This window comes from Bacillus sp. G1(2015b) (assembly GCF_001482475.1).
GTDB lineage: Bacteria > Bacillota > Bacilli > Bacillales > Bacillaceae > Bacillus > Bacillus safensis.
This window is the reverse complement of sequence record NZ_LKIC01000004.1, coordinates 288,356-403,698: the sequence shown is the minus strand read 5'-3', so window position 1 is coordinate 403,698 and position 115,343 is coordinate 288,356. Positions and strand designations below refer to the sequence as shown.

Annotated in this window: 127 protein-coding genes (2 of these 127 running past the window's edge); 95 read left to right on the top strand and 32 right to left on the bottom strand. The window is 40.8% G+C overall.

Features of this window, described 5'->3' with window-relative positions:
* From ptsG to AMR95_RS05590, 8 genes are all read left to right on the top strand, one after another.
* Positions 1-23, top strand: the end of a protein-coding gene (gene ptsG / locus AMR95_RS05625; protein WP_058837789.1) for a glucose-specific PTS transporter subunit IIBC. It extends 2,077 nt beyond the left edge of the window; 23 of the gene's 2,100 nt are visible here — the last part of the coding sequence; its start codon lies off the left edge, out of view; the stop codon is at positions 21-23.
* A gap of 93 nt (positions 24-116) precedes the next feature.
* Positions 117-383, top strand: coding sequence for a phosphocarrier protein HPr (locus tag AMR95_RS05620; RefSeq protein ID WP_003211078.1), 267 nt, complete (start codon positions 117-119; stop codon positions 381-383).
* Positions 383-2,101: a phosphoenolpyruvate--protein phosphotransferase gene (ptsP, locus tag AMR95_RS05615; protein WP_039178109.1), complete on the top strand. Its 1,719-nt coding sequence runs from the start codon at positions 383-385 to the stop codon at positions 2,099-2,101. Before AMR95_RS05620 ends, ptsP begins: the two co-directional genes overlap by 1 nt.
* A 115-nt stretch (positions 2,102-2,216) precedes the next feature.
* Entirely contained in the window at positions 2,217-2,444 is a 228-nt protein-coding gene (locus tag AMR95_RS05610; protein WP_003211490.1) for a transcriptional regulator SplA domain-containing protein, read from the top strand.
* A gap of 82 nt (positions 2,445-2,526) precedes the next feature.
* Entirely contained in the window at positions 2,527-3,555 is a 1,029-nt protein-coding gene (gene splB / locus AMR95_RS05605) for a spore photoproduct lyase (protein WP_047203061.1), read from the top strand.
* 116 nt (positions 3,556-3,671) lie between these two features.
* Positions 3,672-5,633, top strand: coding sequence for a methyl-accepting chemotaxis protein (locus AMR95_RS05600; RefSeq protein WP_039178114.1), 1,962 nt, complete (start codon positions 3,672-3,674; stop codon positions 5,631-5,633).
* 73 nt (positions 5,634-5,706) lie between these two features.
* The gene (locus tag AMR95_RS05595) at positions 5,707-6,492 is read left to right on the top strand and encodes an SDR family oxidoreductase (protein ID WP_058837788.1); all 786 of its coding nucleotides are present in this window, start codon (positions 5,707-5,709) and stop codon (positions 6,490-6,492) included.
* Positions 6,493-6,505: 13 nt separating this feature from the next.
* The gene (locus AMR95_RS05590; protein ID WP_058837787.1) at positions 6,506-7,378 is read left to right on the top strand and encodes an NAD(P)-dependent oxidoreductase; all 873 of its coding nucleotides are present in this window, start codon (positions 6,506-6,508) and stop codon (positions 7,376-7,378) included.
* A gap of 111 nt (positions 7,379-7,489) precedes the next feature.
* Here AMR95_RS05590 and AMR95_RS05585 read toward each other — a convergent pair whose 3' ends face one another.
* Positions 7,490-8,290, bottom strand: a complete 801-nt coding sequence (locus tag AMR95_RS05585; RefSeq protein ID WP_039178119.1) for a CAP domain-containing protein — start codon at positions 8,288-8,290, stop codon at positions 7,490-7,492.
* A 337-nt stretch (positions 8,291-8,627) separates the two neighbouring features.
* Here AMR95_RS05585 and AMR95_RS05580 point away from each other — a divergent pair, with 337 nt between their 5' ends.
* Together AMR95_RS05580 and AMR95_RS05575 are read left to right on the top strand one after the other, a co-directional pair.
* Complete coding sequence (locus AMR95_RS05580; protein ID WP_058837786.1) at positions 8,628-10,754, top strand: peptidoglycan D,D-transpeptidase FtsI family protein; 2,127 nt, start codon at positions 8,628-8,630, stop codon at positions 10,752-10,754.
* 156 nt (positions 10,755-10,910) lie between these two features.
* Complete coding sequence (locus AMR95_RS05575; RefSeq protein WP_058837785.1) at positions 10,911-12,740, top strand: PAS domain-containing sensor histidine kinase; 1,830 nt, start codon at positions 10,911-10,913, stop codon at positions 12,738-12,740.
* Between the two features lie 25 nt (positions 12,741-12,765).
* Here AMR95_RS05575 and AMR95_RS05570 read toward each other — a convergent pair whose 3' ends face one another.
* Positions 12,766-13,935, bottom strand: coding sequence for an aminotransferase A (locus AMR95_RS05570; RefSeq protein ID WP_058837784.1), 1,170 nt, complete (start codon positions 13,933-13,935; stop codon positions 12,766-12,768).
* 293 nt (positions 13,936-14,228) lie between these two features.
* Between AMR95_RS05570 and AMR95_RS05565 the strand changes: the two genes are divergently transcribed.
* On the top strand, positions 14,229-15,113 hold the full coding sequence (locus AMR95_RS05565) for a cation diffusion facilitator family transporter (protein ID WP_058837783.1): 885 nt from the start codon (positions 14,229-14,231) through the stop codon (positions 15,111-15,113).
* A gap of 63 nt (positions 15,114-15,176) precedes the next feature.
* Here AMR95_RS05565 and AMR95_RS19205 read toward each other — a convergent pair whose 3' ends face one another.
* Positions 15,177-15,329, bottom strand: coding sequence for a hypothetical protein (locus AMR95_RS19205; RefSeq protein WP_180272403.1), 153 nt, complete (start codon positions 15,327-15,329; stop codon positions 15,177-15,179).
* Positions 15,330-15,630: 301 nt separating this feature from the next.
* Between AMR95_RS19205 and AMR95_RS05560 the strand changes: the two genes are divergently transcribed.
* From AMR95_RS05560 to AMR95_RS05550, 3 genes are all read left to right on the top strand, one after another.
* A complete protein-coding gene (locus tag AMR95_RS05560; RefSeq protein ID WP_058837782.1) occupies positions 15,631-16,170 on the top strand; it encodes an RDD family protein in 540 nt (179 codons plus the stop codon).
* A 124-nt stretch (positions 16,171-16,294) separates the two neighbouring features.
* On the top strand, positions 16,295-17,605 hold the full coding sequence (locus tag AMR95_RS05555) for an MFS transporter (RefSeq protein ID WP_058837802.1): 1,311 nt from the start codon (positions 16,295-16,297) through the stop codon (positions 17,603-17,605).
* A 73-nt stretch (positions 17,606-17,678) separates the two neighbouring features.
* On the top strand, positions 17,679-18,587 hold the full coding sequence (locus AMR95_RS05550) for a chemotaxis protein (protein WP_024424709.1): 909 nt from the start codon (positions 17,679-17,681) through the stop codon (positions 18,585-18,587).
* 36 nt (positions 18,588-18,623) lie between these two features.
* Here AMR95_RS05550 and AMR95_RS05545 read toward each other — a convergent pair whose 3' ends face one another.
* A complete protein-coding gene (locus tag AMR95_RS05545) occupies positions 18,624-19,085 on the bottom strand; it encodes a YkyB family protein (protein WP_008356877.1) in 462 nt (153 codons plus the stop codon).
* Between the two features lie 314 nt (positions 19,086-19,399).
* On the opposite strand from AMR95_RS05545, the gene AMR95_RS05540 reads away from it, so the two are divergent.
* Entirely contained in the window at positions 19,400-19,831 is a 432-nt protein-coding gene (locus AMR95_RS05540) for a hypothetical protein (protein WP_046310795.1), read from the top strand.
* A 139-nt stretch (positions 19,832-19,970) separates the two neighbouring features.
* On the opposite strand, the gene AMR95_RS05535 is transcribed toward AMR95_RS05540, so the two are convergent.
* The 4 genes from AMR95_RS05535 to AMR95_RS05520 all read right to left on the bottom strand — a co-directional run bounded on the left by AMR95_RS05535 (position 19,971) and on the right by AMR95_RS05520 (position 23,245).
* Entirely contained in the window at positions 19,971-20,186 is a 216-nt protein-coding gene (locus tag AMR95_RS05535; protein WP_039178134.1) for a hypothetical protein, read from the bottom strand.
* A gap of 196 nt (positions 20,187-20,382) precedes the next feature.
* Positions 20,383-21,660, bottom strand: coding sequence for an MFS transporter (locus AMR95_RS05530; protein WP_039178137.1), 1,278 nt, complete (start codon positions 21,658-21,660; stop codon positions 20,383-20,385).
* A gap of 73 nt (positions 21,661-21,733) precedes the next feature.
* Entirely contained in the window at positions 21,734-22,231 is a 498-nt protein-coding gene (locus AMR95_RS05525) for a L,D-transpeptidase family protein (RefSeq protein ID WP_058837781.1), read from the bottom strand.
* A 156-nt stretch (positions 22,232-22,387) separates the two neighbouring features.
* Positions 22,388-23,245 carry a metallophosphoesterase gene (locus AMR95_RS05520; RefSeq protein ID WP_047203677.1) on the bottom strand — a complete coding sequence of 286 codons (858 nt, stop codon included), beginning with the start codon at positions 23,243-23,245 and terminating at the stop codon, positions 22,388-22,390.
* A gap of 138 nt (positions 23,246-23,383) precedes the next feature.
* Between AMR95_RS05520 and fadH the strand changes: the two genes are divergently transcribed.
* The 14 genes from fadH (at position 23,384) to AMR95_RS05450 (ending at position 34,035) form a co-directional block, all read left to right on the top strand.
* Positions 23,384-24,148, top strand: a complete 765-nt coding sequence (gene fadH / locus AMR95_RS05515; protein WP_039178144.1) for a 2,4-dienoyl-CoA reductase — start codon at positions 23,384-23,386, stop codon at positions 24,146-24,148.
* Positions 24,149-24,212: 64 nt separating this feature from the next.
* The gene (locus tag AMR95_RS05510; RefSeq protein ID WP_024426863.1) at positions 24,213-25,433 is read left to right on the top strand and encodes an EAL domain-containing protein; all 1,221 of its coding nucleotides are present in this window, start codon (positions 24,213-24,215) and stop codon (positions 25,431-25,433) included.
* Between the two features lie 423 nt (positions 25,434-25,856).
* Positions 25,857-26,753, top strand: coding sequence for a manganese catalase family protein (locus AMR95_RS05505; RefSeq protein WP_024424718.1), 897 nt, complete (start codon positions 25,857-25,859; stop codon positions 26,751-26,753).
* A 184-nt stretch (positions 26,754-26,937) separates the two neighbouring features.
* Entirely contained in the window at positions 26,938-27,180 is a 243-nt protein-coding gene (locus AMR95_RS05500; RefSeq protein WP_003212254.1) for a YkuJ family protein, read from the top strand.
* A 146-nt stretch (positions 27,181-27,326) separates the two neighbouring features.
* Positions 27,327-27,842 carry a ribonuclease H-like YkuK family protein gene (locus AMR95_RS05495; RefSeq protein WP_039178147.1) on the top strand — a complete coding sequence of 172 codons (516 nt, stop codon included), beginning with the start codon at positions 27,327-27,329 and terminating at the stop codon, positions 27,840-27,842.
* Between the two features lie 149 nt (positions 27,843-27,991).
* Positions 27,992-28,183 carry an antirepressor AbbA gene (gene abbA / locus AMR95_RS05490; protein WP_003210802.1) on the top strand — a complete coding sequence of 64 codons (192 nt, stop codon included), beginning with the start codon at positions 27,992-27,994 and terminating at the stop codon, positions 28,181-28,183.
* Positions 28,184-28,329: 146 nt separating this feature from the next.
* Positions 28,330-28,773 (top strand): cyclic-di-AMP-binding protein CbpB, encoded by a 444-nt coding sequence (gene cbpB, locus AMR95_RS05485; protein ID WP_047203681.1) that lies wholly within the window; start codon positions 28,330-28,332, stop codon positions 28,771-28,773.
* A 97-nt stretch (positions 28,774-28,870) separates the two neighbouring features.
* Positions 28,871-29,752 carry a LysR family transcriptional regulator gene (locus tag AMR95_RS05480; RefSeq protein ID WP_024424721.1) on the top strand — a complete coding sequence of 294 codons (882 nt, stop codon included), beginning with the start codon at positions 28,871-28,873 and terminating at the stop codon, positions 29,750-29,752.
* A gap of 123 nt (positions 29,753-29,875) precedes the next feature.
* Positions 29,876-30,352, top strand: a complete 477-nt coding sequence (locus AMR95_RS05475) for a flavodoxin (RefSeq protein WP_058837780.1) — start codon at positions 29,876-29,878, stop codon at positions 30,350-30,352.
* The gene (locus tag AMR95_RS05470; protein ID WP_034281596.1) at positions 30,342-31,235 is read left to right on the top strand and encodes a WD40/YVTN/BNR-like repeat-containing protein; all 894 of its coding nucleotides are present in this window, start codon (positions 30,342-30,344) and stop codon (positions 31,233-31,235) included. The genes AMR95_RS05475 and AMR95_RS05470 overlap by 11 nt, the downstream gene beginning before the upstream one ends.
* Positions 31,236-31,251: 16 nt before the next feature.
* Complete coding sequence (locus AMR95_RS05465; protein WP_039178158.1) at positions 31,252-31,710, top strand: flavodoxin; 459 nt, start codon at positions 31,252-31,254, stop codon at positions 31,708-31,710.
* A gap of 109 nt (positions 31,711-31,819) precedes the next feature.
* The gene (gene dapD, locus AMR95_RS05460) at positions 31,820-32,530 is read left to right on the top strand and encodes a 2,3,4,5-tetrahydropyridine-2,6-dicarboxylate N-acetyltransferase (protein ID WP_039178160.1); all 711 of its coding nucleotides are present in this window, start codon (positions 31,820-31,822) and stop codon (positions 32,528-32,530) included.
* Positions 32,531-32,563: 33 nt separating this feature from the next.
* Positions 32,564-33,742, top strand: a complete 1,179-nt coding sequence (locus tag AMR95_RS05455) for an N-acetyldiaminopimelate deacetylase (RefSeq protein WP_058837779.1) — start codon at positions 32,564-32,566, stop codon at positions 33,740-33,742.
* 50 nt (positions 33,743-33,792) lie between these two features.
* Entirely contained in the window at positions 33,793-34,035 is a 243-nt protein-coding gene (locus tag AMR95_RS05450) for a YkuS family protein (protein WP_058837778.1), read from the top strand.
* Between the two features lie 22 nt (positions 34,036-34,057).
* Here AMR95_RS05450 and AMR95_RS05445 read toward each other — a convergent pair whose 3' ends face one another.
* Positions 34,058-34,867, bottom strand: a complete 810-nt coding sequence (locus AMR95_RS05445) for a mechanosensitive ion channel family protein (protein WP_024424726.1) — start codon at positions 34,865-34,867, stop codon at positions 34,058-34,060.
* A gap of 271 nt (positions 34,868-35,138) precedes the next feature.
* On the opposite strand from AMR95_RS05445, the gene ahpA reads away from it, so the two are divergent.
* The 3 genes from ahpA (at position 35,139) to rok (ending at position 37,265) form a co-directional block, all read left to right on the top strand.
* Positions 35,139-35,681, top strand: coding sequence for a biofilm-specific peroxidase AhpA (ahpA, locus tag AMR95_RS05440; protein ID WP_003211758.1), 543 nt, complete (start codon positions 35,139-35,141; stop codon positions 35,679-35,681).
* 82 nt (positions 35,682-35,763) lie between these two features.
* The gene (locus AMR95_RS05435) at positions 35,764-36,222 is read left to right on the top strand and encodes a TlpA family protein disulfide reductase (RefSeq protein ID WP_024424727.1); all 459 of its coding nucleotides are present in this window, start codon (positions 35,764-35,766) and stop codon (positions 36,220-36,222) included.
* Positions 36,223-36,692: 470 nt separating this feature from the next.
* Positions 36,693-37,265, top strand: a complete 573-nt coding sequence (rok, locus tag AMR95_RS05430; RefSeq protein WP_024426871.1) for a transcriptional regulator Rok — start codon at positions 36,693-36,695, stop codon at positions 37,263-37,265.
* A gap of 47 nt (positions 37,266-37,312) precedes the next feature.
* Here the strand turns inward: rok and AMR95_RS05425 are convergent, their stop codons facing one another.
* Positions 37,313-38,227 (bottom strand): hypothetical protein, encoded by a 915-nt coding sequence (locus AMR95_RS05425; protein WP_058837777.1) that lies wholly within the window; start codon positions 38,225-38,227, stop codon positions 37,313-37,315.
* An 84-nt stretch (positions 38,228-38,311) separates the two neighbouring features.
* On the opposite strand from AMR95_RS05425, the gene AMR95_RS05420 reads away from it, so the two are divergent.
* From AMR95_RS05420 to moaD, 6 genes are read left to right on the top strand one after another with little or no spacing between them, the layout of a single operon-like run.
* Positions 38,312-38,893, top strand: coding sequence for a molybdenum cofactor guanylyltransferase (locus tag AMR95_RS05420; RefSeq protein WP_058837776.1), 582 nt, complete (start codon positions 38,312-38,314; stop codon positions 38,891-38,893).
* A gap of 31 nt (positions 38,894-38,924) precedes the next feature.
* Positions 38,925-39,941, top strand: a complete 1,017-nt coding sequence (locus tag AMR95_RS05415; protein ID WP_058837775.1) for a ThiF family adenylyltransferase — start codon at positions 38,925-38,927, stop codon at positions 39,939-39,941.
* A gap of 9 nt (positions 39,942-39,950) precedes the next feature.
* Entirely contained in the window at positions 39,951-41,228 is a 1,278-nt protein-coding gene (locus AMR95_RS05410) for a molybdopterin molybdotransferase MoeA (protein ID WP_058837774.1), read from the top strand.
* The gene (mobB, locus tag AMR95_RS05405) at positions 41,210-41,734 is read left to right on the top strand and encodes a molybdopterin-guanine dinucleotide biosynthesis protein B (RefSeq protein WP_058837773.1); all 525 of its coding nucleotides are present in this window, start codon (positions 41,210-41,212) and stop codon (positions 41,732-41,734) included. The genes AMR95_RS05410 and mobB overlap by 19 nt, the downstream gene beginning before the upstream one ends.
* Complete coding sequence (locus AMR95_RS05400) at positions 41,731-42,222, top strand: molybdenum cofactor biosynthesis protein MoaE (protein ID WP_058837772.1); 492 nt, start codon at positions 41,731-41,733, stop codon at positions 42,220-42,222. Before mobB ends, AMR95_RS05400 begins: the two co-directional genes overlap by 4 nt.
* Positions 42,215-42,448 (top strand): molybdopterin converting factor subunit 1, encoded by a 234-nt coding sequence (moaD, locus tag AMR95_RS05395; RefSeq protein ID WP_039178180.1) that lies wholly within the window; start codon positions 42,215-42,217, stop codon positions 42,446-42,448. Before AMR95_RS05400 ends, moaD begins: the two co-directional genes overlap by 8 nt.
* Before the next feature lie 47 nt (positions 42,449-42,495).
* Here the strand turns inward: moaD and AMR95_RS05390 are convergent, their stop codons facing one another.
* Positions 42,496-42,873 (bottom strand): Rok-like winged helix domain-containing protein, encoded by a 378-nt coding sequence (locus AMR95_RS05390; protein ID WP_034281609.1) that lies wholly within the window; start codon positions 42,871-42,873, stop codon positions 42,496-42,498.
* A gap of 517 nt (positions 42,874-43,390) precedes the next feature.
* Here AMR95_RS05390 and AMR95_RS05385 point away from each other — a divergent pair.
* The 8 genes from AMR95_RS05385 to lepB all read left to right on the top strand — a co-directional run bounded on the left by AMR95_RS05385 (position 43,391) and on the right by lepB (position 51,674).
* Positions 43,391-44,017 carry a YIP1 family protein gene (locus AMR95_RS05385; protein ID WP_058837771.1) on the top strand — a complete coding sequence of 209 codons (627 nt, stop codon included), beginning with the start codon at positions 43,391-43,393 and terminating at the stop codon, positions 44,015-44,017.
* Between the two features lie 9 nt (positions 44,018-44,026).
* The gene (locus AMR95_RS05380; RefSeq protein WP_058837770.1) at positions 44,027-45,124 is read left to right on the top strand and encodes an efflux RND transporter periplasmic adaptor subunit; all 1,098 of its coding nucleotides are present in this window, start codon (positions 44,027-44,029) and stop codon (positions 45,122-45,124) included.
* Positions 45,121-45,822, top strand: a complete 702-nt coding sequence (locus tag AMR95_RS05375; protein ID WP_058837769.1) for an ABC transporter ATP-binding protein — start codon at positions 45,121-45,123, stop codon at positions 45,820-45,822. The genes AMR95_RS05380 and AMR95_RS05375 overlap by 4 nt, the downstream gene beginning before the upstream one ends.
* Positions 45,809-47,002: an ABC transporter permease gene (locus AMR95_RS05370; protein ID WP_058837768.1), complete on the top strand. Its 1,194-nt coding sequence runs from the start codon at positions 45,809-45,811 to the stop codon at positions 47,000-47,002. Before AMR95_RS05375 ends, AMR95_RS05370 begins: the two co-directional genes overlap by 14 nt.
* A gap of 318 nt (positions 47,003-47,320) precedes the next feature.
* The gene (locus AMR95_RS05365; RefSeq protein WP_039178192.1) at positions 47,321-48,076 is read left to right on the top strand and encodes a DeoR/GlpR family DNA-binding transcription regulator; all 756 of its coding nucleotides are present in this window, start codon (positions 47,321-47,323) and stop codon (positions 48,074-48,076) included.
* On the top strand, positions 48,073-48,984 hold the full coding sequence (gene pfkB / locus AMR95_RS05360; protein WP_039178195.1) for a 1-phosphofructokinase: 912 nt from the start codon (positions 48,073-48,075) through the stop codon (positions 48,982-48,984). Before AMR95_RS05365 ends, pfkB begins: the two co-directional genes overlap by 4 nt.
* Before the next feature lie 13 nt (positions 48,985-48,997).
* On the top strand, positions 48,998-50,890 hold the full coding sequence (locus tag AMR95_RS05355; protein ID WP_058837767.1) for a PTS fructose transporter subunit IIABC: 1,893 nt from the start codon (positions 48,998-49,000) through the stop codon (positions 50,888-50,890).
* 211 nt (positions 50,891-51,101) lie between these two features.
* Entirely contained in the window at positions 51,102-51,674 is a 573-nt protein-coding gene (gene lepB, locus AMR95_RS05350) for a signal peptidase I (protein ID WP_029706712.1), read from the top strand.
* Between the two features lie 63 nt (positions 51,675-51,737).
* Here lepB and AMR95_RS05345 read toward each other — a convergent pair whose 3' ends face one another.
* A complete protein-coding gene (locus AMR95_RS05345) occupies positions 51,738-52,013 on the bottom strand; it encodes a hypothetical protein (RefSeq protein ID WP_039178200.1) in 276 nt (91 codons plus the stop codon).
* A gap of 143 nt (positions 52,014-52,156) precedes the next feature.
* Here AMR95_RS05345 and AMR95_RS05340 point away from each other — a divergent pair, with 143 nt between their 5' ends.
* Entirely contained in the window at positions 52,157-53,776 is a 1,620-nt protein-coding gene (locus tag AMR95_RS05340; protein ID WP_058837766.1) for an ABC-F family ATP-binding cassette domain-containing protein, read from the top strand.
* Positions 53,777-53,811: 35 nt separating this feature from the next.
* Here AMR95_RS05340 and AMR95_RS05335 read toward each other — a convergent pair whose 3' ends face one another.
* The 3 genes from AMR95_RS05335 to mreBH form a co-directional block, all read right to left on the bottom strand.
* Positions 53,812-55,044 (bottom strand): aminopeptidase, encoded by a 1,233-nt coding sequence (locus tag AMR95_RS05335; RefSeq protein ID WP_058837765.1) that lies wholly within the window; start codon positions 55,042-55,044, stop codon positions 53,812-53,814.
* 107 nt (positions 55,045-55,151) lie between these two features.
* Entirely contained in the window at positions 55,152-55,283 is a 132-nt protein-coding gene (locus tag AMR95_RS19200; protein ID WP_003210922.1) for a protein YkpC, read from the bottom strand.
* A gap of 74 nt (positions 55,284-55,357) precedes the next feature.
* Positions 55,358-56,365, bottom strand: a complete 1,008-nt coding sequence (mreBH, locus tag AMR95_RS05330; RefSeq protein WP_024424745.1) for a rod-share determining protein MreBH — start codon at positions 56,363-56,365, stop codon at positions 55,358-55,360.
* Between the two features lie 276 nt (positions 56,366-56,641).
* On the opposite strand from mreBH, the gene AMR95_RS05325 reads away from it, so the two are divergent.
* From AMR95_RS05325 to ade, 5 genes are all read left to right on the top strand, one after another.
* Positions 56,642-56,920 carry an AbrB/MazE/SpoVT family DNA-binding domain-containing protein gene (locus AMR95_RS05325; protein ID WP_017359400.1) on the top strand — a complete coding sequence of 93 codons (279 nt, stop codon included), beginning with the start codon at positions 56,642-56,644 and terminating at the stop codon, positions 56,918-56,920.
* Positions 56,921-57,064: 144 nt separating this feature from the next.
* Complete coding sequence (locus AMR95_RS05320; RefSeq protein ID WP_058837764.1) at positions 57,065-58,375, top strand: ATP-binding protein; 1,311 nt, start codon at positions 57,065-57,067, stop codon at positions 58,373-58,375.
* Positions 58,376-58,379: 4 nt separating this feature from the next.
* Positions 58,380-59,216, top strand: coding sequence for a gamma-glutamylcyclotransferase (locus AMR95_RS05315; RefSeq protein ID WP_058837763.1), 837 nt, complete (start codon positions 58,380-58,382; stop codon positions 59,214-59,216).
* A gap of 37 nt (positions 59,217-59,253) precedes the next feature.
* Entirely contained in the window at positions 59,254-59,922 is a 669-nt protein-coding gene (locus tag AMR95_RS05310) for a potassium channel family protein (RefSeq protein WP_008345123.1), read from the top strand.
* Positions 59,923-60,184: 262 nt separating this feature from the next.
* Positions 60,185-61,915: an adenine deaminase gene (gene ade, locus AMR95_RS05305; RefSeq protein WP_058837762.1), complete on the top strand. Its 1,731-nt coding sequence runs from the start codon at positions 60,185-60,187 to the stop codon at positions 61,913-61,915.
* Between the two features lie 92 nt (positions 61,916-62,007).
* On the opposite strand, the gene rnjA is transcribed toward ade, so the two are convergent.
* Positions 62,008-63,675 carry a ribonuclease J1 gene (rnjA, locus tag AMR95_RS05300; RefSeq protein ID WP_012009818.1) on the bottom strand — a complete coding sequence of 556 codons (1,668 nt, stop codon included), beginning with the start codon at positions 63,673-63,675 and terminating at the stop codon, positions 62,008-62,010.
* A 5-nt stretch (positions 63,676-63,680) separates the two neighbouring features.
* On the bottom strand, positions 63,681-63,890 hold the full coding sequence (locus AMR95_RS05295) for a DNA-dependent RNA polymerase subunit epsilon (protein ID WP_008345114.1): 210 nt from the start codon (positions 63,888-63,890) through the stop codon (positions 63,681-63,683).
* A 398-nt stretch (positions 63,891-64,288) separates the two neighbouring features.
* Between AMR95_RS05295 and AMR95_RS05290 the strand changes: the two genes are divergently transcribed.
* On the top strand, positions 64,289-65,068 hold the full coding sequence (locus tag AMR95_RS05290; RefSeq protein ID WP_058837761.1) for a Cof-type HAD-IIB family hydrolase: 780 nt from the start codon (positions 64,289-64,291) through the stop codon (positions 65,066-65,068).
* Positions 65,069-65,106: 38 nt separating this feature from the next.
* Here AMR95_RS05290 and def read toward each other — a convergent pair whose 3' ends face one another.
* Positions 65,107-65,664, bottom strand: a complete 558-nt coding sequence (gene def, locus AMR95_RS05285; protein ID WP_024424751.1) for a peptide deformylase — start codon at positions 65,662-65,664, stop codon at positions 65,107-65,109.
* Between the two features lie 111 nt (positions 65,665-65,775).
* Complete coding sequence (locus AMR95_RS05280) at positions 65,776-65,955, bottom strand: YjcZ family sporulation protein (protein WP_026050085.1); 180 nt, start codon at positions 65,953-65,955, stop codon at positions 65,776-65,778.
* Between the two features lie 233 nt (positions 65,956-66,188).
* Here AMR95_RS05280 and AMR95_RS05275 point away from each other — a divergent pair, with 233 nt between their 5' ends.
* From AMR95_RS05275 to lpdA, 5 genes are all read left to right on the top strand, one after another.
* Positions 66,189-66,857, top strand: coding sequence for a YkyA family protein (locus tag AMR95_RS05275; protein ID WP_058837760.1), 669 nt, complete (start codon positions 66,189-66,191; stop codon positions 66,855-66,857).
* A gap of 409 nt (positions 66,858-67,266) precedes the next feature.
* The gene (pdhA, locus tag AMR95_RS05270; RefSeq protein ID WP_024424754.1) at positions 67,267-68,382 is read left to right on the top strand and encodes a pyruvate dehydrogenase (acetyl-transferring) E1 component subunit alpha; all 1,116 of its coding nucleotides are present in this window, start codon (positions 67,267-67,269) and stop codon (positions 68,380-68,382) included.
* 3 nt (positions 68,383-68,385) lie between these two features.
* The gene (gene pdhB / locus AMR95_RS05265) at positions 68,386-69,363 is read left to right on the top strand and encodes a pyruvate dehydrogenase complex E1 component subunit beta (protein ID WP_039178226.1); all 978 of its coding nucleotides are present in this window, start codon (positions 68,386-68,388) and stop codon (positions 69,361-69,363) included.
* Between the two features lie 107 nt (positions 69,364-69,470).
* Positions 69,471-70,811, top strand: coding sequence for a dihydrolipoamide acetyltransferase family protein (locus tag AMR95_RS05260; protein WP_058837759.1), 1,341 nt, complete (start codon positions 69,471-69,473; stop codon positions 70,809-70,811).
* A 4-nt stretch (positions 70,812-70,815) separates the two neighbouring features.
* Positions 70,816-72,228 carry a dihydrolipoyl dehydrogenase gene (lpdA, locus tag AMR95_RS05255; RefSeq protein WP_039178233.1) on the top strand — a complete coding sequence of 471 codons (1,413 nt, stop codon included), beginning with the start codon at positions 70,816-70,818 and terminating at the stop codon, positions 72,226-72,228.
* Positions 72,229-72,348: 120 nt separating this feature from the next.
* Here lpdA and AMR95_RS05250 read toward each other — a convergent pair whose 3' ends face one another.
* Complete coding sequence (locus tag AMR95_RS05250; RefSeq protein WP_224929246.1) at positions 72,349-72,729, bottom strand: hypothetical protein; 381 nt, start codon at positions 72,727-72,729, stop codon at positions 72,349-72,351.
* Between the two features lie 316 nt (positions 72,730-73,045).
* Between AMR95_RS05250 and AMR95_RS18740 the strand changes: the two genes are divergently transcribed.
* On the top strand, positions 73,046-73,165 hold the full coding sequence (locus AMR95_RS18740; RefSeq protein WP_003212464.1) for a GapA-binding peptide SR1P: 120 nt from the start codon (positions 73,046-73,048) through the stop codon (positions 73,163-73,165).
* 44 nt (positions 73,166-73,209) lie between these two features.
* On the opposite strand, the gene AMR95_RS05240 is transcribed toward AMR95_RS18740, so the two are convergent.
* Positions 73,210-74,682: an aminotransferase class I/II-fold pyridoxal phosphate-dependent enzyme gene (locus AMR95_RS05240; RefSeq protein ID WP_156414534.1), complete on the bottom strand. Its 1,473-nt coding sequence runs from the start codon at positions 74,680-74,682 to the stop codon at positions 73,210-73,212.
* 190 nt (positions 74,683-74,872) lie between these two features.
* On the opposite strand from AMR95_RS05240, the gene AMR95_RS05235 reads away from it, so the two are divergent.
* Complete coding sequence (locus AMR95_RS05235; RefSeq protein WP_039178240.1) at positions 74,873-75,142, top strand: UPF0223 family protein; 270 nt, start codon at positions 74,873-74,875, stop codon at positions 75,140-75,142.
* Between the two features lie 27 nt (positions 75,143-75,169).
* Here the strand turns inward: AMR95_RS05235 and AMR95_RS05230 are convergent, their stop codons facing one another.
* Positions 75,170-75,805: a DUF1054 domain-containing protein gene (locus AMR95_RS05230; protein ID WP_024426894.1), complete on the bottom strand. Its 636-nt coding sequence runs from the start codon at positions 75,803-75,805 to the stop codon at positions 75,170-75,172.
* Between the two features lie 287 nt (positions 75,806-76,092).
* Between AMR95_RS05230 and AMR95_RS05225 the strand changes: the two genes are divergently transcribed.
* From AMR95_RS05225 to AMR95_RS05200, 6 genes are all read left to right on the top strand, one after another.
* Complete coding sequence (locus AMR95_RS05225; protein WP_039178243.1) at positions 76,093-76,281, top strand: hypothetical protein; 189 nt, start codon at positions 76,093-76,095, stop codon at positions 76,279-76,281.
* Positions 76,282-76,414: 133 nt separating this feature from the next.
* Positions 76,415-77,221, top strand: coding sequence for an inositol monophosphatase family protein (locus AMR95_RS05220; protein WP_058837756.1), 807 nt, complete (start codon positions 76,415-76,417; stop codon positions 77,219-77,221).
* Positions 77,222-77,332: 111 nt separating this feature from the next.
* A complete protein-coding gene (locus AMR95_RS19195) occupies positions 77,333-79,258 on the top strand; it encodes a hypothetical protein (protein ID WP_058837755.1) in 1,926 nt (641 codons plus the stop codon).
* Complete coding sequence (locus AMR95_RS05210) at positions 79,248-79,511, top strand: hypothetical protein (protein ID WP_058837754.1); 264 nt, start codon at positions 79,248-79,250, stop codon at positions 79,509-79,511. The genes AMR95_RS19195 and AMR95_RS05210 overlap by 11 nt, the downstream gene beginning before the upstream one ends.
* Complete coding sequence (locus AMR95_RS05205; protein WP_058837801.1) at positions 79,511-80,029, top strand: sigma-70 family RNA polymerase sigma factor; 519 nt, start codon at positions 79,511-79,513, stop codon at positions 80,027-80,029. Before AMR95_RS05210 ends, AMR95_RS05205 begins: the two co-directional genes overlap by 1 nt.
* Positions 80,026-80,322 (top strand): anti-sigma factor family protein, encoded by a 297-nt coding sequence (locus tag AMR95_RS05200; protein ID WP_058837753.1) that lies wholly within the window; start codon positions 80,026-80,028, stop codon positions 80,320-80,322. The genes AMR95_RS05205 and AMR95_RS05200 overlap by 4 nt, the downstream gene beginning before the upstream one ends.
* 41 nt (positions 80,323-80,363) lie before the next feature.
* Here AMR95_RS05200 and AMR95_RS05195 read toward each other — a convergent pair whose 3' ends face one another.
* Positions 80,364-80,999 carry a hypothetical protein gene (locus AMR95_RS05195; RefSeq protein WP_024424766.1) on the bottom strand — a complete coding sequence of 212 codons (636 nt, stop codon included), beginning with the start codon at positions 80,997-80,999 and terminating at the stop codon, positions 80,364-80,366.
* 275 nt (positions 81,000-81,274) lie between these two features.
* Positions 81,275-81,454: a DUF5325 family protein gene (locus AMR95_RS05190; protein WP_024426900.1), complete on the bottom strand. Its 180-nt coding sequence runs from the start codon at positions 81,452-81,454 to the stop codon at positions 81,275-81,277.
* 113 nt (positions 81,455-81,567) lie between these two features.
* On the opposite strand from AMR95_RS05190, the gene typA reads away from it, so the two are divergent.
* Positions 81,568-83,406: a translational GTPase TypA gene (gene typA, locus AMR95_RS05185; protein ID WP_024424768.1), complete on the top strand. Its 1,839-nt coding sequence runs from the start codon at positions 81,568-81,570 to the stop codon at positions 83,404-83,406.
* A gap of 96 nt (positions 83,407-83,502) precedes the next feature.
* Positions 83,503-83,784, top strand: coding sequence for a YlaH-like family protein (locus AMR95_RS05180; RefSeq protein WP_044334035.1), 282 nt, complete (start codon positions 83,503-83,505; stop codon positions 83,782-83,784).
* 31 nt (positions 83,785-83,815) lie between these two features.
* On the opposite strand, the gene AMR95_RS05175 is transcribed toward AMR95_RS05180, so the two are convergent.
* Both AMR95_RS05175 and AMR95_RS05170 read right to left on the bottom strand, forming a co-directional pair.
* Complete coding sequence (locus tag AMR95_RS05175) at positions 83,816-84,046, bottom strand: YlaI family protein (RefSeq protein ID WP_024424769.1); 231 nt, start codon at positions 84,044-84,046, stop codon at positions 83,816-83,818.
* A 102-nt stretch (positions 84,047-84,148) separates the two neighbouring features.
* Positions 84,149-84,766: a YhcN/YlaJ family sporulation lipoprotein gene (locus AMR95_RS05170; RefSeq protein WP_058837752.1), complete on the bottom strand. Its 618-nt coding sequence runs from the start codon at positions 84,764-84,766 to the stop codon at positions 84,149-84,151.
* 140 nt (positions 84,767-84,906) lie between these two features.
* Between AMR95_RS05170 and AMR95_RS05165 the strand changes: the two genes are divergently transcribed.
* Positions 84,907-86,229 (top strand): PhoH family protein, encoded by a 1,323-nt coding sequence (locus AMR95_RS05165; protein ID WP_039178271.1) that lies wholly within the window; start codon positions 84,907-84,909, stop codon positions 86,227-86,229.
* Between the two features lie 15 nt (positions 86,230-86,244).
* On the opposite strand, the gene AMR95_RS05160 is transcribed toward AMR95_RS05165, so the two are convergent.
* Entirely contained in the window at positions 86,245-86,727 is a 483-nt protein-coding gene (locus AMR95_RS05160; protein ID WP_058837800.1) for a hypothetical protein, read from the bottom strand.
* Positions 86,728-86,847: 120 nt separating this feature from the next.
* Here AMR95_RS05160 and glsA point away from each other — a divergent pair, with 120 nt between their 5' ends.
* The 5 genes from glsA (at position 86,848) to AMR95_RS05135 (ending at position 94,665) form a co-directional block, all read left to right on the top strand.
* Positions 86,848-87,777 carry a glutaminase A gene (glsA, locus tag AMR95_RS05155; RefSeq protein ID WP_034281651.1) on the top strand — a complete coding sequence of 310 codons (930 nt, stop codon included), beginning with the start codon at positions 86,848-86,850 and terminating at the stop codon, positions 87,775-87,777.
* Positions 87,778-87,899: 122 nt separating this feature from the next.
* A complete protein-coding gene (locus AMR95_RS05150) occupies positions 87,900-88,181 on the top strand; it encodes a YlaN family protein (RefSeq protein WP_003212509.1) in 282 nt (93 codons plus the stop codon).
* Between the two features lie 209 nt (positions 88,182-88,390).
* A complete protein-coding gene (gene ftsW, locus AMR95_RS05145) occupies positions 88,391-89,602 on the top strand; it encodes a putative lipid II flippase FtsW (protein ID WP_039178273.1) in 1,212 nt (403 codons plus the stop codon).
* A gap of 79 nt (positions 89,603-89,681) precedes the next feature.
* Positions 89,682-93,128: a pyruvate carboxylase gene (gene pyc / locus AMR95_RS05140; RefSeq protein ID WP_039178276.1), complete on the top strand. Its 3,447-nt coding sequence runs from the start codon at positions 89,682-89,684 to the stop codon at positions 93,126-93,128.
* A gap of 100 nt (positions 93,129-93,228) precedes the next feature.
* The gene (locus AMR95_RS05135) at positions 93,229-94,665 is read left to right on the top strand and encodes a cryptochrome/photolyase family protein (protein WP_269434999.1); all 1,437 of its coding nucleotides are present in this window, start codon (positions 93,229-93,231) and stop codon (positions 94,663-94,665) included.
* A 38-nt stretch (positions 94,666-94,703) separates the two neighbouring features.
* Here AMR95_RS05135 and AMR95_RS05130 read toward each other — a convergent pair whose 3' ends face one another.
* Positions 94,704-95,627, bottom strand: a complete 924-nt coding sequence (locus AMR95_RS05130; RefSeq protein WP_039178279.1) for a COX15/CtaA family protein — start codon at positions 95,625-95,627, stop codon at positions 94,704-94,706.
* Positions 95,628-96,020: 393 nt separating this feature from the next.
* Here AMR95_RS05130 and cyoE point away from each other — a divergent pair, with 393 nt between their 5' ends.
* The 6 genes from cyoE (at position 96,021) to ctaG (ending at position 102,194) form a co-directional block, all read left to right on the top strand.
* Positions 96,021-96,938, top strand: coding sequence for a heme o synthase (gene cyoE, locus AMR95_RS05125; RefSeq protein ID WP_003211774.1), 918 nt, complete (start codon positions 96,021-96,023; stop codon positions 96,936-96,938).
* 279 nt (positions 96,939-97,217) lie between these two features.
* A complete protein-coding gene (coxB, locus tag AMR95_RS05120; protein ID WP_039178282.1) occupies positions 97,218-98,285 on the top strand; it encodes a cytochrome c oxidase subunit II in 1,068 nt (355 codons plus the stop codon).
* 176 nt (positions 98,286-98,461) lie between these two features.
* Complete coding sequence (gene ctaD, locus AMR95_RS05115; protein WP_058837751.1) at positions 98,462-100,333, top strand: cytochrome c oxidase subunit I; 1,872 nt, start codon at positions 98,462-98,464, stop codon at positions 100,331-100,333.
* Positions 100,333-100,953: a cytochrome c oxidase subunit III gene (gene ctaE / locus AMR95_RS05110; protein WP_024424780.1), complete on the top strand. Its 621-nt coding sequence runs from the start codon at positions 100,333-100,335 to the stop codon at positions 100,951-100,953. Before ctaD ends, ctaE begins: the two co-directional genes overlap by 1 nt.
* Before the next feature lie 2 nt (positions 100,954-100,955).
* The gene (ctaF, locus tag AMR95_RS05105; protein WP_024426910.1) at positions 100,956-101,285 is read left to right on the top strand and encodes a cytochrome c oxidase subunit IVB; all 330 of its coding nucleotides are present in this window, start codon (positions 100,956-100,958) and stop codon (positions 101,283-101,285) included.
* A gap of 30 nt (positions 101,286-101,315) precedes the next feature.
* Entirely contained in the window at positions 101,316-102,194 is an 879-nt protein-coding gene (gene ctaG / locus AMR95_RS05100) for a cytochrome c oxidase assembly factor CtaG (RefSeq protein WP_058837750.1), read from the top strand.
* 67 nt (positions 102,195-102,261) lie between these two features.
* On the opposite strand, the gene AMR95_RS05095 is transcribed toward ctaG, so the two are convergent.
* Complete coding sequence (locus tag AMR95_RS05095) at positions 102,262-102,627, bottom strand: YugN family protein (RefSeq protein ID WP_039178290.1); 366 nt, start codon at positions 102,625-102,627, stop codon at positions 102,262-102,264.
* Positions 102,628-102,788: 161 nt separating this feature from the next.
* On the opposite strand from AMR95_RS05095, the gene AMR95_RS05090 reads away from it, so the two are divergent.
* From AMR95_RS05090 to coaD, 9 genes are all read left to right on the top strand, one after another.
* Positions 102,789-103,211, top strand: coding sequence for a CBS domain-containing protein (locus AMR95_RS05090; RefSeq protein ID WP_058837798.1), 423 nt, complete (start codon positions 102,789-102,791; stop codon positions 103,209-103,211).
* A gap of 122 nt (positions 103,212-103,333) precedes the next feature.
* On the top strand, positions 103,334-104,377 hold the full coding sequence (locus AMR95_RS05085; protein ID WP_058837749.1) for a CAP domain-containing protein: 1,044 nt from the start codon (positions 103,334-103,336) through the stop codon (positions 104,375-104,377).
* A 111-nt stretch (positions 104,378-104,488) separates the two neighbouring features.
* Positions 104,489-104,902, top strand: coding sequence for a YlbD family protein (locus AMR95_RS05080; protein ID WP_044330803.1), 414 nt, complete (start codon positions 104,489-104,491; stop codon positions 104,900-104,902).
* 19 nt (positions 104,903-104,921) lie between these two features.
* The gene (locus AMR95_RS05075; RefSeq protein WP_039178297.1) at positions 104,922-105,170 is read left to right on the top strand and encodes a YlbE-like family protein; all 249 of its coding nucleotides are present in this window, start codon (positions 104,922-104,924) and stop codon (positions 105,168-105,170) included.
* Positions 105,171-105,242: 72 nt separating this feature from the next.
* Complete coding sequence (locus AMR95_RS05070) at positions 105,243-105,650, top strand: hypothetical protein (RefSeq protein WP_058837748.1); 408 nt, start codon at positions 105,243-105,245, stop codon at positions 105,648-105,650.
* A gap of 57 nt (positions 105,651-105,707) precedes the next feature.
* The gene (locus AMR95_RS05065; protein WP_007499807.1) at positions 105,708-106,157 is read left to right on the top strand and encodes a YlbF family regulator; all 450 of its coding nucleotides are present in this window, start codon (positions 105,708-105,710) and stop codon (positions 106,155-106,157) included.
* Between the two features lie 65 nt (positions 106,158-106,222).
* Positions 106,223-106,495, top strand: coding sequence for a YlbG family protein (locus AMR95_RS05060; protein WP_003212137.1), 273 nt, complete (start codon positions 106,223-106,225; stop codon positions 106,493-106,495).
* 310 nt (positions 106,496-106,805) lie between these two features.
* Positions 106,806-107,363 carry a 16S rRNA (guanine(966)-N(2))-methyltransferase RsmD gene (gene rsmD, locus AMR95_RS05055; RefSeq protein ID WP_058837747.1) on the top strand — a complete coding sequence of 186 codons (558 nt, stop codon included), beginning with the start codon at positions 106,806-106,808 and terminating at the stop codon, positions 107,361-107,363.
* A 1-nt stretch (position 107,364) separates the two neighbouring features.
* Positions 107,365-107,847 (top strand): pantetheine-phosphate adenylyltransferase, encoded by a 483-nt coding sequence (gene coaD / locus AMR95_RS05050; RefSeq protein WP_024426917.1) that lies wholly within the window; start codon positions 107,365-107,367, stop codon positions 107,845-107,847.
* Positions 107,848-107,860: 13 nt separating this feature from the next.
* On the opposite strand, the gene ylbJ is transcribed toward coaD, so the two are convergent.
* Complete coding sequence (gene ylbJ, locus AMR95_RS05045; RefSeq protein ID WP_058837746.1) at positions 107,861-109,069, bottom strand: sporulation integral membrane protein YlbJ; 1,209 nt, start codon at positions 109,067-109,069, stop codon at positions 107,861-107,863.
* Between the two features lie 156 nt (positions 109,070-109,225).
* On the opposite strand from ylbJ, the gene AMR95_RS05040 reads away from it, so the two are divergent.
* Entirely contained in the window at positions 109,226-110,005 is a 780-nt protein-coding gene (locus AMR95_RS05040; protein WP_041084940.1) for a patatin-like phospholipase family protein, read from the top strand.
* Between the two features lie 4 nt (positions 110,006-110,009).
* Entirely contained in the window at positions 110,010-111,038 is a 1,029-nt protein-coding gene (locus AMR95_RS05035) for a SepM family pheromone-processing serine protease (RefSeq protein WP_039178313.1), read from the top strand.
* Positions 111,039-111,078: 40 nt separating this feature from the next.
* On the opposite strand, the gene AMR95_RS05030 is transcribed toward AMR95_RS05035, so the two are convergent.
* Complete coding sequence (locus AMR95_RS05030) at positions 111,079-112,323, bottom strand: nucleotidyltransferase (RefSeq protein ID WP_039183098.1); 1,245 nt, start codon at positions 112,321-112,323, stop codon at positions 111,079-111,081.
* A gap of 206 nt (positions 112,324-112,529) precedes the next feature.
* Here AMR95_RS05030 and AMR95_RS05025 point away from each other — a divergent pair, with 206 nt between their 5' ends.
* From AMR95_RS05025 to gerR, 3 genes are all read left to right on the top strand, one after another.
* Entirely contained in the window at positions 112,530-113,048 is a 519-nt protein-coding gene (locus AMR95_RS05025; protein ID WP_019743276.1) for a YceD family protein, read from the top strand.
* Between the two features lie 21 nt (positions 113,049-113,069).
* Positions 113,070-113,243: a 50S ribosomal protein L32 gene (gene rpmF, locus AMR95_RS05020; RefSeq protein WP_008354700.1), complete on the top strand. Its 174-nt coding sequence runs from the start codon at positions 113,070-113,072 to the stop codon at positions 113,241-113,243.
* Between the two features lie 139 nt (positions 113,244-113,382).
* Positions 113,383-113,922, top strand: a complete 540-nt coding sequence (gerR, locus tag AMR95_RS05015) for a sporulation-specific transcriptional regulator GerR (RefSeq protein WP_058837745.1) — start codon at positions 113,383-113,385, stop codon at positions 113,920-113,922.
* A 45-nt stretch (positions 113,923-113,967) separates the two neighbouring features.
* On the opposite strand, the gene AMR95_RS05010 is transcribed toward gerR, so the two are convergent.
* Positions 113,968-114,447 (bottom strand): N-acetyltransferase, encoded by a 480-nt coding sequence (locus AMR95_RS05010; protein ID WP_007499784.1) that lies wholly within the window; start codon positions 114,445-114,447, stop codon positions 113,968-113,970.
* Between the two features lie 210 nt (positions 114,448-114,657).
* Between AMR95_RS05010 and AMR95_RS05005 the strand changes: the two genes are divergently transcribed.
* On the top strand, positions 114,658-115,343 hold the 5' portion of the coding sequence (locus tag AMR95_RS05005) for a 2-dehydropantoate 2-reductase (protein WP_058837744.1). Its footprint extends 214 nt past the window's final position; only the first 686 of its 900 coding nucleotides appear in the window; its start codon is at positions 114,658-114,660; its stop codon lies off the right edge, out of view.

Here is a 115,343-nt window from a genome sequence, read left to right as displayed (position 1 = left end):
ACATCATGAAAATTTCAAAATAATTTTCATAACTGCCGTTCTTGTTAGATGACAAGCTCGGCAGTATGATATAATATTGTGGATGTATTAATTGTATAAAAAGGAGATTGATAAAAATGGCTCAACAAACATTCAAAGTAACTGCAGATTCTGGAATTCACGCACGTCCTGCAACAGTTCTTGTACAAACTGCTAGTAAATATGATGCTGATATCAACTTAGAATATAATGGTAAAACAGTGAACCTGAAATCTATTATGGGTGTAATGTCTCTAGGAATTGCGAAAGGTGCTACAATCACAATCTCTGCTTCTGGTTCTGATGAAAATGATGCACTTGCTGCGCTTAAAGACACAATGAAAAGTGAAGGCCTAGGCGAGTAATGCAACAACTGAAAGGAATCGGTGCTTCAGCAGGCGTTGCAATTGCAAAAGCATATCGTCTGGAAGAACCAGATTTAACAGTTCACCAAAAAGACATCAACGATCCAGAGACAGAAGTGAAGCGTTTTGAAGAAGCAATTCATGTTTCTAAACAAGAACTTGAAGCAATTAAAGAACATGCGCTAAAAGAACTTGGCCAAGACAAAGCAGATATCTTTTCTGCCCACCTTCTTGTGTTAAGTGATCCTGAACTGCTTAACCCAGTAAAGGATAAAATTAGTGCTGACAAAGTAAATGCTGAATTTGCTTTAAAAGAAACAGCGACGATGTTTGTCACAATGTTCGAAGCAATGGACAACGAATACATGAAGGAACGTGCAGCGGATATTCGCGACGTCACAAAACGTGTTATTGGACATTTGTTAGGCGTTGACATTCCAAATCCAAGCATGATTTCTGAAGAAGTCATCATCATAGCTGAAGATTTAACACCATCTGATACTGCCCAGCTGAACAGACAATTTGTTAAAGGCTTTGCGACAGATATCGGCGGTCGTACTTCTCACTCAGCGATCATGGCGAGATCTATGGAGATTCCAGCAGTTGTTGGGACAAAAGAAGCAACAAAAACGGTGAAAAACGATGATCTGATCATTGTGGATGGTATTACTGGAGACGTCATCATTCAGCCTTCTGAAGATGAAGTGAAAGCGTATCAAAAAAAGCATGAAGACTACTTAGCTCAAAAAGCGGAATGGGCGAAACTTGTTGACCAGCCAACGGTAACAAAAGACGGCGTTCACGTAGAGCTAGCTGCAAATATCGGAACACCTGAAGATGTAAAAGGTGTACTTGAAAATGGCGGCGAAGCAGTCGGATTGTACCGTACTGAATTTTTATACATGGGCAGAGACCAGCTTCCTACAGAAGAAGAGCAGTTCGATGCGTATAAAACCGTTTTAGAGAAGATGGAAGGGAAAGCAGTGGTTGTTCGCACACTAGATATTGGTGGCGATAAAGAACTTCCTTACTTGCAGCTTCCAAAAGAAATGAACCCGTTCCTTGGCTATAGAGCTATTCGCCTTTGCCTGGAAGAGCAGGAGATTTTCAGAACTCAACTACGCGCCTTACTTCGTGCAAGTACATATGGAAACTTGAAAATCATGTTCCCTATGATCGCGACATTATCAGAATTTAGAGAAGCAAAAGCCATTTTACTTGAAGAAAAAGAAGCATTGGTTGCCGCCGGTACAGACGTTTCTGATTCCATTGAAATCGGAATGATGGTAGAAATTCCATCAACGGCTGTCATCGCAGACCAATTTGCAAAAGAAGTAGATTTCTTCAGTATTGGAACGAATGATTTGATTCAATACACAATGGCTGCTGATCGAATGAACGAACGAGTGTCTTATCTTTACCAGCCTTACAACCCAGCGATTTTACGTCTCATTACGCTTGTGATTGAAGCAGCGCATAAAGAGGGTAAATGGGTCGGCATGTGCGGTGAGATGGCAGGAGATGAAATCGCAATTCCGCTTCTACTTGGATTAGGATTAGATGAATTCTCAATGAGTGCAACATCCATTCTTCCAGCTAGAACACAGCTAAGCAAGCTATCTAAGGAAGAAGCTGCATCATTTAAAGAGCATATTTTATCACTTAGCACAACAGAAGAAGTGGTTGATTTCGTCAAGAAAACATTTCAACAGAACTAAGTGAAGGAAAACCAGACAGGTGAAACTGTCTGGTTTTTTTGTCGAATTTTATCATATTGAGTCATATTGGGCAGTGAGAAGGGCATCCTATTATTAAAAAATGGAGGTGACCAGATTGCCTTTCTCAGACTATAAACCAGGTGATCAAGTATATGTCATTTATCGAAATCCACATGCTGCAAACGTAGCACAAATTAAAGAAGCTGAAATTGTTTCACATCCTTACAACGAAGAAGAACTTGCCCTCTTTTTACTTGAAACGTATCATCCACTAGCACCTGATGATGCTGTTTTTCCAACATATGAAGAAGCAGAAGCCCTTTATCAAGACTTGTTTGAATAAGGGAGATTTTAGAAAGGATAAAAGCCATCCTGTGCGGTTAAAGTAACGGTATAAAAACGTTAAAGGTAAGGATGTGCTTAATATGATCAAACCTTTCGTCCCCCAGCTTGTTTACATTGAACCCCGGGCGTTAGAGTACCCGTTAGGACGAGAGCTGAAGGAAAAGTTCGAGGGTATGGGAATCGAAATAAGAGAAACGACTTCACACAATCAGGTAAGAAATATTCCGGGAAAAAATGACCTGCAAAAATATCGTAACGCGAAGTCAACGCTTGTCATTGGTGTGAGAAAGACATTGAAGTTTGACTCGTCTAAACCATCTGCAGAGTATGCGATCCCATTTGCAACAGGATGTATGGGACATTGTCATTATTGCTATTTGCAAACAACAATGGGAAGTAAGCCCTACATTCGAACGTACGTCAATGTAGAAGAAATATTAGATCAAGCTGAGCAGTACATGAACGAGCGAGCGCCAGATATCACGAGATTTGAAGCATCATGTACTTCAGACATCGTAGGAATTGACCATTTGACACATACACTCAAACGAGCGATTGAATACTTCGGGCAAACCGACTTAGGAAAGCTTCGATTTGTCACGAAATTCCATCATGTTGATCATCTGTTAGATGCAAAGCATAATGGTCGGACAAGATTCCGTTTTAGTATTAATGCCGATTATGTCATTAAATATTTCGAGCCTGGCACATCACCGCTTGATCAGCGGATTGAAGCGGCTGTTAAGGTCGCAAAGGCAGGCTATCCTCTTGGCTTTATTATTGCTCCCATCTACATCCATGAAGGCTGGCAGGAAGGATATAAAGTTTTATTTGAAAAGCTCGATGCAGCTCTTCCTGATGATGTGAGAGATGATATTACTTTTGAGATGATTCAGCATCGCTTTACAAAACCAGCAAAGCGTGTGATTCAAAAAAACTACCCGAAATCTAAATTAGAATTAGATGAAGAAAAAAGACGATACAAGTGGGGGAGATATGGGATTGGGAAATATATCTACCAAAAAGATGAGGAACAAGAACTAAGAGAGACGTTAGAATCATATATTGATCAGTACTTTCCGTCTGCAAAGATTGAATATTTTACTTAAAGCAAGCCTATAGGGCTTGTTTTTTCTATTTAAATTTTCTTACAACTATTGAATGCTTTACCCATTTTGCCGATATATAAAATAAGGTGTGAAAGTAGATGTAGGGGTGTGAGGAGATGTTTAAGAAACTTCAAGTGAGAATAGCTGTTTTCATCTCAGTTATTTTAATTTTAACCGTCGTGGCTGTTCAAGTGGGTTCTAACTTAGTGTTAAGACCACTTATTGAACGAGATGCAAAAACCACCGCAGCAGCAACGGCAGAAAGCCTGAAAGACATTATTACAGAAAAGCTTGATAATTACGGCAATACCATTAACAAAGTGGCAACAAGTACAATGACTGAAGAATTTGCGCAAAAACAAACAAAACAAACATTAGCTTATGAAACAGATGCACTAAAAAAATTGCAGGAACAGGATAAACTCATTTCGTTTACCTATATTGGAACAATTGATGGCAAAATGCTCGGCTTCCCAGAGTTCGATCTTGGCGAAGGCTATGATCCATCTAAACAAGGCTGGTTTAAACAAGCAGCCGAAAAGCCTGATCAGGTCGTTTGGACAGATCCATATGTTGATGAAGCAACGAAAAAAGTGATTGTCTCAGCCACGAAGGCGATTGTCAAAGATGGAAAGGTCATTGGGGTCGCTGGACTTGATTTGAAGCTGTCCTCGATTCAGTCCTATATCAATGAACAAGAGATTCCTTATAAGGGGACCGCTTTCTTAGTTGATGGCACAGGCACCCTTTTGGCGCATCCAACAGAGCAAGGAAAAAATATATCAAAGGTCGCTTCTGTGAAAAAAGCGATCGACAACTCAGGTATTGATGACAGTAAAGAACTGACGGTCACATCTAAAATCAAAGAAGCCGATTGGACGGTTGGTGTCAGCTTTGAGAAAAAGCAACTGCTTTGGATTACAGAAAAAATGAATCAGACTAGCATCATTATATCCGTCATTGCCATTATTCTTGCGATGATTCTCAGCTTCTTATTGGCAAGAAGTATTACAACGCCAATCAAGCGTCTAATAGAGCATGCTCGTAAGGTGTCAGAAGGCGATTTAACAAGCACGCTTGAAACGAAGTCTCAAGATGAAATTGGTTTCCTTACGAAAAGCTTTAATCAAATGACCGAGGACATCAGGGAGTTAATTGAAAAAGTGAAAGGGGCTTCAGATCAAGTTGTGGAATCAGCGGATGAAGTGACCCAAATTTCAAATGAGACCTTGCTGTCTAGCGAACAGATTGCAACGGCGATTCAAGAGGTGGCAACAGGGGCGACTAAGCAGGCATCGGATGCAGAAACGATTAATGAGAAATCAGAGCAATTGTATGAGAAAGTGCGCCATATGGGTGAACTCGCCACACAAATGCAAACCAACTCAAAATCATCTGAAGATGCAAGCTATAAAGGGCTTGATGCACTTGGTGTGCTCGTCCAAAAATCAACACAAGCGAGCGATGAATCGAAAAAGGTTGAGCAAATGCTGCTAGATCTTGAGCATAAAACGAAAAATATTGAAAACGTCGTGACTGCTATCTCTGAAATCTCTGATCAAACGAATTTACTTGCACTGAATGCAAGTATTGAAGCGGCGAGAGCAGGAGAAAGTGGACGAGGATTTGCTGTAGTTGCAGAAGAAGTCAGAAAGCTTGCTGAACAATCTGCACAGTCAACAAAACACATTAGTGAAACCGTCAAACTCATTCAAGATGAATCGAAGAAAGCGGCGGAAGCGATGACAGCAGCAAGTAGAATGAATGAGGAACAAGGTGATGCCATTAATGCAACAGGTGAGGCACTAAGCAGCATCACAATGGAAATGCAGGCACTTGTCGGTTCAATCGATAGCATTCATACACAGATCAATGAAATGACAGAAGAACAGCAGAAGATGAGTGAATCCATTCAAAGTATTGCTGCTATTTCAGAAGAATCTGCTGCCTCAGCTGAGGAAGTGCATGCGTCTACAGATGAACAAGTTCAAGCGTTAGAAAGAACGAAAACCTCAACTGAAATGCTAAACGAATCAAGCCAGGCACTGCGTCAGGCGGTTGACCGATTTAAGGTGTGATTCGCGGAAAGGAACCTTGCGACGTGAGCAAGGTTCTTTTTGTATGATAAAATGAACGAGAGGAGGTGCTTACATGGATGTCAAACTAACTGGAAAAAAAGCATTGGTCGCTGCAAGCAGTCAAGGTATCGGAAAAGCGATTGCCTTTGCTCTAGCAAAAGAGGGAGCGGATGTAATGCTCTCGGGAAGACATGAACAAACGCTGAAAGAAACAGTCAATGAGCTGTCTCCATTTGCCAAAGGACAGCTGACTTATCAAGTATGTGACGTATCTGACGCCAGGCAAATCAAGGCGCTTGTTCAAGCGGCGGCTGGCGATGAGCAACGTCTAGACATTCTTGTGAACAATACAGGCGGACCTAAAACAGGAACGCTTGACACCTTAACAGATGAAGATTGGATCGAATCATTTCAGCTTCATTTACTCAGCTATATTCGATTATTAAAAGAGGCATTACCTTATTTGAAAAAACGTGGTGCACGTGTGTTAAACATTGCGTCAATGTCAGTGAAAGAACCGATCCCAGGCTTGATGCTGTCGAATACATTTAGACCAGCTATAGCCGGCTGGACAAAAACAGTCGCTCAGGAGCTTGCAAAGGATGGTATTTTGATCAATACGTTAGCACCCGGAAAAATTGAAACAGACCGCGTCAAACAGCTGGAAAAGCACCGCGCACAAAGAGAGAATCGAACGGTTGAAGAAATCAAAGCACAGGCTGAACAAGCGATCCCGCTTGGCCGCTATGGACAGCCAGAGGAATTTGCAGCATATGCAGCTTTTCTTTTATCTGAAGCCAATACATATATGACAGGTCAAACACTGATCATTGATGGTGGCTTGACAAAGTCTCTTTAAGGAGGAACAAGTGATGGCACAAATCAAAACGGTTGGTTTTATAGGAATCGGTGTAATGGGGCGCAGTATGGCAGGACATTTAATGGATGCAGGCTATGAAGTTCTCGTTTATACAAGAACGAAAGCAAAAGCAGACGCATTGATTCAAAAAGGGGCGTCATGGAAGCCGGCAGTAAAGGACATTGCAGAAAATGCAGATGCTGTCATCACAATGGTGGGATATCCATCTGATGTAGAAGAGATCTATTTAGGTGAAGATGGGCTTGTGGCACATGCCGCACCTGGAACATATCTCATTGATATGACGACCTCGAAGCCTCAGCTTGCAAAAGAAATTGAGTTGAAAGCGAAGGAAAGAGGTGTATTTGCATTAGATGCACCTGTATCAGGGGGAGACATAGGAGCTCAAAATGGCACGCTGGCCATTATGATCGGCGGAGAAAGGTCTGCCTATGAAGCCTGCCTGCCGGTATTTGAGCAAATGGGTAAAAATATTCAATATCAAGGACCGGCAGGAAGCGGTCAGCATACAAAAATGTGTAACCAAATTGCCATCGCAGCGGGGATGGTCGGTGTCGCAGAGGCAATGGCCTATGCCGAAAAATCAGGGCTTGATCCAGAGCAGGTGCTCAAAAGCATCACAACAGGTGCAGCAGGCAGCTGGTCATTGTCAAACCTTGCACCAAGAATGCTGAAAGGCGATTTCGCGCCAGGGTTTTATGTAAAGCATTTTATCAAGGATATGGGCATTGCACTTGAAGAAGCAGAGCTGATGGGAGAAGAAATGCCAGGGCTCTCACTTGCGAAATCACTTTATGAAAAGCTGAGTGAACAGGGCGAAGAAAACAGCGGGACACAGAGCATCTATAAATTATGGGTCAAATAAAAAACTGCCCCGCCTATGTGGAACAGTTTGCAGCGTGTAAACAAGCCCTCGCATTGCTGAAAAAGTAGACAAATTAAAAACCTGTCCCAAATAAGGACAGGTTTTTTGATATTATTTTCCGATGAATTGCTGCGTCCAGTAGTTGCCAGATTTCACATAACCAACACCGATATGTGTATAGCTTTTGTTTAAAATGTTCGCTCTGTGGCCTTCACTGTTCATCCATGCTGTCACAACTTCTTGAGGAGATCTTTGACCTTGAGCAATGTTTTCACCTGCTGATTTGTAAGTGATACCGAATTGCTTCATTTGATCAAATGGAGAGCCATAAGTTGGGCTTGTATGAGAGAAATAGTTTTTATCTTTCATATCTTGAGATTTTGCGCGAGCAGATTTGCTTAATTTAGAATCCACAGAAAGTGCCTTTAAGCCCTGTTTTGCACGCTCTTTATTTGTAAGCTCGACCACTTCTTTTTCAAATGCATTTAAGCTGCTGTCTGCTTTTGATGCATTTGTGTCTTTTTGGTCAGCTTTTGTGTTGCTATTGCTGTTTGTGTTTTCTTTTGCTGGAGTGCTTGGTTTAGAAGCAGTTGGTTTTTTCACTGATTCTTGTTTTTGTTCTTGTTTTGCTTTGTTTACTTCTTTTACTACTTTTGTTCCAGTAACAGGCTGGCCGCTTTTGATCAGCTTGTTTAATAGAGCTTCGATCTCTTTTTGATTTGACTTGCTTAGCTTGTTTACATCTGAAGAGATATGTAATTTTGCTGCTAATGTATGAAGATCAATGGCTTGATGCTGTACGTTTATCACTTGTTTCAGGTTAAGCTCCTTCGCATCAGCTGAATGTCCCCCAGTGAATGTGATGAGTGCAGCAGCTGTCAGCGCTGAAAAAAAGAATGATTTCTTCTTCATATTGTAACTCCTCCTAAAATCTTTGTTTTGTTTTCTCACAAAAAATCATACCATGGACTTTTTGTTATAAACGTACCAGCATCCTCCATTGACAATACCAGTTTGTCATTTTTGTTAAAGTCATAGTAAGAGCCGCTTCATATCAAAGGATGGGGTATCCTTCCATTTAAAGAAAACGACATAAACATACCAATATTTTAAAGTGTTAGTATATTTTTTTGCAGATTAGGGATTGACAGCTTTTTTTCACTCGTTTCGCTGTAACAACTATTACAAAAGTGTTACAATAATGAGTGGTAATTGTAAAAGATTGAAAAGGATGAGAGGAGCTACATAAGTGGGAGAGAAACAGCATCAAGGTGCTGCCGAGCAGAAAAAAATGAAGCGCCGGAACGCCTGGAGGATTAATCTCTTTTTCTTCGCTGTATTTAGTTTATTTGCTGGACTTGTGATCAAGCTTGGTGTGCTGCAAATCGTCAATGGTGAAGATTATAAAAAGCAAGCCAACCGAACAGAGGTCAAAACGGCATCATACCCGTCTCCAAGAGGAAAAATGTATGACGCGAGAGGAAGAGTCGTCGTTGATAACGAAAGTGTACCTGCCATCGTTTATACATCAGAAAGCGGTGTGAAAGCGAAGGATAAGATTAAGGTAGCAAGAAAACTTGCGACTTATATAAAAATGGATACTGATTTTTTGAGAGAGCGTGACATTCGGGATTTTTGGCTGGCGAGCCATCCGAAAGAAGCGGATAATCTCATTTCAAAAGCGGAGAAAAAGGATATCGATGCAAAGGATGTCTATCCGCTTCAAGTAGAGCGTGTCCCAAAGAAAGAAGTCAAAGCGATCGAAAAGGATGCGGAGGAAAAAGCTGTTGCAGCGATCTACCGTAGATTTACAGGCGGATATGCCTTTGAACCTCAAATCGTGAAGGCAATGGACCCAAACGAAGAGAAAAAAGGGGACGAAAAAGTTGCTTTACTCGATGAAACGAAAGAATCAAAACAGACTTCATCCGTGAGTTTGACATATGAAGAGATTTCACTTGTCTCAGAGCATCTTGATGAACTGCCAGGTGTGAACGTCATCAACGACTGGACAAGAAAATATCCGTATGAAAAGACCCTTTATAATGTACTTGGCGGTGTGACCACACCAGAGCAAGGAATTATTAAAGAACGTGAAGATTACTATATGGCAAGAGGCTACTCGCGAAATGACCGTGTAGGGAAGAGCTATTTAGAATATCAATACGAGGATTTTCTAAACCCTGAGAAAGCGACCGTTCAATATACACAGGTTGGCGGGAAGCTGCTCGATGAAATCAAGCGGACAGAAGGACGAAGAGGACTTGATCTTGCGCTGACATTTGATATGGAGCTGCAAAAGGAAGTCGACAAAATCGTCGAATCAGAGCTTAGATCGGCCAGTGCGAGAAACTATATGATGGATCGTGCCTTTGTCGTCATGATGGATCCTCACACAGGGGATGTTCTCGCCATGTCGGGCAAGAAAATGGATGGCAGAGACGTCACAGATTATGCGATCGGAACATTTACCACCCAGTACGAAATGGGCTCTGTTGTCAAAGGAGCCACAGTACTTGGCGGTTATCAGGACGGGATGTCACACAACCAGGCCTATATGGATACACCGCTCTTTTTTGCAGGAAGTAAAGGAAAACCGAAGCGGTCTTACAAAGATCTTGGATGGGTTAACGACATTCAGGCACTCCAAAAAAGTTCCAACGTCTACATGTTCCAAGTAGCGATGAGAATGGCGGGCATCACCTATCAAAAGGATGGTCCGTTACCTGCAAGGCCTGAGCACTTACAAAAAATGAGAAACTACTATGCGCAATTCGGTCTTGGCGTAAAAACAGGGATCGACCTGCCGCAGGAATCAAGCGGGATGCAGACGCATCCTAAGACGGTCGGCGGACTCTTGCTTGATGAAGCAATTGGTCAGTATGACACGTATACACCGCTCCAAGTGGCACAATACATGTCGACAATTGCCAATGGAGGGAGCCGTATTCAGCCAAGAGTAGTGAAAAGTGTTCATCTTCCAACGAAGAAGGATGAAGTAGGCCCAGTCGTAAAAAAATATGAGCCGAAGGTGCTGAACACGATTAACAACTCGAAAGCGGATATTGACCGCGTAAAAACAGGACTGAAAATGGTCACATCAACAGGCGGAACTGCCGCTGGTCGGTTTGGTCAGCATGATGTCGCAGGAAAAACGGGTACAGCGCAAACCTTCTACTATGGCGCCAACCGCAGCTGGTGGGGGAATGCCACGTACAATTTAACCTTTGGAGGATATTATCCTTCTTCTAATCCAGAGGTGGCGTTTAGTGTCGTGACACCTTATGTTTCAGATAAAGATCCTGTCATTAAAAACATCCCAAGTAAAATTGTGGATAAGTACGTTGAATTACAAAAGAAATATGAAAAACAATAAACCGCAGGGAGCACAGCAGCAGAAAGTGCTCCCTTTTTGCTGAAAATATGGACGTTTCCCTCGATGACAGAAGGAAAATACGGGTTTTCTAGCGAATCTTTTTTATACATCAATCTAAGGACAACCCTAAAAAATGAAAAGGAGGGTCGGACGACGATGGAACAACAAATGAAAGATTCGAATCAATTGTATTCGAACATCGATTTACATGCCGTTCTTTCTTCTAATGGCCGCTTTCTCTACATTTCTTCCAACTGTAAGCAGCTTTTGCTCTATGAACAAAAGGATTTACTAGGGTGTTTTTTGAAAGACTTTGTTCATACCGAAGATCAATTTCTCGTCGAAAGTTATTTTTACAATCAGCACATGCTAGAGGTTTGCCACTTTAGACTGCTAAGAAGTGATCTGACAGCTGTATGGGTCGAAGCAAGCATTGATTTTGTTGCTTGTGATGGGTTAGACAACGAAGTAAGTAGAGAAATGATCCTGAAAATGAGGGTGCTGGATACTAAGCCCCAAAAAGCAGCATTTCAAGAAGTATCAAAAGTAGCAGAACAGTCGCTAGGCAGTCTGCCGGCTTTCCAAAATGTTAGTGAAGCTGAACAATTGATTGCCATGCTGCCAAATCCGTTATGTATTACGACTTTAGGGAAAATTGTGTATGCAAATGATGCGATGCTGCAATTAATGGGGGTAAGTGCAAGAGATGACATGATCGGCAAGTCCGCGTTTGATTTTATTGCTGAAGAGTACCATGATATTGTCAGAAGCCGCATAACAAGGCTGCAGCAAGGCCTTCCAGTCGGAATGATTGAACAGATATGGAAGCGTCAAGATGGGAGCAGTATTCATATTGAGGTAAAGTCATCACCGACGATTTATCAAAATCAGCGGGCAGAGCTTTTGCTGCTCGTGGACATCTCATCCCGTAAAAAATTCCAAACTGTTCTTCAAAAAAGCCGGGAAAGGTATCAGCTGCTCATTCAAAACTCCATTGACACGATTGCGGTCATCCATGATCACAAATGGGTGTTTATGAATGAATCAGGTATTAAATTATTTGAAGCCGAGCATTACGATAAATTAATAGGAAAGGATATCTTTCATCAAATTCATTCCTGTGATCAGCAGAAGGTCAAAAAGAGCTTATCTCGTATTATTGAAAGAGCATCAGATTCCGAGATTGTCACGATGAGCTGTCATACATTTAAGCATAAGCTGATTTATACAGAAATGGTCTGTATCCCAACTACATTCTTTGGAGAAACAGCGGTTCAAATTATTTTAAGAGATATATCCGAACGTAAGCAGACAGAAGAGCTCATGCTCCGCTCAGAAAAATTATCGATCGCAGGTCAATTGGCGGCTGGCATTGCACATGAAATCAGAAACCCATTAACCGCCATCAAAGGCTTTTTACAGCTCATTAAACCGAAAACAAAAGATCGCGATCAATACTTCGAGATTGTTTTCTCTGAGCTGAGCCGAATAGAAATTATTTTGAGTGAGTTGCTAATGCTGGCGAAACCGCAGCAAACGTCCTCAATGCAGACGCTTGATTTGAAAAAAATCATCAGCGAAGTTACGGCTTTGTTAGAAACACAAGCGAACTTAAATGGCATTTTAATGAACACAAGTGAGATAGAGGAAGGTCTCCTGATGAACGGGGATCAAAATCAGCTCAAGCAAGTGTTTATCAATTTAATCAAAAATGCCGTAGAATCCATGCCGGACGGAGGAAAGGTAGACATCACGGCTAAAGCAGAAAGTGATGGAATACTTGTCACCATTCGTGATGAAGGGGTCGGCATTCCAGAAGCGGTGATGAAACGGATTGGAGAGCCCTTTTTAACCACAAAGGAAAAAGGAACTGGGCTTGGCCTTATGGTCACATTTAATATTTTAGAAAATCATAATGGGACGATCCGTGTGGATAGTCAGCCTGAAAAGGGCACCGTATTTCACATCATGTTTCCTGCAAAATAAAAACAACGGCAAGAGAGCCGTTGTTTCAATCTAGCGAATGAAGGGAACGTTTTTCAAGTACAAATTGTTCTAGCCGGTCAAGTCCTTCTTTCAGCGTTTCAAGTGAATAAGCATAAGACAGGCGCACATACCCTTCGCCGAGTGGAGAGAAAGCAGAGCCTGGGACGACCGCAAGTCTTGTACTTTCTAACAGCTCCATGCAAAAATCAAAGGAACTCATCCCAAACGATTCAATGGATGGAAATATATAAAAAGCGCCAGAAGGTTTAATCACCGGAAGCCCCATAGAAATGAGCCGATCATATACATAATCGAGTCTTTTCTTATATTGCTCTCTCATGATCAGTGCATCATCCACACCATTTGTCACAGCTTCAAGTGCCGCCTTTTGTGAGACAGCCGAGGCACAAGACACGTTATATTGATGTACTTTTAATACATGTTTAGCAATTGGAGCTGAAGCAAATAAAAAGCCAATTCTCCATCCAGTCATGCTATGAGATTTAGACAGTCCATTGATGACAATGGTCTGTTCTTTTAAGAAAGAGGCAATTGAATGATGCGGCCGGTCAAATGTCAGCTCACTGTAAATTTCATCGGATAAAATAAAGATGTCTTTTCCTTCAAGGAGCTGGGCAATTTCTTTCAATTCTTCTTCTGAAAGCGTGACACCAGTCGGGTTTGAAGGGTAAGGAAGAACCACACACTTTGTCTTTTCCGTTAACGCATCCTCAATCAGCTTGGCATTCAATTTAAAGCCGGCATTCGTTGTGTCGATATGTACAGGTACTGCACCGCACATTCGAATGATCGGTTCATATCCGGGGTATACAGGTCCAGGTAAAATGACCTCGTCGCCTTCTGTTAAAATGGTTCGAAACGCAGCATCAATTGCTTGACTTGCACCTGTTGTCACAATGATTTCTGACTCTGCATCATAATCAAGATTCACTTTCTTCTTGATATAATGCTGGATCGCTTGTCTTAGCTCTAAGAAACCAGCATTGTGAGTGTATGAGGTGAAATTCTCGTCAATGGCTGCTTTGGCAGCTGTTTTGACATGATGCGGCGTATAAAAATCGGGCTGACCTATCGTCAATGAAACGACATCCTCATATGACGATACGAGATTTGAAAATGTTCGAATGCCTGAAATTTCAATATCCTTTACTCTTGGATTCAGCAAATGCTCCATTTCTCATCACCTTAAAAATTTATGTTTTTATCCTATTTTACCATTCACTGCATAAATGTCACCTGCGAAAGGCACTGGATAGCGTTATATGTAGTCTATTCTCCTATCCATCACCGCATGAGTGATATATTGAAGAAAGAGCAACATTTATTATAGCGTAACCTCAAGAGAAAATACAGGCTGTGATGAGAATGATTAGAAAACGGCAAAACTGCGTAAACTGAAAGAACGTGAGAATCATGGTCATGGGAATGGCTTTCATAGACATACGATCTCCTAAAGGAGGACGATAGATGGAACAATCAGCGAAGACATCGAAAATCGCGTTTCTATCCGTGCTGAGCAACACATTTGTTGTCATCTTAAAAATCATTGTAGGTCTCTTAACCGGATCTGTTGCGGTTTTATCAGAAGCCATTCATTCGTTTCTCGATTTAATGGCGTCGTTTATTGCATTTATTTCTGTTCGTATTTCAAGAAAGCCAGCAGATTCTAAACATCCTTATGGACATGGAAAAGTCGAAAATATTTCTGGAACGATTGAGACCCTGCTGATATTCGTTGCTGGCATTTGGATTATATACGAATGTGTTCACAAATTAATGCATCCAGAGCCAGTTAAGCTACCCGTGCTTGGCATTGTGGTCATGCTGCTAGGCGCGCTCATCAATTTTGTTGTATCGAGGATTGTGAACAAAGAGGCTGAGCGAGTACATTCAGTCGCCATGAAATCAAATGCATTGCACCTTTTAACGGATGTGTATACGTCACTAGGGGTGGCATTCAGTTTATTGCTTGTAGCATTAACCGACTGGTATTTCCTAGATCCGATAATTGGAATGATTCTGGCCTTCTTTATTATGCGTGAAGCGTTTAAACTCATGAAGGAAGCCTTCCCGCCGCTTGTTGATGCTCGTTTAACACCAGAGGAAGAACAATCAATTGAATCGATCATTCAAGGATTCAGTCAAGAATTTATTGAATATCATGACTTTCGAACAAGGCGGTCTGGTGCAGAGGAATATATTGATTTCCATTTGATTGTAGATGGAAAGACAACCATTGAAGATGTTCACCAATTATGTGATCGAATTGAAGAGAAGATTCAGCTCGAATTTCCGCATGCGCAAATCTTTATTCATGTGGAACCTGAAAGTGAAAGAAGTTTACAAACGTAAAAAAGGCGATCAACCTATTCTCAGGTTGTATCGCCTTTTTTACGCTTCATCTATGAAATGAAATCAATATCCATAAGCAGTATCGTAGTCTTCGTACCAAGAGATATAAGCTGTGTCATCGTTTGACAAACCATGCTTCATATCTAAATAATCAGCTTCGCAAATATCTTCAATTACAGTCATTTCGTTGTTCTTTAATAATACAACAGTTCCCATCATGAACACCTTTCTTTAAAAAATCCTTGACTATTGTACCATTTGAAGAATCAATGTCAACAGAATAATGGAAACAAGACGAAAATATCACAAAATGTTAAAAAATCAGGAGGTAAAAGAACTAGAAGTGCCATGATTTTCACAAATTTTCAGTATTTATTCACATAAATCATTTAGGTCAAACTGATCTAAAATGTATGTAAAAGTGTAAAGCTGCATTGATCTTGCTATATTCATAGGATATAATAACGAATGATTATAAGAAATTTATAGAAAACATACATAATAAAGGAGAAATAGGATGGAAACCAACATAACAGAACCACACATTCAAGAAAAGAAGCATCCTGAGCTAGCAGGCGTAGGCTATCGTTTTCTTGCACATCTTTTGGACGGTATCATTATCGGAGTACCAATTGCTTTTATCATGTTTATTTTGGCGTCAGTCTTTTTTGTCTCAAGCCCAGGTGCAGCTCTGATGATGGATGACGACAGTTATTACTATTCTTCAACCGTCATAACGGATGAGGAATGGGAAGCTATTATGGGACTGATCATTTTCTATATAGGGGCAGTCTTGATGGGGACCGTGGTGACATGGCTTTATTACGCCATCATGGAATCATCAAAATTACAAGGAACACTCGGGAAGATGGCTCTTGGCATCAAAGTCACAAAAGTCACAGGCGAAAAGGTCACATTCGGGCGTGCAACTGGCCGCTTCTTTGCAAAAGGCTTTTTGTCTCCGATCTTATATATTGGATATATCCTTGCTTTTTTCACAGAGAAAAAACAAGCACTTCACGATTTGATTGCAAGTACAATTGTTGTGAAGAGATAATGAAAAAAGCACCTCTGCTATATGGTAAGAGGTGCTTTTTTTCATAGATTATTGTATGGAAGAGGGAAACACCACATAAAATAGAATGATAGTGCAAAAAGAGGCAGAGAAGGGAGACAATCGATTGAGAACAGGAAAAAAGACCGCACAGAAAAAAGGGGCAGGCTTCGGGCTGTTTTTGACAGCACCTGTGTTAGCTTGGGCGTTGTATGATTTTGCAAATACGATCTTTTCATCAAATATGATCACCATTTTCTTCCCGTTTTACTTGCAGGAAACGATCGGGGACAGTGCGAGAATGGACCAGATCGCAAGTACCTTTATTTCTTATGCAAACGCATTAGCCAGCTTTTTTCTCGTCATTTTTACACCTTTATACGGAGTGCTGATTGATCGTACAGGAAAAAAGAAACGCTACATTACTGTGTTTACGTTCATATGTATTGCTTGTACGGTGTTGATGGGGATTTTTGCTGGAATTGATTTCTCAAGTGAATGGTTTGGGCTGCCTGTTTCTTTATTGGTCGTGGTTACCTTGTTTGTGATCGCAAAGTTTTTCTATCATTCTAGTCTTGTTTTCTATGACACCATTTTGCCCGATCTTGGGACAAAGGATGAAATCCCGCTTATTTCTGGATTTGGTATCGCCGTTGGCTATTTAGGGACACTTGTCGGCCTCTCTGTTTATTTACTTGTCGGCAATGACCAGTTTCATGAAGCATTTATCCCAACAGCTCTTTTATTCCTTCTCTTTTCCCTACCCTTTCTCTTTTTTGTAAAAGATCCTCATCCGCTGCCTCAGCAAGAGAAAAAGACATCTTTTTTCAGCGGGTATAAAGAGATTGTTCACACGTTTAAAGAGATGAAAAGGTACAAGCCAGCTTTTATTTTTATGATCGCCTTCTTTTTTATGAATGATGCCTTACAAACAGCAATTGCGATGATGGCTGTTTATGCCAAAATCATTATTGGCTTTACAGCTGGGCAATTTATTTTACTCTATCTTGTGTCGACCATTTCAAGTATCATTGGCTCCTTTCTGTTTGGTTATATCACAAAAGCGATAGGGGCAAAACGCTCGATCACCGTCGTGTATGTCATTTTAATTGTGGCGCTCATTCTAGCTGTGACAGCGACAACCGAATGGGTCTTCTGGGTAGCTGGCAGTTTATTTGGGATTTCACTTGGCGCAAGCTGGGGGGCATCACGAATCTTGATTATTGAACTAACCCCGAAGGAAAAGCGAGGACAGTTTTTTGGCCTCTTTGCCTTCTCAGGAAAGGTGTCTTCCATTATTGGGCCCATTATTTATGGCTCAGTTACCCTGCTGTTTGCAGAGCACGGAAATCTCGCAAGCCGCCTTGCACTAGGGTCTTTGCTCATCCTTGCATCGATAGGACTTGTGATTCATCAATTCGTTCGAGAGAAAGCGTAAAGAAACGTCAACTTTTTACCTATGCTGCCGATATAAAAAGTACAATCTAATATTGAAGAATAGAGGGATTTCCGTGGCTTTAAATAAACAAGAAATTTTACTTGACTCTGGTACCAATGAATTGGAAATTGTGAAGTTTGAAATTGGTGCAAATCAATTCGGCATTAACGTCATGAAAGTAAGAGAAATCATTCAGCCGGTTGAGGTGACGGTTGTACCGCACTCTCACCAAGATGTAGAAGGGATGATTAGTTTACGAGGCGAGATTTTACCAGTCATCAATCTATTTTCCTTTTTTAATGTCGAGTCAGATCAGTCGGAACAAGAGAAATATATTGTGACTGAATTCAACCAACGGAAATTTGTGTTCCACACAGGAACAGTATCACAAATTCACCGCGTCAGCTGGGAAGAGATTGAGAAGCCGACTGCACTGAATCAAGGGATGGACCGTCATTTAACGGGCATCATTAAGCTTGATGAAAAAATGATTTTCCTTCCAGATTACGAAAAAATCATTTATGATATTGAATCCGCTTCAGGTGTTGATACGTATCATATGTTTGACGGTGAGAAAGACGAGAGAAGAACAGGGAAGAAGCTGTATGTCGTTGAAGATTCTCCGCTTCTCATGCGTTTATTAACAAATGAATTAACTGAAGCAGGCTATAAAAACATTGTGACCTTTGAAGATGGCAAACAGGCATATGATCATGTCATGGATCTTGTCAGCAAAGGAATCAGTGTGACAGAAGAAATTGATATGATTATTACGGATATTGAAATGCCTAAAATGGATGGCCACAGGCTAACAAAACTGCTGAAGGACAATCCTTTAACAAATTCTATTCCGATTCTTATTTTCTCTTCGTTAATTACTGAAGATTTGCGTCATAAAGGGGAAACGATCGGTGCAGATGATCAAATCAGTAAACCAGAAATTCATCAGCTGATTGAAAAGGTCGATCATTTTATTATCTAAACAAAAAACCACTCGGCATGAGTGGTTTTTTTCTGTTTAAAAATAACTTTCCCCGAGTCGTTTGAAGACGGGCTTTGTGTAATGTGATTTTTGTTTTGTGGCGGCAGGTTTTTCTTTTAAACCGACATATGTTTGAAGTATTTGTTTTGCTCGGTTTAATGACATATTCGCTTTCGGATTGCGATATGATTGATTTAAATTTCCTAAGTGTGGCAAAAATTCGAAGTCTTCTTTCGTTGGTGGCAGGTGAAAATAATAATCTCCAATTTCAATCAGCACGTCGGACTGTTGTTGACTATACTTGGGATTGTTAGAGAAATGTAGGCCCACTTTTCTTCCTTTACCTTCTTGCAATAGTTTTTGCAGCGCGCGTTTTTTCAAAAGATAAAGAAACTTGGGGTTTGGTGCGGTTTTAGCATGGCGGTTAACAGTATAAATGGCTTTTGCGATGTTTTCTGCTGTAGGTTCTATGTCTTTAGTATGAGCATAATCGTCCATTTTTTCTCTCCTTTGTCTTTCGTCTTCCTGTGCTTAGTATAAATTATACGTTTTTATTAGTAAATTGCAAATAGGGTTATTGTTAAAAGTGATATATGTATTGGACTTCGTCGGCATTTTTTTAAATTATGAACATGACTTGATGTTTATTATAGAAACAAAATGGGATTAAATACGAAAAAAATTATTTATAATATGAAAATTGAATAAATAATTTGGAAAACGTTTTTGTATATTGTAATTCAGAAAGAATTGTTGATCGGAATGTAATAATATTATATAATTTCTATATATTTTAAAAAAAGGGTGATTTTATGAAATTAAGACTAGTAATATCGTTTGTATTTTTATGTGTATCAATCTTTTTTTCTATCGATGCATCAGCTGCTACTAGCAATTGGCAAACCCCTTATTTTGCTAAATCTACATGTAAGGTAAGAGTATGGACAGATGCTACCAATTATTCTAAAAAAGCTAAAACTGTTGATTTTACAATTGAACAAAATGGTAAATGTGGTGAACTAAGATATGATGCTCATTTGTCCCCAATCGGACTCTATACATATACCGCAAAATTTGAAAGAGGGAGTTTTAAATATAAAACCCCGCTGAAAAAATTAAGCTTAAATCTACCAGAATACAAACATAGAGGATATGAAGCTGTTGTACATGTCGATTTATCTAGTAAGAATGGTAAAGATCTAGGGTATGTACAATCTAAAACAATTAATATAAAAAAACGTTAGAAACCTCATAAAAGCTAATAGCTAATATATATAATTCATTCTCCCTTTAATAGGGAGAATTTTTATTTTACAAATTAAAGTTAAATAGGTTTAGATGACTGCAGATTTATCATATGTAAGACAAACATAACATCATGTTTTATTTTGTATGAATAGAATAAGCGCAATAAAAACAACCATTAAAGTCAGTTTCATTCGTCATTTGTTTGGCTTCATCCATGGCGCTTTCACCATTCATGTGCAGGCCAATCAACGTACGGCTTGCAGCATCGCCTAAAAATGCACAATCTTCTGTATGTACAACAAACTGTCCCTGTTCATTTTTAGTATGAATAAAATAGTAACTTTTTAGCATTTCTTTCACCTCCAACCTGACTATCCTACTATAAAACGTTTAAAGATGTAAAGGAATTTAATTGTGAAAAACAAGAAAAAATGGATCAATAAAGCAAGCCTTCAAGCAGATTCTCTCAACAGAGGAAATGCATGAAGGACGTTTCATCCATGAAAAAAGGACTTTCCTGAAAAAGAAAGTCCTTTTTGTTATTTACTTATTGAACTCCCTGCCCTTTTAGTTCACGCTGCACGTCTAAGTCGTCAGCTTCTCTGCTAAACTTTGGCAGTGTAATGAAGTAAAAAAGGAAGACAAGTAAAATAATAAAGCCCATTCCGTAATAAATATAAGAAACATTTGTGATGAGTTTTGGAAATAATACCGCAATCAGACCTAATGTCATCGATTGAGCAAACATAGTGAGCGGGTCAACCCATCCTGACACACGACCCATCAGTCGAGGATGGACGATTCTAGGCAGCCAGCCGCCAATGACAATGTTGACTGGGCCAATGCATGTACCAATGACAAATGACGTGACATAAAACAACCATAAGGTATGGGTAGAACCAAGGACAAAAATCAAAATACCTGCGACCAAAATTGGAATCGACATGAGATATTGCATCTTTACCTTTTTAGCGAGGACAGAGCCCATTAAGCTTCCAACGAGCAAGCCTGCACCGATCGCAATGGTAAAAAAGGATGTATGCAGTTCAAAATGGTCTGGTGAAAGTCCATATTTCATTGTAAACATCGGAAGAACGGCAAATGCACCATTGACTAGACCGAAAACAAAAAAGCCAAAAATTAAAGAAGCCAATAATTTATTTTTTAAAATATACAGGATGCCTTCTTTAAAATCTTTCAGAGACGTTTTGATGGTCATGCCTCTCCAGCCAGCTTGTCCATTTGGCTGACGCGCTTCAATTGGAATGTTACATGAACGAATCAGGATGCCTGAAATAATAAAGCTGACCAAATCAATTGTAATGGCACCGTGAAGTCCAATCGTCTTATACATAATGGCACCAAGTCCAACGCCAAATACCATAAATAAACTAAACAGCATTTGATTTAAGCCAGCGGCTTTTGCATATTGATCTTTATTTAAAATCGCCTGAACGAGAGAAGCTTCAGCTGGATAGAAGAACTTCGTAATGGCACTTCGAATAAACAAGATCAAGAAAATAAGTGGCAGTGAATTAAAATAAATAACGATGAATAATACAATCGTCAGCCCAGCTCGTATCCAATCACAGTTCTCTGCGACTTTTTTACGATCAAAACGGTCTGCGACCACACCGACCATAAAAAAGACAAAGACGGTAGGAAGAGAATACATAAGTTCAGCCAATGTGGCGTATGCGGGCTGATGACTAAAATGGTCGAGCAAATAAAAGGCAAACGCCATATTGCCTACTGTTGTCCCCATTTGCGAAGCAAGTGCCGCAAAAAAGAGACGAACAAAATTTCTGTTTTTAAAAATATCCATAAATACGCTCCTTAACCTGAAGATCCCACTTTATATCATATAAAATTTTAACCATTCGTACAATTGATTTCATCTACTGGCTAATGGTCACAGGTGTTCCGTTTGGAACGAGTGAAGCAAGCTCGATGACATTCTGATTATACATGCGAATGCATCCTCTAGAAACAGCTTTACCAATTGAAGACGGGTTATTCGTACCGTGAATGCCGTAATGAATTTTTGAGAGGCTCAGCCAATAAGCGCCAAAGGGACCTCCTGGGTTTGGCTGTCTGTTGACAATATAATAAGAACCTGTCGGTGTCATATTTAAAATTTTCCCTGTTGCAATCGGATACGAACGAATAAGTTGTGATCCAGAAAACAAAACGAGGCGTTTCGTTGAAATCGAAACAAAGATGCGGTATGGGATCGCATTAGGATCTGGCAAACCAGGTATGATGATGACCTCATTTTGTTCGGGCTCGCGAGCTTGAAGTGACGGATTTGCAGCCTTTAAGGCATCTGTTGTTGTTCGAAAATCAAGCGCTATAGAAGCAAGAGTTTCTCCTCTTTTCACCGTATATCGCAGCACCAAAGTACACTCCTTTTACTCAAATAAAAGAAGCCATGATGCCGTCACTTGACATACTATATGGACGGAATCAGGCCCAGTAAGGTTTCTCCTAACATTTGTCATGAGAAAGAACTTTGATTATACATATGCAGGAGAGGGCGGTTTGGCTTCTATTTATACACGAGATGTAAAGGTAAAAAAGGTTAACTCTGGCTTGGCTAAAAACCGAAGCGGGAGCCGTGTTGTCCCAAGTCCACGGTTGACATAGATGCGTTGCTGATCGCTTTCGTATAAACCTTCTACATATTTACGGCCGTAAGGTGCTGTGAGAATCGGTCCATAGAAAGGCAGCTGCACTTGACCGCCATGCGTATGCCCGGAAAGCTGCAAGTTAATAGGTGTTGTTTTCAGCTCTAATGCTGCATCAGGCTCATGGACGAGCAGCAACGTAAATAAATCAGATGATACTTCCCGTTTGATCAAATCGTAATCAGGCACGCTCATCATAAGATCATCCAGTGCAGCAATCTGAATATGTGCATGATCTTTTTCTAATAGAAACACATCATTTTTACATAATGTAAATCCACAAGCCTCCATTGTTTTCTCATAAAGCTCCACGCCAAATGGTCCGTAGTCATGATTTCCGTAGATGGCGAGTTTACCGAACGGAGCATGAAGCTTATTCAAATAAGTCTTCGCTTTTTCATGCTCTTGGGTGGATGCTTGAAAATCAACGAGATCACCTGTGAACACAATGAGATCTGGAGATGCAGCATTGATTTTCTGAACGATGGCTTCTAGGTCCTTCGCAGGAAATGTATCACTCAAATGAACGTCACTAAATTGAGCTATTTTAAACTGGTCAAATGAAGCTGGAAGCTGAGCATCTTGAATCGTCAGTGACACCGTATCGATCATGCGCGGCTCAATGTACCTGGCATATCCATATCCACAACTTGTAGCCAAAAACCCGAGAATACTCGCACCAGCTGCTCCTTTTAAAAATTGTCTGCGGGAAAGCTGCTTCATATAAGACTCCTTTATAAATAAAATTAAGTATAGCATCATATTTGGATAATCTCCCATATGGTGCACCGAGGGTCAATCATGATATGATAGACAATAATGAATGAATAGTCATTCAAATCATACAAAGGGGGAGAACAAATGACGAAGCAAACAGTGATTGTGACAGGGGGATCAAGCGGTATGGGGAAGGCAATGGCTGCCCATTTGGCAGCTGAAGGCTGGAATGTTGTGATTACTGGTAGAACGGAAGAGACGCTGGAAAAGACGGCAAAAGAAATGAAGCAGAAGGGCGGAGCAGTCGCTTACTTCCAAATGGATGTGCGAAACCCAGAGGATGCTGACCAAATGGTCAAGTTTGCGGTGGATACATTTGGTGATGTCGATGCCCTCATTAACAACGCAGCAGGAAATTTTTTAGTGCCAGCAGAAAAGCTGTCTCCTAACGGCTGGAAAGCTGTGATTGATATTGTGTTAAATGGTACATTCTTTTGCAGCCATGCAGTGGGCAATTACTGGATTCGGCAAAAGAAAAGGGGAAGTATCCTTAACATGGTGGCTACCTATGCATGGGGTGCTGGTGTAGGCGTGGCGCATTCGGCGGCAGCAAAGGCCGGCGTGTTGTCCCTGACTCGAACGCTTGCTGTTGAATGGGGGAGGCAATATCGAATTCGCGTCAATGCCATCGCACCAGGCCCAATCGAGAGAACAGGCGGAGCAGATAAACTATGGGAATCAGAAGAAGCAGCGCAAAGAACATTAGATAGCGTTCCTCTTGGCAGACTGGGCACACCTGAGGAAATTGCAGCGCTTGCGAGCTTTTTATTATCGGAGCATGCGTCTTATATAAATGGAGATTGTATTACGATGGATGGGGGACAATGGCTCAACCAATCACCATTTTGATTGACGATGTAAGACCTGCTTTTGATGTGGTATAATCACACAAAGAGAGAAGCAGGTGATGAAAATGGTCGATCCATTGGATATTTTAACGAATATTGAAGATGTTTTCCCGCACTATCAAGCAATATTCAGTGCGGAAGAGCAAAAAGTGATAGGCTATGAGATTCTAGGAAGAATGAAGCTTGAGTCAGAAACGGTCAGCCTAGGCTCCTTCTTTACGGATTCATCTATTCCTGACGAATATAAATTGGAAGTAGATCACAAAGTACTGACTCAAGCACTTGATCTCTTCACAACAGCAGATGACGATTTGCTCATTTTTATTAATCATGATGCCAATATCCTCATGCTGGATCACGGGGAAAGCTTTTTAGAACTCTTAAAGGAATATGAAGCAAGGGGCATTCAGCTTAACCGGTTTGTTATTGAGTTTGCAGAGCATACGTTTAGCGGCGACATTGAACAGCTATACCATACGTTAACGTATTATCGTACATATGGGATTAAAATCGCTGTCTCAAATATAGGAAAAGAAAGCAGTAATCTGGACCGAATTGCCTTGCTTTCACCTGATTTATTAAAAATAGATTTACAGGCATTAAAGGCATCGGCTCCATCTCCTTCCTATGAATATGTCTTGTACAGCATTTCATTGCTTGCAAGAAAAATAGGAGCTGCTTTAATTTATGAGGACATTGAAGCAAATTTCCAGCTACAGTATGCTTGGAGAAATGGCGGGAGATATTTTCAAGGGTTCTATCTTCATGAGCCTGCAGGAGAATTAATCGATCGAAGCCACCGAAAAGATCAGCTTAGAGAAGAATTCCAGCAATTTATTGCCCATGAGAAAAAGAAGCTGCAAGCTGTCTACGAACATTCTGAAACATTTTATAAACGAATTCATCAAGCTGTTACGACTTTAAAGAAATCGTGCAGCACAAATGATGAGCTCATTCAAAAACTGGCACTTGAACTAACAGATTGCAGTTTTCGGATTTATATGTGTAATGAAGAAGGCTTTCAAATCACTGGAAATGTGTTCAAAAAAGAAGAAGAATGGCTGTTTCAGCCGGAGTATATAGAAAAAAATTGGAGCTGGCGTCCTTATTTCCTAGCAAATATTCTTCAAATGAGAATTAGCGGAAAAGGATTTTTCAGCGATATTTATAGTGATTTAGAAACAGGTGAGAGGATACGTACGTTTTCTTATCCTTTAGAGGGAGATATGTATTTGTTTATAGACCTTCCGTATGCCTATTTATATGAGCAAGATGGATTAATTTGAAGGCCCGGCGTGAAGACTAATCCTCGCATTCTTTGTCAGTCCTGCGTGGCAGTGCTCATGAATGTACAATTCGCTCCGGTACCCGTCCTTCCTAGACTTCAAAGGTTTTCTATACACTGAAATGTAAATAAAAGGAATTTTAGCCTTTTGTCATCAATCTGAGCAGCCTCGTAGGCTGCTTTTTTTGATAGAAAAAAGAAAATTAAAAAATGGTTGACAATGAAACTGATAATCATTATCATTTAGTTATAGAGAGAAGCTACTCTCTGTTCCCCAACCCCTCTATCAGATCAAGATCCAAAAAACTTGGCGCTACCCCCGCCAAGTTTTTTTTGTGCTTCAATCTTTCCCTTCATGCATAGGACAGCCCAAACCCTCCATACATCTTAAGTGATGATAGTTAGACAGTAGGAGGGAAACATCATGATCAAACGTGACACGCGGCTGCTCATTGATTTGCCAAGACCAGATCACCCAGATGCAAATGGTGCCGCTGCTGTGCAAGAATTACTCGGCGGAAAATTCGGTGAAATGTCCACATTAAATAATTATATGTTTCAATCCTTTAACTTTAGAGGGAAACGAAAACTCAAACCGTTTTATGACCTCGTATCCAGTATTACGGCTGAAGAATTCGGTCATGTTGAGCTTGTGACCACAGCCATCAATCTCATGATTACAGGAACTACCCATGGAGGAGATCCAGATACGACGCCGATGAAGGCAGCTGTCGATAAACGAAATACACAGCATTTTATTCAAACAGCCCAAACAGGCTATCCGTTTGATTCAATGGCAAAACCTTGGACAGGAGAGAATGTGTTCTCAAGCGGCAACCTGATTCTTGACCTCCTTCATAATTTCTTCCTTGAATGCGGAGCACGTACGCACAAAATGCGTGTATATGAAATGACGGACCACCCTACAGCAAGAGAGATGATCGGTTATTTACTTGTCAGGGGCGGCGTGCATATTGTGGCATATGCAAAGGCACTAGAAGTCGCTACAGGAGTAGATGTAGGGAAGATGCTGCCAATCCCAAATCTTGATAACAAATACTTTGATTCAGCGAGAAAATTTGAAGATCAGAATGTTCATACAAAGCTGTATACATTTAGTGATACGGACTACAAGGATATCAATAAAATTTGGAAAGGCAGCCACCCGATTGATGGAAAGCCGCTCACAGTCATTGAAGGCACCCCGCAAGGTGCACCTGTGCCAGATTATAGAGAATTACCGGAAGAGTTTGCTCCAGGCATATCAAAAGAGGATTTTGATGAAATTGCGAAACGACTGATGAGATCTGCTGGTTTATAAAAATCATGGTGCATGAGATTAGAAAAAAGACTCAAACTAAAAAAACAGATTCTTTTTCTTTTTTTGAATTCAAGAGGAAAAATATCATCTGAGAACACTTTATGGTATGATGCTTTGTAGGACTTGTGTATAATCAATACGGGTTCATCTTGAGTTGTTTTTTTGAAAGGAGTCTTTTTTTAGAATGTCACAATTAATGGGTATCATTACAAGGCTGCAAAGTCTTCAAGAGACAGCAGAAGCTGCAAACGAGCCGGCACAGCGTTATTTCGAAGTGAACGGTGAGAAAATCTGTAGTGTTAAGTATTTCGAAAAGAATCAAACGTTTGAATTGACTGTTTTTCAACAAGGGGATAAGCCAAACACTTTCCCATTTGACAACATTGATATGATTTCGATTGAGATTTTTGAGCTTCTACAATCCTAAGCTGAATCGTATGAAATGTTTTTTCTGAGGATTCCTTCGTTTATTGCGGCAGCATACATGGATCATCATAGATGATATGTACAAATGGAAGATGATCAATCAGCGCATTTTTCGGATAAGAGACCATTAAAAAGGAGTTCCTTTCTGTGAGTGATTCTTTTTTCTACAATCTTTCTGAAGATCGTTTAGCGTTTTCTGATGTCGTCATGAGAATGAAAGACTTTATTCGAAAAGACCCTAGGTCCGCCTATGTGTTATCAATTGGTACGGACTCTCAGGTCAATCAAAATGTCACAACATTTATGACTGCAATTCATCTCCACCGGATTGGCAAAGGAGCTTGGGGCTGCCTCACACAACAAGTGATTGAAAGACCCGTGCAAAGTCTTAGAGAAAAAATTTCATTAGAGACAGCGTTTAGCCAAAAGGTATGTGCAGACATCCTTGAGGGGCCTTTAACAGAACTGATGGATTTGCTTCTTCCGTTTGCTGAGGAAGGGGCAGACCTTCGTTTTGAAGCCCATCTGGATATTGGCAAAAAAGGAAGTACGAAAGAGCTGATCCAGGAAATGACCGGAATGATCACAGCTATGGGAATTGAAGCAAAAATAAAACCCGACTCATATGCAGCATTTTGCTATGCCAATCGATACACAAAATAAATTCCGTCATTTTTCTCCAAACCTTGTCGAAACGTGCGGTTGACGATTCGATTCTAGTTCCTTATTCTAGCTGTATAGAGAGGAAGCAGACATTCAAAAGCCTGCTAATCAATATAAAAGCATATATGAAACAGGGGGCCTGATGTTGAATGAGCGTCATCGAAAATCGTTTTAATGAAGAAGAGAAAAAGCTATTATTAAACGTATTGCTGAATCAGGAATATGCTGTCGAATTACTAAGCAGTGAGATCAATGATATAGAATGTGGAACAAAAAATGTCGACGACAATACGTATAAGCAATTGATCACATTGTATGACAGAGTAAGGTTTGAGAATTAATATTGGTTTAACATTCTATTAGATACTCGGGGGCTGAGTATCTTTTTTATGCAGAAAAAATCTTTCGACAAAATTCGTTTTAGTTTATGCTTAATCGTAATGGGGAATGTATGATTGATGATTGAGAGAAAAGGGGTCGAAGAAACATGATAGAGATAGAGCCGACTCAATTGCTTGAGTCCACAGTAGCCGAGCATATGATTGATGCAGATAAAGTCGCACATGTTCAAATTGGCAATAACCTTGAGCATGCCCTATTGGTTCTAACCAAAACAGGATATACAGCTATTCCGGTATTAGACGCTTCTTATCATTTACACGGGTTAATTGGAACGAATATGATTATGGATAAAATCTTCGGTTTAGAACGAATCGAATTCGAGAAGCTCGACCAGTTGAAGGTCGAAGAGGTTATGCTGAAGGATATTCCGAGACTCAAAACGACAGATCCTGTACTAAAAGGCGTTCACGCTGTTACAAATAATGGATTTGTTTGTGTAGTAAATGAGGAGCAAGTCTTTGAAGGTATTTTTACTCGACGAGTTGTATTAAAGCGCTTAAATGAGGTCATTCATTCCGCGAAAAAATGAGCTGCAGCCCAGCTTATTTTTTTTTGCCTTCATAAGTTAAAATTTATATAATGAGCATATGAAATAAGAAAAACTTATAGAGAGAAAGGGGACGCCCATGCAGCTTCAGGAGTTACATATGCTTGTTGTGCTAAGTGAAGAATTGAATATGAGAAAGGCTTCGGAACGGCTCTTTGTCTCTCAGCCTGCATTATCGCAAAGATTGCAGACGATCGAAAAGGAATGGGGAACGAAAATCTTTTTTCGTTCACAAAAGGGGCTGACCGTGACTTCAGCAGGTGAACAGATTATCCAATTTGCAAAAGAGGTAACGGTTGAACAGGATCGAGTGAGAGAACGAATTGATGAACTTGAGGGTGACATTCACGGTACACTCAAGCTTGCGGTGGCGTCGATTATTGGACAGCACTGGCTGCCAAAGGTGTTAAAACGGTATGTCGAAAAATATCCAAATGCCAAGGTGTCACTCGTTACCGGCTGGAGCAGTGAAATGCTCAAAAGCTTGTATGAAGACCACGTGCACATAGGAATCATCCGCGGAAACCCTGATTGGAAGGGGACAAAGGAATACTTGATGACAGATCATTTATATTTAGTCGATTCCGTGATCAAGGACGTAGATGAATTAATCAAGACTGAGCGGCCATTTATCCAATTTAAAAGCGACAGCACGTATTATCAGGAAATCCAGCACTGGTGGCATCAAAAATTTAAAGTATCTCCAAAGCAGACGATTTTAGTAGACCAAATTGAAACATGTAAACAAATGGCCTACCACGGCATCGGCTACGCCATTTTGCCTTCTGTTACTCTATATGACCACGAAAAAAGTGTTTATAAAACACCGCTTGTTGATGTGAACGGAGAGCAAATAGGCCGTGACACATGGCTGCTAGGCTATGAAGCGTCTTTTCAGTTAAAACAGGTACAAGCATTTGTTGGTGTGGTTAAAGAAATGCTTGAAAATGATGCCGTGTAAGTACCTTCTTGGAATAGGGAGGTACTTTTTTTTATGAAATCATTTGACAATGAAAATCATTATCATTTAAAGTGTACATATAATAATTGAAAATGATTATCATTTAGATGAGGTGACCGATAGATGAAAGCACTAATTGCATTTGCGAGTATGTCTGGAAATACGGAAGATATGGCAGCGATCTTAAAGCAAACACTTGAAGGAAAAGGGATAGATACAGAGATGATGGAATTTGATGATACGAACGCAGAGGACCTATCCTCATACGCTTACGTATTCATTGGTTCTTATACTTGGGGTGATGGAGATTTGCCATATGAAGCAGAGGATTTTTATGAAGAGGTCTCTACTCTTGAACTTAGTCACATAAAAGCAGCTGTCTTTGGATCGGGTGATTACAGCTATCCAAAGTTTTGCGAGGCTGTCCATACATTCTATGACATGCTGAAATCAACGGGTGCATCTGTTTTTCCTGAAACATTAAAAATGGAGCTTGCACCGGATACAGATGAAGATGTGGCGTGCTGTCAGGAATTTGCTGTGAGCTTTTTAACGTGGGCCGCTTTGTCTGAGAAACGAGTTGAAAATCATGTTTCATAAAGGAGCAACAGCCGTTGCAGCATCTAAAAGTGGTGGATACTTTGTTGCTGTAAAACGTGAAGGTATTTTTCACTATAGTGTGGAGAGCGGATGGCAGCAGCTGTTTAAGCTCAAGCATAAAATTCATGCGATCAGCTATATTGGCCCTTATTTATTCGGTGTCGGTGAAAATGGCACAGTGATTAGATCAGGAGATGAAGGCAATACATGGGCGTTATCTTCATTTCCAACAAACGCAGTCGTCTGGTCTATTACAGGACGTAAAGATGGGTTTGTATGTGCGCATGGAAAACATAGTATCTATGTGTCAAATGATTTCGGAATTTCCTGGGAAATTATGAAGCCATTTGCTCATGTGAATCATCCGCCGGTCATTCGTTCTTTATGTGCTGCAGGTGACCACCTTTATATTGGAACACAGATTCATGAGGTTCACGGAGGAATATGGGTGTATGACTTGCAGAGTGAACAGATTTTTCTTTTAAACAGAGAGGAGCACCGAATGACAGCTTCTATGCTGCTCTGTCATGAACATCTTCTTGTTTGTGCATTAGGTTCAAAAAAAGGCAAAAAAGGATCTGTTCAAATTTTAGATTTACATACAAATATTCTGCATGATATTCAATCACAGGCCTTTGCTAGAGAAGAATCATTTTTAGATGTATCAGAGGATAATGGCATTGTGTATGTGACCACCTCACAAGACGAACACGGATTTTCTAAAGTGTATCAGCTTGATATTGAGCAAAAAGAGCTCAAATGGTTTGATACGATCAAAGGACACGGTTTTCGTGTAGCCAATCAAAACGAAAACTTTTTCTGCGCGGGTTTATATGAAAGTAAGTTTGTCAGGCCGTATGAGGAGCCAGCGTTGATTCATTGATAAGGAGGAAGAAAAAGTGACAGAAAAGGTTTTATTGGTGTATGCCACGATGTCTGGAAATACAGAAGCGATGGCAGATTTAATTGAAAAAGGTATAACGGAAGCAGGAGCCAGCGTGGACCGTCATGAAGCGATGGATATTGATGCGGAGTTGCTTAATGATTACTCGCACATTATGTTAGGTGCGTATACATGGGGAGATGGCGATCTTCCGGATGATTTTATTGATTTATATGAAGAAATGGAAGAGCTTGATTTAACGGGAAAAGCATTTGCAGTATTCGGTTCTGGCGATACATCTTACGAACATTTTTGCGGAGCTGTTGACCTAATCGAAGAAAAAGTGAAGGAGCTTGGCGGTGACATTGTCCTCCCATCAGTTAAAATTGAGCTGAATCCAGAAGGAGAGGAAGAAGACGAATTAATTTCTTTTGGTAAACAATTTGTTCAGCTTCACCAGCAAGAAGCGGGATAATCGGTCCCGCTTGTTTTATTTTCCATTGAGGAGATGACTCTTTCACTTGTCATTAAAACACTCCTTTGGTACAGTAATGAAGTATAAATTAAGAGGAGGACATACATACATGAAACAAATGGACGCTAATGAAATTATTTCATTTATTCAAAATAGTACAAAATCAACACCTGTCAAAGTCTATATTAAAGGTGACTTAGAAGGTATTGAGTTTGGTGAACATGCAAAAACATTCATCACAGGAAACACTGGAGTTGTTTTCGGTGAGTGGAGTGAAATTCAAGAAGTGCTAGCATCAAACAAAGACAAAATTGAAGATGTTGTCGTGGAAAATGACCGCCGCAACTCTGCAATTCCGATGTTAGATTTGAAAAACATTAAAGCCCGTATTGAGCCAGGGGCAATCATCCGTGACCAAGTTGAAATCGGTGATAATGCAGTCATTATGATGGGTGCTTCTATTAATATCGGTTCTGTGATCGGCGAAGGTACGATGATTGACATGAACGTGGTGCTTGGCGGCCGTGCGACAGTAGGTAAGAACTGTCATATCGGTGCTGGATCTGTTCTTGCAGGTGTTATTGAGCCGCCGTCTGCTAAACCAGTTGTGGTAGAAGATGACGTTGTCATCGGTGCGAACGCTGTTGTTCTAGAAGGCGTGACAATTGGTAAAGGTGCAGTAGTAGCTGCTGGTGCAATCGTTGTGAACGATGTAGAGCCTTACACAGTTGTAGCAGGTACACCTGCTAAGAAAATCAAAGACATCGATGAAAAAACAAAAGGTAAGACTGAAATCAAACAAGAACTGCGTCAGCTTTAATCATATAATTCGCAGCTGAAGACAAAGACGTGGATGAGATATCCACGTCTTATTCGTATAGAAGAAAGGAAGCGAGTTCACTTGTTAAATCGTGAGCAATTAATATCCATTCGAAGAGATTTACACCAAATCCCTGAGCTTGGTTTCCAAGAATTTAAAACACAAGCGTATCTTATTCAGCATTTGGACACCTATTCAAAAGATCGAGTTGAGATTGAAACGTGGCGAACTGGGCTTTTTGTAAAAGTGAAAGGGACAAATCCAACGCGCGTATTTGCTTATCGTGCAGATATGGACGGCCTGTCTATACCCGAGGAAACAGGGTATCCATTTGAATCTGTGCATGAAGGGAAGATGCATGCATGTGGACATGACCTTCATATGACCATTGCACTTGGTATCATCGATCATTTCGTTCATGAACCGATTAAAGAAGACGTGTTATTTATCTTCCAGCCGGCAGAAGAAGGTCCAGGCGGTGCCGAACCAATGCTTGCAAGTGATGTTCTCAAAAAATGGACACCAGACTTTATTACAGCGCTGCATATCGCACCTGAATATCCTGTTGGAACAATTGCTACAAAGCCTGGTTTGCTATTTGCCAATACGAGTGAGCTTTTGATTGAGCTTGAAGGAAAAGGCGGACACGCTGCATATCCTCATTTAGCAAATGATATGGTTGTTGCTGCAAGTGCTCTTGTAGGTCAGCTGCAATCGGTGATTTCGCGTAATGTTGATCCGCTTGATAGTGCGGTCATTACAGTGGGCACGATTACCGGCGGAACGGCTCAAAATATTATTGCGCAGCATGCAAAGCTTGACGGTACCATTCGCACACTTTCGCCAGAGTCTATGGACAAGGTGAGAAAGCGGATTGAAGCATTGGCAAAAGGAATTGAAATTGGCTACGAATGCAAAGCAACTGTTCGTTATCCTTCGTCTTATTACGAAGTGGACAATTCAAAGGATTTGACAGAGGAATTTATGTCATATGTAGCCGAAGAAGGGCTTGCGAATGTGATTGAATGCAGAGAAGCCATGACAGGAGAAGATTTTGGCTACATGCTGAAAAAATATCCCGGCTTCATGTTTTGGTTAGGGGTCGATTCAGAATACGGCCTGCATCATGCAAAGCTCCAGCCGGATGAAAACGCGATTGAAACAGCTGTGAATGTCATGACGGCTTATTTTAAAAAGCAAGCTGGTGAATGAATAATCGAGCTGCCTCCTGTACACCTTATGAACAGGAGGTGTTCTTGATTATGACAAAAATTGGTGTAGAACAATCTTTATCCGATGTAGAAGAACTATTGAAGCAAAAAGGGTATGATGTCGTACGTATTCAAAATGAACAGCAAATGGATCAGTGTGACTGTTATGTCGTCACAGGATTAGATTCAAATGTTCTTGGCATTTCAGACACAACAACAAAGGCATCTGTTATTACAGCATCAGGTATGACGGCTGATGAAATTTGCCAAGAAGTAGAACAGCGTGTTCAATAAAACAAGAAAAAGAACCGGTAGATTATGATCCCGGTTCTTTTTGCTCTTTTTCTATATCGAGTACTTCTTTCATTTTTTTGCGCAAGATTCGTTCTACCCGCCATTGCTCCATTGTTTCGGTTTTCGCTATGATGCGCAGCACAAGGGAAGAAGAACCGAACGCCTCCACGCCGACAACTTGAGGACCTTCGATAATTTGAGGAGTTTCCTCCCGCACCTCATCACAGGCAGCTTGAAGGGCTGTGATCATCTGATCCACATTTTCATCCGGAGACAGCTCAATATCAACGAGTGCCTGCATCGTCCCTCTTGAATGATTGCTCACATTCAGTATGCTGCGATTAGGAATAAAATGAAGGGTGCCGTCAAAGCTTCGAAGCTGTGTGGTTCTTAGTCCAATTTGTTCAACAATCCCATCAAAGCCGGCGACCGTTATATATTCTCCTACATCAAATTGTTTTTCCAAAAGTATAAAGAATCCGGTCACAATATCACTCACTAACCCTTGAGCGCCAAAACCGATCGCAAGTCCTACAACGCCTGCACCTGCCAGCAAAGCAGTCGGGTTATAATGAAATAAGTCGAGGATCATCACAACTAGAATAAAAATCAATAAGTAGGCGAAAATATTTAACGTCAGACTTTGAAGCGTCTGTGCTCTTGATAAAGAGACTTCATGCTTTTCAGCGAATGTGGAATAGGCTCGCTTAATCATCTTGTTTCCTATGGCTCTGATGATAAAGTAAATGGCAAAAATGGCGACTAGTTTTAGCAAAATCATACTGCTATTGAGGATAATGGAAACCCAATCTACTTGTTGAAATGCTCTCATGATCTTCAAAACCTTTCTATGTATGCTCTAAAAGAGAAGCTAATCATTTGTTCCCTTATGCAAGTCATGTTAAACTTTTGATAGGTGAAGCAGGAATTGTGACAAATCGTTAATTAAATTTATTATTAATTAATATTGACTAAAAATCGCATAAGTATTATAATTGTAATTGTGAAGTTATTAACTAAATGAGAATTTTAAGTTTTGATTCTCATTTTATATACAGCTAAGAAGACTGTATAAAGATATTATTTTTTGGAGGGATTTACATATGGCAGAGCGTTTCGTAGGAAAACAAGCTCCACGTTTTGAAATGGAAGCAGTACTTGCTAACAAGGAATTTGGTAAAGTAAGTTTAGAGGAAAACATGAAGAATGACAAATGGACAGTTCTTTTCTTCTATCCAATGGATTTCACATTTGTTTGCCCAACTGAAATTACAGCAATGAGCGATCGTTATGACGAGTTCGAAGATTTAGATGCAGAAATCATCGGTGTATCTACTGATACAATCCACACGCATCTTGCTTGGATCAATACAGACCGTAAAGACAATGGTCTAGGTGAATTAAAATACCCGTTAGCTGCTGATACTAACCACACAGTATCTAGAGAATACGGCGTTTTAATTGAAGAAGAAGGAATTGCTCTTCGCGGTTTATTCATCATTAACCCAGAAGGCGAACTTCAATACCAAACAGTATTCCACAACAATATCGGTCGTGATGTAGATGAGACATTACGTGTTCTTCAAGCATTACAAACTGGTGGACTTTGCCCAGCGAACTGGAAACCTGGTCAAAAAACACTTTAATTGATAACTGAAGAAACAGGAGGGTCTAACTGATGTTAGACCTTTTTGTTTCGACACATACAATGGATGGAGGCGCTTCATAATGAAATTACGTCAACCAATGCCAGAACTAACTGGTGCAAAAGAGTGGTTAAATGGAGAAGTAACAAAAGAAGATTTGATTGGTGACAAACCAACATTGATTCATTTCTGGTCAGTCAGCTGTCATCTTTGTAAAGAGGCAATGCCTCAAGTCAATCAATTCCGTGATGAGTACAAGGATCAACTAAACGTTGTAGCAGTTCATATGCCTCGTTCAGAAGATGACCTAGATCTAGAAAAAATCAAAGAAGTTGCGAAAGAGCATGAAATTACGCAGCCAATCTTTGTGGACAGTGATCATCACCTAACAGAAGCCTTTGAAAACGAATATGTACCTGCATATTATGTATTTGATAAAACAGGTGCTTTGCGTCACTTCCAAGCCGGCGGAAGCGGAATGAAAATGCTTGAAAAACGTGTCAATCGAGTGCTTTCTGAGTCTGAAAAGGCTGCAGAATAGGCTTTCCCCCATAAATGGGGGTTTTTTCATGGGCAAAAACAGGCGGCTTATTGCACTGGACGAGTTTATTATTCCTAAGAAAAGAGAAAATGAGGGAGTTTATTAAAAAATATCCCTGAAACAAAAAGGTATAACGACCTATTTACATTTTTGTTTTGAAATGAAATTGTAAAGATTTTAACTTTTTACTATTCAGAACGTTTTTGCACAAAAGAAATTTCAGTTAGGTAAATAACTATATAAATCAAGTAGTATAAGCGTTTATTCAATTTTTTTACAATATTTTAAGGTTTGTCAAAAGCCTATGGTGTCAATGAAATGGGTGCCGATTTTTCCTCCTTGGCAAAATTTTAGTTGAAAATACCTATCTGTTAGCAAACTGTAAAATGATAAAAAAATAGTTGATAAAATTAGTTTTCTAATCTAATATTTACTATAGAATATTTTTTATATGATGAGGGGGAAATCCATTGTTTAATGAGAGGGAAGCGTTACGTTTACGATTGGAACAATTAAACGAGGCAGAAGTAAAGGTCATCCGTGAATATCAAATTGAGCGCGATGCGATTTATGCAAAATTAAGAGAATTAGACCGTCAAGGAACAGGTCTAGTGTCAGATACAAAAAAAGAAGTACGTACAGAAAGAAAGACAGATTCACTGCCTGTATTAGCTGAGCTTGCTGCGCAAGAAATGAGAAGCTACCAGCAGCCGGCACAACCACAATCATCATCTTTAGGAACAGGACAGCTAAACGGTGCACCTGTAGGTATTCCTGAAGGATCGACAAGACGCAGAAGAGGCACAGCTCGTCCTGGCTCAAAGGCAGCGAAGCTTCGTGAAGCTGCGATTAAAACGTTAAAACGTCATAATGCAGCGATTAAAAGCTCAGAGCTTCAAAAAGAGATCGAAAAAGAGAGCGGTCTTGAAATCCCAAATATGACAACGTTTATGCAAAGCTTAATTAAAATGTATCCTGAAGTGAAGAAGCCTTATCGCGGACAGTATATTTTAGAAGGCGACATTCAAACAGAAGACGAATAAATAAAAAAACTGCTGGGCGTCAAGCCAGCAGTTTTTTTATTCGAGAATTACTTCTTTTGATCAACTGTATAGACAATTTTGCGTTCCTTAGGCAGGTGATCACGCTGTTTTTTAAAGCCGTCGATTTTGACTGTCATGACTTCTCCATTACGCTGCACAGCATCGACTTGTTCCTGAAGTGTTTGAACTTGTTCGTTGAGTTTCTTCAAAATCGGTTCGATTTCTTCTGTCGTTTGCAGGATGTCTCGTGAGAATGGCTGTGAATTTGTTTGGGCTGACTGGTCAATATCAGCAAAATGAGATGCGATCCATTCCTCGCTTTCTGCTAACTGTTTTTGATAGCTCGTGAGCGTTTCATAAAAAATCGCTTCTTTTGCTTTTTCAATTTGCAGTAATTTCTCCTGCGTTTCATAAAAACGCTCTTGAAGGTGTCTGACGCCTTCCTGTAATACATGGAGCTCTGCGTTTTTATCGCCCAAATTTTGCTGCAGCTTTTCAATCACTGCGGATAAAGTATTTCCTTTTTTCTCCTCTTTTGCAAGTCGTTTATCTTGATCTTCTATCCGTTCATTTAATTGTTGCGAGATTTCCTTATATTTGACAACTTTCAAATGCAGCCTGTGTTTTTCTTCGGTTTCTTTTCTTCTATGATAGGTTTCCTTTTGCAGCATCTCATGGAGAAGGACCATTTTATGTAACAATTCTGTTTTGCTGTAGGAGAGATCCTGTATTTTTGAGGCAGCATCATGTTGATCATTGGTTATTTCATCCAGTTGTTGTTTTAATTGTGTGTAATCCTTTTTCATCTCATGATATTCTTGAGTTAGCTTCTTATTTTTAGAATACGTATATGAGGACTGTAAATCAGAGATCATTTGTTGATATTTGGCAGTTTCAGCTTTTAAGTATAAATTTTCTTGAGATAGATCATGGAATAGGGGAGAAGCATGGCGCCTGTTCATCGATAGACCCTCCTTATTCATGTTACCAATAAAGTATGCGAAAGGAGTGCGATTAGAACAACCATATCAAAGGAGGATGAGAGGATGCACGTAGTGAATGTGATTTTAGCTGGAGGAGCTTCCAGACGTTTTGGAGAGCCAAAGGCAAGCCATATGTTTCAGGGGAAACCATTATATGAGCATGTGAAAGAGCAGCTTTTAGACGGGCAGACTGTCATCATAAGTCATCCATCGCTTCTTCCTTTTTTCAAAGCAAGAGGTGAACAAAGTGTGTGTTTAGATGATGAAGAGGTGCGCGGATGCGGACCGCTTGCTGGCATATATACAGCGATGCAAAAGCAAGAAGCAGAATGGTATTTAGTGACGGCGTGTGACATGCCTTTCATACGGAAGAAAACGGCGGAAGTATTATCGTCCTATTGCAATGAGCGCGCAGATGCCATTATCCCGCTTGTTCAGGGCAGATTACAGCCTTTATTTGCACTTTATCACCGCCGCTCTCTGCCGTTTATTCGCGCGTGCTTAAAAGAGAATCAATTAGCCATTAAAGATTTGCTTCAAAAGCTTCATGTGCGTATCGTTTCAGAGGAAGAACTGAACGTGACATCAAACGAATTTCGTAATATCAATAAAAGAAGCGATTTACCTGAAAACGGTATGATATGATACATAAAAAAACGGTGAGGAGAGAACAGCATTGAATGACCGATATTCAAGACAAATCTTGTTCCCTCCGGTTGGGGAAAAAGGGCAGCATGCGCTGGCTGAAAGTCATGTGCTGATCGTTGGAGCCGGTGCACTTGGTACCGCTTCTGCGGAAGGGCTTGTCCGGTCTGGCATCGGTACGCTTACGATTGTCGATCGTGATTATGTGGAATTTTCAAATTTACAGCGGCAGCAGCTCTACACGGAACATGATGCAAAGGCACATGTACCAAAAGCAGCTGCGGCACAAAAACGTCTCGAGCAGATCAATCATGAAGTGACCATACACGCTCTGATTGAAGATGCAGGGGCGGAGCTGTTAAGGCCGTTATTCCAGAGAGCAGATATCGTCATTGATGCAACAGATAATTTTGAGACAAGAATGGTGATGAATGACTTATCACTAGAAACGAAGACGCCGTGGATATATGGTGCTTGTGTGAGCAGTCAGGGGATGTATATGACCATATTGCCGGATAAAACGCCATGTTTATCATGTGTGTTCACGGCAATGCCTGTTGGCGGCTTGACGTGTGATACAGCGGGGATTATTTCACCTGCTGTTCAAATGGTTTCTGCTTATCAGCAAACAGAGGCACTAAAATATTTAACAGGGCATGAAGATCAAATCGAGCGGAAATTTGTCACGTTTGATCTTTGGCAGTCCACATCATTTAAAATGGATTTATCTCTAACTAAAGAGAAGAACTGTCCAACTTGCGGCATCGCAAGAACCTATCCTTATTTACATGATCAGCGTAAAAAATCGACGGTCCTTTGCGGACGTGACACCGTTCAAATTGTTTCAAAGGATTTAGCAAAACTCTCATTTCAGCATATGAAAGAGCGGCTCTCATCTATTTGTGAGGTGAAAGTAAACGACTTCTTAATCCATGTACGCTACGAAAATTACCGGATGGTCTGTTTCAAAGGAGGACGTGCATTAATCCATGGAACAAATGATGAAAAAGAAGCCAATTCATTACTAGCGAGACTGCTAGGGATATAGGAGTGAAGTGTGATGGAAAGACGGCAGCCAATACCAGTAGAAGAGGCTATAAAGAAAGTTCACCAATACGAAAAACATGGAGAAATAGAATGGGTCCCTTTAAAGGATAGCCTTGGAAGGTTTATTGCAGAAGATATTTTGGCAGACCATGATGTTCCGGCATTTGATCGTTCTCCGTATGATGGATTTGCGCTTCGGGCAGAAGATACAAAAGAAGCGTCAAGTGCGCATCCAGTTGAATTCGAGGTCATTGATCATATTGGTGCAGGAATGGTCTCAGCAAAAACCATCGGTCCCTTTCAGGCCATCCGTATAATGACAGGGGCAAAAATTCCAAATGGAGCAAATGTCGTCATCATGATCGAGCTGACGAAGACTTTCGAAAAAGACGGCAAATCATTCATGTCACTGAAAAGACCGCTGAAAAAGGGAGACAATATTTCTAGTCAAGGAGAAGAGGTTCTCAAAGGAAACGTGATGGTCAAAAAAGGAACAGCTGTCACTTCTGGCGTCACGGCTCTTTTGGCGACATTTGGATATGCGGTAGTGCCAGTTGTCAAAAAACCGGTGATTGGCATTATTTCAACGGGCACAGAGCTTCTTCAAGTAAGTGATGCCATGGTAGACGGCAAGATTAGAAATAGTAATCTGAGTATGGTCTATGCGCAGGTACTTGAGGCCGGAGCTGATCCGCTAGATTTAGGCGGAGTCTCCGATGATTTTGACAAAAGTTATCATGCAGTAAAAGCAGCCATGAGCAAGGTAGACATTCTGATCACAACAGGCGGCGTGTCAGTGGGTGATTTTGACTTTCTGCCTGCCATTTATGAAAAGCTGGGAGCCAAGGTACTGTTTAATAAAGTAGCCATGAGACCTGGAAGTGTGACGACTGTGGCTGCAATGCCGAATGGTCAATTGCTGTTTGGGCTGTCTGGAAACCCTGCTGCCTGTTTTGTGGGCTTTGAATTATTTGTGAAACCGATCATTTATAAATGGTATATGAAAGAAAATCCGTTTCCCGCTTTTGCTGAGGCGAAACTCACACATGATTTTCCAAAAGCCAATCCGTTTACTCGTTTTGTCAGGGCGGCTCTTCAATTCACTGGGAGTCAGATCAGTGTGACTCCGACAGGTCTTGATAAATCAAGTGCAGTGACCTCTATTGCAGAGGCTGACTGTTTCATCATGCTGCCTGGGGGAACAAGAGGTTTTCAAGCAGGTGATCAAGTTGATGTTCTGCTGTTTCAGCACAAAGGCGGTGGGTCTCCATGCTGGATGACAAATTAAGCATATTACAGGTGGTCGGTTTTCAAAATAGCGGCAAGACCACATTGATTGAAAAGCTCTGTCAGCTGGCCGAACGTGAAGGACTGAAGCTGGGTTGCTTTAAACACCATGGACATGGCGGGACACCAGATCGTCTTTTCAAAGAAAAAGATACTGATCGATATATTCAGGCAGGTGCCTATGCCGCAGGTGTGGAAGGAGAAGGTGAGTTTCACTTTTCGATGCAGGACTTCACGTTAGAACAGCTGCTCAACATGTGTCAGCATCTTCCGTTAGACGCTGTTCTCATAGAGGGGTACAAACAGGCGCCTTATCGCAAAATCGTTTGTGTAAAGAATGAAGAGGAGCTTATTGACCTTTCCGCTCTTTCCAATATACAAGCAGCTATTTATTTTTCTCAAGAAGATCAATTAACCGAAAATTACCCGTTTCCTGTGTTTTCAGCTTTTGATAAGCGCGGGATGACATTTGCTTTTCACTTATTGAAGGGAGGCGGCACGTTTTGAGCGAACTTTTTAAAATAACAAAAACGCCGATTGAGGTAAACGAATTGATTCAGCATGTGACAAGACGAAAGGCAGGGGCGATTACGACGTTTATTGGGACGGTCAGAGAATGGACAAACGGCAAGAAAACATTGCGTTTAACCTACGAAGCATACATACCAATGGCGGAAAGCATGCTAAGGCAGATTGGACAAGAAATCAAGAATCGATGGCCTGACACTGAAGCAGCGATTGTGCACCGGATTGGAACACTTGAGATAACGGATATTGCTGTTGCGATCGCCGTTTCGTCTCCTCATAGGAAGGCTGCCTACGAAGCCAATGAATATGCCATTGAACGAATCAAGGAAATCGTTCCCATTTGGAAAAAAGAATATTGGGAAGACGGAGAGGCCTGGATAGGTGATCAGCTTGAAACGGTTTCATATCCAGAAGGTAAACCTAGCAATCTTCAACTTGCAGAGAAAGAAGGTGATCAGCATGATTAATGTATTATTGTTCGCCGGCCTTGCTGAGAAGGCCGGTAAACAACAAATCATCATTCAAAAAGATCAAACAACGGTTGATGAGATTAAAATAGAATTACAGGAGGTATATGGTGTTGATGCTGCACAAAACGTAATGGTTGCAGTCAACGAAATATATACGAGGGAAAATGCTGAAGTGCGTAGCGGGGACACTGTTGCACTCATTCCTCCTGTAAGTGGTGGATAATAGATATTAGAGGATTTGGTTATGGCCACCCGGCTGTAACCAATTTTTTATGTGTGAAAAGTTTGTAGAGGTACTTGGGTGTGATCTTCGTAAATAAAACATCCCCTTCTTGCTTTAGAAATGTGAGGATCGAGCTGCTGAATGAGATCATACAATTCGCTGATTCGTCTCACATTGAAATCTGTTTGGGCTTGAAGCTGTTCCTTTAATTCTTTTGTGCTCACAATGCTTCCCTTTTTCTCTTTGATAATATCTACACATCTTGCAGCGTAGTATATTTTGTCATTAGAAGGTCTGCTTTCTTTCATATCAAGTAATTTGAGCTCATGATAAATCGATTCTCTTTCCTTTCGAAAGTATTGCCATGCTTCTTGTTCCTTTTCATACAGTAAAATCAATTGCATTTTCAATTTTTCTCTTAACATTCACTTGACTCCATTTCCACTATCATTTAACCTACCTCTATTTTACATTATATGAAAAAATAACTTTTGATCAAGTAAAATCCCTTTATTTTTAATTTTTTAATATGAAAGTATTGATACTAAAGACTTATTTGTTCTGTAAAAGAAACCAATCATAGTCCTATAAAGCCGGGATTTGTCGAAATTAATAGGATTATTTTAACAAAAAATTGTTGTGTCTATCTAAGACCATGCGAATTCAAAAGAAAAGGATATTTATTCCGAAAGACATATTGTTTACTTAATAAAATGTTTTTAGGTCAGTAAAAGCACGATTCTTGGTATGAATATGGTCGGATCATGAGGTCATTTGAAGGGTTTCTTTCGTGAAAATAGAATAATAGATAAAATTTTTTCTCAACGAAAATAAGAAAATCAAATGTTCGATCACTTATTGGCAATCTTTTGATAAAATAGAAAGAAAAAGAGCGTTATTGTGCGTTTGCATACTTGCTTGACATAGAGAGGATGACATTTGATGAAAGAAAACATGGACAAACCTACGATCATTGGAGTGAGTACAAGACCATCAGAGCACCTGAAAAGAGTATGGGAAAATCCAGTTGTTTGGTGGCCTTTATCTTGTGTGCTTATTTTAACAGTCGTTGTGACTTATTTGTCTGAGCTCGTAAATAAGGGAATGTGGGCAGATTTAAGTTTGCCGATACCTGTTGTTTATGTGGTGACACTCATTGGTCTCGTATTTGGGATTGTCATCAATGCGGCTATATATAAGCTCATCGTATTTTTAGCGAAAGGTGATGCATCATTTCGGCAGCTTTTTTCAGCGGTCCTGTTCATTACACCCGTTACGATCATTGGGACAATTATTTCTCATTTGGCAGTCATCCTTTTTCATGTTCCAAAAGACATCACGGTTACCTCGTTAAACGCGCTCATTCGAATTTCTGGTCCATGGCAGGCGGTGTTAGCCAATATCGATCTATTTGTGATCTGGAATCTTGTTTTAACTGGCTTTTTATTCATCCAAGTTGGGCGTATATCACCGAGAATTTCTTGGGTGATTATAGGCGTTTTTTATATCTTATCGTTAATTTTTCAATATGTAGGAACAGCAATTAACATATCAGTAAGCTGGGGGTAGAAGGTTTTTATGAGAAAGAAAATCATCATTGGATCTATTTTAATTATTGTGATTGGACTATTTATTGGATTTAATATTGCGAAAAACCAAGCAAAGCCTGCTTCTACAGCAGCGATTAAAACAGTCAAACTCACGCCAAAAGAAATCACCTCTACCGTGATGACACCGGGGACACTTTCATTCTTTGAAGAGCAGTTCATCTATGAAGAAGAGGAAAAGGGGAAATTGAAGGAAATTGCTGTGAAAGAAGGGGAAAAGGTAAAGGCTGGAACGCCGCTTCTTACATATGAAAATAAGGAACTGGAGCTTGAAGAGCAGCAGCAAGCACTAGCCGTTGAATCAAGTACATTAAACCTGGAACAATTGCAAAATCGGCTGAGTGAATTAGAGGAGAAAAAAGCAGGCGCTAATATCAAAAGCGAGCGAGATCAGCTTCAATTAGAACTGAAAGCGGCTGAATTAGAACAAAAGCAAGCAGAGATCAGCCAAGAAAAAGTAAAGGCTCAAATAGAAGATTTAACCGTACATAGTAAAATTGATGGAACAGTGATTTCCATTGAGCAAGAGGCAGGGGCAGGGGGGGCGGAAGAAAGGCAGCCGATCATTCATATTGGTCATGATAAAAAAATGATCGTGCGGGGTTTGATCTCAGAGTATGATGCCATAAAAATCAAAAAGAAACAAAAAGTGAAGGTAACGTCTGATGTCATTCGCGGGAAGAGCTGGCAAGGAGTCGTGAAAAAAGTAGGCACTGTTCCTGTCCAGACAGCAGTCGAAACAACTTCGAGCGACCAAACGGTTCAATATCCTGTTGAGGTAGAAATAAAGGGAAAGAAACCTGAGGCGAAGCCTGGTTTTAAAATGATCATGGAAATTCAAACAGATAAGCGCCAAGCGCAAACAATTCCTGAAACAGCGGTAAAAAAAGAGACTGATGGACAATACGTTTATGTTGTTGAAAAAAATGAATTGAAAAAAGTAAAAGTGGTCATAGGGGAAACGTCAGGTCATGATCTTGAAGTGACAAAAGGTGTCAAGGCAGAGGATCAAATCATTGCTCATCCAACAGATGACATGTATGACGGAATGGAAGTGAATGCTGAATGATTCAGCTTTCCAACGTGACAAAAAGCTATGAGGTCGCACACGAAACATTTGATGTATTAAGTGATATGAATCTTGTCATTGAAAAAGGCGAGTATATGTCCATTATGGGCCCGTCCGGCTCTGGAAAATCAACATTAATGAATATTATTGGCTGTTTAGACCGCCCAACGACAGGACAATATCATTTTCAAGGTACAGAGCTGTCAGCAGCAAAGGACCAGGAGCTTGCGGTCATTCGAAATCAATCCATTGGATTTGTTTTTCAGCAATTTCATCTGCTGCCAAGGTTAAATGCGAGGCGCAATGTGGAACTGCCGATGATTTACGCTGGGATCAGTCAAAAGGAAAGAAAAGAACGTGCGGAATTGGCACTGGAAAAGGTTGGTTTGGCAGATCGAATGAAACATATGCCAAGTGAGTTGTCAGGAGGACAAAAGCAAAGGGTGGCAATTGCACGTGCGATTGTCAATAAGCCTCAGCTGATTTTAGCAGATGAACCGACTGGTGCTCTCGACTCAAAAACAAGCATCTCAATTATGGAACAGTTTACACAGCTGAATGAGGAAGGGACAACGATTGTGCTTGTCACCCATGAAGAAGAAATAGCTGCGTATACAAATCGGACTGTCGTTGTGAGAGATGGACGGCTTGTTGAAGATAGATGGATACAAGGGGACGCTATGAATGAAACTCTTTGAAAATATCAAAATAGCGCTGAATTCGGTTTTAGCTCATAAATTACGTTCTATTTTAACGATGCTTGGGATTATTATTGGTGTTGGATCAGTCATTGCAGTCGTGGCGATCGGTCAAGGCGGTGAGCAAATGTTAAAAGGATCGATTTCAGGTCCAAACAATACCATTGATATGACATATACGCCTTCTGACGAAGAATTAAATGCAAATCCAAATGCCTTATTCGAAGCATCATTTACTGAGGAAGACATAAAAAGCATTAGGACAATCAACGGGGTGGAGCAGGTCGCCTCCTCGACTGCACAAGGAATGCAGCTGAGGTTTCAAGATACGACAGTTGATGCGACAGTTAACGGTATAAATGAAGGGTATACAAATGTACATTCATTACAAATCGCAGAAGGACAGGATTTAAGAGATATTGATTTTAGAAGCGGCAGAAGAGCTGCTCTTATCTCAGATGGCTTACAAAAAGAACTATTCAACGGACAAAAGGCATTAGGCGAACTGATTTGGATGAACGGACAGCCAGTTGAAGTCATCGGTGTGTTAGCAAAACAGAAAGGGATGTTTTCATTTGATATGAATGAAATCTATGTCCCATTTGCGATGCTCACCTCCACACTTGGTATGAGTGAATATGATAAGTTGTCTATTCAAGTCGCACATGCTGATCAAATGAAGGAAGTAGGAAAGAGCGCGGCTGCCATATTAAATGAAAATCATCATACAGAAGATGCTTACGAAATGATCAATATGGAAGAAATCGCAGAAGGGATTGGTCAAATAACATCCGTTATGACAACGATCATTGGCTCAATAGCCGGGATCTCTTTACTTGTTGGCGGAATCGGTGTGATGAATATTATGCTCGTTTCTGTGACAGAGAGGACAAGAGAAATCGGTATTCGAAAGGCGATGGGCGCAACAAGGGCTCAAATCCTCGTCCAGTTTTTAATTGAGTCTGTCGTTTTAACACTCATCGGCGGGTTGATGGGGATTGCACTTGGTTTAGGCGGAGCTTCGTTAGTATCACTATTTGCCGGCTGGCCGTCTCTTGTATCTTGGCAAGTAGTATGTGGAGGCGTACTGTTTAGTATGCTCATTGGTATTGTTTTTGGGTTAATTCCTGCGAATAAAGCAGCGAGACTAGACCCTATTGAATCGCTCAGGTATGAATAAATCGAAGAGGAAAGAAGCATACAAACAGTTTACATTCGCCTTCATTACCCATCAAAAGCTTTTATGCAAATCGCATAAAAGCTTTTTTTAGTTCCATTGAATGAAATAAAAAATGATAGAAATGCTAATATCATGACTTTCATCTTATTGTCACATATTTTTCAGTTTACAAATGGTACATATAAAGGTAAGATGACCATGGTGAAAGATTTTGATAGTTATTGAATGTATTTGATTGTTTTGTATTGATAATGTTGAAAAAAGCGATTACAATAAAGGTGCGCGCAAAATGAATACGTTTTCAAAAGGGGTGTTCGCATGTTAACACCGGAAAGACATCAACTCATAATCGACAGCTTGGAAGAAAATGATGTCATTAAAATACAGGACTTAACGATGATGACGGATGCGTCTGAATCTACAATTAGAAGAGATTTATCAGCCCTTGAAGAAAAAGGATTTCTTAAAAGGGTTCATGGAGGAGCAGCCAAGATTTCGAGTATTCGCCTTGAACCAGATGTATTTGAGAAATCTGCCAAAAACCTTCAAGAAAAGTCATTGGTAGCAGAGGCGGCGGCATCTCTTTTAAAACAGGGCGACTGTATTTATTTAGATGCTGGTACAACCACACAGCAAATGATTGAATATATCGATCCAGATCAAGATATTGTCGTGGTGACAAACGGTGTGATGCACATTGAAGCCCTCATGAGAAAAGGTATTACCTTTTACTTGATAGGCGGATCAGTGAAACATCGAACAGGAGCCATGGTTGGAGCCGCAGCTTTGACAGCGATGGAGAATTATCGTTTTGACAAAAGCTTTGTTGGGACAAATGGCATTCATCCCGAGGCGGGTTTTACAACACCTGATCCAGAGGAAGCACTCATGAAAAAAAGAGCCATGAAACAGGCGAAAAAAACCTATATCTTATCAGATGCCTCAAAGTTTGGCGAAATATCGTTTTCAACCTTTGCTAGTTTACAGGAAGCCACCATTATCACAAACGACGCAAAAGAAGATTCATTCGATAATTACCATGAAAAAACGGTTATAAAGGTAGTGAAAACATGATTTATACAGTTACTTTAAACCCATCAGTTGATTACATCGTACACGTGGAGGATTTTGCAGTCGGCGGTTTAAATCGTTCAACCTATGATCAAAAATATCCAGGTGGTAAAGGAATCAATGTCTCAAGGCTATTAAAACGTCACGGTGTTGAATCGAAAGCACTTGGATTCATTGGTGGATTTACAGGCAAATATATTCAAAATTTTTTACAGAACGAACAATTACAAACAGCCTTTCACGAGGTGTCAGAAGATACAAGGATCAATGTAAAACTAAAAACAGGTGAAGAGACAGAAATCAACGGACTCGGCCCATCTATTACTGAAGCGCAATTTGAGTCGTTTCTATCTCAATTTTCTTCATTGACTGAAGGAGATGTCGTTGTTTTAGCTGGCAGCATTCCTTCATCATTGCCTCATAACACATATGAGCGTATTGCTGAAGTTTGCCGAGAGCAAGGTGTAAGAGTTGTTCTTGATATTTCTGGCGAAGCGCTAAAAAAAGCAGCAGACATGAAACCGTTCTTAATGAAGCCAAATCATCATGAACTGGGTGAAATGTTTGAGACGAGTATTTCATCAGCAGCAGAAGCCATTCCTTATGGGAAAAAGCTGTTAGAACAAGGTGCTGAACATGTCATCGTCTCCATGGCTGGTGATGGCGCCCTCTTATTCAGTAAAGAAGGAATCTATCAGTCCAATGTTCCAAAAGGAACGCTCGTTAATTCAGTTGGAGCAGGGGATTCAGTCGTTGCAGGGTTTTTAGCCGGCGTTTCAAAAGGCCTTTCAATTGAAGAGTCATTTAAGCTTGGTGTCACTTCAGGAAGCGCTACAGCCTTTTCTGAGGAGCTTGGCACAAAAGAGCTTGTCGACACACTATTACCACAAGTAAAAGTCACACGCATTTAAAGGAGGAGTCATCATGAAAATTACAGAACTACTCACGAAGCATACCATTAAGCTTCAATTAGACAGCCAGCAGAAAGAAGCAGTCATTGAAGAGCTTGTCACTGTTTTAGATACAGCAGGCAAGTTAAATGATAAAGAGGGCTATAAAGAAGCTGTGATTAATCGTGAAAAACAGAGCTCTACTGGTATTGGTGAAGGAATTGCCATCCCGCACGCTAAAACAGCAAGTGTAAAAGAGCCTGCCATTGCATTTGGCCGCTCCACTGCTGGTGTAGATTATGAATCACTGGACGCTCAGCCGAGTCATCTTGTCTTTATGATTGCCGCAACTGAAGGCGCAAACAACACGCACTTAGAGGCACTTTCTCGTTTATCTACACTTCTTATGCGTGAAGAAATTCGAAAGCAGCTTCTTGAAGCGGCGACTGAAGATGAAATCATTGAGATCATCAATACACATGATCAAGATGATGAAGAAGAAGAGGAAGTTCAAGAAGAGCCGGCTGCAGAAGGAAAACCTGCTAAAATTTTAGCGGTAACAGCTTGCCCGACCGGCATTGCACATACATTTATGGCAGCAGATGCTTTGAAAGAAAAAGCAAAAGAAATGGGCGTTGACATTAAAGTTGAAACAAACGGCTCTGGCGGTATTAAACATGCCCTTACAGCAAAAGAAATTGAAGAAGCACCAGCCATCATTGTGGCAGCGGACAAGCAAGTTGAAATGGAACGCTTTAAAGGCAAACATGTCATTGAAGTCCCTGTAACAGCTGGTATTCGCCGTCCGCAGGAATTAATTGAAAAAGCCATCAATCAAGATGCGCCGATTTATAAAGGTTCAGGCGGCAGTTCTTCTAAAGACGAAACTGAATCATCTGGCAAAGGAAGAAGCGGATTTTACAAGCACTTAATGAGTGGTGTAAGTAACATGCTTCCATTTGTTGTCGGAGGCGGTATATTAGTTGCGATTTCATTCTTCTGGGGAATTAATTCAGCAGATCCTAAGGACCCTTCATTTAATTCATTTGCAGCTGTCTTAAAAGGAATTGGCGGCGATAATGCGCTTGCCTTAATCGTTGCGGTATTAGCTGGATTTATTGCCATGAGTATTGCAGATCGTCCAGGTTTTGCGCCAGGTATGGTCGGTGGATTTATGGCGTCAGCAGCAGGTGCAGGGTTCTTAGGTGGACTGATTGCTGGTTTCCTAGCAGGTTACATTGTTGTACTGCTCAAAAAAGTATTCACATTCGTACCGCAGACACTCGACGGGATTAAACCGGTTCTGCTGTATCCATTGTTCGGTATTTTCTTTACAGGCATTATCATGCATTATATTGTCAACACACCAGTGAAAATGGTGATGGACGGATTAACACATTGGCTTGAATCATTAGGTACTGGAAACCTTGTTTTAATGGGTATTATTTTAGCTGGTATGATGGCAATTGATATGGGTGGCCCAATTAACAAAGCGGCTTACACATTTGGTCTTGCAATGATTGCTGCTGGCAACTATGCACCGCATGCTGCAATTATGGCAGGCGGAATGGTTCCACCACTAGGTATTGCACTTGCAACAACGATCTTTAGAAATAAGTTCTCAAAACGTGACCGTGAAGCAGGGATTACATGCTACTTCATGGGAGCAGCCTTCATCACTGAAGGGGCGATCCCATTTGCGGCGGCAGATCCTCTTCGTGTGATTCCTTCAGCTGTTATTGGTGCAGCAGTTGCTGGTGGATTAACGGAATTCTTTAGAGTGACGCTTCCTGCACCGCATGGCGGACTATTTGTTTTCTGGGTAACAAATCATCCAGTTCTTTACATCATCAGCATCTTAATCGGTGCCGTTGTGACAGCGATTTTACTGGGTATTTTGAAAAAACCGGTTCAACAAGAAGCGTAATGCAGAAGAGAAGCATCGTGAAAAACGGTGCTTCTTTTTGTTTAATCATCAGTGAATTAGGAAAAAATATCTAATTAGATGGTTGTCTTGTGAATTTTTAAATGACATATGATAAAGTAAAGTTATTCAATTCACGTTTCAAGTCTTTTAGCAGAAAGTCTTAGGAGGAAGCAGTATTTTGAACGAAGAAAACAAACAAAACGAAAATGACATTCAATCTGATGCGAAGCAAGCCAAAACAGAGAAGAAAAGTTCACTGTTTGAATGGATCAAAGCCATTTTAATTGCACTTGCGCTCGTCTTGCTCATCCGTACATTTATATTTGAACCGTATGTGGTGGAAGGAGAGTCAATGGAACCGACACTTCATGACGGGGAAAAGCTGTTTGTCAACAAAACCATTAACTATCTCGGTGGTGTGAAACGCGGTGACATCGTGATTATTAATGGAAAAGATGGACAGAAGATTCATTATGTCAAACGATTGATCGGCCTTCCAGGTGATACGATTGAAATGAAGGATGATACGCTTTACATTAATGGTAAAAAAGTAGATGAGCCTTATTTAAAAGAGAACAAGGCGCATGCGAAAGAGTATGAAGTGCATTTAACTGGAGATTTTGGTCCAGTGAAAGTACCGAAAAACGATTACTTTGTGATGGGGGACAATAGACTCAATTCCATGGACAGCAGAAATGGACTTGGCCTCATTGAAAAGGATCGGGTTGTCGGGACATCAGAATTTGTTTTCTTCCCGTTTGGCGACATTCGACAGACAAAATAAAAGCACCTTCTCAGAGGCAAGAGAAAGGTGCTTGAACGAGCGACCCTTACAGAAGGGTCGTTTTTAATTTGGCGTGAGCACTGTAACAATGATCACAATGGCTAGTACCGAAGCGAATACAGATCCGGTAATGGCTAATACGGATCGAAACAATCCGATTTTTTTGTTTTCTTTTCCCCGCTTTTGTAAAAAGCGTTTGGAAAAGATGTGGACCAGTGTGTAAATGAGGACAAGCCCAATATAAAGGCCAAAGTCCTTCGCATTAAAGCCTGTTGCAGATAAATAAATGCCCATAAAGAAAATCAATAAACAGTATTCCATCAGTGTGAGTAATCTCAAATCGCCCGAACTCCTTCAATCAATCATTCCCGTTTATTATACCATAATGGACAAAAAGCCTTCGTTCTTAGCGAGAGACGTTTCTATCAAACGTTATTCATGTTATACTTCATAATGATGAATGAGTGATGGAGGATTAATAAATGATTGCAGTAAATAATGTTAGTTTGCGCTTTGCTGATCGTAAACTATTTGAAGAAGTAAATATTAAATTCACTCCTGGCAACTGCTACGGATTAATTGGTGCCAATGGAGCTGGTAAATCAACGTTCCTAAAGATTCTTTCTGGAGAAATTGAGGCTCAAACGGGTGATGTTCATATGAGCCCTGGTGAGCGTTTAGCGATTTTAAAACAGAACCACTTTGAATACGAAGAGTTTGAAGTGCTAAAAGTCGTCATCATGGGTCACAAACGTCTATATGACGTGATGCAGGAGAAAGATGCGATCTATATGAAACCTGATTTCTCAGATGAAGACGGGATTCGTGCAGCCGAGCTTGAAGGTGAGTTTGCTGAATTAAACGGATGGGAAGCTGAAAGTGAAGCAGCGATCCTATTAAAGGGTCTTGGCATTCCAGAAAGCCTTCAATCGAAGAAAATGTCTGAGCTTGGCGGTTCTGAAAAGGTAAAAGTACTTTTAGCTCAAGCTTTATTTGGCAAGCCTGACGTTCTTCTTCTCGATGAGCCAACGAACCACTTGGACTTACAAGCGATCCAGTGGCTCGAAGAGTTCCTCATTAACTTTGAAAATACCGTCATCGTCGTTTCGCATGATCGTCATTTCTTAAACAAAGTATGTACACATATTGCGGACCTTGATTTCGGAAAAATCCAAGTATACGTCGGTAACTATGACTTTTGGTATGAGTCCAGCCAGTTAGCGCTGAAACTAAGCCAAGAAGCAAATAAGAAAAAAGAAGAACAAATTAAGCAGCTTCAAGAATTCGTTGCCCGGTTTAGTGCGAACGCTTCTAAATCGAAGCAAGCGACATCAAGAAAGAAATTGCTTGATAAAATCTCTTTAGACGATATTAAGCCGTCTTCACGTAAATATCCATATGTTCATTTTGCGCCAGAGCGCGAAATCGGAAATGATGTCCTTCAAGTAGAAGGTCTATCAAAAACAATTGACGGTGTGAAAGTACTTGATAATGTCAGCTTTATTATGAACCGTGAAGATAAAATTGCGTTCTTAAGTCGTAATGAGCTTGCTGTGTCCACTTTATTTAAGATCCTTGCTGGTGAAATGGAGCCAGACAACGGATCATTTAAATGGGGTGTCACAACGTCACAAGCCTTTTTCCCGAAAGACAATAGTGAATATTTTGAAGGAAACGATGTTGATCTCGTTGATTGGCTTCGTCAATATTCTCCGAACGATCAAAGTGAGAGCTTCCTGCGTGGTTTCTTAGGACGTATGCTTTTCTCTGGGGAAGAAGTGAAGAAAAAAGCAAGTGTCTTATCAGGAGGAGAAAAGGTTCGTTGTATGTTATCAAAAATGATGCTGTCTGGAGCGAATATTTTGCTGCTGGATGAGCCAACGAACCACTTAGACCTAGAATCCATTACAGCGCTGAATAACGGCCTCATGAGCTTTAAAGGAGCAATGCTCTTCTCATCTCATGACCATCAGTTTGTTGAAACAGTCGCAAACCGAATTATCGAAGTGACGCCAAATGGCATCGTCGATAAACAAACAACATATGATGAGTTCTTATCAGATCAAGACATCCAAAAAAGACTTGAAGAGCTTTACGCATAACAAAGAAAAGACATCCATAGGATGTCTTTTTTTGATTAAATCGCCCAGTTTCCATTTCGGAAGATCGGTTCGCGTTTCCCGTCTTTTGTAATCCCGTCAATATTCATTTCCTTTGAACCAATCATGAAATCAACGTGTGTAATACTGCTGTTCACACCCGCTGCATCCAATTCTTCTCGTTTCATTTCTTTTCCGCCTTCGATATTAAACGCATATCCGCTGCCGATCGCAAGGTGATTTGATGCATTTTCATCGTAAAGTGTATTGTAATAAAGAATATTGGAATTAGAAATTGGTGAATCATCTGGTACGAGGGCAACCTCACCTAGATAATGAGAGCCTTCATCTGTTTCAACGAGAGATTTTAAAATATCTTCGCCTTCTTTTGCTTTCACATCCACAATCCGGCCATTTTCAAAGGTTAATGAAAATTCATCAATGATGTTTCCGGCATAGCTGAGCGGCTTAGTGCTTGAGACGGTCCCATTTACACCGTCTTTTTTCGGTACGGTAAAGACTTCTTCTGTCGGCATGTTGGCCATGAACGAGACGCCGCGTTCACTTACGCTGCCAGCACCTACCCAAATATGCTGCACTGGAAGCTCAATCGTTAGGTCTGTGCCCGGTGCTTCATAATGAAGCTTATGGTAGTGACGTTCATTGAGTATTTTGACCTTTTCATTTAATGACGCATCATGCTTTTTCCAAGCCTCAACAGGATCTGCTTGATCAGCGCGTGCGACTTTAAAGATTTGATCCCACAATAAAGTGACAGCTTCTTCATCTGTATGATCAGGGAAAATCTTTTTCGCCCATTCTTTTGATGCAGCACCTACGACCGTCCAAGCGACTTTGTCAGATTGAACGTATTGACGATATGTATGTAGTGCTGAACCAGCAGCTTTTTGCTGTGCAGCGATTTTTTTCGAATCAATGCCTCGCAGAAGGTCAGGGCTTTCTGACAGGATGGTAATAAAAGCACCGCCGCGTTTTGCGATGGTTTCCATCATCTGTGCTTCCCATTCTGGGAATTGCTCAAAGACATCCTGTGGCGCATGTTCAAATTTTAAACGGGTGAGAACACCATCACTCCAGCGGATATGTACGTTTTTCGCCCCGCGCTCATACGCGTGTTTCGCGACAAGACGAACAAGGTGTGCAGATTCAGTAAATGCGGATACAACTACTTCCTGCCCCTTTTGTACATTCACACCGACTTCAACGATGGTCTTGGCATATTGATCAAGTTGTTTTTCAAATGAACTCATAAAAAACCCTCCTTTAGTCATGTTCATCATATCAGATTTATGACCGAAAAGGAAAATGGGGAGCACGCTTAAAGCCAAAATAAAAAAGCCGCTTTCGTGCGGCTTTTTTAGCGGTTCAGTTGTTTCACAGGCTGTGCATTAGAAGGCGGCATATGTGAAAACGACAGGCTCATTCCTCCTAAAATAATACCCGTTAAAATGACTGTGACAACGACCCGTTTACCTAAATCAAGCAACATGTTCTTCCTCCTTCACGTTTATCCATTTCTCACGATATGATCGAAATGACGAAAAAAGAAGTAGAACAAGAAGATTATTTTAAAGTTTTTTGCAATTTGTCGATCACTTCTAATGAACGACCTGTTCCAATGGCAACAGACTCAAGTGGATTAGCTGCAATATGAACTGGAACAACAATCTCTTGAGAAAGCCATTCTTGAATTCCATTTAAAAGAGCGCCTCCGCCAGTTAAAATGACGCCGCGGTCTACAATATCTCCGCTTAGCTCTGGAGGGCTGTCCTCTAATGTGGCACGAATCGCTTCTAAAATATGAAGAAGTGATTCTCGCATGGCGCCTTGAATTTCATGAGAGACAAGTGTGATCGTTTTTGGCAGACCTGTTACAAGGTCGCGCCCGCGCACTTCTAATGATTCAGGCTCATGCTCAATAAGACCATACCCAATTTCCATTTTCACCTGCTCGGCAGTCCGTTCGCCGATTAATAGGTTATATTTCTTTCTGACAAACGTAATGATATCTTCATCCAGCTGATCGCCGCCAATTCGGATCGAATGACAAGAAACAACGCCGCCAAATGAAATAATCGCAACTTCTGTTGTTCCGCCGCCAATATCGACTACGACGTTCGCAACAGGCTCGTCTACCGGAAGATCAGCACCGATTGCAGCTGCAACAGGTTCTTCAATTAAATGCACATGTTTTGCTCCGCAGTTTTTCACAGCATCGCTGATGGCGCGGCGCTCAACAGCGGTTGAACCAGAAGGTGTACATACAACGACAGTTGGCTTCCTGAAGGTAAACCCGATATTTTTTCCTGCTTTTTTCATGATTTGTTTAAGTAAATCTGTTGTCATATCATAATCAGCGATAACACCGTCTTTCATCGGACGGATCGCAACAATTTTCCCAGGTGTTTTCCCGATCATTTCTTTTGCTTCTGATCCGACGGCAAGTACAGTCTTTGTTTCTGTATCGACTGCCACGACGGACGGTTCATTTAAAATAATTCCCTTATTTTTACTATAAACCAATATGTTAGCTGTTCCTAAATCAATTCCAATTTCGGCATTTTGAAACATGTTTTCACCCAATCTCTATTTTTGCTGTTTTAAACAATTTTACATTTAAAAGTTCAGAGGGTTGATGTCATTTGTGGGGGTTTGTGATCACCTTGAAATGAATCTGTAAAATTCAAGTATCATTTTGACAATCACAATAAATTTTCCCTTTGTTTTTTCTTTTATGAAAAAAATTTTTATAGAGGAGAAACCTTTTCAGAATCTCTTACGTCTACGATATATCAATTGGTGAAAAACAGATTGATCTTGAGCTAATGAAAGAAAGAGGGAACGAAATTGAAATCTATCGGAGTCGTAAGAAAAGTAGACGAACTAGGGCGTATTGTCATGCCAATCGAATTGAGAAGAGCACTTGATATCGCTATTAAAGACAGTATGGAATTTTTTATAGATGGAGATAAAATCGTCTTGAAAAAATATCAGCCAGAGGGTGTTTGTCTCATGACTGGTGAGATTACATCAGAGAACCATGAATACGGAAATGGTCAAATTACATTAAGCGCTGAAGGCGCAGAACTGCTGTTAAAAGAGCTGCAAGAAGCTCTTCAGCAGTAATTGAAATAGCCTGATCTCTTCCTTTGTGCTGAGAACAGGCTATTTTTCTTTAAAAAAGTTCCTTAAAAATGCCCCATCTCCCTCAAAAAATAAGTGGAAAATGGTACAATTGACAAAGAATCTCAGGGCGGCAGGTGGAATCATTTGAACAAAACATATCAAGTGCGGATCGTGTTATCTGTTCTTGCATTTATCTTAATCATAAGCTGGGATTTCTTTTATTATCTAGGCGGCTATCAAATTAATTGGCCGCTCGATTTAGCCTTTACAGTCGTTGTGTTAGCAGGGATCTGGGTTGTCTCAGGGTATGTAGACCGCTTGACTTTGCTTGTGTCAGATCTAAATAAAAGAGAAAAAGAAGCACACGAACTGACAGAGCGGCTGAATCGAATTACAGATAACTTGCAGGAAATCGTCTTTGAAACAGATGAAAAAGGGCACATCATTTTCTTAAATCAAGCATGGAAACAAATGACCGGCTATGACATAGATGAATGTCTAGGTACGATGTACAATCAGTACTTTGATCAAGAAGAAAGAGTTATTCAGCATTTGTCATCTGTCATCAAAGAGCATAAAGATTCAGGACGGATCGAGCTCCAGCTTCTTCATAAAGAGGGAAAGAAAGTATGGGGAGACGTTCATTATAAGCTCTACTTTGATGAAGAGCACCAGTTTACTGGAGGTATAGGAACAGTTGCAGATATTACAAAACAAAAGCTGGCAAAGCTTGAGCTTGAAAGGTCAAATCAACAATTGCAAATGCAGGCGCAAAAGCTGGCCGTTGCAGGACAAATCGCCGCTGGAATCGCCCATGAAGTCAGAAATCCGCTGACCTCAGTAAACGGCTTTTTGCAGCTAATGAAAACTCAATATCCTGAAAGAACCGATTATTTTGACATTATCTTTTCCGAAATTAAACGGATTGATTTTGTTTTAAGTGAACTGCTTGTGCTGGCAAAGCCGCAGTCGGTCCATTTTCAAGAAGTTCAGCTTCATGGACTGTTAGAGCAGGTCATTACATTGCTAAAAACCAATGCAGTCCTTTCGAATATTGATCTCAAACAGCCATTTAAAAAGCAGGATGCCGGAGCTATATTAGCAGACGCTAACCAAATGAAGCAGCTGTTCATTAATTTAATCAAAAATGCCATTGAGGCAATGCCTGAAGGCGGCAGCATATACATATCAACAGAAAAAGTGATGAACGAATGGAAAATTACCATTCAAGATGAAGGAAAAGGGATGTCTGAAGAGGATATTCAGAAAATCTATGATCCTTTCTTCTCCACGAAAACAGAAGGGACGGGACTTGGCCTCACCATCTGTGCAACGATTTTAAAAGATCATCACGGTAGGATGGATGTGGTCAGTGAGCTGGGAAAAGGTACAACTTTTCATATCTATTTACCTGTGTGTCAAAAAAGCAGACAGCAGCAAGGCGAGAGGACGTGATTTCATGAAGGCGAAAGCTTTATTTGTATATGGGACGCTTCTGCAGCATGAAGAACACCACGAGACATATATGAAAGAAAGCAGACCATTAGCTAAATCAGCTTGGATCAGCGGCAAAATCTATGATACAGGTCAAGGATACCCTGCGTGCGTTCCAGAAGAAACAAGCACAGTATATGGAGAATTGTACGAGGTAACCGCAAGCACGCTGAATAAGATAGATTTACTTGAGGAAGGGTATGACAAGCAGGTGGTCGATGTCATGACAGACCGGGGGCTGGTGGCGGCTATTACATACACTTTACCAAAACAGAAGGCATCAGCGCTGAAGGAAATCGAGACTGGCTGCTGGAAGGAATATAGACTATGGCAGCAGAGGCCGGCATCCTTCTATTATTTTGCCTATGGCTCTTGTATGGATGATGCAAGATTTAAACTGGCAGAAGTCGATCATTATTTTAAACAAATCATCGGCGGTGGTGCTCTGAACGGCTTTACAACTAGATTTACATTGGTGAGGCCTGATGGGTCAAGAGCCGATATGGTAGAAGACGGCGGAGAAACAGAGGGCGTTTTATATGAGGTTCCTTTTGATGCCATTCGATATTTGTACAAACGAGAAGGCGTATATGAGGGCACATATCGTCCAGCTTTTGTGGATGTTAAAATAGGTGACCAAATATATGAGGACTGTTTAACCTTTCTTGTTCTTCAAAAGAGCGAAGAAATTGCTCCACCAGGTCATTACCGTAGTGAAATTGAAAAAGGAGCAGACCTTTACTTAAGTGAAGCGTTCTGTAAAAAAATTCGCTCGCATATGGATTCATTAATCAAACCGTAGTAAAATGCATGGTAAGTGAGATAAAAGGAGTCTGAACATGAAAAAGGAATATGCAGTCATTGGTCTTGGACGCTTTGGCGGAAGTATTTGCAAAGCGCTGAGCGAAGAAGGACTTGAAGTCATGGCCATGGATATGAATGAAGATCGAGTGAACGAATACGCGAAAATTGCTTCACATGCGGTCATTGGCGATTCGACAGACGAATCGGTTTTAAAAAATCTCGGTATTCGTAATTTTGATCATGTCATCGTTGCGATTGGTGAAAACATTCAGGCCAGTATTTTGACGACGATTATGCTGAAAGAGCTTGGCGTCAAAATGGTCACAGTAAAGGCACAAAACGACTATCACGAAAAGGTACTAAATAAAATTGGGGCCGATCGCATCGTTCATCCAGAGCGAGACATGGGCAGACGAATTGCACATAAGATCATCTCCAACAACGTATTAGATTATCTTGAGCTGTCAGATGAGTACAGCCTCATTGAAATCGTTGCCAACAGCAGGCTTGCAGGGCATTCTCTTTTAGATCTCGATATTAGAGCGAGATATGGCATTAATATTGTGGCGATAAAGCGTGGAAAAGAAGTGATTGTTTCACCACTCGCAGATGAAATGATACAAAAAGAAGATATTCTGATTGTCATCGGGGCAGTAGCCGATATTGGACGCTTTGAAAAACGAGAAATGCAGAACGATTATTAAACACTCCGGAGCGGGGTGTTTTTTATATTGTTGTGTACACACAGGACGGACAGTGAGGAGAGAAGAAGACACTAAAAAAGGGCTATTTTGTTCTGCATAAACAGCAAAAGCCAATCATCATATTTTTCGTGCAATTATCACTATTCAGAAATAAAAATCAGCCTTTTTATCTGGATGATTTTCTCTAAATGTCATTGACTGGGCAAACAGATTCGTTTACGATAAGAAACATTATATTGTTTACTTGGAGGAGGCAGTGTCGTTGGATAAGGAGCTTTTCAGACATCAAATTGAAGTAGCTGCAAAGAGAAAAAAAGCAGCCCTAGTGATTAAACATGCGAAGGTTATGGACGTGTTTAACCAGGAATGGATAGACGCTGATGTCGCTGTTGAAAATGGACAAATAGTAGGGATTGGAGAGTATGAGGGAGAACAGGAGCTGGATGCAGCAGGTCAAATGCTTGTACCCGGTTTTATTGATGGCCACGTTCATATCGAGTCCTCTATGGTGACCCCTGCTGAATTCTCCAAAGCTGTCGTCTCGCACGGTGTGACAACTGTCGTAACAGACCCGCATGAAATTGCCAACGTGTCAGGGATCTCAGGCATCCGTTTTATGCTGGAAGAAGCGAGAAAAGTTGCCTTAAATATTTATTTCATGCTGCCATCCTGCGTACCGGCAGTTAGTTTTGAACGATCAGGTGCTGTTTTAAAAGCGAAAGATTTAAAACCTTTGTATCAAGAGAAAGAGGTTCTTGGTCTTGCTGAGGTGATGGATTACGTCGGTGTAGAGCAGGCAGAAGAAGATATGCTTCAAAAGCTGCTTGATGCACAAAACGAACATAAACTGATTGATGGCCATCTAGCAGGCTTAACAGACCGATTAATAAACGTTTACCGCACAGCAAGTGTCCAAACAGATCATGAGGTAACAACAGCCAGCGAAGCCCTTGAACGTGTAAAACGAGGCATGTATGTCATGCTAAGAGAAGGCTCTGTTGCCAAAAACGTGAAAAACGTTTTACCAGCTGTGAATGAAAAGAATGCGAGACGCTTTTTCTTTTGTACCGATGATAAACATTTAGATGATTTAATGTCGGAGGGAAGTATTGACGAACAAGTACGTATGTCTATAAAAGAAGGGTTAGACCCATTTTTAGCGTATCAAATGGGAAGTTTAAACGCAGCAGAGTGTTTTGGCCTCAAAACAAAGGGAGCCATTGCGCCAGGCTTTGATGCTGATTTTATGCTCGTCTCTGATCTTCATCAAGTCGACATCACCAGCGTATTTATTGCAGGAGAATTGGTGGCGCAGCATGGAGAGTACAAGCCAAGTGTCGAAAAAATTGCACCGAGTCCAGCATTATTACAATCTGTTCATACTATAGACGTTCAAGAGCAAGATCTGGCACTGCCTATCACAGCTCATCAAAAAATGAATGTGATCCGCATTATTCCGAATCAGCTAGAAACAAAATTAGAACAAGTCTCTCCTTCAGAAACGAACGGACAATTCACTAGTGATACAGAAAGAGATGTATTAAAAATGGTGCTTGTCGAACGCCATCAAGGCTTATCTGAAATGGGGATAGGGGTTGTCAGCGGCTTTGGATTAGAAAAGGGCGCAATTGCAACAACGGTTGCGCATGATTCTCACAATTTAATTGCGGTTGGCACAAATGATGCTGATATCGTAAAAGCCATTGACGTGTTAAAAGAAGCAGGCGGCGGTTTGACTGTTGTCAAAAATGGCGAGTCTCTTCATACGCTGCCATTACCGATATCTGGTTTACTTTCAGATCAGCCGGCACATCTTGTAAATGAAAGCCTTCATGCGCTCCATGAAGCGTTAAAAGAAACAGGCTTTAATTTAGACTTTAATCCATTTTTGACGCTGTCCTTCTTGGCACTCCCAGTCATTCCTGATGTGAAAATGACGACAAAGGGTTTGTTTGATGTCAGAAGCTTTCAGCATCTCCCAATTCAATCATAAAAAAGAGAAACCGCATATGTATATATGCGGTTTTTTCAATGAATGGTGAAAAAAAGAGACACAGCCAAGCGGCTTGTGTCTCTTTTTTGTGATTACACTTCCATAATAATCGGTAAGATCATTGGACGGCGTCTTGTTTTTTCATAAAGGAAAGGTGCAAGAGTGTCAGTAATTTCGTTCTTGATTTCAGACCACTGAGTTGTCTTACGTTCCATTACTTTTTCAAGATGCTTTGAAATTAAATCCTGTGCATCGTTGATAAGGTCTCCAGATTCTCTCATGTAGACAAAACCTCTTGAGATCAAATCAGGTCCAGCAGAGATTTTGAATTCTTTCATGTCCATGCTGACGACTACTATGACAAGACCCTCTTCAGAAAGAATGCGGCGGTCTCTTAAAACGATGTTTCCGATATCGCCAATACCGCTTCCATCGATATACACGTTGCCTGATGGAATTTTGCCAGCGACACTTGCTTCGTCACCTTTCAGTGCAAGAACTTCACCGTTATCCATGATAAAGCAGTTTTCCTCAGGGATGCCGCAGTCATTCGCAAGCTTGATATGCGTTTTTTGCATGCGGTATTCACCGTGAATCGGCATAAAGAATTTTGGTTTAATTAAACGGAGCATCAGTTTTTGTTCTTCTTGTCCGCCGTGACCAGATGTATGAATATTATTAAGCGAGCCATGAATGACCTCAGCGCCTGCACGATAAAGCTGGTTAATGGTGCGGCTTACGCTAATATTGTTACCTGGGATTGGTGAAGATGAGAAGACAACAGTGTCTCCAGGGTTAATCGAAATCTGGCGGTGAGTACCGTTCGCAATACGAGAAAGAGCTGCCATCGGTTCACCCTGGCTACCAGTACAAAGAATGGTTACTTTGTTTGCTGGAAGGCGGTTGATTTCATTATGTTCGATAAACGTGTTTTTTGGACATTTAATATAGCCAAGATCTTGTCCAATATCAATAGCAGACTCCATACTGCGTCCAAATACAGCGACTTTTCTGCCGTTGGCAACAGCAGACTCAATCACTTGCTGAAGTCTGTGAATGTTTGAAGCAAACGTGGCAAAGATGATACGTCCGTCGACTTTTCTAAAGATGTCATCAATGCTTTCACCTACGCGTCTTTCAGACATCGTAAATTCTGGGATTTCACTGTTTGTACTATCAGATAAAAGACAAAGTACGCCTTCTTTTCCGATCTCAGCCATTTTGGTTAAATTGGCAGGCTCGCCAACAGGAGTAAAGTCAAACTTGAAATCACCTGTATGTACGATGTTACCAGGAGGTGTCTTGACGACAATTCCATAAGAATCTGGAATACTGTGTGTCGTTCTAAAGAAAGACACAGCTGTTTTTCTAAATTTGATGGTATCTTCTTCTTCAAAAATGTGAAGTTTTGTTTGTCTCAAGAGACCATGCTCTTCCAATTTATTACGAAGTAGGCCGATTGCGAGTTTGCCGCCGTAAACTGGAATATTCACTTGCTTGAGAAGGTAAGGGATACCGCCGATGTGATCTTCATGTCCGTGAGTGATGAAAAGACCTTTGATTTTATCTTCGTTTTTAACTAAGTACGTATAGTCAGGGATGACGTAGTCAATTCCAAGAAGCTCATCTTCAGGAAACTTAATACCAGCATCAATTAAAATGATTTCATCTTGAAATTGAACGCCATACGTGTTTTTACCGATCTCGCCTAAACCGCCGAGCGCAAAAACTGCCGCCTGATCGTTTTTTACAAATTTCATTCCTCTCATAGCTCCAATACTTTAAAATTTTCACTTTCTCGTTCATAGTCTAAAAAAGCACCGTCTACAGGCTGAATGAATTCAATGTTGTAGTTATGTTTTTTCAACTTATCGCGTACGTCTCTTTCAGAAACCGCTTCAACGTATAGTGAATCTGTGTGTTCTCTTACAGGTACCTCAGTAGTACTTGCCTGAAAAAATACCTTATATATCATCCAAATCTCTCCTTAAATACCGTATGTTACACTCGCTTATTCTATTATATTAAAAAAACGCGCATAAGAAAAGTCTCTGAGAAAAAAGGACCTTCGGCAAATGTGCGAAAGATCCCTTTAAGCAATCGATTTTTTACGAAGCATGTCCTTCCATTGTCTTCGAATTTTCTTGCGCAGACGACGAAGCATCACAGGCCGCCTCCTTTCGGTTTAAAGTAAGCTTAAACAGCGTATTCCGATCTCTCTATATACTTGTATTATATGATGTTTCCAATGAATGTTACATGGATATATGTGGGAAAATAGGCGTTTTCAAAAGGATTTGGTTTCGAAAGCGAAAATCTTTCTGTATGATGAAAGGGAGTGTGTATACATAACAAAGGGCAGGAGGGCGAGATATGAATAAAAAAGTCATCTTCTTTGATATCGATGGTACTTTATATGATCATGATAAAAAAATACCTGAGTCAACGAAGCGAGCGGTTCATTTATTAAAAGAAAAAGGTCATCATCTCTTTATTGCATCTGGGCGTTCTCCTTTTCTGATTCAGCCCATTTTAGAAGAATTAGGGCTTGACTCATTCATTGCTTATAACGGTCAGTATGTCATGTATGAGGGAGATGTTATTTACGGTAATCCGCTGAAGCAGGAGTTAATGGAGCGAATTTATGAGACAGCGGATCGTCATGATCATCCGCTTGTTTTTATGGGAGAAGAAACGATGAAGGCGTCTGTGCCGAACCATCCGTTTATCCATGAAGGAATCGGTACTTTAAAAACAGAGCATCCTGAGCACGATTTGTCTTTCTTTAAAGAAAACGACATTTTTCAAATGCTGTTATTTTGTAAGGCAGAAGAGGAAGAGCAATATAAGGCATTCTACAATGAGATTGACCTTGTCAGATGGCATGAGCTGTCAACAGATGTTCTGCCAAAAGGCGGATCAAAAGCTGAAGGAATCAAACGAGTCATCGAAAGACTTCCTTACGATCAAAAGGATACCATTGCCTTTGGAGACGGACTGAACGATAGAGAAATGATTTCGTTTGCTGGAACAGGCGTTGCGATGGGAAATGCTGTGAGTGAACTGAAAGCATTGGCTGATTTTGTGACAAAGCCAGTAGATGAGGACGGCATATTCCATGCAGTGACCCATCTTGGCCTTATTGAAGAATAAAAAAGAAGACCCTTAGATGTGGGGTCTTCTTTTTTATGTTATGATCTGCCAATCGCAACAGAGTTTTCTGGCTCAGCGAATGGCTGATCCTTTTGAATATGATCATAAAACATAATGCCATTTAAATGGTCAATTTCATGCTGAAAGACAATAGCAGGGAATCCTTTTAGACGGATATCAATGTCCTCTCCTTCAAGCGTTGTGGCCTTGACCCTGATTTTTTGATATCGAGGAACAAATCCAGGGATGGCTTCATCAACTGATAAACAGCCTTCACCAGTAGCTAAATAAGCTCTTTTGACTGAATGACTGACAATACGCGGGTTGAACAGAGCATAGCTGTATTCTTCTCCGTCTTCATCCTCACAGTGAACTGCGATCATCCGTTTACTAATATTGATCTGCGGAGCAGCTAATCCAACGCCGGGTCTTAGTCCGTATTTTTCAGCAATGTCAGCATCCTGACTGTTTTTGACGAATTCGATCATGTCAGCTAATTGCTGTTTTTCCTCCTCTGTCGGCGGGAGCTCGACCGCTTCAGCTGTTTGTCTTAAGACGGGATGTCCGTCCCTTACGATATCATCCATGGTAATCACAAAACTTCACTCCTATTTCCTTTGTATGTAAAGTATATAAAATGATACACAACATATGCAATGAAATAAAGAAGACCGGTCCTTTGAGACCGGTCAGAGGCTTAAACAGCCTTAGCAGCAGCCACCGCCGCCTAAGAATGCTGCGCCAACGATGATTAATAGGATGAAAAGCACAACGATTAAAGCGAATGTACGTCCGCCGCCGTATCCGCATCCGTATCCACCGCCATAACTTGGGTAACAACAGCCGCCGCCGTATCCATACCCGTAACCGCCGTATCCACCATACATACTTCCATGACTATAATTAGACATACTTTTGACCTCCTTTGGAAATACACTCAGCCTCTCATAAGTGAAGGCGAAGCGTGTAATATAAACTATGTATGAATGCACTATTTGTATAGTCATGAGCCTATTGCTTGAAAAAAATCTTCTCCGTCTCATCTGACTGACCTCTTTTCTTGTCACAAACGCCTATAAAAATTATAGTGGTATGTGGAGATGTAAAGGGGGACCTTGTGATGAGACAGATGAAAAGAAGCATGAAAGCAGGTGCTGCTTTAGCGGGGATATGTACCCTTTTGCTGACAGGATGCGGAGGTCAAAATCCATTCAATGACATGCAGGATGCGATGACGAAAATGAGTGAAAAAGAAGCTTCCTTCGAAAAAGAGCAAGGTGCACTGCAAAGCTATGAGAAAAAAGAGCAGAAGCTGTATACAAAAATGATTCAAACAACAAAGGACCATACAAAAACAGTGTCAAGCCTTTCTGATCAGGCATTAGCATCGGCAGCGAAACGAGAAGAACATTTAAAAACAGAAAAAGACAGCATGGATGAATCGAAAAAAGAATTGAATACGGTAAAGGAATCTGCCGCACGATTGCAAGATGCCGAGTTAAAAGAGAAAGCAGATCAAACAGTCAAATCGATCGAGAAACGATATGCATCATATGATCAGCTATACAAGGAGTATCAAAAGGCGCTGAAACAAGATCAGCATTTGTATCAATCTTTTAAGAAAAAGGATCTAGGATATGAAGAGCTGAAGTCTAAGCTGAAGACCGTCAATCGTTCATATAGCAAAGTCAGAAAAGAAAGTAAGAAGTTCAATCGATATACAGATCAATTGAATGATCATAAAAAGGCTTTGTATAAAGCAGCAGAACAAGAGTCAAAAAAGAGCTGAAAAACAGCTCTTTTTTTATTTTTCGACAAAAACAAACATTTTCTATTGTAGTACAGTAGTACACTCTATACTAGTACAGATTAGGTTGTTTGTTAAACAGATTGATACAGTTCACCATAAAAAGTAAAGCGAATACATTTATTTAAATAAAGCCGTTAAATCAATTGACGGACTATTTTTCTTGTTGTAAACTATTCCTTGTTAACAGAAGTTGTATTAGTTTTTTGTGAACTATCGTTAATACAGTTAGAAGGACTCAAAAAAGAGTGGTCAACCTATGTTTCGACAACGATCTTAGTGGCTATTATATACAGGAGTCATATGAGTATTTTGGGTTATCCTATATCTGTATGTATAAATGGATTCACGACAAATGGACTGTTAAAAGAAAGGAAGAGGTGACTTTAGAATGGCTGCAAAAACAAAAAAAGCAATTGTTGATAGCAAAAAGCAATTTGATGCCATCAAAAAGCAGTTTGAAACGTTTCAAATTTTAAACGAAAAAGGCGAAGTCGTAAACGAAGCGGCAATGCCGGATCTTTCAGATGACCAATTAAAAGAATTAATGCGCCGTATGGTGTTTACACGTGTATTAGATCAACGTTCAATTTCATTGAACCGTCAAGGACGTCTTGGCTTCTATGCGCCAACAGCTGGACAAGAGGCTTCTCAGCTTGCAACTCACTTTGCACTTGAGAAAGAAGATTTCATTCTTCCAGGATATCGTGATGTACCACAATTAATCTGGCATGGTCTTCCGCTAACAAAAGCATTCTTGTTCTCTCGCGGACACTTTGTTGGTAACCAAATGCCTGAAGATGTGAATGCACTTTCACCGCAAATCATTATCGGTGCACAAATCATTCAAGCTGCTGGTGTAGCTCTTGGTTTGAAAAAGCGCGGTAAAAAAGCTGTTGCAATCACTTACACTGGTGACGGTGGAGCTTCACAAGGTGATTTCTACGAAGGTATTAACTTTGCAGGGGCTTACAAAGCGCCAGCGATTTTTGTTGTCCAAAACAACAGATATGCGATCTCTACACCTGTTGAAAAGCAGTCTGCTGCACAAACAATTGCACAAAAAGCAGCTGCAGCTGGTATCGTAGGCGTACAAGTTGACGGTATGGATGCATTAGCTGTTTATGCAGCAACTGCTGAAGCTCGTGAGCGCGCTGTAAATGGTGAAGGTCCAACATTAATCGAAACTCTTACATTCCGTTACGGCCCACATACAATGGCTGGTGACGATCCAACAAGATATCGTACAAAAGAAGATGAAAACGAGTGGGAGCAAAAAGATCCATTGGTACGCTACCGCAAATTCTTGGAAAACAAAGGCCTATGGTCTGAAGAAGAAGAGAATAAAGTGATCGAAGATGCAAAAGAACAAATCAAACAAGCGATCAAAGAAGCTGACGAACAGCCTAAGCAAAAAGTCACTGACTTGATCGAAAACATGTACGATGTGAAACCATTCAACTTAGTTGAACAGCTTGAAATTTACAAACAGAAGGAGTCGAAGTAAGCCATGGCGCAAATGACAATGATTCAAGCGATCACTGATGCGTTACGCACAGAACTGAAAAATGACGAAAACGTTCTCGTTTTCGGAGAAGACGTTGGTAAAAACGGCGGCGTATTCCGTGCGACTGAAGGATTGCAAAAAGAGTTTGGTGAGGATCGTGTATTCGATACTCCACTTGCTGAATCTGGTATTGGCGGTCTTGCAATTGGCCTTGGACTACAAGAATTCCGCCCAGTAATGGAAATTCAATTCTTCGGATTCGTTTACGAAGTATTAGATTCTGTTTCTGGACAAATGGCTCGTATGCGTTACCGTTCTGGCGGACGCTGGCATTCTCCAGTGACAATCCGTTCTCCATTCGGTGGAGGAGTTCACACACCTGAGCTTCACGCTGACAGCTTAGAAGGTCTTATCGCACAACAGCCTGGTATCAAGGTTGTCATTCCTTCAACACCTTATGATGCAAAAGGACTTTTAATTTCTGCAATTCGTGACAACGATCCTGTAGTGTTCCTTGAGCATATGAAACTTTATCGTTCTTTCCGTCAGGAAGTTCCTGAAGAAGAGTACACAATTGAAATCGGTAAAGCTGACGTGAAACGTGAAGGTACTGACCTTTCAATCATCACTTACGGTGCAATGGTTCACGAATCACTAAAAGCTGCTGAAGAGCTAGAAAAAGAAGGCGTTTCTGCTGAAGTTATCGACCTTCGCACAGTAAGCCCGCTTGATATTGAAACAATCATCGCTTCTGTTGAAAAAACAGGCCGTGCGATCGTTGTTCAAGAAGCACAAAAACAAGCTGGTATTGCTGCAAACGTAGTAGCTGAAATCAATGACAGAGCGATCCTTAGCCTGGAAGCACCAGTACTTCGTGTAGCTGCACCTGATACTGTATTTGCTTTCTCTCAAGCTGAGAGCGTATGGCTTCCAAACCATAAAGATGTACTTGAAACAGCGAAAAAAGTTCTTGAATTTTAATTAAATGACAGAGGGGAAAAGAATTTATTTCTCTTCCCCTTTATCAATTACATGACCGTGTAAACATACACAACAAGGGTTCAACAAAATCTAGGAGGCGAAAAACAGTGGCATTTGAATTTAAACTTCCGGACATCGGAGAAGGTATCCACGAAGGTGAGATCGTTAAGTGGTTTGTTAAACCAAACGACGAAATTAATGAAGATGACGTTTTAGCAGAGGTACAAAATGATAAAGCAGTTGTAGAAATTCCTTCACCTGTTAAAGGAAAAGTATTAGAATTAAAAGTTGAAGAGGGAACAGTTGCAACTGTAGGACAAACAATCATTACGTTTGATGCACCTGGTTACGAAAATCTTCAATTTAAAGGCAGCGAAGAAGAAGGCGAAGCAAAAACTGAAGCTCAAGTACAAGGTACTGCTGAAGCTGGTAACGAGCCAGAGAAGAAAGAAGTAGCACAAGAAGAAGCGGCAGCAGCAACTGGTGCAGGCGCACAAGAGCAAGTAGATGCTGATCCAAACAAACGCGTGATCGCTATGCCATCTGTACGTAAATATGCTCGTGAAAAAGGCGTTGAAATTTACAAAGTTGCAGGTTCTGGTAAAAACGGACGTGTGTTAAAAGAAGATATCGACAGCTTCGTTAATGGTGGTTCTGCAGCTCCAGCAGCAGCACCTCAAGCAGCTGAAAGTGCGAAAGAAGAAGTAGCTCCTAAAGCGGCAGCAGCTCCAGTTCTTGAAGGAGAATTCCCAGAAACTCGCGAGAAAATGAGCGGAATCCGCAAAGCAATCGCGAAAGCAATGGTGAACTCTAAGCATACAGCTCCTCACGTAACATTAATGGATGAAGTTGATGTAACAAACCTTGTTGCACATCGTAAACAATTCAAACAAGTTGCAGCTGATCAAGGAATCAAGTTAACTTACTTGCCTTACGTTGTAAAAGCTTTAACTTCTGCTTTGAAAAAGTACCCAGTACTTAACACTTCTATCGATGATAAAACAGATGAAGTTGTGCAAAAGCATTACTACAACATCGGAATTGCAGCTGACACTGAAAAAGGCTTGCTAGTTCCAGTTGTGAAAAATGCAGATCGCAAAGCGATTTTCGAAGTTTCTAACGAAATCAATGAGCTTGCAACAAAAGCACGTGATGGTAAATTGGCTCCAGCTGAAATGAAAGGTGCATCTTGCACAATCACAAACATCGGTTCTGCTGGTGGACAATGGTTTACTCCAGTCATCAACCACCCAGAAGTAGCGATCCTTGGTATTGGCCGTATCGCTGAAAAAGCGGTTGTTCGTGATGGCGAAATCGTTGCAGCTCCAGTCTTAGCTCTTTCCCTAAGCTTTGACCACCGTATGATTGACGGAGCTACTGCGCAAAATGCCCTTAACCACATCAAGCGTTTATTGAATGATCCACAATTAATTTTAATGGAGGCGTAATGTCATGGTAGTAGGAGATTTCCCAATCGAAACAGATACTCTTGTCATCGGTGCAGGTCCTGGTGGATATGTAGCTGCTATTCGTGCTGCACAGCTTGGACAAAAAGTAACAATCGTTGAAAAAGGAACACTTGGCGGTGTATGTCTAAACGTTGGTTGTATTCCTTCAAAAGCATTAATCAATGCTGGCCATCGTTTCGAAAATGCTAAGCATTCTGAAGACATGGGTATCAAAGCTGAAAACGTAACAGTTGATTTCACAAAAGTTCAAGAGTGGAAAGCTTCTGTTGTAAACAAATTAACAGGTGGAGTTCAAGGTCTTCTTAAAGGAAATAAAGTAGACATCGTTAAAGGTGAAGCTTATTTCGTAGACAGCAACTCTGTACGTGTAATGGATGAAAATTCAGCACAGACTTACACTTTCAAAAATGCAATTCTTGCTACTGGATCTCGTCCAATCGAATTGCCTACTTTTAAATACACAGACCGCGTGATCAACTCAACTGGTGCTTTAGCGCTTAAAGAAGTACCTAAAAAGTTAGTTGTCATCGGTGGTGGATACATCGGTACTGAGCTTGGTACTGCTTATGCAAACTTTGGAACAGAAGTTGTGATCCTTGAAGGTGGAGACGAAATCCTTCCAGGTTTCGAAAAGCAAATGAGCTCATTGGTTAAACGTAACCTGAAGAAAAAAGGAAACGTTGAAATCCATACAAACGCTCTTGCAAAAGGCGTTGAAGAAAAATCTGATGGTGTCACTGTTACATTCGAAGTAAAAGGTGAAGAAAAAACAGTTGATGCTGATTACGTACTTGTGACTGTTGGTCGTCGTCCAAACACTGATGAGCTTGGTCTTGAGCAAGTTGGTGTTGAATTGACTGACCGCGGAGTTGTCAAAACAGACAAACAATGCCGTACAAGCGTATCTAACATCTATGCAATCGGTGACATCGTTGATGGACCACCACTTGCACACAAAGCTTCTTACGAAGGTAAAATTGCAGCTGAAGCAATTGCTGGAGAGCCAGCTGAAATTGATTACCTTGGTATTCCTGCTGTTGTATTCTCTGAGCCAGAACTTGCAACTGTTGGATACACTGAAGCAGAAGCAAAAGCAGAAGGAATCGAAATCGTTGCAGCGAAATTCCCATTCGCAGCGAACGGACGTGCACTTTCTCTTGATGCAACTGATGGCTTCATGAAAATGATCACTCGTAAAGAGGATGGTCTAGTTATCGGTGCACAAATCGCAGGTGTTGGCGCTTCTGATATGATTTCAGAGCTTAGCCTTGCAATCGAAGCTGGAGTGACTGCTGAAGACATCGCTATGACAATTCATGCTCACCCAACATTAGGTGAAATTACAATGGAAACGGCTGAAGTAGCAATCGGAAGCCCAATCCACATCGTAAAATGAAACCTATGAACCCTCTCCTTGATGGAGAGGGTTTTTTGCGCCCTGAACACCATATGAAAAACCCCTCATGAGGTGAGGGGTTTTTTCATATGGTTATATATAAGTGCAAGGTACATATCATTAGTTGGTATTGACGCGGTCTAAAGCATGGCATAAGGGCGATAAGATCTCCTGTTTACTGCGAACATTTCCTTCAACCTTCACGATGACTTTTTCATCATTGACAAGTAAAATAGCCGGCAGTTCATCAACTTCATTTTTCCAGCCTTTACGATCTTCTTTCACAATCATTTTTGACATTTCCTTAGGGTATTCATTTTTTAAATCGAGGACTGCATCATAATAAGGGCTTTCTTTATCAAGGTTTTCTGCATCAGTAAAAAAGAGAATTCTCGGTTTTTGAATATGACTGACTTGGTCGGTCTGAGTCGGTATGATATACGCAAATGAGCATGAACTAAGTACAAAAAGCATGGGGAATATAATGAGAAGTGTCCTCATAAAATTCAATCTATTCACCTCAAAATCATTTGGGGTTGTCCCAACATTTTTAGGAGCTTGTTCCCTGTTAGTTACTCTAGTGTATCATGTCCTTTTTGACAATTTTCGATTGTTACTCAATTGTTACAGAATTGATATGAAGCAAAATACAATTGAAACGTTCCCTCAATATGATGAGAAAAAAGCACATATTTATAAAAAATGATTAAATGTGTCATACAATTAACCGTTGACAACTTAAATGTGACATCATATTATAGAGATAAGAAATAGATCAAACGCTTTCAAACTATGAATGAAGAAAAGGGGAATGTACGTGGGTACAATTATTTGTCAAGATTGCAATGAAACCATTGATCAATTTGAAAATGAAAAAGTGACAACGCTATACGGAACGTGCGGTCACTGTCATTGCTGTGATGAAGCCTCTGAATAAATAAAAAAAGCATGCAGCTCCATTTGGGGCTGCATGTTTCTTTTTTATAAAATTGGTTTTTGTTCCTTAATCACACGGATCATTTCAAGCGTTGAATCTTCAGGTCCTTGGACAGGGAGGCCAATTTCAATATTTTTAAAGATATACGATATATTTTCTTCTGTGATAATTTCACCTGGTATAAAAATTGGAATACCTGGCGGATACACCATCACAAACTCTGCGGTGATGCGGCCGACTGCTTCCTTAAAAGGAACGACTTCTGTTGTAGCATAAAAGGCGTCACGCGGCGTCATAGCAAGCGATGGGATCTCAGGTAGCAGTACCTCTGTTACCGCTTGTTTGCCGCCGTCACGAGTAGAGGCTGCGGCAATTTCCTGCATCGCCGTCACGAGCGTATCAATTGTCTCATCTGAATCGCCAGGGGTTACGATACATAAGATATTGTAAAGGTCAGAGAGCTCTACTTCAATTCGATAGCTTTCTCTCAGCCATTTTTCGACATCATGTCCGTTTAACCCAAGGTCTTTAATGGAAATAATTAATTTCGTTGGGTCATAATCGTAAGTAGAAGCTGAATCGAGTATTTCCTTGCCAATGCAGCTAATGCCGTCAATTTGATTCAAGCGGTCTCTCGCTGATTCAGCCAAACGAATGGCTTCGTCTGCAAGTGCCTTTCCTTCAGTGGCTAATCGTTTTCGAGCGACATCAAGTGACGCTAAGAGCAAATAAGAAGTGGATGTTGTCGTCAGCATACTCAAAATCGATTGCACGCGGTCTTTTGAAACAAGCCCTTCCTTCATATTTAAAATAGAGCTCTGCGTAAGAGAGCCGCCGAGTTTATGGACACTTGTTGCTGCCATGTCGGCACCTGCCTGCATCGCAGAGAGGGGAAGCTCATCATGAAAATGGATATGCACACCGTGTGCTTCATCGACAAGGACAGGCACATCAAATGAATGGGCAATGTCTACGATTGATTTTAAGTCTGCTGAAATACCAAAATACGTTGGATTAATGACAAGTAAACCTTTCGCATCTGGATGCTCAGTGAGCGCCTTTTTGGCTGATTCAGGTGTAATACCGTGAGAGATGCCAAGCTCTTTGTCTATTTCTGGGTGAATAAAAACAGGAATGGCGCCAGAAAATACAATCGCGGACATAATTGATTTATGAACGTTACGAGGAACGATAATTTTATCTCCAGGTCCGCATACCGTCATCACCATTGTCATGATGGCGCCGCTTGTTCCTTGAATAGAGAAAAACGTATGATCAGCACCGAAGGCTTCAGCAGCAAGCTCCTGTGCTTCTTTTATCATCCCTCGAGGTGAATGTAAATCATCGAGAGGTTCTATATTAATGAGGTCAATGCTTAATGCATTGTCGCCAATGAATGCTCTAAATTCAGGATCCATTCCGGCTCCTTTTTTATGGCCTGGAATATGAAATTGGACTGGATTGGTTGCTGCGTGTTTTTTTAGTCCAGTGTATAAGGGTGTATCATGTTGTGACAATTGCTTTCCCACCTTCATCGAAATACCTGCTATTATTGTGCCAATTACAGCAGATTTCATTGCATAAAACAAAAGAATTATATTATGAACTGATCGGAATGTAAAGCATAAAATCAATCGGTTTCTGAACAAACAGATGCTATAATAAAAGTTCAAATCAGAAATGAGTATTAAAGTGAGGGACAAGTAAATGGAATATCAATATCCAATGGATGTCGACTGGACGACAGAGGAAAAGATTGCGGTCATTTCATTTTTTCAGGCTGTTGAAAAAGCCTACGAAAAAGGAATTGCGAAGCAGGAGTTATTAGACGCATATAAACGATTTAAAGAGGTTGTGCCATCAAAAGCAGAGGAAAAAACGCATTGTGCGGCGTTTGAAAAGGGAAGCGGGTATTCCCCTTATCATGCAGTGAAAACAGCTAGAGAAGCAGAAGAGACTGCTATTATACGGATGTAAAAAACGAGCCTAAAAGGGCTCGTTTTTTCATACAGATTCTTTCTGTGTAAAACGGTATAGATACGTCAATGTGCGGAAGGCATTTTCGATTTTCGAGAGGAATTCTTCATTATTCATTTGCACGACTTCTTCTCTAGGCAGCTGAATGCCGCAAAGAAGCTCGGCTTTCTTGACTGTTTGAACACGTTCAAACAGCGTTTTCAGCTGTTCGGAATCTAGTTCGCTGTGACGCATGACATCTGGTTTCATATGATCTTTAGACCAAACAAAATCTTGCGGTATTTTCTGCTGGATGGTGTCTAGCTCCTTTTCAAATAGCTGGCCGTACTCACCTTTTACTGGAGATTCATAAATGAGTGCAAACCAGACAAAGACATGTGTTTTCCAAAGCCCGATTTGAAAATGAGGGAGTTTTTTGTATCCGCGCTTACTGTTTGCAAAAGCAACCCACGTATCATTTGGCGGGTTAACAGATCTTCTAGCATGCTTTGCAACGTGTACAAACATTTCGTCTCCTGTAATAGAAGAAAGAAGTGGTGCAAAATGTTCGCCAAGTGCCTCAAGCTTTGGACGGACTCTTTCTTTTAATACAGTCATTCGTTCATCTAAACCATCAACTGTGAATGTTTCAAAATCTTCATCTCTAAAACGCATTTCACTCATGTTATGCCTCCTGTATCTTTTCGCTGATCATATTTTATCATAGCTTGGGTCAAGCTCAAAAAAAGATGCACCGTTAGATCAAAGTTTATGAAGGTCGTGGCGCAGCGTTTAAAATCATCAATTTTGTGGTACATAATAAATAGGTAAAGACACAATTTTCAGAATGTCGTTGCGGTTATGCGATCGCTTCATACGATATAAGCAAGAACCATTTCTCTTATCGATTGAATTTTTTATCAATGAAAACTGACAAGGAATGAATCATTCTCTGGAAGGGGCGTTGACCAATGAAGCAAATCGTGAAGCAGGGGTATAGGCAGGAGAAGAAGAATCGCATCGCTGTGTGGAGATTAGAGGTTGATTATGAGCTTTCTACGCTTCATGAAGCCATCGAGCATAAAGATGACATCCAAATCGAACGCAGCAAACGAAAGCTTGAGCGCCTAAGAAAAGAATGGGAGCAGCTTCAAGGGTAAAACAGCGTGAGGTAAAAACGAACCAATTCATCGGTTCGTTTTTGTATGAAGCTGCTTTTTTCTTGCTTTTACGTACATAATATCAGTATGCTATTACAAATAGGTCCTACATAGAAAAGAGGTTTACAATCTGATGACAAACTGGGTGGAAATTGACCGTCTTGCAAAGCTCTGGGTAAAAGAAGCAGGGAGCCGTATTAAAGCGTCCATGCAGGAAGGTCTATCAATTGAAACAAAATCAAATCCAAATGATCTTGTCACGAATATCGATAAAGAAACAGAGCGTTTTTTTATTGGAAAAATACAGTCGACATTTTCAGACCATCACATTTTAGGAGAAGAGGGACAAGGGGAAGAGGTGACCTCACTCGATGGGATTGTGTGGATTATTGATCCGATCGATGGCACAATGAACTTTGTCCATCAAAAACGCAACTTTGCCATTTCAATCGGGATATTTGAAAATGGTGTAGGGAAAATCGGTCTTATTTATGACGTCATTCATAACGAGCTCTACCATGCCATCAAAGGAGAAGGAGCTTATATGAACGATACCCTCCTCCCTCGATTAAAAGATGTGGAGATTGAAAAAGCCATTGTGGGGATTAATCCGACATGGGCGATCGAAAGCCCTTATTTTGACGCCAAACCATTTGCCCGTCTTGTGCGTGATGTGAGAGGGACACGAACGATTGGATCCGCTGCCCTTGAGCTTGCTTATATTGCAAGCGGCAGAAGTGACGCATATGTCACGTTAAGGCTTGCGCCATGGGATTATGCAGCGGGCTGCGTACTGCTTGATGAAGTAGGGGCTGTTTACTCAAATATTCACGGAGAACGTCTTACGTTCCTAGATAAAAACAGCATAGTCGCCGGAAATCGATCCATTTGTGAAAAAATCTTGCATGATTACATAAAAGGAAACGGAAATAAAAAATAAACGGAATCACTTCATGAGAATGAAGTGATTTTTTGTTTTTCCTGAAACTTTTTGGTAAGGCGAATGTCTATACGAATGAGGCCTTAATTTTATGTAAAGGATTGTGTATCAATGTTTGAATTGTTTAGTGATTTATCGCTCCATTTTGAAAGGTATTTTATTTTAAATGAGTATAGTATCCGCATCATTCAATGGTGTGTACTTGGACTATTTGTTCTTTTCATGACACTTCCGCTATGGAAAGAAAAGAAGAGTGGTTATGTATTTTATGCTGGAATCGTATTAAGAGTTGTTCTGCTTGGCGGAATGACAGTTGAAATGATCCACCAAGTCCTAGCTAGACAGTATACGATCGAAACATTTGAAGTGCTGACAGATTTCATGCAATTTCTCATTTATGGGTATGTTTTGCTTGCATCACTGTACTATGTGATTACTCTTCCTTATTTAAAAAATAAAGGCATGTTTTTTGCTTTTGATTTATCTGTATTACTTCTGCCTTTATGTCAAACCGTGTTTATTGTGTTTGCTGAAAGCAAAAAGTTCTTTCTTAGCGGTGATATATGGCTAGTATGGAGAGAGCTGATCACCATTTTGGTTATGGCTGGCTTTGCGGCTTTAGTACTGCATCTTTTCTTTTGCTTGTTTTGGCACTGGAAGTGGAAGGAATTGCTGTTGTTCTATGGCCTAATTTTTGCAGCCCTGCTTTTTATTTTTTATCCTTCTATTTCGAAGTATGAACTTCAATCTACATTTAAATCGATTGTCATTTTAGCGGCAGCAGCAGGAAGCTTTATGACGATTTATTTGTTATCTGCTTTACTGCGGGACAAAGTGAGATTAAGGCAGTGGGGCGCCGGTTGTATAGCTGTCTTTTTTCTGCTATTACTCAATCCGATTATTAATATCCCTCATACCATGTTCCAATTCACCAAAACGGAATTGGTAGATACTTTCTCAGAAGAATATCGCCCTTTATCAGCAGCAAGTGCAAAAGCATTCGCTTCAAAGTTTGTACCGGAGAATCAATCGCTGTATTTAAATGCTAGTCATCAGCCTATCCCTTATCATTACGTGTTTGCAGATGATCAGTATGAAGTGAATATTTCTCCGTTTACAGGTGAATTAAGCGAATATTCTTATCGAGGTCGTGTAGAGGGAAAGGAACTGACCGATAAAGAATATAGGCAAAAGACCATTGAATTTTTCGAAAGAAGCGGAAGATCAATAGATCTCAATCGCATTCAATTGGCTGTGCAAAAAGAGGATGGAGAGACGAACGTTCTTCTTCTGCCAAAAATGTCTCAGAATGAAGAGGACAGTTTAGCGTCTGCCATCTGGGAAAAAGGGACGCTTCGAAAAGCGCAATACGTAAACGCCATCTTTCAATTAAAGGATATTGACGGAATCCATTTAACAGAAACGGAGATAAAAAACAGGATCAACAGTATTTATAAACATTTAAACCTCAAGCCGCCAGCTTATCAAATCACAGGCATTGATGAATTTTATTTTGATTGGCAGCATGAAGTGAGGGTCACAACAAAAGATCAATCGGAGTTTCTGTTTAATGGCTCATCAAATGAAGTCATCAGCTTCAAGCTGTCAAAAGCGTTTCTTCAACAGAAAAAAGGGAACGTCAGCGATGAAGATTTGTTAAAGATCATAGGGAAAACACCAAAAGACGTAAGGAAAGAAATAGGCACTAGTGAAAGTAAACAATATACATTTAAACGCTCCTCTCATGTCGTCAATCTGTTTAAAGGGGATGATGGAATTGAGTTGAGAGTGCAAGTTGCTTCTTCTATCCCGCACGCAGTATCTAATCAAGATCGTGAGGACGTCTATCAGCAAGTACTTAAAAGGTATAAACCATATACGATCTATAAAAAGCAAATAAAACCTGTGAGAATGATCGACAAAGAAGGGAACATCGACATTTCATGGCTTGTCATCATACAAACCTTCGGATCAAATGAGCATAAAATCTATGAAGTGAATGGACGAACAAAAGAGGTGCATCGTTTTGACAGATAAAGAAAAACAAGCCATCTTTCAAGACTTATATGAACTGTATCAAGAAGGGGACCTGGGAGACGAGGCAGCTAGCTGGATGAAGGCACACGAACAGCAATTTCAGCATGCGGTCACGGGTGAAAAGCAGCCCTCAGCGCCGATGGAAGGTCAGAAGGACTATGACGAGTTAAAACGCATGAAAGGGTTTATTTACTCGTTATACTTCTTTTTTATCGTTTTATCGATTTGGATGACTGTGTGGTTTTATTTTTGATGTCCAAACCAGCAGAGCAAATTGAAAAAATCTATCAAGAATATTTTCAGGAAATCACTAAATATTTATATCGCCGGACGGGAAATATGGAAACAGCCAAGGACCTTGCACAGGACGTATTTATGAAGGCACTGCATGGGTTGTCCTCCTTTAAGGGACATTCAAGTATGAAAACATGGCTTTATACCATTGCATATCACACATTTGTGAATGATTATCGCCGAAAAGTAAAATGGACTTTTACGAACGTAGAGGAAATGGATTTCTTAGAGCAGCAGTCGTTCACGACACCAGAAGATCACATTGAAAAACAAGCTGATATAGAAAGGCTGTGGCATCATATTTATCAGCTGAAGGATTCCTACCGGGAGGTCCTCATTTTAAGAGATATTCAAGAATTGTCATATGAAGAAGTAGCTGAAATTTTGAATTGGACTTTATCTAAAGTCAAAACAACCCTTCATCGAGCCAGATTAGAGCTGAAGCGAATGCTACATTGTGAGGAGTTCAATAAATGAGCTGTTATTTGATTGAAGAAATGTTACCACTTTATATAGAGGGGGACACAAGTGCAGAAACAAATAAAATTGTTGCAGAGCACTTACAATCCTGCGAGAGATGCCAACACCTTTATCACGAAATGAAAGAGCCAATAACCCTTATACAAACTCCTGATCTCATGCCATATATAGATGAAAAGGAAGAAAGAAGAAAATTTGAAAAGCGCTACTATGGCAAGCTGTTATATCGAGCAAGTATCGCATTTGGTATAGGATACGCCATGATGATTATTCTTTATTGGCTGAAATAAAAAACCCCCATCTGGATAAACCAGGTGGGGGTTTTCTGAGCTTAGCTTAATTTTTCTTTCGCAATTTGAACTGCATCATAAAACGTTTTTAATTGCTCTTGAGGAATTTTCTTAAGCATTTGGTTGAAAACAAGTAATTCAGTAGAGCTGAATCCAAGACCTTTTGCGATTTTTGAATCAATCACAACGTTTCCTTTTTTGTCTAGAACAAGGGCATCACCAGCAAGATCAGCAATTCTGATCACTGATTTGAAAAGCTTTTCGAATTTAGCCGCTTCTTCTTTTGTAAGACCAAGTTCAACAGCTTTTGCTGCATCAAAAACCAATTTCCCTTTTTCGTTTTTAGTGATGCTTTCACTGAAAACGATTGTAAGAACAGCTGCGCGATCTAAGAATTTCTCAGCAGTCGCCGCTTCTTCTTCAGTTAGTCCGAGCTCAACAGCTTTTTTCACATCAAATGTGTAGTTGTTGTCTTCCTCAACAAATGAATTGATGAGAATGTTGATGACACGCTCGTTTTTCTCCAATAATTCTTTAATGATTTGCTGCTGTTCAAAAGGAATGCCTTTGAAAGTTGCAGCGCTTGCTTGCCCAGGAGCTACTGTTGTGAAAGTAAGAATAATAGCTAAAGCGAAAAATACAACAGAGCTGAGCGATTTGCTCAAAAACTTCTTCATGCTTCTTTTCTCTCCCTTTTCTGTTAAATTTTGTTGCAAGAAAAGCATACCATGAGAAACTTTGTGGAAGAATAGGAAAATTGTAACTTTATGTTTGATTTTGGAGAACTATAAAAGTTCTTGTCGAAAAATGGAGGGGTTCAGATTACTTATTTTTGTCAAGCCTTCAATATACGTTTCGTCTGATGAATGGAGCTTTCATAGGTGAATTGTCTTGTTTTTACTCAAAATAAAAAGCCTTCTACATGTAGAATGTAAAAGGCTTTTACCTAATTTTATGATTGCACGTTTAATTTTCTTTTTAATGTAAATCCTGTACCCATGAAAATCATGGCGAATACAATGCTTAGACATATGCCCAGTATGTTTTTTTCTGCAAGAGTTACCCCAATAAACGCCATACTGACAACTGCAAGTAATGCACATAATAATAGAAGCCATTTGATTTGTTTCATATGTCCCCATCCCTTTTTTTAGAGTTAATATAAGTTTACAGAAAAACGATCGGCATTTAAAGGGGATTGTGATATAATATGAAAGTTATCTAATTATTTTAGGAGATGAAAATGTGAAACTTCGAAAAGACCTTCGCAACATCGCAATTATTGCCCACGTTGACCATGGTAAAACGACGCTTGTTGACCAATTGCTCCATCAAGCTGGTACTTTCCGTGCGAATGAAAATATCGCTGAGAGAGCCATGGATTCAAATGATTTAGAGCGAGAGCGCGGTATTACGATTTTAGCTAAAAATACTGCGATAAATTATAAAGATACACGCATTAATATTTTAGATACACCAGGACACGCCGATTTCGGTGGTGAAGTTGAGCGTATCATGAAAATGGTAGATGGTGTACTCCTTGTTGTGGATGCTTATGAAGGCTGTATGCCTCAAACACGCTTTGTGCTGAAAAAAGCACTTGAGCAAAACTTAACACCAATCGTTGTCGTCAATAAAATTGACCGCGACTTTGCTCGTCCGGCTGAAGTAGTCGATGAAGTGATTGACTTGTTCATTGAATTGGATGCAACAGAAGAACAGCTTGAGTTCCCAGTTGTCTATGCATCAGCAATCAATGGTACAGCAAGTAACGATGCGAGCAAGCAAGATGAAAACATGGAATCTTTGTTTGAAGCTATTGTGAACCATATTCCTTGCCCGGTTGATAACCATGAAGAGCCGCTTCAATTCCAAGTGGCGCTACTTGATTACAATGATTATGTTGGCAGAATTGGAATTGGCCGTGTATTCAGAGGAACAATGCAAGTAGGACAGCAGGTAGCCTTGATGAAAGTCGACGGCACTGTGAAACAATTCCGTGTAACAAAGATCTTTGGTTTCCAAGGGTTAAAACGAGTGGAAATCAACGAAGCGAAAGCGGGAGATCTTGTCGCTGTATCTGGAATGGAAGACATCAACGTAGGTGAAACGGTTTGTCCGGTAGAACACCAAGAGGCACTTCCAATCCTTCGTATTGATGAGCCGACACTTCAAATGACGTTTGTTGTAAACAACAGCCCATTTGCAGGCCGTGAAGGAAAATACGTGACATCACGTAAAATCGAAGAGCGCTTAGAGCAGCAGCTTCAAACAGACGTCAGTCTTCGTGTGGATCCAACTGATTCACCTGATGCTTGGGTTGTTTCTGGACGCGGAGAGCTTCACTTATCCATTCTCATTGAGAATATGAGACGTGAAGGATTTGAATTACAAGTATCGAAGCCAGAAGTTATTGTAAAAGAAGTTGATGGTGTTCGATGTGAGCCTGTTGAGCGCGTTCAAATTGATGTACCGGAAGAGCATACTGGCTCTGTTATGGAATCAATGGGTGCAAGAAAAGGTGAAATGATTGACATGATCAACAATGGTAACGGTCAAGTTCGCCTGATCTTTACAGTGCCATCACGTGGTTTAATTGGATATACAACTGAATTTCTTTCATTAACTCGTGGTTTTGGTATTTTGAACCATACGTTTGACAGCTACCAGCCAATGCAGTCTGGTCAAGTCGGCGGACGCCGTCAAGGTGTACTTGTTTCAATGGAAACAGGTAAAGCGACTGCTTACGGAATCCAAGGTGTTGAAGAGCGCGGTGTGATCTTCGTTGAGCCAGGTACTGAAGTATACCAAGGGATGATTGTTGGGGAGCATAACCGTGAGAACGACCTTGTTGTAAACGTAAGCCGTATGAAACAACAAACAAACGTACGTTCAGCGACGAAAGATCAAACGGTTAGCATGAAAAAACCTCGTATTATGTCACTTGAGGAATCTCTTGAGTACTTGAATGAAGACGAATACTGTGAGGTTACACCTGAATCCATTCGTCTTAGAAAGAAAATTTTAGACAAAAACGAACGTGAGAAAGCAGCGAAGAAGAAAAAGCTAGCAGGATTATCTTAATTCCATGAAGAATTAAAAAGATAGAACCCTGAAAGATAAGGGGAGGGAATCTTTTTGAATGATCAGGAAGTAAGTGAAAATCTATCCTTTTTCGCGATGCTGTTTCGTGTCGATGAAAATCCGCAAACAGGGATGTGGCTCCTATATGGCACCATCCTTGTTTTAGCGATTATTGTTTTTAAGCTCGGCTTTGCAAGACGTTTACCGATTTTAAAAGCGCTCGTGATTTATTTGTTTTTGATTTTTGGCTGCACGTTTCTCACATTTCTAGGAATCTTCCTGCCAGTAGCGGAAGGCCTTGTTGTGGCAGCTGCCATTTTGATTATTTATAAAATACGGCTGCATCGTGCGAAAAAAGAAGGAACAGTCAATACGTAAAAAAAGACCTGAACATGTGTCAGGTCTTTTTTTATGTCTTTTGTTCTTTCTTTCCTTTTTTCTTCTTTTTCTCTTTTGTCGCAGGATCCTGATAAAGAGAGAATCTGCCGGTTTTGATGCGAGCTTCTGTCTTTATTTTAATGCGTTCTTGGCAGTCATCGCACATATATGTATGAATTGGCCGGTTTCTTAACCGTTTCGCAACGAGTGTATCATCATCAATGGTTTCAAGCTTTTCACATAATGAGCACTTCACTCTCATCATTTTCACCTCACTTTAATGCATTTATTATAGCATGTTTTCCAGCCACTTAAAATCAGCGTAGAAAAAGGCTTATATCACAGGAGATATAAGCCGTTCTCATTATTTCTTCTGATTCATATGATGGTTTGATTGGTCGTTTTGATTTTTTTCTAACTGTTTTTGATCTTGTTCTTTGAGCTGATTATTCGGATCATTTGTCGGATCCTTTTCGTTACGGTCGATCTCATTTTTCGGCATCTCTGGCATCACGCGGCCGACAATAGCAGCTAGTTCATCCATAATACCGCTTACAGGACGGCCTGCTTGAATTTCTTTGCCCATTTCTTTTAAACGGCTGACTGTATCCGGATCAGCAACCACAACAGCATTTGCACCTTCCGGGTCATTTCTCAGCGCTTTTGCAACTGAATATTTAATGGTTTCTACTTTGCTTCTATCTAAATCATCTTTTACATCAATACCAACAACAGCATAGCGGCCGATGACGATTGCTGTTGCATCATTGACATCTGCTACGTGCTCTGTCACATTGACAAGATGCTGCGCAACATCTGTGGATGGGCGGGCTTGATTTGTCTTTTTCTTCGATGAGTCTGATACCCGTACTAAGTGCTGGCGTCCATCTTGCTTGTTCAGCGCCTCTGGCTTTTCCTGCTGCTGGCAAGCGCCTAACAGAATGATCGTTTGAATCATGAATAATGTTAAAAATAGTCGCATCTAAATTCCCTCCTTCACAAACTGCATGATTTATTTTATTGTTGAATTAACCTTCTAACTTTATTCATGAAAACATATATTTTAACAATCGTTTTGGGAAAGACAAGGATGAATGAAACCCCGATCAGGAGGCGAAGGACCTGAGTAAAATTTATGTATTAGACACAAATGTGTTATTACAGGATCCGAATTCAATCTTTTCATTTGAAGACAACGAGGTCGTCATTCCGGCCGTTGTGTTAGAAGAAGTAGACTCGAAAAAGAGATACATGGACGAGGTTGGGCAAAACGCTCGGCGCGTCTCACGTTTAATCGACGGTTTGAGATCGAAAGGGAAACTCCATGAAAAAATTACGCTAGAGTCAAAAGGAACGCTGCGCATCGAGCTGAATCATCGCTCTTTCCATGAACTTCAAGAAATTTTTATTGAAAAAACGAACGATAATCGGATTTTGGCTGTCGCGAAAAATTTGAGCTTAGAGGAAGAAACAAAGCCTCACGGCCGGCCAGTTATTTTGGTCAGTAAAGATGTCTTAGTCCGGGTAAAGGCAGATGCTATAGGCCTCCAAGCTGAAGACTTCTTAAGTGACCGTGTGCTGCAAAACGAAGACATTGATAACGGCTATCATGAGCTCTATATTCCGACGGAGCAATTGAATACATTTTATAAACAAAGCCAATTACCGATAAAAGAAGTCACGAGTGTACCATTAAACCCTCATCAGTTTGTCATTATGAAAGGGAATGAAGGCGGCTCTGCTTTAGGAATGCTTGATCAAAAAGCAGAGAATGTGAAACGGCTCATTTATGATCAAGAGCATGTTTGGGGAATTCGTCCGAAAAATGTTCAGCAGACCATGGCACTAGAGCTGCTATTGCGCCGTGATATTCCCCTCGTGACATTGATCGGAAAAGCGGGAACTGGTAAAACACTCCTTGCACTGGCTGCCGGATTAATGCAGACAGAGGATCTTGGCATGTTTAAAAAACTGATCGTCGCCCGTTCAATTGTTCCTGTCGGCAAGGACTTAGGCTACTTGCCAGGTGAAAAGGAAGAGAAACTCAGACCATGGATGCAGCCGATCTATGACAATTTAGAATTTTTATTTAATACAAAAAAACCTGGTGAACTTGATGCGATTTTGGCGGGAATTGGTTCGATTCAAGTGGAAGCTTTAACGTATATCCGCGGAAGAAGTATCCCTGATCAATTTATTATCATTGATGAGGCGCAGAATTTAACGAAACACGAGGTGAAAACATTATTAACGCGAGTCGGAGAGGGAAGTAAAATTGTGCTAATGGGAGACCCAGAGCAGATCGATCATCCTTATTTAGACAGCTTAAATAATGGGCTTACGTATGTCATTGAGCGGTTCAAAGGACAGCAAATATCTGGACATGTCAAGCTTGTCAAAGGAGAAAGGTCTGGACTTGCACAGCTTGCAGCTGATTTGCTATAGTCCAGACCCTCTGTCTTATGTAATGATGAGCTCTTTGACACCTTTTATCGGCTGAGTGAGGTTGGACTGATCCGCGAAATAAACGTGGATTGGTCCTTCTTCAGTCATAGGCTTCCCATTTTGGCTGAAGTGTGCAATGCTTTCCATTGCCTGAGAAAGCGGAACAGCAATTGTCTCTGTATCTGTGACAAATTCGCATGTGTCTGCATGTTCAAGCGGTTCTGCATTTTTCAGCATATCACCAAGCTTCATTCCGAAGCTGCCTGTGACGAGTCTTTCCTTTTCATACTTCTTCTCTGTTTTTAAAGTGGGTGGAAGTGTTTGCCCTTCTCTGATCACCCGCTCTTGGTCAAGCTCCTGATCCAGCTGACTTTCTTCGTTTGCTGTACTTTTTTCAAAAAATGAATCCATTAAAAATTTACGGTCATCAAAAATCCATACACTTGGATCAATGGTGATCTTGTACTTTACGTTCCCCTTAATTTGAATGATGCTCATGTTCAAGACAACCCCTTTCCACCATAAATTATAGAAGTTTTCGCCTGCTTTGTCACTTTCATAAACATGCATCTCCTTGTACACACTAATCTTACATGAAAGATAGGGAGGATATTGGGCATGGCATGTCGCGACAATGAAGAGCTTCAGCGATTTGTAGAAGAAGCAAAAAAAGTGGCCAAAGATGGCAAAGTAGCATCCTATATTCCCGCTCTCGCCAAAGCGGATCAGACGGATTTATCTGTGGCTGTGTATCATGTGAGTAATACTTGCCACTCGGCAGGAGATGTAGATAAACGCTTTACCCTGCAAAGTATTTCAAAAGTATTAGCACTTGCGCTCGTACTCTCAGAAGAAGGGCCAAAAAAAGTTTTTCAATTTGTTGGACAAGAGCCTACAGGTGACCCGTTTAATTCAATGATTAAGCTGGAAACAGCAAGTCCGAATAAGCCGCTGAATCCAATGATTAATGCAGGAGCGCTTGCAGTCACAAGCTTAATAAGAGGCGCGACGCCGCAAGATCAGCTAAACCGCCTGCTTGGCTTTATTAGAGAGCTTGCAAATGACAAAAGCATTACATACTGCAAGGAAACAGCCGCATCCGAATTTGAGACATCAATGATTAACCGGGCTATGTGCTATTATATGAAGCAATATCATATTATTAGAGGGAACGTAGAAGAGGTCATGGACGTGTATACGAAACAATGTGCCATCATGATGAACAGCTTAGATTTGGCGAAAATTGCTTGTGTTTTTTCATTAGATGGCAGACATCCAGAGACGGGGCAGCAAATTCTTTCAAAAGATGTCGCTAGAATTTGTAAAACCTTTATGGTGACGTGCGGCATGTACAATGCAAGCGGGGAGTTTGCCATTAATATCGGCATACCCGCTAAAAGCGGTGTTTCAGGCGGGATTATGGGAGCGGCTCCATATGATTTTGGGATCGGAATTTTTGGTCCTGCACTGGATGAAAAAGGGAATAGTATTGCTGGGATTAAGCTGCTTGAGCTCATGAGTGAAAAATATGAGATGAGTATCTTTTAATGATGAATGTCTTCTTTTTATTTTTACAAAGCGAACTGTACAAATCTGCTTGCAATTTTGGGCGTTTCGCTTTATGATAAATAGAAGAATTAGGTACTCGCCTGGGGAACGGAGGGATACTTTTGGCGTCAGAAATTTTAGTCGATCATCGGCAAAAAGCACTGGCTTTATTAAAATTGGATGCAGATAAAATTTTAAAATTGATCCAAGTGCAAATGGACAACTTAACGATGCCGCAATGTCCTCTTTATGAAGAGGTTTTAGATACTCAAATGTTCGGATTATCGAGAGAAATTGATTTCGCTGTCCGGCTTGGATTAGTTGATCAACATGAAGGTAAGAAACTACTCGATAAACTTGAGAGAGAGCTTTCCGCACTTCATGATGCGTTCACAAAAAAATAACGATTGAAAACTCAAACTTCCACAACTAAGTTTGAGTTTTTTTGTCCTCTATTTTCTTTTGATGGATTAACGGCAAACGGACTTGATTCTTTCATGAATGACGAACAATATAAAAGAGGTAAAACGGGATCAAACGGAGAAAATGTAGTAGAATAAGAACAGCTAAGAAGATATCAAGCAGTAGAAACAGACGTTAGGAAGAGGATTATATGTTAAAGAGAATGCTAAAATCGTATGACTACTCATTATTGTTCGCCATTATCTTAATCAGCGCATTCGGTTTGGTTATGGTGTATAGCTCAAGTATGATTACATCTGTTATCAGATACGATGCCGCGCCAGATAACTTTTTTAAGAAACAGCTCTTATTTATGATTGTTGGAGCAGCCATCTTGATCTTTACAGCATTAGTTCCATATCAGCTGTTTTCAAATAAGAAATTCCAGATTGGTATGCTGCTGCTTTCAGTTTTTTCCCTCATCTATGTGTATTTTGGCGGTCATATTGCAGGGAACGCAAGAAGCTGGATCAAATTAGGACCTTTTAGTCTTCAGCCAGCTGAATTTGTGAAGATTGTCGTCATCATCTATCTTGCTGCGGTGTATGCCAAAAAGCAGCATTATATTGATCATATTTTAAGAGGTGTTACGCCTCCGATCGTGATTGTCTCTATCCTGTGCGGATTTATCATTTTGCAGCCAGACTATGGGACAGCCTTTATCATTGGCATGATTGCCCTTGCGATGATTTTATGCTCAGGTTTTAGCGGCAAAACGCTAGCGAAGCTGCTCGCGCTATTTAGTGCAGTAATGGTCGTCGTGACCCCATTTATTATTCTTTTTTGGGATAAAATTTTCACGCAAAATCGTCTCGGACGTTTTGAGAGTTTCCAAGATCCATTTAAAGATGCAGGGGCTACTGGGCATCAATTGATTAATTCATATTATGCCATTGGATCAGGCGGCTTTTTTGGACTCGGTCTAGGAGAAAGCGTTCAAAAGTACGGATATCTGCCAGAACCGCACACAGACTTTATCATGGCAATTATCTCAGAAGAGCTTGGTTTTTTCGGCGTGTTTTTCGTTATCGCTCTTCTTGGTTTCATCGTCGTGAAAGGTTTTTATATTGCGAGAAAGTGTGAAGATCCGTTTGGAAGTTTGCTTGCAATAGGAATTTCCTCCATGATTGCGATCCAAACTTGTATCAATTTAGGCGGTGTTTCAGGTCTTATTCCAATCACTGGGGTGACACTTCCGTTTATCAGCTACGGGGGATCGTCCATCATTTTACTTAGCATCTGTATGGGCATGCTGCTGAATATCAGCATGTTTACTGAATATAAAGAGCGTTACAAAAAGAAAAAATCAATGAGCAAACCATCGGTTGAAAAAAATGGATTGCAGAAAACTTTGAATCTTTAGAAAACAAAAGTGTACAGTTTTCATTTCTTCCTTTATTATAGAGTACATATAAAATTTTAAGGGATATGGAGGAGTGAGAATGTCACAGAGAACAATTCAAAAGGTTCTAGTTGCAAACAGAGGGGAAATCGCTATCAGAGTCTTCAGGGCCTGTACGGAGCTCAACTTACGTACAGTGGCCATTTATTCCAAAGAAGACTCTGGCTCTTATCATCGCTATAAAGCAGATGAAGCATATCTAGTTGGAGAAGGAAAGAAACCGATTGATGCCTACCTTGATATCGAGGGGATCATCGAAATTGCAAAACGAAATGACGTGGATGCGATTCATCCAGGCTACGGATTTTTATCCGAAAACATTCATTTTGCAAGACGATGCGAAGAGGAAGGCATTCAATTTATCGGTCCAACTTCTCAGCATTTAGATATGTTTGGAGATAAAGTAAAGGCGAGAGAAGAAGCGAAAAAAGCTGGTATTCCAGTCATTCCAGGAAGTGACGGACCAGTTGATTCGGTCGAAGAAGTCGAAAAATTCGGTGAAGAATACGGTTACCCGTTTATTATTAAAGCTTCACTAGGCGGCGGCGGCCGGGGTATGCGGATTGTCAGATCAAAAGAAGAGCTGAAGGAAGCCTATGACCGTGCGAAGTCAGAGGCAAAAGCTGCTTTTGGAAATGATGAAGTATACGTTGAAAAGCTGATTGAGAATCCAAAACATATTGAAGTGCAGGTGATTGGTGACAATCACGGCAATATCATTCATTTATATGAGCGTGACTGCTCTGTTCAAAGGCGGCATCAAAAGGTCATTGAAGTGGCGCCAAGTGTGTCTCTAACAGATCAATTGCGTGAAGATATTTGCGAAGCAGCTGTCAAGCTGGCCCAGAATGTATCGTACATTAATGCTGGGACTGTAGAATTCCTTGTTGCAAATGGAGAGTTTTACTTTATTGAAGTTAATCCAAGGGTGCAGGTAGAACACACGATCACAGAAATGATCACAGGTGTCGATATCGTCCAAACCCAAATTCTTGTTGCAAAGGGGCATAACCTTCACAGCAAAGAAGTTGGTATTCCAAAGCAGGAAGATATCTTTACACACGGCTTTGCCATTCAATCAAGGGTCACAACAGAAGATCCTCTCAATGACTTTATGCCAGACACAGGAAAAATTATGGCCTACCGTTCAGGTGGGGGATTTGGTGTACGTCTTGATACAGGGAACAGTTTCCAAGGTGCGGTCATTACACCTTATTACGATTCACTATTGGTCAAGCTGTCCACATGGGCGCTCACATTTGATCAAGCGGCTGCTAAAATGGTCCGAAATTTACAAGAATTCAGGATTCGCGGGATTAAAACAAACATCCCATTTCTTGAAAACGTAGCTAAGCATGAGAAATTCTTAAAAGGAGAATACGATACATCGTTTATCGACTCAACGCCAGAGCTATTTAATTTCCCTAAGCAAAAAGACCGCGGAACGAAGATGTTAACTTATATTGGTAACGTTACCATTAATGGGTTCCCTGGTATTGCGGAGAAAAAGAAGCCTCATTTTGACAAGCCAGACGTACCGAAGCTTCCTCTCAATCAAGAGATCCCGTCTGGGACAAAACAATTGTTAGATACGCATGGACCTGAAGGACTTGCCAACTGGGTGAAAGAACAAAATAACGTCCTTTTAACTGATACAACCTTTAGAGATGCGCATCAGTCTCTGCTTGCGACACGCTTTAGAACTCATGATTTAAAGAAAGTTGCCCAGCCAACAGCAGGTTTATGGCCAGAGCTGTTTAGTATGGAAATGTGGGGCGGTGCTACATTTGATGTCGCGTACCGTTTCTTAAAAGAAGATCCGTGGGAACGATTGAAAGAGCTTCGTCAAGAAGTGCCAAACACACTGTTCCAAATGCTATTAAGATCATCAAACGCTGTCGGATATACAAACTATCCGGATAATGTGATCAAAGCATTTGTAAAAGAATCTGCCGAGGCAGGCATTGACGTGTTCCGTATTTTCGATAGCTTGAACTGGGTCAAAGGCATGACGCTTGCCATTGATTCTGTTCGGGAATCAGGCAAAGTGGCAGAGGCGGCCATTTGTTATACGGGGGACATCCTTGATCCGTCTCGTCCAAAATATGATCTTAGGTACTATGTATCTCTTGCGAAGGAGCTTGAATCTGCCGGCGCACATATTTTAGGTATTAAAGATATGGCGGGGTTATTAAAACCGCAGGCAGCCTATGAGCTAGTCTCTGCTTTAAAAGATGAGCTTACAATCCCTATCCATCTTCATACGCATGACACGAGTGGAAATGGACTGTTCACCTATGCAAGAGCGATTGATGCAGGTGTTGATATTGTGGATGTTGCCGTCAGCTCTATGGCAGGACTCACATCGCAGCCAAGTGCAAGCTCACTTTATTATGCTTTAGATGGACATGAAAGAAAGCCAGACATGAACGTCCAATCTGTCGAACGCCTTTCTCAATACTGGGATTCCGTCAGAAAATACTATCATGAATTCGAAAGCGGCATGAATTCGCCTCATACAGAAATTTATGAGCATGAAATGCCTGGCGGTCAATATAGTAACTTGCAGCAGCAGGCGAAAGGTGTCGGTCTTGGCGAACGCTGGAATGAAGTAAAGGAAATGTACAGACGTGTGAATGACATGTTTGGTGATATTGTAAAGGTAACACCATCCTCTAAAGTAGTTGGAGATATGGCACTTTATATGGTGCAAAATGATCTAACAGAAGAAGATGTCTATGAAAAAGGAGCAACATTAGACTTCCCGGATTCTGTTGTGGAATTATTTAAAGGCTATTTAGGCCAGCCGCATGGCGGATTCCCAGAAAAACTGCAAAAGCTGATTTTAAAAGGGGAAGAGCCTCTTACTGTCAGACCTGGTGAGAAGCTGAAGCCAGTGGACTTTGAAGACATTAAGAAGCAGTTCAAAGAATCTCATGACCTGACGTTAACAGAGCAAGACGCAATTGCGTATGCCCTATATCCAAAAGTCTTTTCTGAATTTGTCCAAACAGCAGAAAGCTATGGTGACATCTCTGTTCTTGATACACCAACGTTCTTCTACGGGATGAGACTTGGAGAAGAGATTGAGGTAGAAATCGAAAAAGGAAAAACCCTTATTGTCAAACTCGTATCAATTGGCGAACCGAATCCAGATGCCACAAGAGTTCTTTACTTTGAGTTAAATGGCCAGCCACGTGAAGTGGTGATTAAGGATGAAAGCATCAAATCCTCCGTTCAAGAAAAAATGAAGGCGGACCGCTCGAATCCAAATCACATCGCCGCGTCGATGCCAGGCACTGTCATTAAAGTACTCGTGGAAAAAGGACAAAAAATTTCACAAGGCGAGCATTTGATGATCAACGAAGCCATGAAAATGGAAACGACTGTACAAGCCCCATTTTCTGCGGTCGTAGATGAAATACATGTGACAAATGGAGAACCGATTCAAACCGGTGATCTGCTCATTGTATTAAAGCCTGAATAAGAAGTGAGACACATCCACCGTGATGTGTCTTTTTTTTGAGCGCATTAAAATGTGCAGCAGCAAGTGAGAGTGATTACACTATAGAGTGAGGTGAAGAAGGTTGGACAAAACTGTTGTGATATGGTTTCGCCGGGATATGCGATTAGATGATCATATCGCCTTATCAAAAGCGATCACATATGCAAAAAAACACGAGTACAAATTATTTGCTCTTTATCATCTAGATCCATTCTTTACTGAAATGGACCTCGATTTAAACAACGAACATTTTTTCCAAAACGTGGTGCATTTCGTCAAGGAAGCAAGAGAATCTCAAATGTATGTTCACCTTCTCTATGGAGATGTCTTGCGTGCCTTTCAGCAAGTTATCGATCTGTATGACATCAAAGCTGTTTTTTTTAATGAAGATCAAGTGGGAATCGGACAAAGGCGTGACCATCACGTAACCGATTTTTTAGAAAAGAAGGGCATTCATGTGTCAAAATGGCAAGATACACACCTTCACGGGGCGCAAGATATTTTAAAAGCGGATGGCACTCATTATCAAGTGTTTACTCCATACTATCAATCATGGCGAAAGCAAGAGAAGCAGCCTGTGATAAAAGTTGACAAATCATTTCTCAGCAGCGCTCATACGATTTGTGATGAGTCACTTTCGCATGAAGGGAATGACAAACTACGCAGCATGATCAAGAAATGCTCAAGGAAATTTGATCAAATCGGCTCACACAAAGCGATGAACACGCTGCATGACTTTATCCAAAAAAGATTAACACGTTACCATGAAAAACGAGATATTCCATCTGTTTTTGGAACGAGCAAGCTGTCACGTTTCTTAAAAACAGGGACAATCTCAATCCGAAGGATCTTCCATGCGGTTCAGGAGGAAGCGCTGTTTGAAGACGAGGGCAGAGAAACCTTTATCAAAGAGCTAGCATGGCGAGATTTTTACCATATGATTTATGCACATTATCCAGAGATGAAAGAAAAAGAAATTAATTCGGCGTTTCAAGGGATGAAATGGAATGAAGATGAGACGCTGTTTAACGCATGGTGTAAAGGTGAAACAGGCTTTCCCCTCGTCGATGCAGGGATGCGGCAGTTAAATGAGGAAGGCTGGATGCATAACCGTTTAAGAATGGTCACCGCCTCATTTTTAACAAAGGACTATTTGATTGATTGGAGAAAGGGAGAAGCGTATTTTGCAAAAAAGCTTGTGGATTATGATGAGGCTTCGAATATCGGAGGATTTCAGTGGGCAGCTTCTGTTGGGACAGATGCCGTTCCATACTTCCGTATTTTTAACCCAACGACTCAGTCAAAGCGATTTGATCCGAGCGGGGAATATATTAGAAGATATGTACCAGAGCTTAAGCATGTCGATGAAAAATGGATTCATGAACCAAGTAAAATGCCGATCGATGAACAACTGAAATCGAGCTGTGTACTAGGGGATACATACCCGCTGCCAACAGTTGATCACGGGGAAAGACGCAAAAAAGCCATCTCGCTATTCGAAGAAGCAAAACAACAATAAAAAAATCCCCCTTTCGGCATGATAGGGGGATGTAAATCTTATTTAAATGGCTCTTTGCTTTCATATTTAAACCGGGCAATAAGTAAGCAGAAGTAGCATAGTACCCCAAACAAACAAGAAATAAAGAATGAGTGAGCCAACGCGTAACCAAGTGCAAGCTGAGAATAAACAGACATCACACCTGAAATGGCTTGAAGTGTAATCAGAATGGCTGAGATGATCCATCCATAATACAGCTGCTTCTGTTCTTTATAATGTTTCATGGCATGGAACATAGCGACAAATATCCAGACGAATAAAAGAAGTGCTGCTGCTCGGTGAGACATTTGAACCCACTGATTAAAATAAGTTGGAAGCGCACCGTCTTTTGAACAAAACGGGAAGACAGAGCAAGCAAGGCTTGACTTTGTATGTCTCACATAAGCACCCGTATAGACAACGATATACGTATATGTGATCAACCCATAAATATGGAACTGCATCTTTTTGCCGATATGAAGCGGCTTCACAAGTTTTGTTTCAGATCTGGTTGCTTCAAAGACAAGAAGGGCAAGCAGTAATACTGAAGCAAATGAAATGAGTGAAATACCGAAATGCAGTGCCATCACAAGTGCGTTAGAACCAAATACGACGGCAAGAGCTCCTAAAAGCGCTTGAAGCACTAAGAATATAATGGACATGATGACCAAAAATTTGGTTTCACGGAATACTGGACTAATTTTTTTCCAGCATAAGACCGCTAGTGCCAGAACAAGAATGGTGGAAACCCCTGTTGACATGCGGTGACTCCATTCGATGATGGAAGCGGGATTCATTTCAGGAAAGAAACGACCGTGGCAAAGGGGCCACTGTCTACCGCAGCCAAGACCCGAACCGGTTTTCGTAACAAGCGCACCGCCAATCAGTACGATCAGCATCACAAATGTTGTGATCACGCTCAATAGCCTTAAAGCAAATTTCATCAAATTATTTCACCTTCTCTAAAAAACTTCTGATGTAAATGAAAACCTCACATGCTCTCAAGTTTAAGCCAAATGCGTGTTCTGTTGCAATTCATAATGACCAAAGTTCACAAAAAAATGATATGTTAGTTCACAAAGTTTACAGATTTAGAGTGCTTGATCTTTCTTTGACAGTCTGATAGAAATAGAGGAGAGAATATTTCATTTTGCACCGCCTTCTGAAACACACATATATCCTAATAAATTCACGAAAAGTTCACAAATAACTTCAAGTTTGTCGTTTATTATTTAATAGGATGTTTTTTTACAGCTGTTTATCTTGTATGATAGAGTTGTAATGATTTTACGTGTCATTCGTTCGTTTGAAGGTTTGGGCAAGGGAGGTTATACACATTGGCAAATTCCAAAACAGCCGCGGAAGCAGCTATTCATGGACAAATAGAAGAAACAACAGCATGGAAAGATTTTCTTGCTCTGATTAAAATGGGCATCGTCAATTCCAATTTCATTACGACATTTACTGGAATGTGGCTTGCTTTTTATTTTACAGGTATGAGTTTTCTTGGAAATCTTGATATTGTGCTGTTAACAATGATTGGTTCTTCTCTTATTATTGCCGGTTCATGCGCGATTAATAATGCGTTTGACCGTGATATTGATATATTAATGGAAAGAACAAAAACAAGACCGACGGTTACAGGTAAAATTCAGCCGGGGCAAGCGTATGCATTTGGCATTCTGCTTGTTGTATTAGGACTCATTATGCTTCTGATGACAACCATTACATCAGCAGTGATTGGATTTATTGGAGTCTTTACTTATGCGGTTCTTTACACCATGTGGTCTAAACGCCATTACACCATCAATACAGTTATCGGAAGTGTATCTGGCGCGGTTCCGCCATTAATTGGCTGGACAGCTGTCACAGGTACAATCGACACAACGGCTTGGGTTTTGTTTATGATTATGTTCATTTGGCAAATCCCGCACTTCCTATCACTTGCGATTAAGAAAACAGAAGATTACCGTAAGGCTGGCATTCCAATGCTGCCAGTTGTTTACGGATTTGAAGTCACAAAACGCCAAATCATCATTTGGACAGCATGTCTTCTTCCACTTCCATTTTTCTTAGGTGGATTAGGATGGCCGATTGTTGCACTTGGTACACTGCTTAATATTGGATGGCTTGTTATTGGCCTTATGGGCTTTAAAATGAAAGACGTCATGAAGTGGTCAACGCTCATGTTCGTTTATTCATTAAACTACTTAACCATCTTTTTCGTAGCGATGATTATTATTACACTATTCTAGAGTGAAATACACTTTGATCACATCAAAACAATGGCTATATCTTATAACACAACATTTTCTAACAACTATGAAAGCCGCCTGATATTCAGTTCTATTTAGGCGGCTTTCTGTTTATACATAGATGGTATTTTGAGTAAAAACATCATTTTTTTATGAAAAGAGGAAATGTAAGTGCTTTTATAAGAGGCGGGGGTTATAGATGGGTGAGAAGTGATTTTATAAATAAGAGGTAAAAAGCGAAAGGCAAAGGAGATCAAGCAAAAGGGGTTGGGACAAATTATGATAAGAAAATGGCGTGTTTATTCACTGTTTCTCTTACTGACGCTCGTTTTGGCGGGCTGTGGTGAACCATACTTATCAACACTCAAGCCAGTTGGGGAAGTAGCAGATAAACAGTTTTTCCTAACGGTACTGAGTACACTTATTATGGTTCTTGTCGTCATTGTTGTATCGATCATTTTCTTTTACGTCATCATTAAATTCAAACGTTCTAAAGTGGGAGAAGATACGATTCCAAAGCAGGTGGAAGGGAACCGCAACTTGGAAATCACATGGACAGCGATTCCGATTCTTCTACTTATTATTCTCGTTGTACCTGTTGTGGCATACACGCTTGAACTAGGGGATACAAGCGCTATGGATAAGAAAAAACGAGATCCTGAAAAAACACTTGTTGTGAATGTAAGGGCCAGCTTATATTGGTGGGAATTTGAATACCCTGATTATGGGATTGTCACAAGTCAGGAATTGATCGTACCAACAGATCAAAAGGTGTACTTTAAGCTAAAAGCATCCGATGTCAAACACTCATTCTGGGTTCCATCGGCTGGCGGTAAAATTGATACAAACACAGATAATGAGAACAAATTTTATTTAATCTTTGACTCGAAACGAACGAAAGATGCAGGGGAATATTTCTACGGGAAATGTGCGGAGCTTTGCGGACCGTCACATGCTTTAATGGACTTTAAAGTTAAAACGCTTTCTCAAGATGAGTTCTTAGGATGGACGAAAAAAATGGCTGATTACAAGAAGCCTGAATCCACAAAAGATCTCGCTTTAGAGGGTGAAAAGCTATTTAAAGAGAAAAACTGTTTAAGCTGTCACGCAGTAGAGCCTGGTGACGAACGGCCGGAAGCAGCAAGGACAGCACCAAACCTTGCGACCTTCGGAGAACGGACGAAAGTAGCTGGAATCAAAGACATGAACAAAGAAAATGTGAAAGCGTGGCTGAAAGATCCAGAAAGCTTTAAACCAGGTAATAAGATGACAGGAACGTACCCTAAATTAAATGACTCAGAAGCAGATGCACTTTACGAGTATTTAAAAGGTCTTAAAGTCGAGTAACAACTAGAAGCAGATATGCAAGAGGGTATGTGATCGATGTGAAGTTTTTGTTAAGAGCTCCCGAATATGTCTCTACAACCGAGAAGTCGTCATCTGTCAGACATAGTCTGTTTAAAGGATCGTGAAGAAAGACATCTATATGAAAAGGGGCAAATGGGAGATAAGAGGGGGATTTCATGGTGAGTACAATAGCTAAAAAGCGGGGGTTTGGCGCTGTCTTATGGGATTACTTGACAACGGTTGACCACAAAAAAATTGCCATATTATATTTAGTGGCAGGGGGATTTTTCTTTTTGGTTGGCGGAATCGAAGCGATGTTTATCCGTATTCAGCTAGCCATCCCTGAAAGTGATTTTGTCAGTGCAGGGGTTTACAATGAAATCATGACGATGCATGGAACGACAATGATTTTCCTTGCAGCTATGCCGCTTTTATTTGCATTAATGAATGCGGTTGTACCAATTCAAATTGGTGCACGTGACGTAGCATTTCCGTTTGTGAATTCACTTGGTTTTTGGTTATTCTTTTTCGGAGGAATTTTCTTAAACCTTGGATGGTTTATGGGCGGAGCACCTGATGCAGGCTGGACTGCATACGCTTCGCTCACGTTGAATTCTGAAGGGCATGGAATGGATTTCTATATTTTGGGTTTGCAGATTGCGGGTATTGGTACGCTGATTGCCGGGATTAACTTTCTTGCAACGATTATAAATATGAGAGCGCCTGGTATGACGTATATGAGAATGCCGCTCTTTACTTGGACGACATTTGTCGCCTCCGCACTTATTTTATTCGCATTCCCGCCGCTGACAGCAGGGCTTGCGATGCTGATGCTTGATAGAATGTTTGACACGAGCTTTTTCAATCCAGAGCTTGGAGGAAATACAATCATCTGGGAGCATTTGTTCTGGATTTTCGGACACCCGGAAGTATATATCTTGATCCTGCCGGCATTTGGAATCTTCTCTGAGATCATTCCTGTGTTTGCAAGAAAAAGACTGTTTGGCTACTCGTCCATGGTGTTCGCTACTGTATTGATTGGTTTCCTTGGATTCATGGTGTGGGCGCATCACATGTTCACAACAGGGCTTGGACCTATCGCCAATGCGATCTTTGCCGTAGCGACCATGGCAATTGCGGTGCCAACAGGAATTAAAGTGTTCAACTGGCTGCTCACGATATGGGGCGGTAATGTGAAGTTTACAACGCCGATGCTTTATTCTGTTGCCTTTATTCCGTCGTTCTTACTTGGCGGGGTAACCGGGGTCATGCTTGCGGCAGCTGCAGCAGATTATCAGTTCCATGATACGTATTTTGTTGTGGCGCATTTCCATTACGTCATTATCGGCGGGGTTGTATTCGGTATTCTAGCAGGTGTGCATTACTGGTGGCCGAAGATGTTTGGAAAGATACTGAATGAGAAACTTGGAAAAATTGGCTTTGTGCTGTTTTTCATCGGTTTCCACTTAACTTTCTTTATCCAGCATTTTCTCGGTCTATGGGGCATGCCGCGCCGGGTCTTTACGTTCCTGCCAGGTCAGGGTCTCGAGCTTGGGAACTTGATCAGTACGATTGGGGCACTGTTTATGTTTGTAGCTGTTGTGATCATGCTGATTAATATCATCTGGACAACAGCAAAAGGGGAGCGTGTATCGAGCGATCCTTGGGGAGATGGAAGAACACTTGAATGGGCAGTGTCTTCGCCTCCGCCAGAATACAACTTTAAACAGCTTCCGCTTGTGAGAGGACTAGATCCATTATGGATTGAAAAAATGGATGGTAAAAAAGGAATGACAGCATCTGAACCGCTCGATGATATTCACATGCCGAATAATTCCATTTTGCCTGTCATTATCTCATTCGGTCTATTTGTGTCAGCGTTTGGTTTCATGTATCGTCAAGAGCACGACTGGGGGCTTCCAGTGATCTTCATTGGTCTTGGTATTACGTTTGCGACCATGCTCGTTAGGTCTCTGAAAGATGATCATGGATACCATATTCACAAAGAAGATTTGATCGACGACGATGATAAAGGGGTGAAAGCATAATGGAACCACAAAAAATGACGGCGGAAACCTTTCCGGCTTCTCCTGAGAAAGCCACGTTAGAAGGGAAGAATAAGTTTGTCGGGTTCTGGCTGTTTCTTGGAGGAGAAACCGTTCTGTTTGCATCGCTTTTCGCCACGTATTTGGCGCTGAAAAACTCAAATGCAGGCGGAGCAAAAACAACTGATATGTTTGACCTCACACTTGTCTTTATTGCCACAATGCTTCTATTAACGAGCAGTTTAACGAGTGTGTATGCCATGTATCATATGAAAAACTTTGCCTTTAAAAAGATGCAGCTTTGGCTTGGTATCACGGTCCTTTTAGGTGCTGGATTTTTAGGGGTTGAGATTTATGAGTTTTATCACTATGTGCATGCGTATGAATTTACGATTACCAGCTCAGCTCTTGGTTCTTCCTTCTATACACTTGTAGGAACTCACGGAGCTCACGTCGCCTTCGGACTTTGCTGGATTACCGCTCTCATGATTCGAAATATGAGACGCGGACTCGATTTATACAATGCACCGAAATATTATGTGGCAAGTCTCTATTGGCACTTCATTGATGTTGTGTGGGTCTTCATCTTTACCGTTGTATATTTAATGGGAATGGTGGGATAAGAATGGGAAATAAAAACACAAATCAGTCCAAAGTCGACCTTGTATATCGTAAAAAGAAAAATGCCGAAGAAATGAAGCATCAGCTCATTTCTTTCGGCTTGATGATTGGATTAACATTTGTTGCGTTTTTAACGATCGCCTCAGAAGACGTTGGAAATTGGTTCGCTGTACCGTTTATTTTACTGCTTGCAGGCATTCAGGTGGCTTTTCAGCTTTATTATTTTATGCACATGAACCAAAAAGGGCATGAAACACCCGCCTTGTTTCTATACTCAGGTGTGTTTGTTGCGTTTATTACCGTATTAGCCTTTTTGACCATTATATGGTGGTAAACCCGCTTTGCCCTTGAAGGAGGCGCAGCAATGGAGAACTTAGAAATATTCGGATTTCGGGCATTATGGAGCCCTTATTATTTGACTTGTATTGTGATAGCAGCTGCTCTTTATCTGCTTCTTGTGACAAAGGGGAAGCACCGTGCGACGGTGAAAGAGAAAACGTTATTTCTGACGGGGCTTGTTCTATTATATGCCGTGAAAGGGAGCCCAATTGATTTAATGGGGCATATTATGTTTAGTGCACATATGGCGCAAATGGCAGTGCTCTATTTAGTCATCCCGCCTCTCCTTATGACAGGATTGCCTGCAGCCATCTGGGAGCGGATCATTCAAACACCAGGTATTCAAGCCGTTTTCCGTTTGTTTTCCAAGCCTTTAATTGCACTGCTTGGGTTTAACGGCTTGTTTTCGCTGTATCACATTCCACTTGTGTTTGATTTTGTGAAAACAGATCCGTTTTACCATGCATTGATGACGGTTGTTATTTTTATCGCTGCCTTTTTCATGTGGTGGCCGCTTGTCCATAAAGTCCAAAGTCTGCCGCAGATTACAGGCATTTTGAAGCTTGGATATATCATGGCAGACGGGATATTGATGACTCCGGCCTGTGCACTCATCATGTTTAGTGAGGCACCGATCTATGCAACCTATTCTGATGCAGGTGCATGGATACAAGCACTGCATTTATGTGTGCCAAGTGATATGCTTGCAGGCCTTGCTCTCACTGGTCCTGATATGTTCCACACCTTGCCGCTGCTAGAGGATCAGCAGCTAGGTGCCATTTTGATGAAAATTATTCAGGAGATTGTGTACGGCTCTATTCTTGCTGTTGTCTTCTTTGACTGGGCAAGAAAAGAAAGAGCAAAAGATGCCGTACCAGATGCGCTTATTCCGAAATATGAATAAAAAAGCACAGCCGACTGGCTGTGCTTTCATCTTAGAAAAAGGGCTAAAAGATCATTTTAGCCTTGTTTTATGCTTCAGCCGTCATGGCTTCTAGTTTTTCCTTCAGTTGTGCAAGTGTTTTTTTGCTTGATTGGATGAGAGACTTAGGGAATTCTTCGCCTTCGCCATATTCAACGCCATGTGGATAATAATGTTTTCCAAGTAATGGTGTTAGAAGCTGGATGTGTGCCTTTTTGGAACCGACATCTCCTTCAGTGGCGTAGCCGGAAATTCGTAAATAAAAGGTTCCCTCTACCATGCTGTACTTTCTGTCGTACGTCACACGCTCATAATCCCATTGATCGGCTCGTACAAATCCTTCACTTTCCATAATGAAATCTAATTTATTTAAGTCAGCTGATACCTCTTCAATCCCCGTACCTTCAAACTTCACCCAAAACCCCTCCTTATAAAATTTCCCTTTACTGACAATCATAGTATGAAAGCGTTAAACTTTCAACTGTGAAAGGTATGTTCTTTTATAAGCTGGTTACAGTAATAAAGAAAATAACGGATGGAGGAATCAACGTGAAAACGAAAAAAATCAAAGATATTATGACAAAAAAAGTAGTGACATGTCAGCAGGATGACAATACGTATGAAGCAGCAGTCAAAATGAGAGATGCTGACATCGGTGCCATTCCAGTAGTTGACAGAGATCAGCTCGTTGGAATAGTGACAGACCGTGACCTTGTGCTTAGAGGCATTGCAGAAAAAAAGCCAAATTCACAGGAAGTGGGCTCGCTGATGACAAAGGAAGTACTAACAGCTGAAGAAGATGCAACGCTTGAAGAAATTGTCCGTCTCATGTCAGAGCATCAGCTCCGCCGCATTCCCGTTGTGAAAAACGGCTCATTAACAGGGATTGTCGCTCTTGGAGATTTATCAGTCGAAGATTTATCAAATGATCGCGCGGGAGATGCACTGACAGAAATCTCTCAACAGGATCAAGATCATGGACAAGGATTTCTTCATTAAGAGGGGCATATTTTAAATTCGTGTTAAATAGGCTGTATTGTCGTTGATAAATGGAGCAAGTTTTGTTTAAATGACAGTAGAAGGTACTTTTTGTACCTTGCCAATTTAACGGAGGTGTTTATTTGAAAACTGTGCTCAAAACACTCCTCATCCTCCTGATTATATCTGGAACGTACGTTCTGTTTATTCAATATGGATCTTCACCAGAAAAAGAAAACAGCAATGAACCGAAGGTGTCTAATGAAGAAACATCTAGCGATAAGCCGATCAATATCCCAAAGAAGGGGCTCATGTCCTTTATGGGGAAATCTTCAAACGAGGTGCTTAAACAGCTGGGAGAACCAGATCGCATTGATCCTTCCGCATATGATTATGACTGGTGGATTTACAACCAATCGAAGAAGCACTATATTCAAGTAGGGGTAAAGGATAGTAAAGTGGTGACCTTGTTTGCAACAGGAGACGGACTGAATGTAGAACCATTTAAAATCGGTCAAGCCACGAGTGAAGTATTTAAGAAAACACAAATTGCACCTTACATTCATGTAGAGGATGAACAAAATTCATATCGCTTTGAATTCTCAGAAGATGATATGAATACAAGACCCACTGTGAAAGTGGGAGATGATGTGTATGTTCAGCTTTACATGGATAAGTTTGAAAGCACCCTTTCAAGTATCAGGGCCTTCAACGCAGATACATTTGTGAAACAAAAGCCGTATGAGGTCGTCTACCGAGGTCAATTGGTAGAACCTGAGCCGATATCGGGCGAAAAGTGGAAAGATATCGAAACATCCAGTCAAAAACAAATTTTTGATATGACCAATATTATCCGCCATAAGTACAACCTGCCGATCTTAAAGTGGGATGATGAAACCTCTGAAGTGGCCTTCATGCATAGTGAGGACATGAAAGAGAATCATTATTTCTCCCATGAATCTAAAAAATACGGTACGCTGAAAGACCGGTTAGAAAGAGGCGAGGTGGGCTTTCAGCTCGCAGGTGAAAACATTGCCTATAACTATGTCGATGGACCTGCAGCGGTAGAGGGCTGGCTCAATAGTGAAGGTCACAGGAAGGCGTTATTAAATAAAGATTACACGCATCTTGGCGTAGGGGTGAAAGAAAAATATTACACCCAGAATTTCATCAAGAAATCATCTTAAACGAAAGCAGCTGCATAAGTCGCAGCTGTTTTTTTGATGTTTAAAAAGAGGCTCACCAAAATAGATGGTGGTGTATATAGTATAGTAGGCATTTGTATGGGGGGTGAGGATATGACAAACAAGCAAAAACAAACATCCATTGATGAATTTAAACAATTCGTCAGACGCCATCCGAAGTTAATTCAAGAAGTGCAAACGCAAGAAAAAAGCTGGCAAAGTGTCTATGAGAATTGGGTCATGTTTGGTGAGGAAGATGAGATGTGGTCACCTTACCGGCAATCGAAATCTGAAGACGCTAAAGAAGAAAAAGTCTCTAAGCCAAGTGAAGCAGGAAAAGCAGATTTTATGTCTAAAATGGTTTCTGCTGTGAAAAAAATGGACGCTGATCAAATGAATGAACAGATTAACAAAATGAGCCAGTCTATTTCCTCTTTACAAAGCTTACTCGGCCAATTTTCATCCAATGGTTCAAAGAAAGGTTCATCTGGAGGCAGTCAGCACCCATTCTCCTTCAGGAAAGATTAAGTGAAAGGGGATGCTTCTGGTGCGAAAAGAAGTACAGGAATTTGTCATGGCCGAAGAGGATCGAATCAAATTCATAAGGCAGCGTCCTCTCTGGTACAGACAGCTGACGCGACATCCTGAAAATCTATCGTCCTTTGAATTAGATAAAATGAACTTTTACGAAAAAACCATTCCTCATCGTGTAAGTCAGTTGAGCAATAGCGTCCAAATGGCTGAAATGATGATTCAAATGTTCCAAGCAATGCGCAATCAAAATGGAGCCGGTTGAGGCTTTTTTGAGTTGATTAAGATGTCTATTTCCTGAGCATCCTATAAAAGTAGATGAAAGGAGAATCAGATGATGAAATGGATGCTGTCAATAGGCGCATTGCTTTTTCTTGTTACCGGGTGTCAAAGTCAAAATGGAGAAGAGCAAGTGATCAAGCAAGACCCAGTATTACCAGTCATGCAGCAAGCCCAAAGCGAAATGAAGCAGCAAGGCTTTTTGAAATACAAAGTGCAGGGATCGTCGGTCTATATAGAAAGTACACTTCAAGATTTTCATCTTCAGCCAGAGCGTCTAAAAAAGAACGAGAAGGCGGGATATTTCACAGTGTATGTAGACGGGAAACGTGCAGGGAATGAGTATACTGCGGCATTTGTGGTCAAGCACCTTTCAAAAGGAAAGCATAAAATGACCGTTGTGCTGAATTCTCGTCATCCAGAATATAAACAGAAAAGAGAAACATGGGATGTATTTGTCACGTAAAAGCATTTTCTGATCCATAGGTTTCGTGGTAAACTATGAATTGGAGGTGCAACATTTATGTATGCGACAATCGAATCTGTGGAGCTCCAAGAGGAAGCAAATCAATTGGCTGCCATGATTCTTCAGTCGGAGGAGGCTGAACATTACCGCAACTGCTTTAAGCGTCTCCAGCAAGACGAAGAAGCCCAACAAATTATTGCCCATTTTACAAAAGTAAAAGAGCAATATGAGGATGTGCAGCGGTTCGGCAAATACCATCCGGACTATAGAACGATCTCAAAGGAAATGCGTGAGGTCAAAAGAAAGCTAGATCTTCACGATACAGTGGTTGATTTCAAAAAAGCAGAAACAGCGATTCAATCCATCTTAGATGAGATTAGTATTGAAATCGGTCAAGCTGTATCAGCATATATTAAAGTTCCAACAGGGAACCCATATTTTGATGGTCTATCATCATGCGGCGGTGGCTGTGGATCAGGTGGCAGCTGTGGCTGTAAAGTATCTTGACGAGACTTGAATGTCTCGTCTTTTACATAATGAATGAAAAGAATTGAAAAGCGGCAGGTGAAAAGATGGAAACCAAACGTCAAGGGATGGTCGTCTGGCTGCATTCGTTAAAGCAGTCAAAAGCGCTAAGAAAATTCGGGAATGTTCACTATATTTCAAGGAAAATGAAATATGCGGTGATCTATTGTGATATGAATGATCTTGAGCGCCATATGGCTAAGCTCAGCTCGTTACCATTTGTGAAACGTGTTGAGCCTTCATATAAACCTTTTATTAAATTAGAGTACGAGTCCAAATTGGACAAAGCAAAAGAGTATGATTATAAGGTGGGCTTTTAAAGACACACAAAAATCCCCGCGGCATCACCCGCGGGGTCCTTCTATTCTTAATGATTCATTAAGGAGAAGGCAAAGGGAGAGGAGAAACCGGAGGAAGAACTTATGGGGAAACGTAAGTCTTCTCCGCGGTTGGCAACAGCACCACATCAGATGCTGTTATAAGTAGTATGACCCCGGATTTCTTGATCTATACATAGAAAATGAATGAAAATCCGCGCATTGTTCCTTGAGGAGTGATGTGGTAAGATAATGTTGAATTTTTTGTCATCAACAATGACCAATAGAAGCAAGCAGAAAAAGTGGTGGAAAAATGAGAGTCATCTCTGGAACGAGAAAAGGCCGCACACTTAAAGCGGTACCAGGTCAATCAACAAGACCGACGACAGATAAAGTAAAAGAATCGATATTTAATATGATCGGCCCGTATTTCGATGGCGGATGGGCTCTTGATTTATTTGCAGGAAGCGGTGGTTTAGGAATTGAAGCGCTTTCTAGAGGATTCGATCATTGCATATTTGTTGATCGAGATATGAAGGCGATTCAGACGATTAAAGGCAACCTGAATCAATTGTCGCTAATGGATCAAAGTGAAGTGTTTCGAAATGAAGCAAAGCGTGCACTCGCAGCTGTTGTGAAACGAGCGGAATCCTTTCAAGCCATTTTCCTTGATCCGCCCTATAAAGATCAACAGCTAAAAGCACTTCTTGAAATGATTGACGAGCACGCCTTGTTAACAGATGACGGCGTGATCGTGTGTGAGCACGATAAAGATGTGAAGCTGCCAGAAGAAGCAGGACAACTTCACATCACAAGACAGGAACTGTACGGATTGACTGGTATTACGATCTATAGAAAGCGGGGAAATTAATATGGGGAACATAGCCGTTTGTCCGGGTAGCTTCGATCCAGTCACATTGGGGCATTTGGATATCATCAAAAGAGGTGCAAAGATTTTTGATGAAGTGTATGTATGTGTATTAAATAATTCATCTAAAAAACCGTTATTTACTGTTGAAGAACGGTGTGAGCTTATTCGCCAAGCGACGAAGGAGCTGCCAAATATCAAAGTTGAATCCTTTCACGGCCTTCTCGTTGATTATGCGAAGCAAAAAGAAGCCAAAGTCATTTTACGCGGACTAAGGGCTGTGACGGACTTTGAGTATGAAATGCAAGGCACCTCAATGAACAAAGTGTTAGACGATGAAATTGAAACGTTTTTTATGATGACCAACAATCAATATTCCTTCTTAAGCTCCAGCATTGTCAAAGAAGTAGCGAAATATCATGGGGCAGTCAAAGATCTTGTACCAAAAGAGGTAGAAGCAGCGCTGAAGGAAAAATTTAATGGATGAGTGCACCTGGCACTCATCCATTTTTTAATTTCCGATAGTAGAGCGCGATATACACAATCAAGCTGCAAAGTGTGATCAAAGGACCAGCTGTCACAAGTTGATTCCAAAGCACGCTGCTGAACATGACGACCTGCTGGCCTGCATCAAAGGCACCCGCTGGGAGAGCGATGTCTGATCGAGAGACATAAAGAGGCTTGAATAATAAAAAGGCAAAAACAGCTGCATAAATCCCGTGAAGCAAACGGGCGAAGAAAAACGGTTTAAAGCGGATATCGGTTGCCGCTAGAATGCCGGCGACTTGGGCTTGAACAGAAAACCCGCTGAATCCTAAAATAAAGCTGACGACAATGGTTTTAGCGAGAAGGGTGACTTCCTGTGCCCCCGTCATCTGGCTTCCTAATGTGATTTCAAATAAACCGGCAATCATGGCAAGGTCTAATTCTGGCGGAAGGTGCATCGTTTGCAGCATATATCCGAGCCCTATGGATAAAAGGTCTGTCGCATGGACAACTGACAGCATTTTGCTAAACACAGAAAATAAGATAATAAAGCCGCCAATCATAAAGAGTGTTTGGACTGATGACATGACTGCATCACTTAAAATTTGGCCGAGCGGTCTTTTCTCTGCGAGTCTTGCTGTATGAAGAGCATTGAATGCCTCTTTAAACGGCGGGAATAAAAATTTCTTGCCGCTTCTTAGATGCGCATCATGCCTCGCTTTATATCCCCGCATCGTCACACCAACAGCAAGGTTCCCTAAATAATGTGCGCTTGCCAATACAATGCCTAAAGCTGGGTGATGAAAAAAACCAACAGCCACCGCACCGAAAATAAACAATGGATTCGATGAATTTGTAAAGGAAACGAGACGCTCTGCTTCGATTCTCGTCAGCTGCCTTTCCTGCCTCAATCTTGTCGTTAATTTCGCACCGGAAGGAAACCCTGAAGCCATTCCCATTGCTAGGACAAATCCGCCTACACCCGGCACCCGGAAGATGGGACGCATAAATGGCTCTAATAATACACCGACAAATCTGACAATCCCAAAACTTATTAATAGCTCGGACAAAATAAAAAAAGGAAGTAATGATGGAAACACAACCTCCCACCACATTGCAAGTCCATTTTTCGACGCTTGCAAAGAGGCTTGTGGGTGTGTAATCACAGTGGCTGTTAAAAAAATAAAAAAAGCAGCGATGAACAGAGTGTTCCATTTTTTCATGGAGATTTCGCCCCTTGCCGTTATGATCTATTGGCGTGCTCGTGATTGTAGAATAAGAAACTAGCCGAGCCTGTCTTCTATTACTATACGAGCAGTAGGGGCATGTTTAGACCTATAGATTCGTATATATGCATAGAAAGAGGAGGGTGGATTTTCATGAAGCGACCGATCATCGGGCTTGCATTAGGCTCCGGGGGTGCGAGGGGAATGGCGCATATCGGGGTTTTGTCTAGTCTTGAGAAGCAAGGGATACAGGTAGATATGATCGCAGGAAGCAGTATTGGCGCACTTGTTGGGAGCTTTTATGCGGCAGGACAAGACGTAGAAAAAATGAAAAAACTTGCACTTGTCTTCAGAAGAAAGTATTATGCTGACTATACACTGCCAAAAATCGGTCTTTTAAAAGGAAATCGAATTTTGCAGCTGATTCACACGTTTACATATGGGAAAACATTCGAAGAATTAAGAATGCCCCTTGCGGTGGTCGCCTGTGACCTCGAAACAGGGGAGAAGGTTGTGTTTAAAGAAGGGTCTGTCTCACAAGCAGTCAGAGCAAGCATCAGCATTCCAGGCGTGTTTGTTCCTCACGAAATGGGCGGCAGACAGCTGGTGGATGGAGCGGTTGTTGACCGCATTCCTGTGTCTGTGTTAAAAGAAATGGGTGCAGACCTTATCATCGCCTCTGATGTATCAAGGGTGAAAAAAACAGAAAAGGCGACGAGATTATCGGATGTGATTATGCAAAGTTTGGACATCCTTCAAAATGAATTGGTCCGTCATCAAACCATTCATGCAGATCTCATGATTCGGCCGAGGCTTGAAACATTTAGCTCTAGTTCGTTCACACAGGTTCAGGAGATGATTGAAGCTGGGGAGCTCGCCGCAGACCAATTAACAGGTAAACTGAAAGATGTCATTGATAAATGGGAGTGTTAATCGAATGAAAAAATTGAATATTCGCTGGCTCAGCTTTTTTGTCGTTGTTCTTGTCTTATTTGGCTTAACTTTTGTCAAACTGCCGTATTACGTGACAAAGCCGGGTGATGCAACAGAGATTGCCCCTCACATTCAAGTGGACGGTGGATACGGTGAGAAGGGCAGCTTCTCTCTTATGACAATTAAAGTAGGTCCAGCCAATCCGTATACGTATTTGCTTGCGAAAATGAATAAATATGACGAAATCGTCCCAGAAGAAAATATTAAAGCGGACGGAGAGTCGGATGAAGATTATATGAAAAGACAGCTTCAGCTAATGAAAAGCTCTCAAGAAAATGCCATGATTGCAGCGTATACAAAAGCAGGTAAAAAAGTAGATTATACGTTTAATGGGGTATATGCGAGCTACGTCATGAAAGGCATGCCTGCTTACGGCAAAATTGAAGTGGGTGACCGGATTAAAAGCGTTGATGGCAAGACGTATGACTCAGCTGATAAAATGGTGTCGTATATCAGTCGTCAAAAAGCAGGTACATCTGTCCGTTTTGTCCTTGAACGAAACGGCAAGGATATCACGCAGCAAGTGAAGTTAAAACCTTTTAAAGAAGAGCCGAATCGAGTCGGGATTGGCGTATCATTATTTACAGATCGAAATGTGAAAGTCTCGCCTTCCATTAAGGTCGATATTGAAAATATCGGCGGCCCGTCGGCAGGTTTAATGATGTCACTTGAAATTTATAACCAGCTAACAAAGGAAGACGAAACTCATGGCTATGCGATTGCAGGGACCGGAACGATTGACGCAGATGGCACGGTCGGGCCAATTGGCGGCATTGATCAAAAGGTCGTTGCAGCAGATAAAGCAGGAAAAGATATCTTCTTTGCACCAAACGATAAAGGTGATCCAAACTCAGACTACAAAAATGCAGTGAAAACAGCGAAAGATATTAAAAGTGATATGAAAATCGTTCCTGTGGACACAATGCAGGACGCACTGAACTATTTAAACAAGTTAAAAGAGAAAGCATCTTAACTAAAAAAAGAGCAGCCTTCATCAAAGGCTGCTCTTTTTATCAAGATTGGAAGAGACCAGTCTCTTCATCATAGCGGATCGGTGAGGTTTTAAATTCTGCTTCTGTTAACTTTGTTTGCATTGGTTCGCTGATGGGAAGGCTGAAGACGCGGGAAGCACGAATGTCAAGATCAAGGGCAGGGTGTGAAAAGGAAGACAGCTTGCTGATGAGCGGTACGTCCAATTCTTTTTTGACAAGTGATAAGTATTGCTGTCCTTTCTTTGACATACCAAGTAAACGAATGTATGGCGTGTGTTTCTCGTTTAGCAGCTCATGCATCACAGTTTTCTTTACCCTCATTAAAAGGTGCGTATTCATCCGCTGCAGCCTTGTCCACGTATATCGTTTTGTTTTCAAAAGTGATAGATATTCCTCGTAGGAGGACGCATGCGTGATCGCCTTTTGCATGCGGTGTTCGATGCCTTCTTCAATTTCATAGATGCCTTCTAATTCTGCTGTATCCATTGTGTGAAACACATGTTTTAAGAAGCTGAAATAGTCTTCTTGTGTATGTAAAAGATCATAAGAAGAATAATAGTCATGTAATTGCTTAAGCGAAGCTTCCGGAAGATAAGAGGCGACAGTTTCAAATGACCCATTCTCTTTTAACGCTTTTCGGATGCTTGTTGCGCTTGCGATTTTCTGATGTTTAGGAAGCTCTTGATCATGATAACCTGATGCAATTCTTTGAGAGGTAAAGGGCTCTATGTGAGGAGATCTCTCTAAGATCGCTTTGACATAATGGAAGCCTAAAATGTTATTGGGCTTAGACAGATCCAGTAAGTGTTTAGGATCAATGATCTCTTGAAACGCAGCGGCAGAGGCAGCTGGATAACTAAGCCCTTCTTTGACCTTTGCTTTTGTGAAAAAATCAATTTCTTCTTTTTTCTCATGCCAAGCGTGAGCTGTTCGTTCAAATGCTTTGATATCTCCATCCTCGCTTCCGAAAAAAAGGGAGCGGCATTTTAAAGCGTCTAAAATGGACACAGCGCCGTTTGCAAAGGTTTCTGCCTTTTGCACTGCATAGATGTATGGAAGCTCACATACGATGTCTACACCGTTTTGTAATGCCATTTTAGTACGTGCCCATTTGGAGACGATGGCAGGCTCTCCGCGCTGGAGGAAGGAACCGCTCATGACGGCAATGGCTACATCTGAGGAGGTATGTGTTTTCGCCTGACGAACATGATAGGCATGTCCATAATGAAATGGATTGTACTCGACAACAACTCCTGTTGCTTTCAATAGATGTTCCGCCTTTCTTGCTATGGTTAAATGGTCTATGCTACAGTAGCATAAGGGAAAAATGAAGCCCATTTTTTTCAGTGTAGGCATTCCGTGAACTGATGTCAAACAACGCTCTGACATCACAAAGGACTGTAAAGAAAAAATATTGACAAATAGCATGATGAAAGCTATAATCATGTTTGTTGCTCTTAGAGGTGATACAATTGAAATGGACAGTTTATCAGTTACATCAAAAAGCTAAAAACAGCTTCGATTTTCATGAGACGGTTGACTTAAATGAACTTACTAGCCTTCATTCAGATATACGTCGCATTTCACCAGTAGAGGTGAAAGGGACTGGAGTGATCGAATCAAAGCAAGTCGCATTTGATTTAACCATCACAGGTGAAATGACATTGCCTTGTTCAAGAACGCTTGTTGATGTAAATTATCCATTTGCGATTTCAACGAAAGAACTATTTGTACTTCATAAGACAGACGATATAGAAGATGAAGACGTATCTGTTGTAGAAGACGATATCATCGACTTAACGCCTATAGTCAAGGAAGAAATTCTTCTTGAAGTGCCGATGCAAATCTTTTGCGACCAAACAGACGTAAAAGGTGCTGCACCACAGGAAGGGAATGACTGGGCGGTCATTTCGGAAGATGCACATCAAAACCGAATTGATCCGCGTCTGGAAGGCTTGAAGAAGCTCTTAGAAGAAAATAATGAATCTTAACTCTTTAAGGAGGTGGGAATAATGGCTGTACCTTTTAGAAGAACTTCTAAAATGAAAAAAAGATTGCGTCGTACGCATTTCAAACTACAAGTACCTGGTATGGTAGCTTGCCCAGAATGCGGTGAAATGAAAATTTCTCATCGTGTCTGCAAATCTTGCGGAACATACAAAGGCAAAGACGTAAAAAGCAACTAATGCTTGATAAAAAAGCGTAAGGGAATCTTCCCTTGCGTTTTTTTATTTGTCTATTTTTTTAGGTTTCTCTCCTGCAAATAGTCTATCTACTCTAGTAAGCGCATATGATGTGGTATTCAGATTCAGGGGGGATGATCAATTGACGATTACAAGGCAGGATGCATGGACACAAGATGAAGATTTACTTTTAGCAGAAGTCGTCTTAAGGCACATTCGAGATGGAGGAACGCAGCTTTCCGCATTTGAGGAAGTTGGGAAAGCATTGTCAAGAACAGCTGCAGCATGTGGATTCAGATGGAACTCATACGTCAGAAAACAATATCAGGCAGGCATTGAGCTGGCGAAAAAACAGCGAAAAGAACTGCGTAAAAAGATTGGAATTCATTCCTCTGGTTTACCGCAAAATACGTTAACGATAGAAGAGAAGGCATCTTCAAATCAGGCTGAATTAACCTTGCGAGAAGTGATTCAGTTTTTAGAGCAGCTTGAAAAAGAACCTGCTGGCTCTGCTTATTTACGCGAAGAACTAGCGGATGCACAACATCAACTAAAGTCGCTCACGGAAGAAAATGAACACTTGAAGCGGCAATTAAAAATGACAGAAGAAGATTACCGGGCACTCATTGGGATTGTTGAAAGAGTCAAACAGAATATCAACTTAAAAGAATATGCTAAATAAGAAAACGCCCCTCACAGAGAAAGGAGGGGCGTTTTGCCATCAGTATTAAGCGGATTCACCTGTATTCTTTTGAATATGGGCGGGCTCCCAGATGAGTGGATTTTCACCTTTATCGCGTTCCATATCATATTTCACTGCTTCAAAGCCCATTTTATCCCAAAAACCGGCAGATTTGACGCGTGGATTGGTTCGGATTGGCAACCCGAAAGATTTGGCGAAATCAACAAGTGCCTCGCCGTACCCTTTACGCTGATACCCAGGAAGCACTTCCAGCTTCCACAGCTCTAAATAATCATGATTGTGGTCAAAATAAGTTGTCGTCGAGCCGTCCACTTGATAAAGGCTCATACGTGCAACCAGCTTATCTCCAAAATAAATCCCGTAAAATGGAGAGTTGCTGTCATTTTCTATCATATTACTTTCAAGGTCTTCAAGCATGGATAGTTCTTGTATGCCATATTCCTTAAATTGTTTAAATTCCTCTAAAGTTTTGTAATTGATTAGAAGTCGCTTTACTTGTGTCATATGATCTTCCCCCTTACACACATAATGTTGACAGTGATGTCGTTGAAGGCGTTTTCATCCCATCCGCCTCAAAAAGTTTTTACACTTATTATTATAGTTTTTAAATTAAAAAAATTCAATCACGGCGCGCCATCTGCTTTTTGCATCGCGTCATGAAACTGTTAAAATGGTTGATATGATGAAGTAAACAGAAAAAGGGAAGTGCGGCAGTTGAACATTGGAATCATTGGCGGTGGGGCAATTGGTCTGCTTTGTGCTAGTTATTTATCACAGCATCATGACATCACTGTTTTGACAAGAAGAAAAGAACAGGCAGAGGAGATTCGAACATCAGGAATTAAACGAACGGTAAAAGGAGAGACATTCTGGTCGTCTGCCGAGGCAAGGGCAGAGATTACAGGAGGATTTGATCTGCTGATTGTGACGGTGAAATATCATCATTTGCAAGAGGTGCTTGATGACCTATCGACATTACCTCGTCAGCGAATCTTATTTTTACAAAATGGCATGGCCCACTTATTAGATTTAGAAAACTGGAAAACGGCGCATACAATATATATAGGTGTCGTAGAGCACGGGGCGATGAAGGTATCAGATCATGCGGTAAACCATACAGGGATTGGTGTCATCAAGTGGGGGGCTTTTCATCCTGAGGATGCAGCTGATGTGAGAAATGCTTTTAATGAAACGCCGGCTCATTTTCAGATGATTTATACGGATGAATGGAAAAAAGTGCTGGAGGAAAAACTGCTAGTCAATGTATGCATTAACCCGCTCACGGCTTTATTGCATGTGAAAAATGGGGAATTGATCGCAAATCCTTCATATGAATACATGATGAAATGTGCATTTGAAGAAGCATTGTCCATTTTAGGTCTGGCTGAAAAAGAGCAGCT

Excerpts from the sequence above, each read along its gene's own strand:
- AMR95_RS05090 (WP_058837798.1), top strand. The coding sequence starts at position 102,789 with ATGACAAAAAAAGTAGTGACATGTCAGCAGGATGACAATACGTATGAA.
- AMR95_RS05585 (WP_039178119.1), bottom strand. The coding sequence starts at position 8,290 with ATGAAGAAGAAATCATTCTTTTTTTCAGCGCTGACAGCTGCTGCACTC.
- AMR95_RS05200 (WP_058837753.1), top strand. The coding sequence starts at position 80,026 with ATGAGCTGTTATTTGATTGAAGAAATGTTACCACTTTATATAGAGGGG.
- AMR95_RS05570 (WP_058837784.1), bottom strand. The coding sequence starts at position 13,935 with ATGGAGCATTTGCTGAATCCAAGAGTAAAGGATATTGAAATTTCAGGC.
- AMR95_RS19195 (WP_058837755.1), top strand. The coding sequence starts at position 77,333 with ATGTTTGAATTGTTTAGTGATTTATCGCTCCATTTTGAAAGGTATTTT.
- AMR95_RS05500 (WP_003212254.1), top strand. The coding sequence starts at position 26,938 with ATGTCACAATTAATGGGTATCATTACAAGGCTGCAAAGTCTTCAAGAG.
- AMR95_RS05385 (WP_058837771.1), top strand. The coding sequence starts at position 43,391 with ATGAAAGAAAACATGGACAAACCTACGATCATTGGAGTGAGTACAAGA.
- AMR95_RS05420 (WP_058837776.1), top strand. The coding sequence starts at position 38,312 with ATGCACGTAGTGAATGTGATTTTAGCTGGAGGAGCTTCCAGACGTTTT.
- AMR95_RS05425 (WP_058837777.1), bottom strand. The coding sequence starts at position 38,227 with ATGAACAGGCGCCATGCTTCTCCCCTATTCCATGATCTATCTCAAGAA.
- AMR95_RS05530 (WP_039178137.1), bottom strand. The coding sequence starts at position 21,660 with ATGGATATTTTTAAAAACAGAAATTTTGTTCGTCTCTTTTTTGCGGCA.
- AMR95_RS05540 (WP_046310795.1), top strand. The coding sequence starts at position 19,400 with ATGAAATTAAGACTAGTAATATCGTTTGTATTTTTATGTGTATCAATC.
- dapD (WP_039178160.1), top strand. The coding sequence starts at position 31,820 with ATGAAACAAATGGACGCTAATGAAATTATTTCATTTATTCAAAATAGT.
- AMR95_RS05060 (WP_003212137.1), top strand. The coding sequence starts at position 106,223 with ATGGAAACCAAACGTCAAGGGATGGTCGTCTGGCTGCATTCGTTAAAG.
- AMR95_RS05040 (WP_041084940.1), top strand. The coding sequence starts at position 109,226 with ATGAAGCGACCGATCATCGGGCTTGCATTAGGCTCCGGGGGTGCGAGG.
- AMR95_RS05505 (WP_024424718.1), top strand. The coding sequence starts at position 25,857 with ATGATCAAACGTGACACGCGGCTGCTCATTGATTTGCCAAGACCAGAT.
- coxB (WP_039178282.1), top strand. The coding sequence starts at position 97,218 with ATGATAAGAAAATGGCGTGTTTATTCACTGTTTCTCTTACTGACGCTC.
- ftsW (WP_039178273.1), top strand. The coding sequence starts at position 88,391 with ATGTTAAAGAGAATGCTAAAATCGTATGACTACTCATTATTGTTCGCC.
- rnjA (WP_012009818.1), bottom strand. The coding sequence starts at position 63,675 with ATGAAATTTGTAAAAAACGATCAGGCGGCAGTTTTTGCGCTCGGCGGT.
- AMR95_RS05480 (WP_024424721.1), top strand. The coding sequence starts at position 28,871 with ATGCAGCTTCAGGAGTTACATATGCTTGTTGTGCTAAGTGAAGAATTG.
- AMR95_RS05475 (WP_058837780.1), top strand. The coding sequence starts at position 29,876 with ATGAAAGCACTAATTGCATTTGCGAGTATGTCTGGAAATACGGAAGAT.
- AMR95_RS05010 (WP_007499784.1), bottom strand. The coding sequence starts at position 114,447 with ATGACACAAGTAAAGCGACTTCTAATCAATTACAAAACTTTAGAGGAA.
- AMR95_RS05170 (WP_058837752.1), bottom strand. The coding sequence starts at position 84,766 with ATGCGACTATTTTTAACATTATTCATGATTCAAACGATCATTCTGTTA.
- AMR95_RS05600 (WP_039178114.1), top strand. The coding sequence starts at position 3,672 with ATGTTTAAGAAACTTCAAGTGAGAATAGCTGTTTTCATCTCAGTTATT.
- AMR95_RS05510 (WP_024426863.1), top strand. The coding sequence starts at position 24,213 with ATGGTCGATCCATTGGATATTTTAACGAATATTGAAGATGTTTTCCCG.
- AMR95_RS05545 (WP_008356877.1), bottom strand. The coding sequence starts at position 19,085 with ATGGACGATTATGCTCATACTAAAGACATAGAACCTACAGCAGAAAAC.
- mobB (WP_058837773.1), top strand. The coding sequence starts at position 41,210 with ATGCTGGATGACAAATTAAGCATATTACAGGTGGTCGGTTTTCAAAAT.
- AMR95_RS05175 (WP_024424769.1), bottom strand. The coding sequence starts at position 84,046 with ATGAGAGTGAAGTGCTCATTATGTGAAAAGCTTGAAACCATTGATGAT.
- pdhA (WP_024424754.1), top strand. The coding sequence starts at position 67,267 with ATGGCTGCAAAAACAAAAAAAGCAATTGTTGATAGCAAAAAGCAATTT.
- rsmD (WP_058837747.1), top strand. The coding sequence starts at position 106,806 with ATGAGAGTCATCTCTGGAACGAGAAAAGGCCGCACACTTAAAGCGGTA.
- AMR95_RS05470 (WP_034281596.1), top strand. The coding sequence starts at position 30,342 with ATGTTTCATAAAGGAGCAACAGCCGTTGCAGCATCTAAAAGTGGTGGA.
- AMR95_RS05445 (WP_024424726.1), bottom strand. The coding sequence starts at position 34,867 with ATGAGAGCATTTCAACAAGTAGATTGGGTTTCCATTATCCTCAATAGC.
- AMR95_RS05250 (WP_224929246.1), bottom strand. The coding sequence starts at position 72,729 with ATGAGGACACTTCTCATTATATTCCCCATGCTTTTTGTACTTAGTTCA.
- splB (WP_047203061.1), top strand. The coding sequence starts at position 2,527 with ATGATCAAACCTTTCGTCCCCCAGCTTGTTTACATTGAACCCCGGGCG.
- rpmF (WP_008354700.1), top strand. The coding sequence starts at position 113,070 with ATGGCTGTACCTTTTAGAAGAACTTCTAAAATGAAAAAAAGATTGCGT.
- AMR95_RS05595 (WP_058837788.1), top strand. The coding sequence starts at position 5,707 with ATGGATGTCAAACTAACTGGAAAAAAAGCATTGGTCGCTGCAAGCAGT.
- AMR95_RS05190 (WP_024426900.1), bottom strand. The coding sequence starts at position 81,454 with ATGAAACAAATCAAATGGCTTCTATTATTATGTGCATTACTTGCAGTT.
- glsA (WP_034281651.1), top strand. The coding sequence starts at position 86,848 with ATGGCATGTCGCGACAATGAAGAGCTTCAGCGATTTGTAGAAGAAGCA.
- AMR95_RS05335 (WP_058837765.1), bottom strand. The coding sequence starts at position 55,044 with ATGAGTTCATTTGAAAAACAACTTGATCAATATGCCAAGACCATCGTT.
- AMR95_RS05365 (WP_039178192.1), top strand. The coding sequence starts at position 47,321 with ATGTTAACACCGGAAAGACATCAACTCATAATCGACAGCTTGGAAGAA.
- AMR95_RS05355 (WP_058837767.1), top strand. The coding sequence starts at position 48,998 with ATGAAAATTACAGAACTACTCACGAAGCATACCATTAAGCTTCAATTA.
- AMR95_RS05450 (WP_058837778.1), top strand. The coding sequence starts at position 33,793 with ATGACAAAAATTGGTGTAGAACAATCTTTATCCGATGTAGAAGAACTA.
- AMR95_RS05070 (WP_058837748.1), top strand. The coding sequence starts at position 105,243 with ATGAAATGGATGCTGTCAATAGGCGCATTGCTTTTTCTTGTTACCGGG.
- AMR95_RS05160 (WP_058837800.1), bottom strand. The coding sequence starts at position 86,727 with ATGAGCATCATTCAAATTAAGGGGAACGTAAAGTACAAGATCACCATT.
- lpdA (WP_039178233.1), top strand. The coding sequence starts at position 70,816 with ATGGTAGTAGGAGATTTCCCAATCGAAACAGATACTCTTGTCATCGGT.
- AMR95_RS05390 (WP_034281609.1), bottom strand. The coding sequence starts at position 42,873 with ATGTTAAGAGAAAAATTGAAAATGCAATTGATTTTACTGTATGAAAAG.
- cbpB (WP_047203681.1), top strand. The coding sequence starts at position 28,330 with ATGATAGAGATAGAGCCGACTCAATTGCTTGAGTCCACAGTAGCCGAG.
- pyc (WP_039178276.1), top strand. The coding sequence starts at position 89,682 with ATGTCACAGAGAACAATTCAAAAGGTTCTAGTTGCAAACAGAGGGGAA.
- ctaD (WP_058837751.1), top strand. The coding sequence starts at position 98,462 with ATGGTGAGTACAATAGCTAAAAAGCGGGGGTTTGGCGCTGTCTTATGG.
- AMR95_RS05035 (WP_039178313.1), top strand. The coding sequence starts at position 110,010 with ATGAAAAAATTGAATATTCGCTGGCTCAGCTTTTTTGTCGTTGTTCTT.
- AMR95_RS05535 (WP_039178134.1), bottom strand. The coding sequence starts at position 20,186 with ATGCTAAAAAGTTACTATTTTATTCATACTAAAAATGAACAGGGACAG.
- moaD (WP_039178180.1), top strand. The coding sequence starts at position 42,215 with ATGATTAATGTATTATTGTTCGCCGGCCTTGCTGAGAAGGCCGGTAAA.
- pfkB (WP_039178195.1), top strand. The coding sequence starts at position 48,073 with ATGATTTATACAGTTACTTTAAACCCATCAGTTGATTACATCGTACAC.
- AMR95_RS05620 (WP_003211078.1), top strand. The coding sequence starts at position 117 with ATGGCTCAACAAACATTCAAAGTAACTGCAGATTCTGGAATTCACGCA.
- AMR95_RS05455 (WP_058837779.1), top strand. The coding sequence starts at position 32,564 with ATGAGATATCCACGTCTTATTCGTATAGAAGAAAGGAAGCGAGTTCAC.
- mreBH (WP_024424745.1), bottom strand. The coding sequence starts at position 56,365 with ATGTTTCAAAATGCCGAAATTGGAATTGATTTAGGAACAGCTAACATA.
- pdhB (WP_039178226.1), top strand. The coding sequence starts at position 68,386 with ATGGCGCAAATGACAATGATTCAAGCGATCACTGATGCGTTACGCACA.
- ptsP (WP_039178109.1), top strand. The coding sequence starts at position 383 with ATGCAACAACTGAAAGGAATCGGTGCTTCAGCAGGCGTTGCAATTGCA.
- AMR95_RS05290 (WP_058837761.1), top strand. The coding sequence starts at position 64,289 with ATGAATAAAAAAGTCATCTTCTTTGATATCGATGGTACTTTATATGAT.
- AMR95_RS05225 (WP_039178243.1), top strand. The coding sequence starts at position 76,093 with ATGAAGCAAATCGTGAAGCAGGGGTATAGGCAGGAGAAGAAGAATCGC.
- AMR95_RS05220 (WP_058837756.1), top strand. The coding sequence starts at position 76,415 with ATGACAAACTGGGTGGAAATTGACCGTCTTGCAAAGCTCTGGGTAAAA.
- AMR95_RS05370 (WP_058837768.1), top strand. The coding sequence starts at position 45,809 with ATGAAACTCTTTGAAAATATCAAAATAGCGCTGAATTCGGTTTTAGCT.
- AMR95_RS05435 (WP_024424727.1), top strand. The coding sequence starts at position 35,764 with ATGAAATTACGTCAACCAATGCCAGAACTAACTGGTGCAAAAGAGTGG.
- AMR95_RS05565 (WP_058837783.1), top strand. The coding sequence starts at position 14,229 with ATGGAACAATCAGCGAAGACATCGAAAATCGCGTTTCTATCCGTGCTG.
- AMR95_RS05340 (WP_058837766.1), top strand. The coding sequence starts at position 52,157 with ATGATTGCAGTAAATAATGTTAGTTTGCGCTTTGCTGATCGTAAACTA.
- abbA (WP_003210802.1), top strand. The coding sequence starts at position 27,992 with ATGAGCGTCATCGAAAATCGTTTTAATGAAGAAGAGAAAAAGCTATTA.
- AMR95_RS05130 (WP_039178279.1), bottom strand. The coding sequence starts at position 95,627 with ATGAAATTTGCTTTAAGGCTATTGAGCGTGATCACAACATTTGTGATG.
- ctaE (WP_024424780.1), top strand. The coding sequence starts at position 100,333 with ATGGAACCACAAAAAATGACGGCGGAAACCTTTCCGGCTTCTCCTGAG.
- AMR95_RS05235 (WP_039178240.1), top strand. The coding sequence starts at position 74,873 with ATGGAATATCAATATCCAATGGATGTCGACTGGACGACAGAGGAAAAG.
- AMR95_RS19205 (WP_180272403.1), bottom strand. The coding sequence starts at position 15,329 with ATGGGAACTGTTGTATTATTAAAGAACAACGAAATGACTGTAATTGAA.
- fadH (WP_039178144.1), top strand. The coding sequence starts at position 23,384 with ATGACGAAGCAAACAGTGATTGTGACAGGGGGATCAAGCGGTATGGGG.
- AMR95_RS05180 (WP_044334035.1), top strand. The coding sequence starts at position 83,503 with ATGCTGTTTCGTGTCGATGAAAATCCGCAAACAGGGATGTGGCTCCTA.
- AMR95_RS19200 (WP_003210922.1), bottom strand. The coding sequence starts at position 55,283 with ATGTTGCTTGATTTAGGTAAACGGGTCGTTGTCACAGTCATTTTAACG.
- AMR95_RS05065 (WP_007499807.1), top strand. The coding sequence starts at position 105,708 with ATGTATGCGACAATCGAATCTGTGGAGCTCCAAGAGGAAGCAAATCAA.
- ahpA (WP_003211758.1), top strand. The coding sequence starts at position 35,139 with ATGGCAGAGCGTTTCGTAGGAAAACAAGCTCCACGTTTTGAAATGGAA.
- ctaG (WP_058837750.1), top strand. The coding sequence starts at position 101,316 with ATGGAGAACTTAGAAATATTCGGATTTCGGGCATTATGGAGCCCTTAT.
- ylbJ (WP_058837746.1), bottom strand. The coding sequence starts at position 109,069 with ATGAAAAAATGGAACACTCTGTTCATCGCTGCTTTTTTTATTTTTTTA.
- AMR95_RS05380 (WP_058837770.1), top strand. The coding sequence starts at position 44,027 with ATGAGAAAGAAAATCATCATTGGATCTATTTTAATTATTGTGATTGGA.
- AMR95_RS05280 (WP_026050085.1), bottom strand. The coding sequence starts at position 65,955 with ATGTATGGTGGATACGGCGGTTACGGGTATGGATACGGCGGCGGCTGT.
- AMR95_RS05275 (WP_058837760.1), top strand. The coding sequence starts at position 66,189 with ATGAGACAGATGAAAAGAAGCATGAAAGCAGGTGCTGCTTTAGCGGGG.
- AMR95_RS05315 (WP_058837763.1), top strand. The coding sequence starts at position 58,380 with ATGAAGGCGAAAGCTTTATTTGTATATGGGACGCTTCTGCAGCATGAA.
- AMR95_RS05560 (WP_058837782.1), top strand. The coding sequence starts at position 15,631 with ATGGAAACCAACATAACAGAACCACACATTCAAGAAAAGAAGCATCCT.
- AMR95_RS05080 (WP_044330803.1), top strand. The coding sequence starts at position 104,489 with ATGACAAACAAGCAAAAACAAACATCCATTGATGAATTTAAACAATTC.
- AMR95_RS05230 (WP_024426894.1), bottom strand. The coding sequence starts at position 75,805 with ATGAGTGAAATGCGTTTTAGAGATGAAGATTTTGAAACATTCACAGTT.
- AMR95_RS05520 (WP_047203677.1), bottom strand. The coding sequence starts at position 23,245 with ATGAAGCAGCTTTCCCGCAGACAATTTTTAAAAGGAGCAGCTGGTGCG.
- AMR95_RS05195 (WP_024424766.1), bottom strand. The coding sequence starts at position 80,999 with ATGAAGAAGTTTTTGAGCAAATCGCTCAGCTCTGTTGTATTTTTCGCT.
- AMR95_RS05295 (WP_008345114.1), bottom strand. The coding sequence starts at position 63,890 with ATGATATATAAGGTATTTTTTCAGGCAAGTACTACTGAGGTACCTGTA.
- AMR95_RS05310 (WP_008345123.1), top strand. The coding sequence starts at position 59,254 with ATGAAAAAGGAATATGCAGTCATTGGTCTTGGACGCTTTGGCGGAAGT.
- AMR95_RS05205 (WP_058837801.1), top strand. The coding sequence starts at position 79,511 with ATGTCCAAACCAGCAGAGCAAATTGAAAAAATCTATCAAGAATATTTT.
- AMR95_RS05590 (WP_058837787.1), top strand. The coding sequence starts at position 6,506 with ATGGCACAAATCAAAACGGTTGGTTTTATAGGAATCGGTGTAATGGGG.
- ctaF (WP_024426910.1), top strand. The coding sequence starts at position 100,956 with ATGGGAAATAAAAACACAAATCAGTCCAAAGTCGACCTTGTATATCGT.
- AMR95_RS05375 (WP_058837769.1), top strand. The coding sequence starts at position 45,121 with ATGATTCAGCTTTCCAACGTGACAAAAAGCTATGAGGTCGCACACGAA.
- AMR95_RS05575 (WP_058837785.1), top strand. The coding sequence starts at position 10,911 with ATGGAACAACAAATGAAAGATTCGAATCAATTGTATTCGAACATCGAT.
- coaD (WP_024426917.1), top strand. The coding sequence starts at position 107,365 with ATGGGGAACATAGCCGTTTGTCCGGGTAGCTTCGATCCAGTCACATTG.